At 47.0% G+C, this 115,343-nt stretch carries 101 protein-coding genes, 1 pseudogene and 1 riboswitch (1 of these 103 only partly in view); of the genes and pseudogenes, 68 read left to right on the forward strand and 34 right to left on the reverse strand.

Features of this window, described 5'->3' with window-relative positions; genetic code table 11:
- The 9 genes from J2736_RS17915 to J2736_RS17955 form a co-directional block, all read left to right on the forward strand.
- Nucleotides 1–121, forward strand: the 3' end of a protein-coding gene (locus J2736_RS17915; RefSeq protein WP_310499958.1) for a polyphosphate polymerase domain-containing protein. It extends 617 nt beyond the left edge of the window; the window shows 121 of its 738 coding nt (coding positions 618–738); the start codon falls outside the window, past its left edge; the stop codon is at nucleotides 119–121.
- On the forward strand, nucleotides 118–798 hold the full coding sequence (locus J2736_RS17920; RefSeq protein WP_310499959.1) for a DUF4956 domain-containing protein: 681 nt from the start codon (nucleotides 118–120) through the stop codon (nucleotides 796–798). The genes J2736_RS17915 and J2736_RS17920 overlap by 4 nt, the downstream gene beginning before the upstream one ends.
- A 31-nt stretch (nucleotides 799–829) precedes the next feature.
- A complete protein-coding gene (locus tag J2736_RS17925; RefSeq protein WP_310499960.1) occupies nucleotides 830–2,638 on the forward strand; it encodes a carbohydrate-binding domain-containing protein in 1,809 nt (602 codons plus the stop codon).
- A gap of 888 nt (nucleotides 2,639–3,526) precedes the next feature.
- On the forward strand, nucleotides 3,527–3,907 hold the full coding sequence (locus J2736_RS17930) for a GntR family transcriptional regulator (RefSeq protein WP_310499961.1): 381 nt from the start codon (nucleotides 3,527–3,529) through the stop codon (nucleotides 3,905–3,907).
- A gap of 3 nt (nucleotides 3,908–3,910) precedes the next feature.
- Nucleotides 3,911–4,624 carry an ABC transporter ATP-binding protein gene (locus tag J2736_RS17935; RefSeq protein ID WP_310499962.1) on the forward strand — a complete coding sequence of 238 codons (714 nt, stop codon included), beginning with the start codon at nucleotides 3,911–3,913 and terminating at the stop codon, nucleotides 4,622–4,624.
- Nucleotides 4,625–5,368, forward strand: coding sequence for a hypothetical protein (locus J2736_RS17940; protein ID WP_310499963.1), 744 nt, complete (start codon nucleotides 4,625–4,627; stop codon nucleotides 5,366–5,368).
- A gap of 2 nt (nucleotides 5,369–5,370) precedes the next feature.
- Nucleotides 5,371–6,450, forward strand: coding sequence for a DUF4097 family beta strand repeat-containing protein (locus J2736_RS17945; protein ID WP_310499964.1), 1,080 nt, complete (start codon nucleotides 5,371–5,373; stop codon nucleotides 6,448–6,450).
- A 20-nt stretch (nucleotides 6,451–6,470) separates the two neighbouring features.
- Nucleotides 6,471–7,403: an ABC transporter ATP-binding protein gene (locus J2736_RS17950; protein WP_310499965.1), complete on the forward strand. Its 933-nt coding sequence runs from the start codon at nucleotides 6,471–6,473 to the stop codon at nucleotides 7,401–7,403.
- Entirely contained in the window at nucleotides 7,396–8,340 is a 945-nt protein-coding gene (locus tag J2736_RS17955; RefSeq protein ID WP_310499966.1) for an ABC transporter permease, read from the forward strand. The genes J2736_RS17950 and J2736_RS17955 overlap by 8 nt, the downstream gene beginning before the upstream one ends.
- Before the next feature lie 68 nt (nucleotides 8,341–8,408).
- On the opposite strand, the gene J2736_RS17960 is transcribed toward J2736_RS17955, so the two are convergent.
- From J2736_RS17960 to J2736_RS18010, 11 genes and pseudogenes are all read right to left on the reverse strand, one after another.
- Complete coding sequence (locus tag J2736_RS17960; RefSeq protein WP_310499967.1) at nucleotides 8,409–9,071, reverse strand: hypothetical protein; 663 nt, start codon at nucleotides 9,069–9,071, stop codon at nucleotides 8,409–8,411.
- A 33-nt stretch (nucleotides 9,072–9,104) separates the two neighbouring features.
- Nucleotides 9,105–10,751, reverse strand: a complete 1,647-nt coding sequence (locus J2736_RS17965) for a thiamine pyrophosphate-binding protein (RefSeq protein WP_310499968.1) — start codon at nucleotides 10,749–10,751, stop codon at nucleotides 9,105–9,107.
- Nucleotides 10,752–10,758: 7 nt separating this feature from the next.
- The gene (locus J2736_RS17970) at nucleotides 10,759–12,831 is read right to left on the reverse strand and encodes an EAL domain-containing protein (RefSeq protein WP_310499969.1); all 2,073 of its coding nucleotides are present in this window, start codon (nucleotides 12,829–12,831) and stop codon (nucleotides 10,759–10,761) included.
- Nucleotides 12,832–13,303: 472 nt separating this feature from the next.
- The gene (locus J2736_RS17975) at nucleotides 13,304–14,776 is read right to left on the reverse strand and encodes a DHA2 family efflux MFS transporter permease subunit (protein WP_310499970.1); all 1,473 of its coding nucleotides are present in this window, start codon (nucleotides 14,774–14,776) and stop codon (nucleotides 13,304–13,306) included.
- Nucleotides 14,769–15,230, reverse strand: coding sequence for a MarR family winged helix-turn-helix transcriptional regulator (locus J2736_RS17980; RefSeq protein WP_310499971.1), 462 nt, complete (start codon nucleotides 15,228–15,230; stop codon nucleotides 14,769–14,771). Before J2736_RS17980 ends, J2736_RS17975 begins: the two co-directional genes overlap by 8 nt.
- 138 nt (nucleotides 15,231–15,368) lie before the next feature.
- A complete protein-coding gene (locus tag J2736_RS17985) occupies nucleotides 15,369–16,049 on the reverse strand; it encodes an ABC transporter permease (RefSeq protein ID WP_310499972.1) in 681 nt (226 codons plus the stop codon).
- A complete protein-coding gene (locus tag J2736_RS17990) occupies nucleotides 16,030–16,965 on the reverse strand; it encodes an ABC transporter ATP-binding protein (RefSeq protein ID WP_310499973.1) in 936 nt (311 codons plus the stop codon). Before J2736_RS17990 ends, J2736_RS17985 begins: the two co-directional genes overlap by 20 nt.
- 15 nt (nucleotides 16,966–16,980) lie before the next feature.
- Nucleotides 16,981–17,916 carry a sensor histidine kinase gene (locus J2736_RS17995; protein WP_310499974.1) on the reverse strand — a complete coding sequence of 312 codons (936 nt, stop codon included), beginning with the start codon at nucleotides 17,914–17,916 and terminating at the stop codon, nucleotides 16,981–16,983.
- A 1-nt stretch (nucleotide 17,917) separates the two neighbouring features.
- On the reverse strand, nucleotides 17,918–18,619 hold the full coding sequence (locus tag J2736_RS18000; protein ID WP_310499975.1) for a response regulator transcription factor: 702 nt from the start codon (nucleotides 18,617–18,619) through the stop codon (nucleotides 17,918–17,920).
- Nucleotides 18,620–18,689: 70 nt separating this feature from the next.
- Entirely contained in the window at nucleotides 18,690–19,484 is a 795-nt protein-coding gene (locus J2736_RS18005) for an ABC transporter permease (protein WP_310499976.1), read from the reverse strand.
- Between the two features lie 25 nt (nucleotides 19,485–19,509).
- Nucleotides 19,510–20,208 (reverse strand): annotated as a pseudogene (locus J2736_RS18010) (ABC transporter ATP-binding protein); the annotation flags it as partial.
- Between the two features lie 231 nt (nucleotides 20,209–20,439).
- On the opposite strand from J2736_RS18010, the gene J2736_RS18015 reads away from it, so the two are divergent.
- Both J2736_RS18015 and J2736_RS18020 read left to right on the forward strand, forming a co-directional pair.
- A complete protein-coding gene (locus tag J2736_RS18015) occupies nucleotides 20,440–20,931 on the forward strand; it encodes an SRPBCC family protein (protein WP_310499977.1) in 492 nt (163 codons plus the stop codon).
- Between the two features lie 25 nt (nucleotides 20,932–20,956).
- Nucleotides 20,957–21,973 carry an SDR family oxidoreductase gene (locus J2736_RS18020; RefSeq protein ID WP_310499978.1) on the forward strand — a complete coding sequence of 339 codons (1,017 nt, stop codon included), beginning with the start codon at nucleotides 20,957–20,959 and terminating at the stop codon, nucleotides 21,971–21,973.
- 371 nt (nucleotides 21,974–22,344) lie between these two features.
- Here the strand turns inward: J2736_RS18020 and J2736_RS18025 are convergent, their stop codons facing one another.
- The 4 genes from J2736_RS18025 to J2736_RS18040 form a co-directional block, all read right to left on the reverse strand.
- Nucleotides 22,345–23,937 (reverse strand): catalase, encoded by a 1,593-nt coding sequence (locus J2736_RS18025; RefSeq protein ID WP_397340998.1) that lies wholly within the window; start codon nucleotides 23,935–23,937, stop codon nucleotides 22,345–22,347.
- Between the two features lie 91 nt (nucleotides 23,938–24,028).
- Complete coding sequence (locus J2736_RS18030; RefSeq protein WP_310499979.1) at nucleotides 24,029–24,604, reverse strand: GNAT family N-acetyltransferase; 576 nt, start codon at nucleotides 24,602–24,604, stop codon at nucleotides 24,029–24,031.
- Nucleotides 24,605–24,750: 146 nt separating this feature from the next.
- Nucleotides 24,751–25,593 carry an aldo/keto reductase gene (locus J2736_RS18035; protein WP_310499980.1) on the reverse strand — a complete coding sequence of 281 codons (843 nt, stop codon included), beginning with the start codon at nucleotides 25,591–25,593 and terminating at the stop codon, nucleotides 24,751–24,753.
- A complete protein-coding gene (locus J2736_RS18040; protein WP_310499981.1) occupies nucleotides 25,590–26,813 on the reverse strand; it encodes an MFS transporter in 1,224 nt (407 codons plus the stop codon). Before J2736_RS18040 ends, J2736_RS18035 begins: the two co-directional genes overlap by 4 nt.
- Before the next feature lie 138 nt (nucleotides 26,814–26,951).
- On the opposite strand from J2736_RS18040, the gene J2736_RS18045 reads away from it, so the two are divergent.
- Both J2736_RS18045 and J2736_RS18050 read left to right on the forward strand, forming a co-directional pair.
- Nucleotides 26,952–27,368: a winged helix-turn-helix transcriptional regulator gene (locus J2736_RS18045; RefSeq protein WP_310499982.1), complete on the forward strand. Its 417-nt coding sequence runs from the start codon at nucleotides 26,952–26,954 to the stop codon at nucleotides 27,366–27,368.
- Nucleotides 27,365–27,730: a DUF4180 domain-containing protein gene (locus J2736_RS18050; protein WP_310499983.1), complete on the forward strand. Its 366-nt coding sequence runs from the start codon at nucleotides 27,365–27,367 to the stop codon at nucleotides 27,728–27,730. Before J2736_RS18045 ends, J2736_RS18050 begins: the two co-directional genes overlap by 4 nt.
- 419 nt (nucleotides 27,731–28,149) lie before the next feature.
- Here J2736_RS18050 and J2736_RS18055 read toward each other — a convergent pair whose 3' ends face one another.
- Complete coding sequence (locus tag J2736_RS18055; RefSeq protein ID WP_310499984.1) at nucleotides 28,150–28,476, reverse strand: antibiotic biosynthesis monooxygenase; 327 nt, start codon at nucleotides 28,474–28,476, stop codon at nucleotides 28,150–28,152.
- Nucleotides 28,451–29,152 carry an HAD family hydrolase gene (locus J2736_RS18060; RefSeq protein ID WP_310499985.1) on the reverse strand — a complete coding sequence of 234 codons (702 nt, stop codon included), beginning with the start codon at nucleotides 29,150–29,152 and terminating at the stop codon, nucleotides 28,451–28,453. The genes J2736_RS18055 and J2736_RS18060 overlap by 26 nt, the downstream gene beginning before the upstream one ends.
- A gap of 173 nt (nucleotides 29,153–29,325) precedes the next feature.
- Here J2736_RS18060 and J2736_RS18065 point away from each other — a divergent pair, with 173 nt between their 5' ends.
- From J2736_RS18065 to J2736_RS18080, 4 genes are all read left to right on the forward strand, one after another.
- Nucleotides 29,326–31,110, forward strand: coding sequence for a methyl-accepting chemotaxis protein (locus tag J2736_RS18065; protein WP_310499986.1), 1,785 nt, complete (start codon nucleotides 29,326–29,328; stop codon nucleotides 31,108–31,110).
- A gap of 160 nt (nucleotides 31,111–31,270) precedes the next feature.
- Nucleotides 31,271–32,116: an ABC transporter ATP-binding protein gene (locus J2736_RS18070; RefSeq protein WP_310499987.1), complete on the forward strand. Its 846-nt coding sequence runs from the start codon at nucleotides 31,271–31,273 to the stop codon at nucleotides 32,114–32,116.
- A gap of 225 nt (nucleotides 32,117–32,341) precedes the next feature.
- Nucleotides 32,342–33,424 carry a dual-specificity RNA methyltransferase RlmN gene (gene rlmN / locus J2736_RS18075; RefSeq protein ID WP_310499988.1) on the forward strand — a complete coding sequence of 361 codons (1,083 nt, stop codon included), beginning with the start codon at nucleotides 32,342–32,344 and terminating at the stop codon, nucleotides 33,422–33,424.
- A gap of 154 nt (nucleotides 33,425–33,578) precedes the next feature.
- The gene (locus J2736_RS18080; protein ID WP_310499989.1) at nucleotides 33,579–34,232 is read left to right on the forward strand and encodes a stalk domain-containing protein; all 654 of its coding nucleotides are present in this window, start codon (nucleotides 33,579–33,581) and stop codon (nucleotides 34,230–34,232) included.
- A 51-nt stretch (nucleotides 34,233–34,283) separates the two neighbouring features.
- Here J2736_RS18080 and J2736_RS18085 read toward each other — a convergent pair whose 3' ends face one another.
- From J2736_RS18085 to J2736_RS18095, 3 genes are all read right to left on the reverse strand, one after another.
- On the reverse strand, nucleotides 34,284–34,790 hold the full coding sequence (locus J2736_RS18085; protein ID WP_310500101.1) for a hypothetical protein: 507 nt from the start codon (nucleotides 34,788–34,790) through the stop codon (nucleotides 34,284–34,286).
- Nucleotides 34,791–35,616: 826 nt separating this feature from the next.
- On the reverse strand, nucleotides 35,617–37,005 hold the full coding sequence (gene thrC, locus J2736_RS18090) for a threonine synthase (RefSeq protein ID WP_310499990.1): 1,389 nt from the start codon (nucleotides 37,003–37,005) through the stop codon (nucleotides 35,617–35,619).
- Nucleotides 37,006–37,152: 147 nt separating this feature from the next.
- Nucleotides 37,153–37,833 (reverse strand): hypothetical protein, encoded by a 681-nt coding sequence (locus J2736_RS18095; protein WP_310499991.1) that lies wholly within the window; start codon nucleotides 37,831–37,833, stop codon nucleotides 37,153–37,155.
- Between the two features lie 191 nt (nucleotides 37,834–38,024).
- On the opposite strand from J2736_RS18095, the gene J2736_RS18100 reads away from it, so the two are divergent.
- The 5 genes from J2736_RS18100 to J2736_RS18120 all read left to right on the forward strand — a co-directional run bounded on the left by J2736_RS18100 (nucleotide 38,025) and on the right by J2736_RS18120 (nucleotide 43,283).
- Nucleotides 38,025–39,767 carry an ABC transporter ATP-binding protein gene (locus J2736_RS18100; RefSeq protein WP_463675860.1) on the forward strand — a complete coding sequence of 581 codons (1,743 nt, stop codon included), beginning with the start codon at nucleotides 38,025–38,027 and terminating at the stop codon, nucleotides 39,765–39,767.
- A gap of 18 nt (nucleotides 39,768–39,785) precedes the next feature.
- Nucleotides 39,786–41,534: an ABC transporter ATP-binding protein gene (locus tag J2736_RS18105; protein ID WP_310499992.1), complete on the forward strand. Its 1,749-nt coding sequence runs from the start codon at nucleotides 39,786–39,788 to the stop codon at nucleotides 41,532–41,534.
- Between the two features lie 544 nt (nucleotides 41,535–42,078).
- Nucleotides 42,079–42,399, forward strand: coding sequence for an ArsR/SmtB family transcription factor (locus J2736_RS18110; RefSeq protein ID WP_310499993.1), 321 nt, complete (start codon nucleotides 42,079–42,081; stop codon nucleotides 42,397–42,399).
- A complete protein-coding gene (locus J2736_RS18115) occupies nucleotides 42,392–42,835 on the forward strand; it encodes an SRPBCC family protein (RefSeq protein WP_310499994.1) in 444 nt (147 codons plus the stop codon). The genes J2736_RS18110 and J2736_RS18115 overlap by 8 nt, the downstream gene beginning before the upstream one ends.
- A 13-nt stretch (nucleotides 42,836–42,848) precedes the next feature.
- Nucleotides 42,849–43,283, forward strand: a complete 435-nt coding sequence (locus J2736_RS18120; protein ID WP_310499995.1) for a cupin domain-containing protein — start codon at nucleotides 42,849–42,851, stop codon at nucleotides 43,281–43,283.
- Nucleotides 43,284–43,357: 74 nt separating this feature from the next.
- On the opposite strand, the gene J2736_RS18125 is transcribed toward J2736_RS18120, so the two are convergent.
- Nucleotides 43,358–44,551 carry an MFS transporter gene (locus J2736_RS18125; RefSeq protein ID WP_310499996.1) on the reverse strand — a complete coding sequence of 398 codons (1,194 nt, stop codon included), beginning with the start codon at nucleotides 44,549–44,551 and terminating at the stop codon, nucleotides 43,358–43,360.
- A gap of 230 nt (nucleotides 44,552–44,781) precedes the next feature.
- Here J2736_RS18125 and J2736_RS18130 point away from each other — a divergent pair, with 230 nt between their 5' ends.
- The 29 genes from J2736_RS18130 to J2736_RS18270 all read left to right on the forward strand — a co-directional run bounded on the left by J2736_RS18130 (nucleotide 44,782) and on the right by J2736_RS18270 (nucleotide 76,863).
- Nucleotides 44,782–45,225 (forward strand): MarR family winged helix-turn-helix transcriptional regulator, encoded by a 444-nt coding sequence (locus J2736_RS18130; RefSeq protein WP_310499997.1) that lies wholly within the window; start codon nucleotides 44,782–44,784, stop codon nucleotides 45,223–45,225.
- Between the two features lie 87 nt (nucleotides 45,226–45,312).
- Nucleotides 45,313–46,272: a ring-cleaving dioxygenase gene (locus J2736_RS18135; protein ID WP_310499998.1), complete on the forward strand. Its 960-nt coding sequence runs from the start codon at nucleotides 45,313–45,315 to the stop codon at nucleotides 46,270–46,272.
- Nucleotides 46,269–46,877 carry an alpha/beta hydrolase gene (locus J2736_RS18140; protein ID WP_310499999.1) on the forward strand — a complete coding sequence of 203 codons (609 nt, stop codon included), beginning with the start codon at nucleotides 46,269–46,271 and terminating at the stop codon, nucleotides 46,875–46,877. Before J2736_RS18135 ends, J2736_RS18140 begins: the two co-directional genes overlap by 4 nt.
- 34 nt (nucleotides 46,878–46,911) lie before the next feature.
- On the forward strand, nucleotides 46,912–47,523 hold the full coding sequence (locus tag J2736_RS18145) for a flavin reductase family protein (RefSeq protein ID WP_310500103.1): 612 nt from the start codon (nucleotides 46,912–46,914) through the stop codon (nucleotides 47,521–47,523).
- Between the two features lie 289 nt (nucleotides 47,524–47,812).
- Nucleotides 47,813–48,001 (forward strand): hypothetical protein, encoded by a 189-nt coding sequence (locus J2736_RS18150; RefSeq protein WP_310500000.1) that lies wholly within the window; start codon nucleotides 47,813–47,815, stop codon nucleotides 47,999–48,001.
- Nucleotides 48,002–48,139: 138 nt separating this feature from the next.
- Entirely contained in the window at nucleotides 48,140–48,763 is a 624-nt protein-coding gene (locus J2736_RS18155; protein WP_310500001.1) for a TetR/AcrR family transcriptional regulator, read from the forward strand.
- Between the two features lie 61 nt (nucleotides 48,764–48,824).
- Complete coding sequence (locus J2736_RS18160) at nucleotides 48,825–51,935, forward strand: MMPL family transporter (protein WP_310500002.1); 3,111 nt, start codon at nucleotides 48,825–48,827, stop codon at nucleotides 51,933–51,935.
- Between the two features lie 132 nt (nucleotides 51,936–52,067).
- Nucleotides 52,068–52,286 (forward strand): hypothetical protein, encoded by a 219-nt coding sequence (locus J2736_RS18165; RefSeq protein ID WP_310500003.1) that lies wholly within the window; start codon nucleotides 52,068–52,070, stop codon nucleotides 52,284–52,286.
- Between the two features lies 1 nt (nucleotide 52,287).
- Nucleotides 52,288–53,838 (forward strand): spore germination protein, encoded by a 1,551-nt coding sequence (locus J2736_RS18170; RefSeq protein WP_310500004.1) that lies wholly within the window; start codon nucleotides 52,288–52,290, stop codon nucleotides 53,836–53,838.
- 18 nt (nucleotides 53,839–53,856) lie between these two features.
- Nucleotides 53,857–54,957, forward strand: a complete 1,101-nt coding sequence (locus tag J2736_RS18175) for a GerAB/ArcD/ProY family transporter (RefSeq protein WP_310500005.1) — start codon at nucleotides 53,857–53,859, stop codon at nucleotides 54,955–54,957.
- Entirely contained in the window at nucleotides 54,941–56,167 is a 1,227-nt protein-coding gene (locus J2736_RS18180; protein WP_310500006.1) for a Ger(x)C family spore germination protein, read from the forward strand. Before J2736_RS18175 ends, J2736_RS18180 begins: the two co-directional genes overlap by 17 nt.
- A gap of 207 nt (nucleotides 56,168–56,374) precedes the next feature.
- Nucleotides 56,375–57,307, forward strand: a complete 933-nt coding sequence (locus J2736_RS18185; protein ID WP_397341052.1) for an ABC transporter permease — start codon at nucleotides 56,375–56,377, stop codon at nucleotides 57,305–57,307.
- Nucleotides 57,308–57,325: 18 nt separating this feature from the next.
- A complete protein-coding gene (locus tag J2736_RS18190) occupies nucleotides 57,326–58,207 on the forward strand; it encodes a carbohydrate ABC transporter permease (protein ID WP_310500008.1) in 882 nt (293 codons plus the stop codon).
- Nucleotides 58,208–58,375: 168 nt separating this feature from the next.
- On the forward strand, nucleotides 58,376–59,965 hold the full coding sequence (locus J2736_RS18195) for an extracellular solute-binding protein (RefSeq protein WP_310500009.1): 1,590 nt from the start codon (nucleotides 58,376–58,378) through the stop codon (nucleotides 59,963–59,965).
- Between the two features lie 88 nt (nucleotides 59,966–60,053).
- Nucleotides 60,054–61,091, forward strand: a complete 1,038-nt coding sequence (locus tag J2736_RS18200; RefSeq protein ID WP_310500010.1) for a response regulator — start codon at nucleotides 60,054–60,056, stop codon at nucleotides 61,089–61,091.
- Nucleotides 61,091–62,950: a cache domain-containing sensor histidine kinase gene (locus J2736_RS18205; RefSeq protein WP_310500011.1), complete on the forward strand. Its 1,860-nt coding sequence runs from the start codon at nucleotides 61,091–61,093 to the stop codon at nucleotides 62,948–62,950. Before J2736_RS18200 ends, J2736_RS18205 begins: the two co-directional genes overlap by 1 nt.
- 72 nt (nucleotides 62,951–63,022) lie before the next feature.
- A complete protein-coding gene (locus J2736_RS18210) occupies nucleotides 63,023–63,790 on the forward strand; it encodes an SDR family NAD(P)-dependent oxidoreductase (RefSeq protein ID WP_310500012.1) in 768 nt (255 codons plus the stop codon).
- Nucleotides 63,787–65,847, forward strand: coding sequence for a heparinase II/III domain-containing protein (locus J2736_RS18215; RefSeq protein ID WP_310500013.1), 2,061 nt, complete (start codon nucleotides 63,787–63,789; stop codon nucleotides 65,845–65,847). The genes J2736_RS18210 and J2736_RS18215 overlap by 4 nt, the downstream gene beginning before the upstream one ends.
- Nucleotides 65,848–65,926: 79 nt before the next feature.
- Complete coding sequence (locus tag J2736_RS18220; RefSeq protein WP_310500014.1) at nucleotides 65,927–68,227, forward strand: DUF4962 domain-containing protein; 2,301 nt, start codon at nucleotides 65,927–65,929, stop codon at nucleotides 68,225–68,227.
- A 253-nt stretch (nucleotides 68,228–68,480) separates the two neighbouring features.
- Nucleotides 68,481–69,821, forward strand: a complete 1,341-nt coding sequence (locus tag J2736_RS18225) for an extracellular solute-binding protein (RefSeq protein ID WP_397341012.1) — start codon at nucleotides 68,481–68,483, stop codon at nucleotides 69,819–69,821.
- Nucleotides 69,822–69,931: 110 nt separating this feature from the next.
- Nucleotides 69,932–70,822: a carbohydrate ABC transporter permease gene (locus J2736_RS18230; RefSeq protein ID WP_310500016.1), complete on the forward strand. Its 891-nt coding sequence runs from the start codon at nucleotides 69,932–69,934 to the stop codon at nucleotides 70,820–70,822.
- A 17-nt stretch (nucleotides 70,823–70,839) separates the two neighbouring features.
- On the forward strand, nucleotides 70,840–71,721 hold the full coding sequence (locus tag J2736_RS18235) for a carbohydrate ABC transporter permease (RefSeq protein ID WP_310500017.1): 882 nt from the start codon (nucleotides 70,840–70,842) through the stop codon (nucleotides 71,719–71,721).
- 81 nt (nucleotides 71,722–71,802) lie between these two features.
- A complete protein-coding gene (locus J2736_RS18240) occupies nucleotides 71,803–73,641 on the forward strand; it encodes a sensor histidine kinase (RefSeq protein ID WP_310500018.1) in 1,839 nt (612 codons plus the stop codon).
- Between the two features lie 9 nt (nucleotides 73,642–73,650).
- Nucleotides 73,651–74,847 (forward strand): response regulator, encoded by a 1,197-nt coding sequence (locus J2736_RS18245; protein ID WP_310500019.1) that lies wholly within the window; start codon nucleotides 73,651–73,653, stop codon nucleotides 74,845–74,847.
- Nucleotides 74,848–75,004: 157 nt separating this feature from the next.
- The gene (locus tag J2736_RS18250) at nucleotides 75,005–75,547 is read left to right on the forward strand and encodes a C40 family peptidase (RefSeq protein WP_310500020.1); all 543 of its coding nucleotides are present in this window, start codon (nucleotides 75,005–75,007) and stop codon (nucleotides 75,545–75,547) included.
- Between the two features lie 80 nt (nucleotides 75,548–75,627).
- A complete protein-coding gene (locus tag J2736_RS18255; RefSeq protein ID WP_310500021.1) occupies nucleotides 75,628–76,026 on the forward strand; it encodes a pyrophosphohydrolase domain-containing protein in 399 nt (132 codons plus the stop codon).
- A gap of 12 nt (nucleotides 76,027–76,038) precedes the next feature.
- Nucleotides 76,039–76,257, forward strand: a complete 219-nt coding sequence (locus J2736_RS18260; protein ID WP_310500022.1) for a helix-turn-helix domain-containing protein — start codon at nucleotides 76,039–76,041, stop codon at nucleotides 76,255–76,257.
- A 169-nt stretch (nucleotides 76,258–76,426) separates the two neighbouring features.
- On the forward strand, nucleotides 76,427–76,627 hold the full coding sequence (locus J2736_RS18265) for a cold-shock protein (RefSeq protein ID WP_028555213.1): 201 nt from the start codon (nucleotides 76,427–76,429) through the stop codon (nucleotides 76,625–76,627).
- Nucleotides 76,628–76,701: 74 nt separating this feature from the next.
- Nucleotides 76,702–76,863, forward strand: a complete 162-nt coding sequence (locus J2736_RS18270; protein WP_310500023.1) for a hypothetical protein — start codon at nucleotides 76,702–76,704, stop codon at nucleotides 76,861–76,863.
- A gap of 269 nt (nucleotides 76,864–77,132) precedes the next feature.
- On the opposite strand, the gene J2736_RS18275 is transcribed toward J2736_RS18270, so the two are convergent.
- The 3 genes from J2736_RS18275 to J2736_RS18285 form a co-directional block, all read right to left on the reverse strand.
- Nucleotides 77,133–78,467: a 5'-deoxyadenosine deaminase gene (locus J2736_RS18275; RefSeq protein WP_310500024.1), complete on the reverse strand. Its 1,335-nt coding sequence runs from the start codon at nucleotides 78,465–78,467 to the stop codon at nucleotides 77,133–77,135.
- 72 nt (nucleotides 78,468–78,539) lie between these two features.
- Nucleotides 78,540–78,639: riboswitch (purine riboswitch) on the reverse strand.
- A gap of 162 nt (nucleotides 78,640–78,801) precedes the next feature.
- On the reverse strand, nucleotides 78,802–80,841 hold the full coding sequence (locus tag J2736_RS18280; protein ID WP_310500025.1) for a multicopper oxidase family protein: 2,040 nt from the start codon (nucleotides 80,839–80,841) through the stop codon (nucleotides 78,802–78,804).
- A gap of 110 nt (nucleotides 80,842–80,951) precedes the next feature.
- Complete coding sequence (locus tag J2736_RS18285; RefSeq protein ID WP_310500026.1) at nucleotides 80,952–83,063, reverse strand: multicopper oxidase family protein; 2,112 nt, start codon at nucleotides 83,061–83,063, stop codon at nucleotides 80,952–80,954.
- Between the two features lie 307 nt (nucleotides 83,064–83,370).
- Between J2736_RS18285 and J2736_RS18290 the strand changes: the two genes are divergently transcribed.
- From J2736_RS18290 to J2736_RS18305, 4 genes are all read left to right on the forward strand, one after another.
- Nucleotides 83,371–83,571, forward strand: coding sequence for a cold-shock protein (locus J2736_RS18290; RefSeq protein ID WP_047679716.1), 201 nt, complete (start codon nucleotides 83,371–83,373; stop codon nucleotides 83,569–83,571).
- 90 nt (nucleotides 83,572–83,661) lie between these two features.
- The gene (locus J2736_RS18295) at nucleotides 83,662–83,889 is read left to right on the forward strand and encodes a cold-shock protein (RefSeq protein ID WP_056622331.1); all 228 of its coding nucleotides are present in this window, start codon (nucleotides 83,662–83,664) and stop codon (nucleotides 83,887–83,889) included.
- Nucleotides 83,890–83,937: 48 nt separating this feature from the next.
- Nucleotides 83,938–85,425, forward strand: coding sequence for a M23 family metallopeptidase (locus J2736_RS18300; RefSeq protein ID WP_310500027.1), 1,488 nt, complete (start codon nucleotides 83,938–83,940; stop codon nucleotides 85,423–85,425).
- 85 nt (nucleotides 85,426–85,510) lie between these two features.
- Nucleotides 85,511–87,838 carry an ATP-dependent DNA helicase gene (locus J2736_RS18305; protein ID WP_310500028.1) on the forward strand — a complete coding sequence of 776 codons (2,328 nt, stop codon included), beginning with the start codon at nucleotides 85,511–85,513 and terminating at the stop codon, nucleotides 87,836–87,838.
- Between the two features lie 65 nt (nucleotides 87,839–87,903).
- On the opposite strand, the gene J2736_RS18310 is transcribed toward J2736_RS18305, so the two are convergent.
- The 6 genes from J2736_RS18310 to J2736_RS18335 form a co-directional block, all read right to left on the reverse strand.
- The gene (locus tag J2736_RS18310) at nucleotides 87,904–89,067 is read right to left on the reverse strand and encodes an iron-containing alcohol dehydrogenase (protein ID WP_310500029.1); all 1,164 of its coding nucleotides are present in this window, start codon (nucleotides 89,065–89,067) and stop codon (nucleotides 87,904–87,906) included.
- A gap of 190 nt (nucleotides 89,068–89,257) precedes the next feature.
- Complete coding sequence (locus J2736_RS18315) at nucleotides 89,258–89,983, reverse strand: SDR family NAD(P)-dependent oxidoreductase (protein ID WP_310500030.1); 726 nt, start codon at nucleotides 89,981–89,983, stop codon at nucleotides 89,258–89,260.
- 55 nt (nucleotides 89,984–90,038) lie between these two features.
- Nucleotides 90,039–91,571: an extracellular solute-binding protein gene (locus tag J2736_RS18320; RefSeq protein WP_310500031.1), complete on the reverse strand. Its 1,533-nt coding sequence runs from the start codon at nucleotides 91,569–91,571 to the stop codon at nucleotides 90,039–90,041.
- Nucleotides 91,572–91,642: 71 nt separating this feature from the next.
- Nucleotides 91,643–92,521 (reverse strand): carbohydrate ABC transporter permease, encoded by an 879-nt coding sequence (locus J2736_RS18325; protein ID WP_056622320.1) that lies wholly within the window; start codon nucleotides 92,519–92,521, stop codon nucleotides 91,643–91,645.
- Between the two features lie 17 nt (nucleotides 92,522–92,538).
- Nucleotides 92,539–93,495 (reverse strand): ABC transporter permease, encoded by a 957-nt coding sequence (locus J2736_RS18330; RefSeq protein WP_397341021.1) that lies wholly within the window; start codon nucleotides 93,493–93,495, stop codon nucleotides 92,539–92,541.
- A gap of 240 nt (nucleotides 93,496–93,735) precedes the next feature.
- The gene (locus tag J2736_RS18335; protein ID WP_310500032.1) at nucleotides 93,736–95,961 is read right to left on the reverse strand and encodes a helix-turn-helix domain-containing protein; all 2,226 of its coding nucleotides are present in this window, start codon (nucleotides 95,959–95,961) and stop codon (nucleotides 93,736–93,738) included.
- A 226-nt stretch (nucleotides 95,962–96,187) separates the two neighbouring features.
- Here J2736_RS18335 and J2736_RS18340 point away from each other — a divergent pair, with 226 nt between their 5' ends.
- The 3 genes from J2736_RS18340 to J2736_RS18350 all read left to right on the forward strand — a co-directional run bounded on the left by J2736_RS18340 (nucleotide 96,188) and on the right by J2736_RS18350 (nucleotide 99,624).
- The gene (locus tag J2736_RS18340; RefSeq protein WP_310500033.1) at nucleotides 96,188–97,240 is read left to right on the forward strand and encodes a GGDEF domain-containing protein; all 1,053 of its coding nucleotides are present in this window, start codon (nucleotides 96,188–96,190) and stop codon (nucleotides 97,238–97,240) included.
- 2 nt (nucleotides 97,241–97,242) lie between these two features.
- Nucleotides 97,243–97,638 (forward strand): VOC family protein, encoded by a 396-nt coding sequence (locus tag J2736_RS18345; RefSeq protein WP_310500034.1) that lies wholly within the window; start codon nucleotides 97,243–97,245, stop codon nucleotides 97,636–97,638.
- Between the two features lie 204 nt (nucleotides 97,639–97,842).
- Nucleotides 97,843–99,624, forward strand: a complete 1,782-nt coding sequence (locus tag J2736_RS18350) for an ABC transporter ATP-binding protein (protein WP_310500105.1) — start codon at nucleotides 97,843–97,845, stop codon at nucleotides 99,622–99,624.
- Nucleotides 99,625–99,652: 28 nt separating this feature from the next.
- Here J2736_RS18350 and J2736_RS18355 read toward each other — a convergent pair whose 3' ends face one another.
- A complete protein-coding gene (locus J2736_RS18355; RefSeq protein ID WP_310500035.1) occupies nucleotides 99,653–101,935 on the reverse strand; it encodes a helix-turn-helix domain-containing protein in 2,283 nt (760 codons plus the stop codon).
- Nucleotides 101,936–102,263: 328 nt separating this feature from the next.
- Between J2736_RS18355 and J2736_RS18360 the strand changes: the two genes are divergently transcribed.
- The 6 genes from J2736_RS18360 to J2736_RS18385 are packed head-to-tail and all read left to right on the forward strand — an operon-like array spanning nucleotide 102,264 to nucleotide 108,304.
- Nucleotides 102,264–103,790: an extracellular solute-binding protein gene (locus J2736_RS18360; RefSeq protein WP_310500036.1), complete on the forward strand. Its 1,527-nt coding sequence runs from the start codon at nucleotides 102,264–102,266 to the stop codon at nucleotides 103,788–103,790.
- A 48-nt stretch (nucleotides 103,791–103,838) separates the two neighbouring features.
- Nucleotides 103,839–104,804: an ABC transporter permease gene (locus J2736_RS18365; protein WP_310500037.1), complete on the forward strand. Its 966-nt coding sequence runs from the start codon at nucleotides 103,839–103,841 to the stop codon at nucleotides 104,802–104,804.
- 13 nt (nucleotides 104,805–104,817) lie between these two features.
- Nucleotides 104,818–105,681, forward strand: a complete 864-nt coding sequence (locus J2736_RS18370) for a carbohydrate ABC transporter permease (RefSeq protein ID WP_310500038.1) — start codon at nucleotides 104,818–104,820, stop codon at nucleotides 105,679–105,681.
- Nucleotides 105,682–105,702: 21 nt separating this feature from the next.
- The gene (locus tag J2736_RS18375) at nucleotides 105,703–106,902 is read left to right on the forward strand and encodes an MFS transporter (RefSeq protein WP_310500039.1); all 1,200 of its coding nucleotides are present in this window, start codon (nucleotides 105,703–105,705) and stop codon (nucleotides 106,900–106,902) included.
- 21 nt (nucleotides 106,903–106,923) lie between these two features.
- On the forward strand, nucleotides 106,924–107,643 hold the full coding sequence (locus tag J2736_RS18380) for an SDR family NAD(P)-dependent oxidoreductase (protein WP_310500040.1): 720 nt from the start codon (nucleotides 106,924–106,926) through the stop codon (nucleotides 107,641–107,643).
- 22 nt (nucleotides 107,644–107,665) lie between these two features.
- The gene (locus tag J2736_RS18385) at nucleotides 107,666–108,304 is read left to right on the forward strand and encodes a ThuA domain-containing protein (RefSeq protein ID WP_310500041.1); all 639 of its coding nucleotides are present in this window, start codon (nucleotides 107,666–107,668) and stop codon (nucleotides 108,302–108,304) included.
- 284 nt (nucleotides 108,305–108,588) lie between these two features.
- Here J2736_RS18385 and J2736_RS18390 read toward each other — a convergent pair whose 3' ends face one another.
- Nucleotides 108,589–109,200, reverse strand: coding sequence for an FMN-binding negative transcriptional regulator (locus J2736_RS18390; protein ID WP_310500042.1), 612 nt, complete (start codon nucleotides 109,198–109,200; stop codon nucleotides 108,589–108,591).
- A 156-nt stretch (nucleotides 109,201–109,356) separates the two neighbouring features.
- On the opposite strand from J2736_RS18390, the gene J2736_RS18395 reads away from it, so the two are divergent.
- A complete protein-coding gene (locus tag J2736_RS18395; protein WP_310500106.1) occupies nucleotides 109,357–110,340 on the forward strand; it encodes a Gfo/Idh/MocA family protein in 984 nt (327 codons plus the stop codon).
- A gap of 57 nt (nucleotides 110,341–110,397) precedes the next feature.
- Here the strand turns inward: J2736_RS18395 and J2736_RS18400 are convergent, their stop codons facing one another.
- Nucleotides 110,398–111,885: an MDR family MFS transporter gene (locus tag J2736_RS18400; protein WP_310500043.1), complete on the reverse strand. Its 1,488-nt coding sequence runs from the start codon at nucleotides 111,883–111,885 to the stop codon at nucleotides 110,398–110,400.
- Between the two features lie 116 nt (nucleotides 111,886–112,001).
- Between J2736_RS18400 and J2736_RS18405 the strand changes: the two genes are divergently transcribed.
- A complete protein-coding gene (locus tag J2736_RS18405; protein ID WP_310500044.1) occupies nucleotides 112,002–112,541 on the forward strand; it encodes a PadR family transcriptional regulator in 540 nt (179 codons plus the stop codon).
- A 10-nt stretch (nucleotides 112,542–112,551) separates the two neighbouring features.
- Here the strand turns inward: J2736_RS18405 and J2736_RS18410 are convergent, their stop codons facing one another.
- On the reverse strand, nucleotides 112,552–113,037 hold the full coding sequence (locus tag J2736_RS18410) for a hypothetical protein (RefSeq protein WP_310500045.1): 486 nt from the start codon (nucleotides 113,035–113,037) through the stop codon (nucleotides 112,552–112,554).
- A gap of 258 nt (nucleotides 113,038–113,295) precedes the next feature.
- Here J2736_RS18410 and J2736_RS18415 point away from each other — a divergent pair, with 258 nt between their 5' ends.
- Both J2736_RS18415 and J2736_RS18420 read left to right on the forward strand, forming a co-directional pair.
- The gene (locus J2736_RS18415) at nucleotides 113,296–113,970 is read left to right on the forward strand and encodes a response regulator transcription factor (protein WP_310500046.1); all 675 of its coding nucleotides are present in this window, start codon (nucleotides 113,296–113,298) and stop codon (nucleotides 113,968–113,970) included.
- A complete protein-coding gene (locus J2736_RS18420) occupies nucleotides 113,967–115,109 on the forward strand; it encodes a HAMP domain-containing sensor histidine kinase (protein ID WP_310500047.1) in 1,143 nt (380 codons plus the stop codon). Before J2736_RS18415 ends, J2736_RS18420 begins: the two co-directional genes overlap by 4 nt.
- The last annotated feature ends 234 nt before the right edge of the window (nucleotides 115,110–115,343 follow it).

The raw sequence follows: 115,343 nt of genomic DNA on the forward strand, positions 1-115,343 counted from the left end.
GCTCTGGCTGTCGAGGATGCTGTCGGAGCACGAAATGTTTCGAACGAGCTTCTCCAAATACGGCAACGAGTATAAGAAAATGAAAAATGAACAACTAACGAAGGAGAGGATTCAAATATGATCGATTCCATTTTTGCACAAGTCACCGCAGGCACAGAATTAACCCTAATGAATGCTTTATTAACCATCATTACAGCGATTGTATTAGGCGCGATAATCAGCGTTACGTATATGAAAACACAAACAAATTACACACAAAGTTTCACGTTAACCATGATTGTTCTGCCCGTCATCGTAGCTATTATTATTCTATTAATTGGCAGCAACATTGCTAGAGCATTCAGTCTTGCAGGAGCATTCTCGATCATCCGATTCCGAAGCGCTCCAGGGGATCCGAAGGACATTGCGTTCGTCTTGTTCACGATGGCGGCAGGTCTTGCCTGCGGTGTGGGATCGTTTGGTTATGCAGTGCTTTTTACAATTATCCTATGCGTATTGATGTTTGTTCTGAAAGCGACGAATTTTGGAGCTAAGAAGGCTGCACAGAAGCTATTGAAAGTAACGATTCCTGAGAGTCTGGGATATGAAGAAGCGTTTGATGAAGTTTTCAAAATGTTCGACATTGCCTATGAATTGAAAAAGGTAAGAACGACCGAATTAGGCAGCTTGTATGAGCTAGTTTACGTTGTGACGATTGATCATTTGACGAGTCAAAAAGAGTTCCTAGACGCTATTAGATGCAGAAATGGAAACTTAGATATTACCTTAACGATGAGCCCTACAGCGGCTGAATTTTAAAATCAGGCAAGTGAGGAAGGAAGAGATTTCTATGAAAAAACCGTTGAAAATGAAGGGTGCAAGTGTACTACTAGTATGTGCTATTGTGTTAGCGGCATGCAATGAAACGACATATATAGGTTCACCGACTACGGAGGCTACAGCAGCAGCAACGACTGCAGCAACGACGGGAGCAACAGCCTCAACGGCTGCCAGTGGGAAAGCAGTGACTACGGATATCATCCAGAATGTTAAGTATGCGGCTGATAATGCTTATACGGATTGGGCTTCTGCGAATCCGACGAAGATTGCCTTGACGGGTGCGAGTGCAACGATTGAGGGGAAAGGTGCAGAGGCGAAAGATGGGAAGATTGCGATTACAGCAGCAGGGACGTATGTATTAAGTGGTAAATTGACAGATGGTCAAATAACGGTGAATGTGAAGGATAAAGGCGTCGTTCGCATCGTACTAAATGGAGCGGAAATCTCGAATAGTGCATCTTCTGCGATCTATGTCGAAGAAGCGGGCAAAGTGATTATCAGCTTACAAGAGGGGACAGAGAACCTTGTTTCTGATGGAACGAAGTATGTGTATCCGGATGCTACGACGGATGAGCCGAATTCGGCGATCTTCAGTAAAGACGATCTGACGATTAATGGATCTGGGAAGTTGGTCGTGAAAGGGAACTACAATAACGGCATTACCAGCAAGGATAAGCTGAAAATCACAGGAGGCATCCTAGACGTTCACGCAGTGGATGACGGCGTGATGGGCCGCGATTTGGTAGCTGTCCAAGGGGGGACCTTGACCATCGATGCGGGCGGACACGGCATCAAAACCTCGAACGATACTGCGGGAGAGGAAGGTTATATCAGCCTTGCAGGCGGCACCTTCACGATCAAATCCGGCGAGGATGCGCTGCATAGCAGCGGCGGCTTAGATTTGAGCGGTGGAGATGTTCACATTAACGCTGGCGATGATGGCATTCACGCCGAGGTATCCCTTGCTATCGCAGGTGGTACCATCGATATCACGCAAAGCAATGAAGGGATCGAGGCGCCGGCGGTTCTGATCTCGGGTGGAACTACCAATGTCGTCTCTACGGACGACGGTGTGAACATCTCCAGCGGCAACGCTGAGTCCGCTGAGGGTGGCGGTGGAGCTGGCGCTAGTAAGGCTGAAGCGGCTCCAGCAGGTAGGTCAGGCGGTGCCCCAGGCGCATCCGGTGCAAATTCGACCAATATGCTGACGATTACTGGGGGCTTCCTATCCGTCGACTCGAAGGGTGACGGGTTGGACTCTAACGGTTCCATCACGATGAGTGGTGGAACGGTCATCGTCAACGGCCCGACGGAGAACAACAACGGCGCGCTCGACTATGACGGCACATTCGTCATGACCGGTGGCTTCCTCGTCGCGGCGGGAAGCTCCGGCATGGTGCAAGCGACATCCGACAAGTCGACGCAAGCCGGCGTGCTCATGACATACACCAAGACCCAGCAAGCGGGGGCACTGGTTCATCTTGAAGATAGCGCAGGCAACGCCATTATCACCTTTGCGCCAGCGAAGAACTATCAGTCCGTGTTCGTCAGCTCTCCGAACCTGAAGCAGGATGTTTCGTATACGCTCAGCACGGGCGGAACATCGACAGGCACCGCTGCGAAAGGCCTTTATGACGGTGGCACGTACCAAGGCGGGACGAAGGTCGTTGATTTCAAGACATCAACCATGATTACGTGGTTGAACGAAACAGGCGTAACCACCGCTAGAAGCGGGATGATGGGTGGCCCCGGCGGGCAAGGCGGAGGCGGCATGCCACCGCAAGGTGGTGGACAACGTCCGCAACGAACCGCACAGTAAGTCAGATGTGTGTTACGAAGCTGTCCTCACGTAGATCACCTACGTGGGGACAGCTTTTTCGCTCATACATACACGCTAAGAGGATTAAGCAACGTTCTTTTTGCATGTTGGAGAGCGAGGCTTCCCTCCAATTAGCAGGGGGGTATGACGTATGTCAAGCTGGTTGTGTGTAGAGCAGGAGTAGTAGAAACAGATGGATTTTATACAGTTAAATTTCAGCAATTTCCCACCAAATGAGGATTAGATGGATAACCTACAGTTAATTTTATACAGTTTAGCTAATATGAGCAAAAGGGGCGATTTTAACTACATATTTTACAGTTAAATCGGGTTTTCGAAGAAATATCTCGGAAATAGCTACATATTTTCCAGTTAATACAACTGTGTAAGGCACGTTTCCCTCATTTCCCTCAAAGCCCACCGCCACCGGTACTCCAATCCACCTCTATCCCCACCCTCAAAGGGAACGTAGATGCGCTAACACACCAAAAATTGGCTAGTTTATGCCTGTAGAGGAACGAGAGTACGCTAAGTGCGCGATTTTTCGTGTTTTTTGTGTTTTTTTGATTGGATAGGACACTCACGTTCCCTTAGTTTGTGTTTTTCATCTTTTTTGACTAAATAGGACACTCACGTTCCCTTAGTTGGCAATTTTCATCTTTTTCGACTACATAAGTCACCCACGTTCCCATGAAAATCGTTCCAATCGTTTCCCCTATATCACGGCCAATAATGCGTCCCCTAGTACCCTTCCCCCAAAGTAGGCTTACCCCCACTGGCATGCCTCCCCCCCAAAAAAAGCCATTGACAATTCATTAGGATGCAAATATTCTTATAGTGCACTAGTTCAATAGTGCACTGGTTTGCGGTGTAGAGGAGGGTAGGACGGTGCAACTTAATTTTAATAGCCCGAAACCGATTTATTTGCAGATGGTCGATGAGGTGAAGAAGGCATTGGCGAGGGGCGAGTTGTCGCCTGGTGATAAGATTCCGTCGCATAAGGAACGAGCGCAAATATCACAAGTGAATCCCAATACGGTGATGAGAGCTTACCAAGAGATGGAGCGGGTGGGTTTGACGGAGACGTTACGTGGGCAGGGTACTTTTATCAAGAATGATTCGCAGATGCTCCTCTCGATTCGATCAGAAATGGCGCAAGCCGCCGTCGATCAATTCATTGAAGAAATGCGTGGTTTGGGCATTAAACCGGACGAAATGGCGCAAATGCTGCGCAATACCATACATAATGATCGCAAGGAGGAGGGATAGACCGTGTCGAGTGAAGAGAATCCGTATATGATCGAGCTCCATAGCATTCATAAGAAGTATTTGTTAAAGAAAGCGATAAGCGGCATCGATCTTCGGGTCAAGAAAGGTACGATTGTTGGCTTACTGGGGCCTAATGGGAGTGGGAAATCGACACTGCTCAAGATGATGGCCGGTCTGATTTATCCTACCTCAGGCACAATTCTTGTCGGCGGCAGGAAGCCGGATGTGCATAATAAGCAGCATGTCGCGTACTTACCTGAGATTGACAATCTGTACGGGTGGATGACGGTGAAGGAGTCGCTGCAATTTATATCGGGGTTCTACAAGGATTGGCAGGCAGAAAGAGCGGCAGATATGCTTGTCAAAATGGAGCTGAACGAGAACCAGAAGGTTCGGAATCTGTCCAAAGGGATGCGAGCGCGCTTGAAATTGATTGCTGCTTTATCTCGGAAAGTGCCGTTGATCTTACTGGACGAGCCGTTCTCAGGTATTGACCCCTCGTCTCGAGCGAAGATTATCCGCTCCATTATCAGCGAGTTCCAATCGGATGAACAGACGATTGTGCTTTCAACCCACTCGGTGAATGAATCGGAGCCCATGTTCGATGATGTCATTTTTCTGCAGAATGGGCAGGTTACGATATTCGACTCCACGGAAAATTTGCGTGACACGTACGGCTGCTCGTTAGAGAACATTTGGGAGAAGGTGTACGGGTAGATGGCACTCTGGAACCTATTCAGGAAAGAAATGAAAAGTATTTTCCCTTTATTCGGGTTTTTCGCAGTGGGTGTAGTTGCGCTGCACGTCATCGTTTTGTACAAAAGCGCTGATTTTCAAATGGACGCAACCATGGTGTTGGCGCTCGTTATCCCTTACTTATTCTTAGTCGCCTTAGCGATAGGAACAGGTTACTATCAGCTCCATGTGGAGTGGAGAACGAACTCGATTTACCTTCTGCTGTCCTTGCCCGTTCGAGGGTGGAAAGTACTAGCAGCCAAATTAGCGGCAGTGCTTTCCTTATTGATTGCAACGTCCATCGTGATTGCAGTAAGCTTTGCGAGCTTGTTACTCCGTGTGATGTGGGTGGAAGTAAGCACAAGCGAGGATTGGTCGGAACTAGGGCCCAGCCTAATGAGTCTAGTACTCAATCTCTACTGGATCTGCCTTTTTGTTATGTTGTTCTTATTAATTGTCGTGCAGTTCACGTTCCTATGTGGGCAGCTCGTAGCCAAATTCAAATGGTTTGTGATGGTCAGCGCCTTTTTTGGCATCATTTGGCTAGTCTTTCGAATCAGCCCGTTGTTATCCGACTTATTGGCATGGACACCAGATATCGTGATTGGACATAAAGATTCTGATATGGCTTTCTTGCATTCAGGACCCTTTATTGTGCTCGGGTTACTCTGCATAGGGTTAATTGCGCTAAATGGTTTCATTTTCGAGAAAGAAGTGGAGGTGTGAGGATGTTTTTCCAGCAAAAAAGAAGTATTCTTCTCATCTCCGTAGTGATGCTATTCCTGCTCTCGATTCTGGATGTTTCCATTCGTAAGGAAGATACCCTTCAAGCTTTCAGTGAGCAATTCGTGAATAACGAGAAGACAGATGCCTATATCGGCGAGAGACGAGCTGTAACGGCAACCGCGCAGCATCTAACAGAAATCAACAAGCCAGAGATAAAAGAAGTGCTGCTAACAAGCCAGCGAGGAAAAATATCTGTGCAACGTTCAGAGACGCCCACGATTCAGTTAAAGTATACGGTAACTGTTTCAGCCGCGAATACAGAGATAGCTGATCGCAGGAGAGACGCTGTTAAAGTCGAAGGAGAACTTCAGAATGGACAACTCACGTTTGTTACGACAGCGAACGGAAAGGCCATTGATCCCGACCATGTATCTATGGATTATGTACTTGCTATCCCCGATACGATGAAGTCGACGATTGAGAATGAAGATGGCGCTGTGCGAATCAGCGGGATTAACGGTAATGTTACGGCCACATCTACCAGTGGGCTCATGGAAATTGTCAATGTAAAGGGAGATCTCAAAGTGAAATCCTCCTATGGAAGTCTTTACATGGCCGACATTAAGGGGAATGTTGATCTAGTCAATCGATCGAGTACAACGAATATTGATCATACCCAAGGTAATGTAATCCTTGATCATCAATCAGGTCATACCGATCTAACAGACATTATTGGAGAAGTTACAGGGAATGCGAACCACGGTTCCGTATTTTATCGCGAATTGAAAGGTTCTGTGTCCGTTGTAGGACAGGGTGCCGATATGAAATTCGACCATATCCAGGGAGACACGCAAGTGGTGTCGGACAAGGGTGGTAACCTGACGTTCATTTTGTCCAAAGATGAGGGGTACACGTTGGATGCTGCGGTGAGCAAGGGACGCATTCAGTCCTTACTTCCTTTACCTATTCAGAAGGTGACCGATAACGAATATGGAACCCGCATGAACGGCGTACTGGGACAAGGGACACGAAAAATAGGGGCTAAGATGAAGTCTGGCGACATCATTTTCCAAGTTAACTAAATTGAGAAGGAGGCTTATTCATGAGCAGTGAACCTATCGTAAGTCTGCGCGGGGTTACGAAGCGAATCGGGCGAACAACCATTATTGATAATCTAACGTTTGATGTGCCGCAAGGGGAGATCTTCGGATTCCTCGGGCCGAACGGTGCAGGGAAGACGACAACGATCCGTATGATGGTCGGATTAATGTCCATCACGCAGGGCGAAATTGTGATTAAAGGGAAGAACATTAAGCATGACTTTGAGCAAGCGATCCGCCATGTGGGAGCGATCGTTGAGAATCCGGAAATGTATAAGTATTTAAGTGGCTATCATAACCTTATTCATTATGCGCGTATGGTACCTGGGGTTACGAAGGAACGAATAGACGAAGTGGTCAAGCTGGTGAAGTTAGAGACGCGGATTCATGACAAGGTGAAGAAGTACTCGCTGGGTATGCGCCAGCGATTGGGTGTTGCTCAGGCGCTGCTGCACAGGCCGTCACTTCTCATTCTGGACGAGCCAACGAATGGCCTAGACCCTGCAGGGATCCGGGAGCTGCGTGATTACCTGCGTCATCTGACGCGATCCGAAGGAATCACAGTGATTGTATCCAGCCACTTGCTAAGTGAGATGGAGCTGATGTGTGATCGTGTTGCTATTCTTCAGCAGGGCAAGTTAGTTGATGTGAAAACGATTCAAGATTTCATGGCAGATTCGCAGGATGGGACGCAAACGTATTTGATTGAAGCTACACCTGCGGAGCTGGTGCACGCTGCGATTGTTGGCATGACAGGTGTAAAAGATGTGAAGATAGTTCCTCAAGGCGTAGAAGTTGTGACAGAGAGAGACTGTATTCCTGACATTTTGGCAGATTTGATGCGTAGAGATGTCCGGATCTATGGTGTTCAAGTGCTGCGGCTATCGTTAGAAGATCGGTTCTTGGAAATGACAGGGGGTGAACAAGTTGGTTAATTTGATTCTGAACGAGAATATGAAGCTCTACCGTCGTGTACGTACATGGCTCATGGTCGCTATCATGATTGGCGCCGTTTTCTTAGGCAGTTTCATGGATTGGTACTACGATGACAAATCGGGAGAGGTCGATGCGTGGCGGAATCACGTGATTGAGCAGAAGCAGGAGCTCGCAGATGCGCTGAAGGAGCCCAAACGGAGTGCAGAGAGCAAGGCAAGTATCGAAAGGCAGATCGCTAGGTACGATTACCATCTCGAGCATAATATTCACCCGGAAGGGGGGACGATGTGGAGCGGAATAAATGATTCGGCGCATATGATTATCTTGATCACCTTGTTCACAGTTATTGTTGCGGGGGACAGCTTGGCGGGTGAATTCACGACAGGGACCATTAAGCTGCTCCTGATTCGACCTGCGAATCGAACGAAAATTTTAGTGTCCAAATATATATCGATGATTGCTTTTGGTTTGTTCTTGTTAATTATTCTGTTCGTTGTGTCTATTCTAGTAAACGGAATTCTATATAAGTTTGGGTTAATGGACCTGCCCCTAGTAACCATCGATGCGGCGGGCCAGGTTGTAGAGAAAAGCATGATTGCTAATCTGTGGAAAACCTATCTGCTTAATGGCGTATCTACGATTATCTTCGTCACCATGGCCTTCATGATTTCCTCTGCCTTCCGCAGCAGTATCATGGCGATTGGATTTTCCATCTTTGCTTTATTTGCGGGAACGATCTTCTTGGAACTCTTGCAGCGTTACGAGTGGAGTAAGTACTTGCTGTTCTCTAATATTGATCTGTCCCAGTATTTGAGTGGCCGCCCGTACCAACCAGGAATGACACTTGAATTTTCAATTATCGTGTTGAGTGCATACTTCCTTATTTTCAATATAGTAGCGTGGCTTGTATTTACGAAGAGAGATGTGGCTGCGTAAAAAGTGGATAATAGCTAGAATAAAGAGGCACCCGCTGGGGTGCCTCTTTACATTTCGTAATCAGCTATCTAATAATAGTCTTTTATAACGGTTACAAGCTTCCCGATTAATTGTCCTTTGAAAGCTTCTGGAATAGATTGACCTGCTGGGTTTGAATAATGATAATTTTGCATCTCTAAATGATAAGAAAATCCTAGTGTGAGTAAGAAGTCATGAAGTTCGGTGGGGAATTGATCGATTCCTATTGTGTTCTTATAGTAATCTGTAGCGCTGATGGTTACATCAATATCGCCTTTTCCAGTACTGAGACTTATAAGATCCGCAGGGTCTTGTACAATCCATTGACCTTTCGAAAAGATGGATAACCTAGCGTTATCCAAAGTAGCGATTCCTGCTAAATTGACACCGAAAATGTCATTGATGAGACTTCGAATCTCTTCACCTATTATCGTAGGTCCATAGGATAACAGATATCTATCCATAGCTTCTACCTTGGTCATAGACATGATTTCAGCATCGTGATCCGTAGAGGCAGGGTCTATGCCAAATGATTGCCTAATAGGTTCCATGATTTCGAGTGGGTATAAGGCTAATATACTGCCTTCACCGTTAGCGGAGATGTCATCTAAGCTAATATGATAAACGATTTCGATAATTTCTCTAATCTTAGGGCCTGTTAGAATTTCGAGATGGGAGGCCAAGTGGCTGTCCATGACCGCTATCTTCGACATCGTACGATCCTCTTTTCATTGTTGGTGGTAAGTTTAATCTAAGCTAAGCAATCTAGTAAGAATCGGAGGAATTTCCAGCGGATCAACCATTACCTCGATGACCGTAGCTGTATTGGACTGCAAAGCTAACTGAACCGCGTTCGTAATGTCTGTTTCATTTTCACAGCGATACGCAAGTGCTCCCATAGATTGGGCAAATAAGCTAACATCCAGTGGTCGCTCAAAGATAGCTCCAACGGACCGTCCTGTGTTATAAGACATACCCTTTTCTACCATATCTAACCGACCGTTATTCAAAACAAAGAAAATAACCGGAATCCCATGGTTAACAGCTGTCGATATTTCTGTGCCGTGCATCATCATGCAGCCGTCGCCGGTCACACAGACGACAGGGCGTTCGGGCATGCCAATTTTCGCGCCGATCGAAAAGCCGATCGCTGCCCCCATGGTTATGAACATTTCAGCCAAAAAGAATGTCCCAGGCTCGATGATTTCGAAATTTTGCACAGCATGAAAAGAGTGACTCCCTGCATCTCCGAAGATAACCGCCTCTTTCGGAAGCACAGACCGCAAACTTCTGAACGCCGCCCCCGCTGACAAAGCGGTTTCCATTGGAGCGGTCGTTGCTGCTGCTTCTGCACGAGCTGCTAGCACTTCATGCTCTTTGAGGGATGCTCCGCTTTGCATAATGAGATGATTCAGGTTGTATGCGATATCGCCTAGGATGACTTGCGTTGGTGCTTGAAGGGTCTTACCTGCGAACGTAAGGTCATACTCGAATTGCAATACCCTCTCTGGCTCCATGTCAGCCGTAAATCCGGATAAAGACATGTCGCACAATTTGCTGCCAACAACGATCATCAAGTCAATGCCCGATTTCATATATGCTGTCGCATTTATCGAACCGCCGAGGCCATATCCGCCCAAGTATAAGGGATGGTTAGTGGAGAATGCCCCTTTCCCACCCGTTGAAGTTACGACAGGAATTCCCCAATGTTCGGCAATAATCCGCACTTGGGTGTATGTTTCTGCTGCTACGGCACCTTTGCCCAGAAAGAGAACAGGTTTCTTAGCCTCATTTATTAAGGATACGGCTTTATCAATATCAGGCGATACAAGTGGTGAAATGTGGTCCGGCAAAGGCAAATAGAAGGAATCCACTTCCTCCATCAGCACATCAAATGGGATGCAAAGATGAACGGGACCTTTTTCACCTGTGTAGGCTTTTTCCAAGGCATGTTTAAGGTATAAGTAAAGAAGATCGGCTCGCTCGACGCGAGCACTAAAGAGGGTCACGGGTTCGAACATTTTAACCAAATCTACTGAAAATTGGCTTGAATCCTGACTTAAAGCACGTCCAGTCTCTTGCATCGAAGGCTGTCCGGTGATAAATAATACAGGTAACTGGAACTCTTTGGCATGCCCCGCGCCTGGAATTAGATTCGTTCCTCCAGGTCCGGAAGTACCAATCGCAATTCCCATCGTTTTTTTCGCTAGTGCATAACCTGACGCTTCAAACCCGCATCCGGCTTCGTGGCGACCTAGCACATATTCAATTCCGTAATTGTCAAGTTCCAGCATCAGCGGGGAAATAGACTTCCCCGGAATGCCGAATACGTGAGAAATACCCCAATTTTTAAAATGCTCGACTAATAATGTATACACTCTCTTTTTCATCATATCACCTTTACAATTTGGTATCGATTTCCATTGTTTTCATCAACAACTGCTCAATTTGTTCTGCAGGTAATGGTCGATGATAATAAAAACCTTGTACTTCATGGCAGTTCTGACTACGCAGAAAATCCAATTGTTCCTTAGTTTCTACACCTTCTGCGATTACATCAATTCCAAGGTTATGGGCCATAGCAATTATTGTAGCTACAATATCTGCGTCATTCGAATCCGTCATAATATCCCTGACAAAGGATTGATCAATCTTTAACCGATCAATGGAGAACAATTTTAAATAGTAGAGATTGCTGTAGCCTGTCCCAAAGTCGTCGATGCAAATTTGTATACCTAATTCCTTCAGTCTTCCGAGTACCTCAATCGCGACTTCAACATTCATAGTCATCGACTCCGTAATTTCAAGCTCAAGGTATTGGGGATCTATGTGAGTTTCGTGTAAAATCTCTGTTATCGTCTTTACCAGATTCTGCTTTGAGAATTGGCGAGAAGAAAGATTGACCGATACGCTCATAGGAGGGTATCCTTTTTCTTTCCATATTTGATTTTGAATGCAAGCGGTTCTAAGTACCCATTCCCCAAGGGGGACAATGAGTCCTGTTTCTTCCGCAATCGGGATGAACTTAGCTGGAGGGACCAAGCCGAGTGTAGGGTGATTCCAGCGAACGAGCGCCTCGGTACCAATAATGTTTCCTGTCAGCGTATCGATTTGGGGCTGGTAATATAACACGAATTCCTCTTCGCGCAACGCTTTGCGGATCGAATTCTCCAATGTAAGCTGTTCAATACCGCTGCTGTTAGGGCTAGGTTTGAAAATGTTATAGTTGTTCTTTCCGTCTTCTTTCATACGGTAAAGAGCAATGTCAGCGTTCTTCATCAGCATCTCGCCATTCATGCCATCTTGAGGATAGAACGCAATACCGATACTAGCTGTTATATAGAACTCATAGCCTTCCACTGCAAACGGTTTCTCAAATGCTTTTATTATTACTTCCGCAACATGAATGGCTTCTGTATGATCCGTCATCTCTTGCACGAGGATCGTGAATTCGTCCCCACCCATTCTTGAAACCAATAGATTAGGCGCATGGCAGCAAGTTTTTAGACGCTCGGCAACTAGCTTCAAGAGTGTGTCACCATTGTTATGACCTAGCGTGTCATTAATCTTCTTGAAGCTGTCCAGATCAAGAAACATGACGGCAAAGATACTTTTTTCTTGTATCCCGTGTCTCAGCAATTCATCAATATGCCGGGTAAAAAATCTTCGATTCGGTAAACCAGTTAAATCGTCATGATAGGCCAAGTAATTGATCTGCTTTTGCGTATGATAACGCTCCGTGATATCGCGAAACTGCGCAAATGCACCCATGATCTGCATATTCTCATCGCGAATAGGGAAGGCGTCGAACAGGCAAACCAGCTCGTCTTGCCCCTTCTGAGGGAGAAGCATCAATTCCATATCTTCGTATTCTTTTCCCGTTTGAAGAACCTCTTGAATGAAATCATTTGTTTTGGCATCCGGGATAGGTTTATTAATGACATCCTGTTTTTTGGAACCTGTTAAAATTTCAGCAAACTTGTTAAACTCGGTAATGATCCCATCACGATCAGTAATAATAATGCCGTTTCTTGTTGTTTCGATGACCACCTGATTCAAAATGTGCAATCGCCTATTTTGCTTTTTCAGCATGAGTTCTCTTTCGATAGAATCTACGACTGTGCATAGCATCGCCAATAAAAATGGATTATGCTGATCAATCGCTGTCATGATCGATATCGTTCCGAGCAATTTGTTGCCATCTGAATGCTTGAAGGGTACGGTATAGCAGGCAGAATACCCCAAAAATTCGTAATAATGATCGTTCCCAATAAGTTGAAACGGCTGACAATGTTCCAAAACTAAATTAACGCTGTTGGTTCCTGCTTCATGTTCGTTGAATACGAGACCAACCGTAATGCCCGATTGCTCGATCACGCTCTTAATCGCTTCATCTCCGGCCATTTCCAGCACGCAGCCATTCTCATCCGTGATTAAGATTAGGACAGGTATCCCTTTCATGAGCTCTAGCATTTTATGAACAAAAAAAGTAATAACGGATAATATTTCTTCGTATTCAGCTCGTTTGAGAGTCAAATCGACTTCTGATAAAATGTTAGAAAAGGTGGGAATCCCCCGTGGATTAATACCTAGCTTTTCACATCTCTTTTTTGACTCCAAGATTAAAGATACATTGCTCAAAGCAATCCCCCTTCGCTACCATGAAATTGCAAAAAATTATATTTGAAAAATCTAGAGTAACCCCAGTATTTATCGTTTCACTTTCATTATGTCTATTTATCTCGTTTTTTGTCAATTTATTTATATTTAATTTTGTGAAAAAAAGTAAACACTAAAGTGGTTTGACAATTTTTCCTTAGACCCGATAGGGTTGTGAGTATCGCCAATAGTAATTTATCATAAACGAAAGATTATAGTAGAAAAAGCTCATCTTCACAGATGAGCTTTTTTGTCGTTCTATTTTGTAAAATAAATCGCGTCTTCTTTAGGCTGCTTTATCAACATTAGGTTCTTCGGCTGGCGTAGTCTTTCTAATAAAGAAGGCTAGCACCAGCGCGGCGAGCGTCATCCATGTTGCGATTTCAAAAGAGAAATTGATCCCATATACCGTGGCATGATGCGTAACGTCAGCCATAGCTGCTGCGTCTTTTGGATCGATTTTACCTGCTACAACAAGATCTTTCGCTCGGGAAGTTGCCGTATTCGTCATAATTGTAACCAGAATGGCTGTACCGAGTGCACCAGCGACATTTCGCAGTGTCTGGGACATGGCCGAACCATGCGCGTTCAAGCGTCTTGGCAGTTGATTCAAGCCTGCTGTTTGAATTGGCATCATCAGCATGGACATACCAAACATCCGAAGCGTGTAAATCAGCATGAGATGGGAATACGTAGAATCCACAGTAAGGTGACTGAATTCAAAAGTTGTAATCGTTGTAATCGTCAAACCGATAACCGCGAGCCAACGTCCACCGATTTTATCGAAAATAATACCCGTCACTGGGGACATAATGCCCATCAGGATGGCACCAGGCAGAAGCAATAGTCCAGAATCTAATGGTGAGAATCCACGGATATTTTGTAAGAAGATCGGTAGCAAGACCATAGCAGAAAACATCGCCATCGTAATGATGACATTAATGACAGTAGTTAAGGAGAACATGCTGTATTTGAACACGCGAAGCTCGAGAAGTGGTTTCTCTATTTTAAGCGCGCGCCATACGAATAGAAGTAAAGCTAGCGCGCCAATAATTAAGCAACTCACAACCGTAGTGCTGCCCCAACCATCGGATCCAGCATCACTAAATCCGTACAATAAACCACCGAAACCAAGCGTAGAGAAAATGACGCCAAGAATATCGAATTTAGGTGTAGACGTTTTGATCACATTTTTCATGGAAAAAGCGCCGAAAACCAATGCAAATAAAGATAATGGCAAAATAATATAGAACAGCATACGCCAAGAATGATGCTCAACAACCCACCCAGACAAAGTCGGTCCAATGGCAGGTGCACAAATCATAGCAAGCCCCATAAGGCCCATGGCTTTCCCGCGTTCAGCTACGGGGAAAATCGTTAGGAACACAATCGTCATCAGCGGCATGAGAATACCAGCGCCGACCGCTTGAACGAGACGCCCGGTTAATAAAAGGCTAAAGCCTGGGGAGAAGGCACAAATGATGGTGCCTAGTGCGAAAAATCCAGATGCGACTAAGAATAACCTTCGCGTCGTAAAGCGAGAAATCAAAAAGGCACTGATCGGGACGAGAACACCGTTCGCGAGCATATAACCATTGATTAACCATTGAATGGTGTTTTCATTGACATCTAAATCCTTCATCATGCTCGGCAAAGCAACATTTAGCAAGGTTTGAGCTAATAGGGCAACAAAAGCCGCGATCAGCAGGGATGCGACGATCGGGCCTCTTCGTAGGGTGTTCGTAACAGCATTACTCATACGTAGAATCTTCCTCCAGTTCTTGGTGCAGAATGCGCACAATTTTTTGGTGAATACGAAGCAAACTGTCGATTTCTTCATCCGACATTTGCAAGAGCGGAGACATGCGCTCCACTTGGTTTTCTCGCACGCGTTGAAGCAACTGCTCGCCTTTGTCTAGCAGCGTAAGGGTGACCGACCGGCGGTCTGTGCTGGATTGTTCGCGGGATACCAGTTGATCTCTAACCATGCGATCGATAATGCCGCTCGTCGTGCTTTTGCTCAATTGAATGTATTCGGCTAGCTCTGATAGCGTGATGCCAGGCTTCTCATTTAGCTTTCGAAGGACGAATGATTGAATCGGTGTGACGTTCAAATGTTGGTAAGCTTTACTCATCACCTGATGAAAAGCTTGTTTGACCTCTCGTGCGGACTGAATGATTTCGAGTGTACGCTGTTGTTGCTGATCGTCCATGTTCATTCCTTCCTCCAATTAAATTTCGCACGCGAATAATTCGTATGCGAACTATTATAGAAGCTTATGTAAAGTACTGTCAAACGAATAAATTTGGTTGTTTATCCTATTTTGTGTATATAGCTGAATAGAGCCAATCTACAATTGGCTCCTCCGCACACCCGCGTACGCCATAAGAACTCCGAGTGCAAAGCACAATAAGGCTGCCATCACGAAGTTTCCATAGCCATCTTCAACTGAGAGGTTATTGACAATAACCATGGCGGCATTCGATAGAAGAAAGGAACTTATGATTAAGGCAGGCATTGTTTTGCGGATCATACCCAAATAAAGGGGAATCAACGCTACACTTGCGCAAGCGAAAGCGAAAATCAGCATGCGAATCGCTTCTTGCTGAAGCCGCTCGGTAGTGAGCGGTTCGGTAATGTAATGGTAATGTGAATTGGCAATCAGAAGTGAGATCACCACGAAAATATTGTTGAGTAACTCCGTGACGAATGTCCAAGTCCCGATAATGATCAATTTAGCCAAGAAGATCATCTTCCGAGGTACAGGGTAAGCGAAGAGTAGGGTAATCGTTTTGTTGCGATATTCATCAATGATCATTCGTGACATCAATACGGAAGCGAAAATGATGAAGGTAACTCCCGAATAGTTCATAATACTCTGGAAAACGCGGTCATAGCTTCTGACGCCATTGTTCGGTACGTCGCTGCTCACAACCCATAGCGCTACCATGAGATTGGTAATCACGGCGCTAAGCAGTAGTCCGCGCCACTTCGTTTTCTTCAGTTCCAGCTTAATGAGCTTCCAAAGCATCACGGTTTCCTCCTTCAATGACCCCGAGGAAATAATCTTCGAGCGAGCGAGTCTTCTTGTTCAGCGCTTCAACGCCAATCTCATGTTGGACGAGTAAGCGATTCAGCTCCACAGGTGCAACGCGGGGATCATAGATACGTATGGCGCTGTGGTCCATGATTTTATAATTAACGATAGCCAGCTTATCCTCCAGAACAAGTACAGCCCGCGGCACATCGGTCACGACAATCTCGGTATATTCGTTATGCCGTCCTCGAACCTGTTCCATGGAGACCTCTTCGAGCAGTCTGCCATGGTTGATGACACCGATCGTATCAGCTAATTGCTCAATTTCCTGTAAAATATGGCTAGAAATAAGCAGGGTCATGCCAAACTCTTTGCTCAACATGCGAAATAGATCGCGGATTTCACGAATCCCCGATGGATCCATGCCATTCACAGGCTCATCGAGGATGAGCAGTTCGGGCTTTGTAGAGATGGCCCGGCCAATGCCAAGACGCTGTTTCATACCTAGTGAGAAATCCTTCACGGGCTTATTGCCAATGTCGGATAGTCCAACGAGATCCAGTGTTTCGTGAATCGCATTTTTATCGTAATAGCCCATATATTCGCAGTGCAGCTCCAAATTCGCGCGTGCAGTCAGATGGTCATAGAAGATCGGATATTCAATAATGCTTCCCATTCGTTTCATCGTTTCGTAAGAGCGGGGGGTTAGTGGAGACCCGAATAATTCAATCTCTCCGCTAGTAGGCGGGATGAGATTCGTAACCATACGCATCACCGTTGTTTTGCCCGCACCATTAGGACCAAGGAAACCGTAGATCTCGCCACGACGAACATGCATGTTGACATTGGAGACAACTTCGGCTTTTTTGTACCGTTTAGACAATTGTTTGGTTTGCAGAATAAAGCTCATCACTTCGGGCTCCTTTCAAAAGCGGATCAGTGGAAAACGTACCGTAAATACGGTTTTCACATGGGGTATGCTGTGCAGGGAAATATTCCCCTCCATGAGTTCAACTAATCGTTTCGTTATCGTGAGACCTAGGCCGCTGCCCTGATAAGTCTGGTTTCTAGAATCCTCCAACGTGTAAAGCCGCTCGAAGACGTTCATACGATCGCGCTCATGAATACCCTTGCCTTGATCCCACACGTCGATATAGACGCTAGTCTCATCCTGTCGTAATGCTATGCCAATCGTACCCCCATCGTTTCCATAACGAATGGCGTTGGAGAGCAGGTTCTGCAGTACTCGCCCGAGTGCTTCCTCATTGCCATAGGCATAGATCGGCGTTTCAGGTATCGTGACATGGACCTCGAGTCCATGTGATTCAATTAGTTCATAGTAGAAAAGAATGCTGTTCCGACAAGCCTCGCTCAGATTGATTTTGGATAAAGAGAGGGGACGATCGCCGGATTCCAGACGTGCTAGATCGAAAAACTGGTTCGTCAGATTCAGAATGTCGAGCGTTCTCTCATGAACCTTGAGGGAGAGTCGCTTCCGCTCCTCCTCGCTGGCCGTTAGGTCATGTGCAAGGGTCTCTGTCAGACCCAACACAACCGTAAGCGGCGTTTTCAGGTCATGTGACATGTTCGCAACCATCTTCTTAATCGCATTTTCCATGCGGGTATAGTCGGCTTCCACTTTGCGATTCGCATCGAGGAGTCGGTTTATGACAATGAGTAAGTGCTGGAGCTGCGTGGAATTGGTATGGAGATGAACTTTTTCGGAAGATTCCTGTTCGAGAATATCGGTTAGTTTCGTCTGCAAATAGCGGAGATGACGCGATTGGTCAATTCGGGTCTTCCATTGAATGAAGATAATGATCCCAAGAAGGATACACAGGCAGGGCCACACAATATGCATATCAGAAATCCCCCATTTTGTAACCAATCCCCCATACGGTCTTGATGTACCGCGGGTGTGCAGGATCGTCCTCAATTTTCTCCCGTAAGCGTGAGATATGGACCTGAATCGCATTCACATCGTCATAGTAAGCGTCGTTCCAAACGGAGCGATAGATTTGCTCCTTGGAGAAGGCCCGTTTGGGATGAGACATCAACAGCTTTAAGATCAGCAGCTCCTTGGCCGTGAGGTTGAGGGGCGTGTCGTTTTTGGTCACGAGATGCTCATCGGGATGAAGTGTTAGTTCATGGATGTGCAAGAGGGCCTGATCAGCCTGTGTAACTGAAGGATTGGCATATTGGGACGCTCGCCGCAGAATTGCATTGACACGTGCGGACAATTCAATAAGGGAGAATGGCTTCGCCAAATAGTCATCAGCTCCAAAGCCGAGACCCAATGCTTTCTCAACATCACTATCCTTCGCGGACAAAATGAGAACAGGCACCGTACTTCCGCTCCGCACCCTCCGCAGCACTTCCATGCCATCAACCCCAGGCAGCATCAGATCCAGCAGTATCATGTCAAAAGCTTCCGAGGCAAAGAGCCGCAGCGCCGCCTCCCCATCAGGGGCATGCCGAACGGTGAGACTCTCTTTGGTTAAGTGGTTATGGACCATTTCAGCAATAGCCGGGTCATCTTCTACAAGCAAAATGTGATTAGGCATGTGAGTTCCACCTTTATGTCATATGCTTCCAGTATACTGCTTTGTCCGCTTATATTGAAATGGATGTGGTTTATATAGAAACATCACGTTTGGCGAACACATACCAAGCTAGCGTGAGGAATAGGAGTTGATAGCAGGCTAGCATTATCAAGGAAAAAGATAACGACATACTGCTTATTAGCGGCCTACCGTCCACATAACTCAATAAGTTGGTATTGGCGAAAATCAGAAATTTGGACCATTCAAATTGTTTAAGAACATAAGCTAACTGACCGCTGGTTAATAAAAAGAACAAGGAAATTCCGATGGCTATGGAGCTTGCACGAAACACAGAAGAGAACATGAAGGCAAGTGTGACCATAACGATCATTTCGATGCCGCTGTAACCAATTGCTTTCCAGGAATAAGCGGCATTCGAGAACGCAGCCCCGGTATGAAGCTCGGAAGCACCGTCCCATCCGAAAAACAGGCCACCTGCAAGAATCGTGGTCAGTACAAGCAATAGCATAAGACCCAGCCCGAACAATAGGACAGTCACAAATTTGGAAAGTAAGATTGTAGAGCGGCTGAAGGGACGGATGAGCAATAATTTAATTGTACCGCCGGAGAACTCGGAGGCCACAATGCCCGCGGCGACGATAATCGTAAATAATGTGACAATATCCATGAGATTGGGAATGGCCGAAAGGCACAGGTCTAAGAACTCCCACACATTGTTCGCAGCAAGCTCATCTTCATTCGCATATTTACAAAGCAGGGCTACCGCGATAACAAGGATTGGAATGAAGGCAATCATTACCCAAGTTCCGATTTTGGTGAAGATCTTAATCCCTTCATTTTGCACGAGTTTGGTGAAATTACGCATAGTTGGCGACCTCCGTTAAGCGGATATATGTCTCTTCAAGTGTCTGTGAGTCCGTCTGGGACTGCAGGTCTGCAAGCGAGAATGTGGTACGTAAACGACCATCGATGACGACGCCAAAACGGTCGCACATTTGCTCCATCTCAGCAAGCAAATGAGAGGACACCATCACAGCGATGCCTTCTTCAGCGGCCATCTTGCGGACGAGCTGGCGCATTTCACGAATGCCCGCGGGGTCAAGACCGTTGGTCGGCTCATCGAGGATAAGCACGGCGGGCTTATGGAGCAGGGCCTGGGCGATCCCTAACCGCTGGCGCATGCCGAGCGAGTAGGTCTTCACTTTGTCGTGAATGCGGGCTGTCAGCCCGACGAGCTGCACGATCTGATCGATGCGGCTCTGCGGAATGCCCTCTACCATGCGAGCGAATTGCTTTAGATTTTGCATCCCGGTGAGATGCTTGTAGAGCTCGGGATTCTCGATAATCGCGCCGACGTGCTGAATTGCCTCACGGAAGCTTGTGCGAATACTGTAGCCGTTAATAGTCACATCACCATCGCTCATGCCGATGAGGCCCACCATCATGCGGATGGTTGTTGTTTTACCGGCGCCATTAGGCCCGAGGAAGCCGAAGACCTCGCCTGGGAATAGATCAAATGTAATCTGATCCACAATGCTCCTAGTTCGAATCCGTTTAGTTAAATGGCGTACTTCGACAACGGGTTGTATGTTAGTTAACTTGTTCAACTTGTTCATATGTGTACCTCCCATAAGTTTCATACGCTTATCTTACTAGAGACATCATGCAGGACTCTTTCCAAAACCTTACGAAAGTCTTTCGATGTACTAGAAACATCGTAGCTAGTTTCCATTTCTTGATTGAACAGGCATCTACAGGTAAGATGAAAGTAAGCAATTGGATATGCTTTTGAGATAGAACAAAGATAGAGGAGGCATCGTATGATAGCTGATCTGCAACCCGTGCAAGGTGGATATGTAGCTCGATATGAGCGTCATTGGCCGCATGATGTGAAGGCAGTCTGGTCATGGTTGACGGAAAACGATAAGCTTACACAATGGTTTCCCGAGCTTGAAGTGGAGGAGCTGCGAGTTGGCAGCGTGATTCATTTTCACATGCCAGACGAGACGTCCATTCCCATGGAGATTCTTGAGCTGACGACACATCGTGTACTCGCATTCACCTGGGACGAGGATCGCGTTCGTTTCGAACTTCAAGCGGAGCCAGACGGCGGATGTCTCTTCGTGTTTAGTGAATTTTTACATAGAATTACCGAGCACACCCCAAGAGATTTGGCTGGTTGGCATGTCTGTTTGGATGTGATTGAGGCGTTGTTGGAGGGAAGAACCGTTACTTCGCGCAAGGAGATGTGGAATGCGTGGTACGGGGAGTACAAACAACTGACAGATGCAGTCTTGATGAATAAGGCGTAGTACATTTAGTAATGGAGGGGACATAATGAAAGCACTATTTATTGGCGGAACGGGGACGATCTCCTCGGCGATTACGAGGCAATTGCTTGCTGCGGGCTGTGAGCTATATCTATTGAATCGAGGCACACGCAATGCAGACTTACCAGAAGGTGCGCGTATCCTGCAAGCGGATATTAACGATGAGGAACGCGTTGCGAAGCTGATTGAGGACTTATCGTTCGATGTCGTGGCCGATTTCATTGCCTTTGAACCGTCTCAGTTGGAGCGGGACTATAGACTGTTTCAGGGGAAGACGAAGCAATTCATTTTCATAAGTTCAGCTTCTGCCTACCAGACACCGTTATCCGATTATCGCATCACGGAAGGCACGCCATTATCCAATCCTTTATGGGCATATTCCAGAAACAAAATCGCATGTGAAGAATATTTGATCAAACAATATAGAGAGCAAGGTTTTCCCATCACGATCATTCGTCCTAGTCATACCTATGATGAGCGTTCGATCCCCCTCGGTGTGCACGGCACAAAAGGCAGCTGGCAAGTAGCGAAGCGAATGATGGCGAATAAGCCTGTCATCATTCATGGTGACGGTACATCCTTATGGACAATGACGCACAATAGTGATTTTGCTAAAGGTTTTATTGGTCTTATGGGCAATCTTCATGCCATTGGAGAGTCAGTTCATATTACGTCGGATGAAACTTTAACTTGGAATCAGATTTATGAAGCTATCGCAGATGCGCTAGGTGTGAAGCTGCATGCCGTACACGTAGCGTCTGAGTTCTTGGATGCTTGCAGTGCGCAGGACTATCGGGGTGGGTTGCTTGGAGACAAGGCCAATTCCGTTGTTTTTGACAATTCGAAGCTAAAACGGCTTGTACCTGAATTCGTAGCTACAACACGGTTCGATCAGGGGATGAAGCGAACGATTGCGAACATTTTGGCTAATCCAGAGCTGCAGCGTGAAGATCCCGAGTTCGATGTCTGGTGCGATAAAGTAGTAGGCGCGCTAGAGGCTGCTCGTCAGGCGATACTGGAGTAGCTAGTAATGGATGATGATGGGCACCCGTAGGGTGCCTTTTCTACTTTTATGGCCCTAAGCAGCCACATCCCCGCTGCAAAGATGGATTTTCTGTAGCTAATTTTGCCGAAATGGCGACCTGGAAGAGAATAACTGGATTTCCTACAGGTAATTCAAGGGGAATTCGGTGAAATGGCCAAAATCGGCTGAAATAGCTGGAGTTTTTCCAGTTAGTCGGCGCTTTTGGCGGAAAGGGGCGAAATTAGCTGTAGGTTCTACAGCTAATCCGCCAGAAGCCCCCCGCACCGCTTCGCTGGGCAGCGTTCGAGCCGCCGCCCGCCCCGCGGCGGCACCGCAAACCAAAAGGCACCCATCCAGGGTGCCTTTTCATCCTAATAGCCGTCCGTCCGCTGCCCGGCGTCCTCTGCTAGTTCCGCTCCGGCTTTTGCCGCGACGGAGCCTAAATGCGCTTGCTCAACTTTCGCTTGAGCAAGCCCTTCAGACACACGCCGTCCGTAATCCGGATCGGCTTGCTCGAAATAGCTGATCATGTTCGCCTGTATCACAGGCTTACAGATCTTCAAAGCATCGACCAAATTCGCGATCAACTCGTCGCGCTCCCAATCCTCGAACTTGCGGTACGTATCGCCCGCCTGTCCAAAATCGTTCGGGCGGCTAATCTTCTCCCGAACCAGCCGGTCATTGTACATCGGCTGATGCTCTTTGCCCGAAGGCGCCGCTTCCTGCAACCCGCCCAGTGAGGAGGGCTCGTAATTCACATGTGGATTTTGGTCAGGCGCCTTGTCCACCATAATCGTCATCTGCCCGTCCCGCTGGTTCGTCGCAACAGGCGACTTCGGGGCATTGATCGGCAGCTGCAAATAATTTGTTCCTACGCGATACCTCTGTGTATCCGAGTAGGAGAAGGTCCGACCTTGAAGCAGCTTATCGTCCGAGAAATCGAGGCCATCGACGAGTACCCCCGTCCCGAATGCGGCCTGCTCCACTTCAGCAAAATAATTCTCCGGATTGCGATCCAGCACCATTTTGCCCACTTTCCGAAAAGGGAATTTCTCATGGTCCCACAGCTTGGTCGGATCGAGCGGGTCGAAATCGAGTTCGGGGTGCTCGTCGTCACTTAGAATCTGAACGCACAACTCCCACTCGGGATAGTCACCGCGCGCAATGGCCTCGTACAAATCCTGCGTGGCATGACTAATATTTTTACCCTGGATCGCTTCGGCTTCGGACTGCTTTAAGTTCTTCATTCCTTGCTTTAGCGGCTCCCAATGGTATTTTACGAGTACAGCATCGCCAGTCTGGTTTACCCACTTGTACGTATTGACGCCCGACCCCTGCATCTGCCGATAGTTAGCCGGAATCCCCCATGGCGAGAAGAGGAAGGTGATCATGTGTGTCGCTTCGGGTGAATTCGAGACGAAATCAAACATTTTTTCGGGGTTCTGCAGATTTGTAACTGGGTCAGGCTTGAACGCGTGCACCATATCTGGGAATTTCAACGGATCGCGAATGAAAAAGATTTTCAAATTATTGCCAACTAAATCCCAGTTGCCATCCTCCGTATAAAACTTCGTCGCGAAGCCGCGCGGATCCCGCAATGTTTCTGGTGAATACGTGCCGTGGATCACGGTTGAGAACCGTACAAACACAGGGGTACGCTTCCCTTTTTCCTGAAAAAGCTTCGCTCGCGTATAGGTAGAGACCGGCTCGTCGCCAACTGTCCCATACGCTTCAAAATACCCGTGAGCCCCAGCGCCACGCGCATGCACCACACGCTCTGGAATACGCTCCCGATCAAAATGGGAAATTTTCTCGATATAATGGTAATTTTCAAGTGTGGACGGGCCACGATTGCCAATCGTGCGGATGTTCTGGTTATCCGAAATCGGATGGCCTTGACGGTTCGTTAAGGTCATATTGGCTTGACTGGTTTGATCGTTGTTACCCGATTGTTCATTGTTCATCTGTCTGGAGCATCCTCTCATCCTTAGTTAAAAGTAACTTTTACCAAGTTGAGGGAAATTATTCCTCATGAAGTTGAGTTGGAGAATGGCGCTAACAAAGTAGGGCAAGCATGACGACATCTAGCATTTTTTTAGTTACCTCGTGCATCATATATTGACGTAAAAGGCCTTCTTCTTGGAAACCCAGCTTTTTCAGCAGTTTGAGTGAAGCTATATTCTCAGGATACACTTCGGCTTGTATTCTGCGGATCTCGACGTGCTTTCGTGTAAAATCGATAACGGCTTCCAGTGCTTCGGACATGATGCCTTTATTCCAATATTCCGCTTGAAGCTCATAACCTATGGACACGGGAAAAAGGGGATTATTCTCGAAACTGCCTCGTGTTGGCATTACCAGAATGGTTCCCACAATGTCTGAGCGGGTGTTTGTACCCAAAGAAACTCCCCAGGGTAATAGTCTTTTCGCCATAAATGCCTGATTCCAAGATGCAATAAGGTTTCGAGCTTCCTCAACGGAAGAGGGGCCCTGCCAATCCAAATGCTTGGATATCAGAGGGTTTGTATAATAACGGTAAATATTTTCTGCATCGGATGCATCCATTTGCCTCAATTGGAGTCGTTTGGTGTGTAGGGAGGGGAAGGAATGAAATAATTCTGTGATGGACATCGGTCACGTACCTTCTTCTAGGGATAGTAGTTACCTGAATTTTACACCTACGGGGTTAAAGAAGGCTTAAAAATAAATAAATTTTAAGAAAAGCCCTCACCCCTCTTTCTGAAGAAAGGAGGCAGGGCTTCATCATCATATCTCAATTAAAAATCAAAATTATCCGGATCCGGACCGACACGCAGATTCTGGTTCATGCCATCGATCGCCGCCATATCCTCGTTCGTAAGCTCGAAATCGAAGATCGAACTATTCTCCAAGATACGGTGTTCTTTCGTTGACTTAGGAATTGTGACGATCCCACGCTGGATATCCCAACGCAGGATAACTTGAGCGATGGATTTGCCATATTTAGCAGCGATCACGCTGAGAACGGGATTGTCCAGAAGCTGACCCTGCATCAAAGGAGACCATGCTTCCAACTGAATACCATGCACTTTGCAAAAATCATGTACATCCGTCTGAGTAAGAAGGGGGTGTAGCTCCACTTGGTTGACCATCGGTTTAATCGTGCCCGTATGAATTACGTCCTCTAAATGATGAATCTGGAAATTGCTCACACCGATTGCCTTCACGCGTCCCGCTTGATATAGCGTCTCTAGGGCTCGCCATGCCTCTACGTATTTCCCTTTAACAGGCCAATGAATCAAATAGAGATCGAGATAATCCAAGTCCAGCTTCGCTAAGCTTGCTTCGTAGGCCGCAAGGGTGGACTCATAGCCAAGATCGGCGTTCCACACTTTTGATGTAACAAAAATTTGATCTCTCGTTAGGCCATTCTCTGCTAATCCCTCGCGAATCCCTTGTCCTACGCTGGCTTCATTGCCGTAAATTGCCGCGGTATCAATACTGCGATAGCCGATTTTCAAGGCAGCTTTCACGGCTTGCACGACTTCTGGACCGTCTTCTACTTTAAATACACCAAGACCGATATAGGGCATGGTTACACCATTGTGAAGGGTAATCGTTTGTTGAAGGTTCGTTGTCATTGTGGTATTCCTCCTAGAATAATGGGTTGTGATTGTGTTGTATGATCGGCTTTTTCGAGTTTAATGCTCCACAACGTAAGTAGAACGGCTCCTAAAACCATGATTCCTCCGACCCATGTGGTATGAATTAACCCGATGGAGTCGGTAATTAGACCGCCGAGGAATGCTCCGCCAGCAATACCAAGGTTGAAAGCTGCAATGTTGAAGGCGGATGCGACATCCTTGGCTTCAGGGGCGAATCGCTCAGCAAGCTGAACGACATAAATCTGCAGCCCTGGTACATTCATGAATGCGAGTAATCCCATGAAAAATAAGGTGATTAAACCCGCGGCTTTGAAAGGCGCTGTGAACATAAACAGGAACAGAACGAGAGACTGTAATAGGAACATGATGAGCAAAGCTCGAATTGGTTTTCGGTTCGCTGCGCGTCCTCCGATGACATTCCCGATGGCGATGGCAACTCCATAGAGGAGTAGTATTAGCGCTACGGTATGCTCTTTAAACCCAGTAATCTCGTTTAATAATGGAGATAAATACGTGAACACCACGAAGGTTCCACCGTAGCCTAAGGCTGTAATCGAGAAAGCGAGCAACAGGCGGCCATTGGTGACCAACTTCAGTTGTGTGCTAAACCGAGTTCGCGTGCCTTTGCGTAAATTCCCGGAAACCAACACGAGGTTCGCGATTAGGGCAATGACACCAACGGCGACAATAGCGAAGAAGGCAGCCCGCCAACCTAGCTGTTGGCCGAGGTAGGTGCCGATCGGCACACCGGTTACGGTAGCGACGGTAAGCCCCGAGAACATCAGCGCAATCGCGCTGGCTCTGCGATTCTCGGGTACGAGATCCGCGGCGATGGTCGAGCCAATCGACATGAAGACGCCATGCGCCAGCGAGGATACGACCCGAGCGATGAGCAGCATAACGATGCCGCTTGCTGTGGCGGCTAATAGATTGCCTGCGATAAACACAAGCATGATCCAGAGCAGCAACGTTTTGCGTGAAATGGTGGAAGTTAATGATGTTAGAATAGGTGCTCCGAAAGTAACACCTAGGGCATATAGCGTCACCGTTAATCCTGCGCCTGTGATGGATATATGAAGGTCTTCAGCAATGAGCGGAAGCAGTCCGACACTGATAAACTCGGTTGTGCCAATGGCGAAGGCGCTAACCGCGAGGGCAAGCAGCGCCAGCGTATTTCGATTCGTATTTTGTTTCATCGCAATCACTCCAAACTTGTATGTCCCGGCCGGTAAGTGCTATTATCAGACATTATAGAGAAAATGACTAGTACGTACTTTTACGTGCGGTAGGTACTTTTTAGTGCCTATAAGATGTGATAGGAGGAAAGCGCGCATATGGGAAAAAAACTGTACAATATTTCCGTGGAAGCCACCCTGGAAGTGATAGGCGGGAAATGGAAATGCGTCATACTTTGCCATTTGACTCATGGGAAAAAGCGCACAAGTGATCTCAAACGTCTCATGCCGAGAATCACACAAAAAATGCTGACTCAACAGCTCAGAGAGCTTGAAGATGACGGCATCGTGAAGCGAATCGTGTACAATCAAGTACCGCCAAAAGTGGAATATGAGCTAAGCGACTACGGGTCAAGCTTGACGCCCATTCTGGATTCGCTCTGTATGTGGGGAGAAACGCATATCATTAAGGAATACGGCGATAAATTCGCTGTTCTGGAGGAAAATGTACTGAATAGACGGGACGATGAAGTCCTAGTGGATGAATTAATGGAGAAAGAGGTAGAAATGACATGAATACATCGATCAATCAGAGGGGCGATTCGCAAGTTGCCATCGTGGAGAGCACCGATATTCTTATCAGTAACACCCAGGATGCACTGGATTTAATGGCAACGGTTCGATATTTGTCGGGATGCGACAAGTTTATTATTCATCAGTGGAATGTGACCGAGGATTTCTTTGAGCTCAAAACGAAACTCGCTGGCGATGTTCTACAGAAATATACGAACTATTATATGAAAATGGCGATTGTCGGCGATTTCGATCAATACGACAGCAAAAACCTCCGCGATTTCATCTACGAATGCAACCATGGGAAGCATTTCTTTTTCGTCAAGGATGAGCAGGCTGCGTTGGATGCACTGCACGGTGTGTAGACGATCTCAAGACAAAAGCTGCTTAAAAAATGTCCTTCTACTTTTCAGCGCCAGCATCATTTTACTGGTTAGCAATCGCCGCGGCAACGACTAACTGGAAAATATACAGCTAATTCGGCAACTTTTCCGCTCAAATGCGCTTTAACTGGAAATTATGTAGCTAATGTCGTGCATTTTGGCAAAAAGGTGAGGTACGCCGAAATTAGCTGTAGGAAATCCAGTTAATCGTAATTAATAGGGGAAATCTGCTGAATTAGCTGTACTTTTTCCAGCTAATTTTGTGTGGCGGCGCTATGTGAGCTCCAGCCTCTGGCTTCTGGCTTCCACCACGCGGCAGGCCCGCGTTAGCTCGTTCCGCGGCAGCCTAGCGGCCTGCGCGCCCAGGCCACGGCCCCAGCCCGCGCCCCCGCGCCACCTACTTATCGCCCGAACTGGCCGGGACGAATTTTTTTCACATCAAACATACTCACTGTCGAGGAGATGACGTATTCTGGCCGCTCCTGACCTTTGCTGTTACGGTGTCCAGACAGATGTTCGGGACTTTTCTCCCAGTTTTTCCACGCTTGTTCGGACTCCCAACGGATGAAGACGACAACCTCCTCGGATCTTTTACTGCGTTTATTGACCATCACAGTCACATCAATGAGACCCTCCATGCCGTCTAATGGGCCTTCTTTATTGAAACGTTCCACGACTTTATCACTATTCCCAGGTTGTACATCAATCGTTCTTTGTTGAATTAGCACGAGTGTCAGGGGCCGTCAAGACGCGATTCAACATATCCTGCAGCGAAAGCTCCGCCAAAGACTCTAAACGATGCGGCTCCCCATCGAAAGTTAAAAACGTCGTAACCGGGTTAGGCACTACGATGTAGTGCATGCCTGCCGCAGCCGCGGCGCGGGCACCGTTTGGCGAATCCTCTATCGCTACCGCTTCATGCGGCTGAACGCCAAGGTCTTGCAGCGCTAGCTCGTAGAGCGCAGGGTGAGGCTTCACTAGCTCGACATCCTCTGCGGTGCGAATGGTTTCAAAATAGTGAGCAATCCCCAACTGTGCGAGGTAGTTGTCGATCCAAGCGCGCTTAGAGCTGGAGGCTAAGCCAATGCGCAGACCTAATTCTTGCGCGCCAGCCAAGTAATCAAGAATACCTGGCCGAATACCTTCTTGGGCCATCATTTTCGTATGTCGCGCGTGGACATGCTTGCTAAGTGTTTCGCGATCCATTGGTACTTGTTTATCCATAATCAAATAGTCATAGGGATCAAACACATGCAGAGAAGTGCCGATACATTGCCCGTACATGTCTAAAGTCAGCTCAATGTCATGCTCGAGAGCAATCTCGCGGAAAGCCTCATACCAAGCGGTCTCGGTATCCAGAATCGTACCGTCAAAATCAAAAATAAGTGCTTTTATCGTCGACATACTGTCATCCTCCTCATAGGAATACCTCCACGAAGTGTGGGTTGAAAACAAATTCTAAATAAAAAAAGGGAAGGGTTTCTAAAAACTTTGTCGAAATCTAGAAGATATAACGATAAGACCAATATTTTCCCTAACTGCCGTGCTGTACAATTCTGGAGGTGTTTTTGTTAATCATGTCACAAGCTAAATCACAAGGCAAGCAAGCATCTGTAAGGTTTTTTCGATCTCTTTCTTTCAAAATTTCAGCCTGGACAGCGGCCTGCTATATTCTGCTTTGCGTGTTGCTTACCTTCGTTTCGTATCAACAGCATCAGCGGCAAATGGCAGATAATTTAACCGCACTTGAGGGGGTTTTCCATGCGCCACTCCTGCAGAAAATTGATTACATTGAGAAAGCCAAGACGGAATTAAAGAAAAATAAAGAAGCATACAAATATGAGCCTGCTGTTATGAACGTTCAGGAAGATATGGACCGCGTTTCACAAGGGGATTTGGTAGAGAACGCATACTTATTTTACCCAGAGTGGACAACGCTGGATGGGGAACCGGCGCTCTTGAATCTGTTATCCAATTCGGAGCTGTATGTCGATGAGAAACCGGCAGATCCTTATGTGCCAGTTCCTGAGCTACGTGTAGCTCTCGAGCAAGCAGAAAAAACAGGCTTCGGTATCACGGGTACTTACCAAGATTCTCTAGGAACATGGAAGAGTGTAGTAAGTGCAATTCGAGACAAGGATGGCAAGCTCGTTGCTTTCGCGGGGTTAGATTTTAATTATAACGTTATTAAAACGCAGATGAACGAATATACGTTGCAGTCGCTATGGATTGGATTAATTGCAATCGTTATTGGGACACTTTTCATCGTCATGATTGTACGATTGTATCTGCGTCAGATCAGCCCGCTAGTTAGGTTGGCGCAGGCGGCAGCGGCAGGAGATCTCTCGGATTCAGCGCTAACCAAGAGTAAAAGCAAGGATGAATTGGGGATATTGGGCAATCATTTGAAGGATATGGTCGGTAACCTGCGGGGACTTATTGTTCAAATCGCACAAGCAGCGCAACAAGTGTCAGCGGCATCGGAATCCTTACAAACTGGTGCGCAGGAGACCAGTCAATCTACAGCATCTGTCTCGGATATGATGGGGCAGCTTGCTTCGCACTCAGAGCAACAACGTCAGGGCACAGAGGAAAGCAGTCATGCTATGAATGAGATGGCTGTAGGCATTCAGCGCGTAGCAGAATCCGCCGGGCATGCTACAGATATTTCTGGACATGCGCGTACGCATACGAGTGAGGGTAATGCCCGAATGGGACAAAGCATGGAGCAAATTAGTGAAGCGCTGCGTTCCGTCCAGCAGGCTGTGCAAGCGATCCAGAGCTTGAAATCGATGTCTGAGGAAATCGGCGAAATCACAGTCCTCATTACGCATGTGACGAGACAAACGAATTTGCTCGCGTTGAACGCATCGATTGAGGCAGCGAGAGCAGGGGAGCACGGCAAAGGCTTCGTTGTCGTATCTACGGAGATTCGCAAGCTTGCAGATCAGTCCCGACTTGCAACTGAACGTATTGCTGAACTCGTTGAGCGTGTTCAACATGAGACCGGAGCGGCTGTTATCGCGATGGATCGCGGCCTAGGTGAGGTAGAGGCCATGCAAGCTGTCGTTGAGCAAACAGACGGTACGTTCAAGGATCTCTCCGGCACGGTTCAGGAGGTTGTGGATCAGATGACCGATGTATCAGCTGTATCTGAGCAAATGTCGGCGAGTTCAGAGGAAGTCTTAGCTGGTATCGTGGAAATGGCCGAATTAACACGGATGACGACGGAGCTTACACAAGCTGTTGCAGCTGCAACGGAACACCAACTAGCGACGATTTCGGAAGTTTCCAGAACGGCTAATGAGCTCAGTGGTATGTCGAATGACCTTCAATTGGCCGTAGCACGGTTTAAAGTATAAGCGTCAAAAAGCTTGGAAGAAGTAGGATGCCTGTGGGCATCCTATTTTTGTATGAAAAGTCTTGACTTTTTCATTGATAATGATTATCATTTTTATTTAATGGAGAGAAATTATACGATCATTCAACCCTGTATACATATTGGAAAAGGGGATGTTCCTCATGGCGGTTTCAACGCGAATATATACTGAACAGCTTCATGTTTCTTATGATAAATTGAAAATTATTAATGATTTAAGTATTGAGATTCCTACGGGCAAAATTACGGCTTTAGTTGGTGCGAATGGTTCGGGGAAATCGACGATTCTGAAGGCGATGTCGCGATTATTGAAGCCAACGGAAGGGACCGTATTCCTTGATGGTCATTCCATTCATCATCAATCGACGAAAGAAATTGCGAAGAAATTAGCGATTTTGCCTCAATCTCCATCGGCTCCGGAAGGCATTACCGCTGAAGAGCTAGTCGGATATGGCCGGTTCCCGCATCAGCGCGGCTTCCAGAAGATGTCCAGCGCGGATCGTGACATTATCAACTGGGCGTTCGAAGTGACAGGAATGACACCGTTCAAGGATCGCCCAATCGATCATTTGTCGGGCGGACAACGTCAACGCGTATGGATCGCGATGGCGTTAGCACAGCAAACGGATATGCTGTTCTTGGATGAGCCGACGACTTATTTGGATATGGCGCATCAGCTAGAGGTTCTTTGTTTGTTGAAAGAAATTAACGAGCGTCACAATACGACGATCGTCATGGTTGTGCATGATTTGAATCATGCGACGCGTTATGCGGATCATTTGATCGCGATTAAATCAGGTAATGTAGTCTATGAAGGCGCACCGATGGATATTGTAACACCGAAAATGCTGCTCGATGTCTTCGCCATCCATGCGGATGTAATCGTGGATAAACGGGCTGGTGTTCCGCTATGTATTCCTTACGGCTTGGTGTCTGATGATGAAGTCGCGGCGGAAGAAGAACGTAAAGTAGAAGTAACAATCGCTTAATTGGCGTATAATGAACGAAATACGAGGTGCCCCCGGGATTCGGAGGTGCCTTTTCTTTGTTGGAATGAGTCTTCCCTTGTGTTCAGGGAGGATTTTTGGCACAATATGAACTAGATAGCTTAAATTCAACTGAGTATTTTCTCATGTAACCTATGTAGATGGTACGCTTCGGCTGCTTAGAAAGAATTAGACTGCACGTGATAGTCTCGAAAAGAGGATAACCCAATGAATACTTCATCCATTTATGGATTAACTTTTGATCAATTGGTCGCCTGGCTGGCCGAAAAGGGCTACAAAAAGTCACGCGCCCTACAAGTATGGGACTGGCTGTATCGTAAGCGCGTCGCTTCGTTCGCAGAAATGACAGATGTAAAAGCGGATTGTCTTGCAACGTTAGAGGAGCATTTTGCCATCCACACCTTGAATGAACATACGAGACAAGAATCGGCCGACGGTACGATGAAGTTTCTATTTAAGCTATCGGACGGTAATTTGATCGAAACGGTATTGATGCGTCATAAATTCGGTCTCTCCGTCTGTGTGACGACACAAGTAGGCTGTAACATTGGATGCAGCTTCTGTGCGAGTGGTTTATTGGCCAAGAGCCGTGATCTCTCCGCGGCGGAAATCGTGGAACAAATTATGAAGGTCCAATTCCACTTGGACGCAGTGGGGAAAGACGAGCGTGTTAGCCATATTGTTGTCATGGGAATTGGCGAGCCGTTCGATAACTTTGTGAACATGGTGGATTTTATCCGTGTGGTAAAGGACCAGAAGGGTCTGGATATCGCTGCCAGACATATTACCGTTTCCACCAGCGGTCTTGCGCCTAAAATTAGAGAGTTTGCCGACTCCGATCTAAAGGTGAATCTAGCGATTTCCTTGCATGCCCCAACGAACGAGCTTCGTACGCGCATCATGAAAATCAACAAAGCGATCCCGATTGAGACGTTGATGGAAGCGATCGAGTACTATTTGGAGAAAACGAATCGTCGAATTACGCTTGAGTACATTTTGCTCAAAGACGTGAATGATGGCAGAGAACATGCGCTCCAACTGGCTGAGTTAATTCAGCATATCCGCCAATTGGCGAATGTGAACTTGATTCCGTACAATCCTGTAGATGAACACAGTCAATATCAACGAAGTGAGCGCGAATCCGTGCGAGCCTTCTATGACACACTCAAGAAGCAAGGTATCTCCTGCAGCGTGCGTTTGGAGCACGGGACAGATATCGATGCTGCTTGTGGACAACTGCGAAGCAAACAAATTAAAAAAACCACAGGGGATAACGTTGTGGCAGGTTAAATATAAAGGTCTGTGGATGAATATCATTCGCAGGCCTTTTTACATACGAGGACGGCTGATGTGGACAGATTTGGCATATAATTGAAGGAGCATTAACTTCTTCATTAAGATGCGTAGCGAACTTTTCAAGTTAGAAGAGGGAGAGTGGTCGTTTGTGAAGGCATGGATCCTCGGTGTGATCTGCGGTGCTGCTTTAACGGGTGTAACAGTGGTCTCTGCGTCAGATGTGGTTCATACAGGCCGACAAGTTGCGGTAAATGGGACTGTGCTAGATACGCAAGTTCAAGTAGCCGAAGATGGAACGACACTGACCTCTACGCGGGCAATTGCACAGGCGCTGGGTGCAGAAGTGAACTGGAACGAACCTTTGAATCGAGTTGATATTCGAAGTAAAGAGGACAACGGTTTGTCCTACGAAAAGTATGTATCCTTACTTCTTCATGGTAGATATAGCTTGAAATTTGAGGTGATGGGAGAGAACCTCGGCGCTCAATCAGATACAACAGTCGTGTTCGCGGACGGTTATGTTGATGTACCTGAAAACACAGATTTTCAGAAGCTGTATCTCTTATTGCTAGTTGATCAATTAGGAGATTTACCGAATAAGCGCATCGAGTTCTGGGCGAACAAAGAGCTGGCTCAGACGTATGTTTCCGGGGAATATCAAGCGGATGGGATTGAAGGATGGTCGGGGTTGAACGCAAGGTTTGGTTTGTTAACGAAAGAGGGAGATAGTGTATCGCTTTTCCATATATTGAGCGTACATGAACGTGATAGTGTCTCGCTTGGCAAATATAAGCTCCAATGATAAAAAGCCGTCCTTGCAGGTGAACCTGCGGGACGGCTTTCTCGGTTGTGACTAGTTACGACCACGAATGACCATCATTAGGCCGCCAACGACAATGAGCCCGATAGCGATGATCGAATTATTATGGAAGAGCGTTCCAAAGATCGAGCTGATGGAGAAGATTGCGAAGAACAGCAGCGACATCACCGTAAGAATATTAATCGGAATGAGCAAATATTTATTGCGACCACCGAACCAATACAGTTCGAACAGGCCGACAGCGACAGCTAGCATGAAACCTGGCCACATGAGATGCCAAATATCGAAGAGGGCGGAGATTTGACATACGATTCCTGCCGTTAGTAAGATACCTCCGGGAACGAGTACGCCTACACCACGTCGTTGCATGATGAAGAAGTATAACCAGTGGAAGAAGACTCCGATGGGTATAACGAACAGTGTCGGCCAGAAATACTGAAATATCGTGCCTGAGCTGAACGATACATCCCCTTTTAAAAACATAAAAACGCCTAACAGAATTAAGATCGGGCCGAGAAAAGCGCTGCGATTCATATTCATATTCAATTGGTTCACTCCTACTGTTTGGATTCATTACTCTAAGAATACCATGACAGGGTACACGTGTCTTCCGACTATAGGGAAGGACGAAGATCGGTCTTAGGACTGATTTGTTGGGTTAATGGTGGGTTGAATTTACAATTAACTGGAAAGTTTCGGATATTCCACTTAAAATCGACTCAATCGCGAAATTTAACTTCCTAATTGCATCTAAATGGACAAATATGCTCATTTGGGCAGAATTAGATCTAGTTTTGAGCTTGTCGATTAACTGTTTATCCTGAATAATGATACGTATTATTTAAAATTTAGAGAAACAACCGGGAACTTCAACTTGAGGTAACTTATCGCTCCCATGACATAGAGATGAACCTCGTTCGCAAAATAACGTTATGAAAACATCTTATTTGTTAGTTTATAAGAGAATATGGGGGAATAACGTTATTAAACAACGTTATTTGATCATAAATGGACAAATTTCACTCCATTTGGTCGAAATAGCGTTATTCCGTAATGCTATTTCTTCGCAGAACATTTCAATGTAGCAAATAACGTTATCGCACATCTTTATTTGAAATCGCATGTGACCGTACCTTTGTAAGGAGAGACAACCTCCTCAGAAACCGACAATTTTTATAAGAATTCACTAAGTTGCATAATTATTAAGTCTCGATTCATTAATGGATAGTTTAGTTTTTCCAGTTAATCCAATTTCAATCTACTAAAGCTACTGGCTAGCAGCTCCCCCAAACGTCAAAAAGCCCTCCCTCCATAAACACGGAGGGAAGGCTTCTATAGAAGGGGCAGAAGCCCCTATAACCCCTTACTAGAAAAACTTCACGAGCTCATCCTTGATCGCATCGTTGGAACCACCAACCACCTTCTGGAACTGTGGTTTGTCGAACAAGGCTTGGATTTGCTCCGGATACGTCTGAGCAATTCCGCGTAAGCGAATCGACTCATCGAACTTCGCCGGATGCGCGGTGGACAAGGATACCGTCACCTCGCCAGGAGCGGCGAGCTTGTCTGCAGCGGCCACACCGCACGCTGTGTGTGGATCAAGCAGGTACTCGTACTTCGCGTGGTAAGCACTGATCGTGTCGAGACACTCCTCGTTCTTCACGCCGTACGCAGCGAAATCAGCCTGCACCGCTTGCAGCTTATCGGCAGGAATAACCACACGGCCTTCGGCCTTGAATTGCTCCATGATGGCATTAACAGCCGCTGCATCTTCGCCGTACAGATAGAACAAGTAGCGCTCGAAGTTGCTTGCAACTTGAATGTCCATGGACGGGCTGTAGGTGCCGCGGAACTCGCCAGGTTGGTACACACCTTCTTGCACGAAGCGCTCAAGAATATTGTTTTCATTCGTAGCCAGAATAAGCTTATGGATAGGAAGGCCCATTTTTTGAGCTAGGTAGCCAGCAAAAATATCGCCAAAATTACCAGTCGGCACACTGAAGTTGACCTTTGCTGCTTGTTGCTCCTGCGGTAATTGGAAGTACGCGTAGAAATAATATACCGTTTGTGCCAAAATACGGGCAATGTTGATGGAGTTAATCGCACGCAAGTGGTAGCGATGTTTGAACTCGACATCAGCAAAAAGCTCCTTGATAATGCGTTGGCAATCATCAAAAGTACCTTCAACGGATAGATTCAACACATTTGCATCATTGACCGTTGTCATTTGCAGTTCTTGTACCTGACTAACTTTTTGGTGAGGGTGCAAGATACAAATTCGAATGCCTTCTTTGCCGCGAACGCCTTCGATCGCAGAAGCACCCGTATCACCGGAAGTTGCGCCGAGGATATGGATGATGGAATTCGTTTTACGTGAAACGTAGGCATACAGATTACCTAGGAATTGCAGCGCAATATCCTTAAAAGCAAAAGTAGGCCCGTGGAACAATTCCAACACATACGTATCATCGCTCAGACGTTTAACCGGTGTTACAGCTTCGTCGCGGAACGTTGCGTAGCTTTCATCAACAAGCTGCTTCAGCTCATTGCGAGGAATTTCATTGTTCACGTAAAGAGAGAAAATTTCAAGGGCCAGCTCTGAGTAGGAGAGCTTCGACCAGCTTTGAAGTGTGTCAGCAGATAGCTGTGGGATGTGATTCGGTACGAGTAGACCGCCGTCATTGGCCAATCCCATGAGGATCGCATCGATGAAGCCGATGGGTGCTACTTTGCCGCGAGTGCTAATGTATTCCATATGAGTCCCCTTATACGATTGAATTTTCAGTTATTGTATCAAAAAACAGAACATTTGGACAGTGTACATCCATCATGGATGCGCTTCTTACAAATGAAAAGAACCTCCCGATTACGAATACGGAAGGTTCTCATAGAACAGCTAAGCTTACTCTTCTTTAGCCGTTACAACGATTTTCCAAGCGTTGCTGATGGGCGGCAAGCTTTTCGTCATAACAGGACTGTAGAACCCGATTACTTTCGTGCCTTTAACGAGGGAGTATTTCTCTACAGGGTCACCTTTGCCATCAACAACAGCAGTATCTTTTCCGATGTGCAGAACAATTTCATCTTGAGCAAGATCGGTAAGACCTTCACCTTTGATAAAAATACTGCCATCTTTACGCACATCTTCAATGATTCCAGCAGTTCCTAGCGCACCTTTTTGGATAGCGGTATCTAGCACAGTGATCTTAGACGCGGATGTCTGCGGCGGCAAGCTCATCGTCATTGCCATAGAATGCTCGGCAGTGATCGTCAAGCCTACATGAAGGTCTGCCAGCGTTAGTTTGGAACCATCAAGCATTTGGTAAGTCGTTTCTGGCCCAACATTGAGCACAATACCACCTGTGCCCGTGTCTTGAATTTGTATCGCTGCGTCATTACCATTCGTACGAATCGAAGTAATAACGCCAGTCGATTGCACCTTTTTAACCTCCTCTTTCAGGGCAAACGCGATCGTGGGGGTAGTAGGAATGTCGGGTGCATCAGTAACTGCATAAGCCGTTCCAGTTATCAGCATGCTGGATAGGGAGAGGATCGCGCATGTTTTACGTATCGTCGGTTTCATGGTTGGTAAACTTCCTTTCTATATGTAAAATATAGGTATAGTCTGTTCCCTTTAACGTTCGTATATGTAAAAAGATTCCGGACGAGGCGAAAGTTTTATTTTATAAGAGATCAGGTGTGGACTTCACTTGCCTTAAACTATAGAATCAATAAGTATGCCGAGAAAAAGAAATTCAAAATGAGGTGGGAAATGTGTCTTTTGTGATGAAGCTTCGCTGGTTTTTCAAAGAGAGATGGAAGTATTATGTACTGGCAGTCTCCCTATTAGTCGGTGTGAATTTATTAGCGATAATTCCACCTAAAATGATCGGGAATACCGTTGACCATATTCGTACTGGGGATTTAACAGCTTCCGGGCTTCATTATACGGTTTACTTGCTGATTGGGCTTTCGCTGCTTCTGTATGTCATGACTTTTCTGTGGATCACGAACCTCTTCGGCAACTCTGCCTTGGTAGAGAAATTGCTTCGAGGGCGTTTGTTGACGCATTTGTCTAAAATGTCTCCACCGTTCTTCCAACGTAACTCAACTGGACAGCTAATGGCACTCGCGACGAATGATATTCTAGCGATAGGTCAGACCTCCGGTTACGGGGTGATGACACTCGTTACAACGCTAGTAGGCGCATCTGTTGTCATTATTACGATGGTGTCATTGATCTCCTTCAAATTAATGCTCGCGGCGCTAATTCCGCTGCCTTGTCTGGCCTTAGTGATTAATCTTCTAGGCAAAAAGGTGCGTGTACGCTTCCTGGCAGCACAAGCTTCCTTCGGTGTCATGAACGATCATGCTTTGGAATCCATCTCTGGTATAAGAGTCATTCGCTCCTACGTGCAGGAAGCGCAGGATTTGAAGGCATTCGATGCGGTTACATCGGATGTGATGAACAAAAACCGCCGCGTCTCGATGCTCAATGCGCTATTTCAACCACTGACATCGTTGATCGTTGGCGTCAGCTATTCGATCGGTATCGGATACGGCTCGTATCTTATGTTTCAAGGTGAAATCACGTTGGGGCAACTCATTTCCTTCAATATTTACCTGGGTATGCTGATCTGGCCGATGATTTCCTTCGGTGAGTTTATTAACGTTCTGCAACGTGGCAGTGCCTCGGCAGATCGCTTGGATAAGGCGCTGCTGCAAAAGGCAGATCTCGTCGATATCGAGAAGCCCGTCCATATTGCTGTGCCAGAACGTATTGAGATGAATGATTTGACGTTCACTTATCCGACAGCGAACCATCCGAGTCTTGTTCATGTTTCTTTTCAGCTAGAGCGAGGTCAAACACTGGGTATCGTCGGTCGGACCGGCAGTGGCAAAAGCACATTGCTGAAGCAACTGCTGCGCCAATATCCCTTAGAATCAGATAAGCTGCGCATTTCAGGTGTACCGATTGAGCAAATTGCGATTGACCAAATGAAACGTTGGGTCGCTTATGTGCCACAGGAGCATTTATTGCTCTCGAAGTCCATTCGGGATAATGTGGCGTTAGGCAAACATACGGCTACGCCAGAAGAGATTGCGCACGCCGTGGAAATGGCCTCTTTTACCCAAGATATTGAGGGGATGCCAGAAGGTTTAGCGACCATTGTCGGTGAGAATGGTGTGATGTTGTCCGGCGGACAGAAACAGCGTTTAGCGATTGCGAGGGCATTACTAATTGATTCGGAGATTCTGCTGCTCGATGATTCGCTATCCGCTGTAGATGCACGTACAGAAAGTCGCATTCTTCAGCATATTCGTAAAGAACGCGCGGGGCGTACAACGCTTATTTCCACACACCGTCTATCTGCGGTAAGCCATGCCAACTGGATTCTCGTTCTTGATGAGGGCAGAGTCATTGAAGAGGGCACGCACGAGGAGCTCATGCATTTCGGAGGTTGGTACCGCGAGCAATGGGATCGTCAACAGATGGAAGCAAGTCTCGAGGATTGAGAAAGGAGGACGATTATTTTGTCTAAACCGACAACGGCAAGACGACTGATTTCCTACGCGCTCGTCTACAAGTTCAGAATTCTCGGTGCGCTGCTGATTCTTTGCTGTTCAGTAGCTGCCGAGCTGGGCGGGCCTTATATAACGAAAACAATTATTGATAAATACCTCTCCACCGGTGCTCATGAAATGGCGCCTGTGCTTAAATTGCTCGGTATCTATTTGGGATTACTGTTGGCAGCGGGACTATGTAATTATTCGCAGGCCTATATCCTCCAATCTACCGCTCTGCAAATTATTAAAAACATGCGGATGGATCTGATGGCGCATATTCAACGCATTTCGTTGCGTTACTTCGATAACACACCGATCGGTCAGGTTGTATCGCGTATCGCGAATGATACGGAGGCTGTTCGTGATCTCTTTATGAGCTTCATGGCAACTTTCGTTGTAAGCATGCTGCAACTAGTCGGGATTTACATCGCACTTTTCCTATTGGATTGGCAACTAGCGTTGTTCTGCTTAGTGCTGCCGCCGATATTTGTGGTGATTATGTATATTCATCTCAAATATTCAAAAGTCTTTATCACCATTATGCGTGCTAGACTCAGCGATATGAACGCGATGATCAATGAGTCGATTGTCGTGATGCCGATCATTCAGGCTTTTCGTCGGGAGAAAGTTACACTGGATGAGTTCGAAGTGCTGAACATGGATCGTTATGTGAACCAGCGGAAACAATTTCGGATTTACGGCCTTTCCACAAGGAATATTGTTGGAACGATCGGAAGTTTGGTGACCGCGATGGTGATTTGGTATTTTGGTGGAAAATCGTTAGAAGCCGCTATTTCCTTCGGAGTATTTTATGCGTTTATCGACTATTTGGGTCGGATTTTTCAACCGATTATCGGGATATTCGATCAGTTGACGAATGCGCAGCGGGCTTTCGTATCAGCGGAGAAGGTATTCACTATTCTTGATATGGAAGGTCAAGATGTAGAAAAAACGGATCACATTCGCCGTCCTGAGGGGATCGTAAAGTTCGATAATGTTACCTTCGCTTATAAAGAAGGCGAGAACGTATTGAAGGGCATCTCCTTTGAGGCGCGAAAAGGGGAAACGATAGCCTTAGTTGGGCACACGGGATCAGGTAAAAGCTCTATTCTGAACCTGCTTCTAGGCTTCTACGAGCCGAATGAGGGCACCATCACGATTGATGGGCATAACATCAAGGGAATGTCGAAACAGGCGCTGCGCAAGCATATGGGGATCGTGCTGCAGGATCCGTTCCTGTTCGCGGGGGACATCAAGTTCAACGTGAGCCTGTACAATTCCGATATCTCGTTGGACAGAGTGAAGACTGCACTGCGTGATGTTGGAGCAGCTGGCTTTATCGAGCAGCTGCCGAAAGGCTACGACGAGCAGGTCGTAGAGCGGGGAAGCACGCTGTCCTCCGGTCAGCGGCAGTTGATCTCGTTCGCGCGCGCCTTGGCGTTCGACCCGTCGATCCTGATACTCGATGAGGCCACGGCCTCCATCGACAGTGAGACGGAAGGGCTCATTCAGCGCGCGCTGAAGGTGGTTAGCGAAGGGCGGACGACACTCGTCATCGCGCATCGGTTGTCCACGATCCGCGATGCGGATCAAATTCTTGTGCTGCACCGCGGCGAAATCGCCGAGCGGGGCAATCACGACACGCTCATGGCGCTTGGCGGGCGCTATGCGAAAATGTATCAACTGCAGAAGGGATCTTCAGCAGTTGTAGGGTAAGGCAGGGCGCTTCCTCGGTTGATGGGGAAGCGCCTTTTTTGTGTGCGGGTTCGCTGCGCCCACAGGTGCAGGCGTCTCAGGGGAGTGGTGGAGTGGCTTCTTCTCTGATGCTCATCCTGGCGTTGCCCGTGGCTCTGGATGCCAGCAGTAGCGTCAATTTTAACGCTGAAGCGACCACTCCTCCCACCCAATGCCCTCGGCGTCAGCCTCCACCATCGTCAACCGTCGGATTAACTGGAAAACCTCCATCTATTTTCTTCTAAAAAGCTGATAATCAACAATTAGATGGAAAACCTCCAGTTAAATTCGCCGATTTTAGGATTTGTTGGCAAATACAACCAAAATAACTACAAGAAATACAGTTAAGTTCTTTAAAGTGAGCAAAGTGGCGAAATTAAATGTACTTTTTACAGTTAAAATACGAGCGTGAGATGGAATTGTGGGCAAGGGAGTAGTGGATAGCGAATAGCTTAGTGTGTAGAAGTAGATATTTATTTACAAATTTTGTTTGACATGCAACTAAATTGTTGCATATAATAGGCGCATGGACAAACTTTTTAAAGCACTTGCAGACGGAACACGTAGAGAATTACTAGACATCCTGTTCGTGAATAACGGACTATCCTTAACAGATCTCTGTCAGCAAATGACGATGAGTCGTCAAGCTGTTACCAAGCACCTTTTGCTGCTGGAGGAGGCGAATCTGGTTACGGTCATATGGCATGGCCGCGAGAAGCTTCATTATCTGAACCCGGTACCCATCGGGGAGATTTACCATCGCTGGATCGGTAAGTTTGATCAGCGCCGAATTGAGGCATTAACCAATTTGAAGCAAGCCCTTGAGGAGGATTCGAATCATGAATAAAAAGTCTTTCGTGTACGTGACTTACATCGCTACCACACCAGAGAAATTGTGGGCGGCCTTAACGAGCAAAGAGTTTACGAAGCAGTATTTTTTTGGTCGTGAAATCATGTCAGATTGGCAAGTCGGTTCGAGCTTTCAATTAATGAATAAAGACAAGACGGAACACTACGGTGAAGTGCTTGTCTATGAGCCGTATAGCTTGCTCACGATTACTTGGAGTGTAAAGGACCCCGAAGGCGATCGGATGTCCAAAGTGACGTATGAATTAACACCATTGAACGGGACGATCAAGCTAACACTTCGCCATGAGGAGCTGTTAGAGCAGGATATTCTTAAGGATGAGGGTAAAATCGAAGGATTTAACAACGGCTGGCCTTTCATTCTCAGCAATTTGAAGAGTCTGCTCGAAACAGGCAAAACGCTGACAGCGTTCTAAGGAGGGCAAGCTGATGCGTGCAAATCAACTGAATTACTCGGTTAGCAACGCAGGGGCATTTTCTGAATTTCTAAGTGTAACGGAAGGCATGTTGAAGGGGAAAATCTTTCTGAAAGACTCCCTGCAACTGACGAGTATGGAAGTTTCACTAAATCACTTGCCCCCGGAGGGGGAAGTCCCCTTTTATCACAAGCACCAACAGAATGAAGAACTCTACATTTTTCTTCAAGGGCAAGGCCAAATCCAAGTGGACGGAAACGAAATAGATGTGCACGAAGGCACGTCCATTCGCATTGCACCTGACGGTGTGAGAGTGTTGCGGAATACGTCGAAGACAGAAGGTCTGCATTTTATTGTCATTCAAGCCAAGGAGAAAAGCCTCACCCAATGGGTGGAGTCAGACGGAATCATTCTGGAACAAGGAGTCGAATGGGCGAATACGCACTAGTTATTTACCTACAAAAAACCAGCGGTAAGCGAAGACTTATGTTTAAGTCCTAGCTTGCCGCTGGTTCGTTACACTTACTTCACCTTACGCTCCCGCAGGTAGCTCCACAGCATTAAAACAAACCCCGCCCCGGTTAATCCGGCACCGATCCAAGGCAAAGACTCAAGGCCTGTGTGCGTAATCGCCCAGCCACCTAGAAAGGCGCCGCCAGCATTGCCGAGATTCAACGCAGAATGCGTTGAAGTGGCTGCTAGTTCTGGCGCGTCTTTGGCCAGATTCATGATGCGAATCTGCAGTCCAGGCAAAATCCCAAACGCCGCAATGCCCCATATGAAGATGGTGATAATCGCAGCAACCGGGAATTGATCCGTATATGCGAATACGGCTAGGATAAGCGCTAACGCGGCGAAGTTGCCGATTAAGGACGGCATGAGCTTCCAGTCTGCCATTTTTCCGCCGAGGATGTTTCCTAGCGTAACCCCAAAGCCGAATAAAACAAGAATCCACGTCACGCTGCTCTCTTTAAACCCAGTAATGTTGATGAGAATGGGCGCGATGTAGGTGAATACTGCAAACAAGCTGCTACAGCCTAATGCCCCAATTAGGAAAACAAGCAAGAGACGCGGCTGCAGAAGTGAACGAACTTGCTTTACTAGGCTGCTGTTTGTTTTCTGAGCAATCTGTGGAATGAAAATGAGAATACCAATGAAAGAGATGATTCCCATGATGACAACGGCGCCGAAGGATGCCCGCCAGCCAAGGTGTTGACCGATGTAGGTTCCGAGCGGGACGCCAAGAATGTTCGCGATAGTTAGACCAGCCATCATCACTGAGATGGCACTAGCCCTCTTTTCAGGCCGAACAAGATTAGCTGCGATGACAGAACCAACCCCGAAGAAGGTACCATGAGCCAAAGCAGTGATTAAACGTGCTACAAGTACGATCCCATAGGAAGGAGCTAGCGCGGCTAATCCATTACCTAGAATGAAAATGAGCATTAGCACGAGAAGAAGACGCTTCTGCGGGAGTTTATGAGTCAACATAGCGAGAATCGGAGCACCGAATGCCACGCCAAGTGCGTAACCCGTGATCAATTGCCCCGCTTGCGAAATGCTAACATTCAAGTCATCGGCCACATTAGGCAGAATTCCCATAATAACGAACTCAGTCATACCGATGGCGAAGGCGCCAACCGTTAGGGAGTAAAGGGAGATAGGGAACCGATCTTTTTCGGTTACTCTCCCTTTTAAAGCTTGTGAAGTGTCCATAATTGCGTGAAACCACCTTTCTTTCTTAAAGGCTTAATCATACCACGAGTCGTATGGGAAAAGGTGTGACATTGTGTTCATTATGTTTCCATTTGTAATAAAAGGGGGATAGAGGAAAGCTAGATATAGGCGAAGTCAGAATTGAAAAATTGCCTGTTGACTTTTATCTCTAAATAAAGTATCTTTAAATTAAGATAAACGAGGCAAACAAGAAACGAGGTGAGGCAAACATGAGCGAAGCAAGAAATCATTCTCTAGATCTTTATATCGCCCTTTCTAGAGCGAGCGAGTGGGTGAACGCCCACGGGGATCGAGATATTCGCAAGCATGGACTGAACCGAACAGAGTTTGGTGTTCTCGAACTGCTCTATCATAAGGGAGCACAACCCATTCAACAAATTGGCAGTAAGGTATTGATGAGTAGTGGGAACATTACCTATGTCGTAGATAAGCTAGTCAAGAAGGAATTCGTCATACGCAACACATCGACGGAAGATCGCAGATTGATTTTTGCTGAAATAACGGAAAAAGGGAAACAATTTATTGAGGAAGTATTTCCGAAGCACGCCGAAGTGATTGAGGGGGCCGTGGCGGGGCTGACGGAAGAAGAGAAGATGATGGCAAGTCAATTGCTGAAGAAGCTCGGCAGGTATGCGCAAGAGGGATTTAAATAGAAGAACTATCCCTCGTTGCAAGTCTTGCATTTTCTCAGATCTGTTATCTTAAAATAAAGATTCTTAAATATGAAGGAGTTGGCTATTATGACAACAACAACACAACAAACCGCAGGTATCCACCACATCACCGCTTTCGTACAACATGCACAGGCAACCGTTGATTTTTATTCAGGTATTTTAGGACTACGTTTGATCAAAAAAACAATTAACTTCGATGCGCCAGAAGTTTATCATCTCTACTTCGGAAATGAAGCAGGCAGCCCAGGTACGATCATTACTTTCTTCCCTTACGCGGGATCCCGCAAAGGTCGGGTCGGCGGCGGTCAAGTAGGTATCACGACTTACGCTGTGCCAACAGGCAGTCTATCTTTCTGGGAAGCACGCCTAACACAATTCGGAGTTGCTTTTGAGAAAAATGCTCGATTCGGCGAAACGTATGTACAGTTCAAAGATCCAGATGGTCTAAAATTAGAAATTGTCGAGCGCGAGCAAGGTGCGCCAAGTCAGTGGGCATTTGGCGGCGTCTCTGTGGACAAAGCGATCAAAGGCTTCGGCGGCGCTGTCCTTTACAGCACAGCACCTGATAAAACTTCGGAACTTCTCGTGAATGTCATGGGTCTGAAAAAAGTTGGGCAAGAAGGCGCCTATGCACGCTTTACTTCCTTCGGGGACTTAGGGAACATCATCGATATCAACGTAACGCCAATGGATTACGGTGCTGGCGGAGCGGGAACAGTTCACCATATCGCATGGCGTGCGAAAGATGATGCTGAGCATGCACTATGGAGAAGTCATGTAGCGAATAACGGCTACCACCCAACACCAATCGTGGATCGTCAGTACTTCAATGCGATCTATTTCCGTGAAGAAGGCGGCATCCTGTTTGAGATTGCTACTGATCCTCCAGGCTTTGCTAGAGATGAAGCTCCGGAAGCACTTGGTGAGAAATTGATGTTGCCAGAGTGGTTCGAAGCAAGCCGTGATCAAATCGTGAAAAATCTACCGCCAATTGAAGTGCGCGTATTGGAAGGTGACCGGAAATGAGACATATCTATCAGCAAGGATCCGATGTGACTGCTCCCGTGCTCGTTCTGTTTCACGGAACGGGCGGGACAGAGAACGATCTGCTTCCTTTGGCGCAGGCGATTTCACCAACATCCTCCGTACTTAGTGTACGGGGGAACGTCCTAGAGAACGGCATGCCACGGTTTTTCCGTCGGCTAGCTGAAGGCATTTTCGATGAAGAGGATCTCATCTTCCGCACGAAGGAAGTGTACGATTTCATCAATGAAGCAGCGACAGAGCACGGCTTCGATCGCAGCAACGTTGTTGCGATCGGTTACTCGAACGGCGCGAACATTGCGGGAAGCCTCTTGTTCCATTATCCGAATGCGCTGAGAGCGGCTATTCTGCATCATCCAATGGTGCCGCGGCGTGGTATCACGCTACCCGATCTCTCAGACACGCCTGTCTTTATCGGCGCAGGCAAAAATGATCCCATCTGCTCCCCTGAGGAGTCAGAGGAGCTAGAGCGCTTACTGAGCGATGCGGGTTCGGATGTCCACGTACATTGGGAGAATTCGGGTCATCAGCTGACACGCTCCGAGGTATTTGCAGCAGCAGAATGGCTTAAAGGGCTCTCACTCTAATACTCTAATAGAAAGGGGGATCGTCTCCATGACAATGGTAGGAATCGATCCGTCAACTCAAAGCGAGCGAGATAATTATAAGCTGCTCATCGGCAGCATTATTCCGCGGCCGATCGCTTTTGTCTCGACGCTATCCACGGAAGGCGTCTTGAACGCTGCGCCCTTCAGCTATTTCACCATCGTGACGGCAGATCCCCCGATGGTTGCCGTTTCCGTGCAGCGGAAGCAGGGTGTCCGGAAGGACACCTCCCGCAACGCGGTCGAAACAGGCGCATTCGTTGTTCATATCTCGGACGAATCCTATATCGACCAGATCAACCAGAGTGCCGCTGCGCTGCCGCCGGAGGAAAGCGAAGTGACGCTGACGGGGCTAACGCCTGTCGCGAGCCGACACATCGCGGTGCCTGGCATCGCCGAAGCGAGCATCCGCATGGAATGCGTCCTCGAGCAGGTGATACCGCTCGGTGGAACACCGGACGCACCCGCGGCAGATTTACTAATCGGGCGTGTCGTTTATTTTCATATCGATGACAACTTAGTTGACAACGGTCGTATTGATGCGCAGCAGCTAAAACCAGTGAGCCGATTAGCAGGCAACTCTTATGCGAAGCTTGGTGAGCTGTTTGAGATCGATCGCCCAGTGTAAGCGAGAGACGAAACGCTTCGTTCTGAAAGCAGAACGAGAGGCGATTCGTCTCTTTTTGTGAAGAGTAACGTTATGAAAACACCTTATTTACTAGTATAAGAGAGTATTTAGGAGAATAACGTTGCTATATAGTGCTATTTGATCCAAATGGCCATATTTCTCTCGTTTTAATAGAAATAGCGCTGTTTCATCACGCTATTTCTACATAGAACTTGCATGTAATGCAAATAGCGTTATGGCACACCCTTATTACCATCAGTGGCGCCATATATGCCGGAGCCCGTTCGTGATGTTTATTATCGGACGGATCTTCATTTTGTTGATTGATTACCGCTTTAACCGCCGGAAAGTAGGCATGAAAGCAAGAATCAATACGTATATAACGAATATTGGTATTGCTGGCAGTAGAGATTTGTTTTGTTGGGGCAGCGGGCTGGCAGCGTTCTTGCTGATTCAAGGTCCGATATCAAAGCTGTAGATGTGGAATGAATAAGTTGTGTCTGACCTGTGATCATTGGCAGGTTAGGCGCTTTTTTTTATCGAAATAGCGTTGAAATGACGAAATGGGCGCTGTATAATCCAACTAAGACGTCAAATAGTGAACGGGTGTTTATTAATGCAAATTTTAAAAGATGAAGTCAAAAATAGTATCCGCCAAGCGGCCTTGGCCGAGTTCAAGAAGCATGGATATTTGAAAGCCTCCATTCGGCAAATTGCAGAAGCTGCAGGCATAACGCCAGGCAACATCTATCGCTACTTTAAAAGTAAGGATGATCTGTTTGATGAGCTCATTCAACCCATTCAAGAGCAGCTAGCCGAGGTGCTGCGGGTGTGCAAGCAAGAGGTAGATAGCACCCTGTGTACCGCATTATCTGATCATTTGCTGATTCTGCGTCGCATTGATGCTTCTTTAATGCTGCTGTTCAAAGAGTCCAGCACAGAGCTTACAATTCTTCTGAATCTAAGTGAAGGCTCTCGATTTGCTTCGGCCAAACAAGACATGATTACACTTGTGCATCAGATTATTTCTGAAGTATTTACAGCGGAGTTGGGGTCATTCGGCACGTTGTCTCAGAAAGATCAATTTGCGGCGCGCATGATTGCGACGACAATGATTGAGAGCATATGCTTGATTTTGCGTGACCATGAAGATGGCGATACGATTAAAATGCTTGTTGATGAACTGTTGTACCTGTATTGCACAGGTATTTCAGAAAAAATAAAGCTAAGCCAGTCTTAAAAATTTTTACCCCAATAATGAACGCTTGTTTACTATCAGGGTGAGTGGAGGAGAAGAGAGAATGAAATCCATTATTAAATGGCGTTGGGCGATTCTAGCCGTATGGTTGGTGGCGACGGTATTGCTGACGGTTTTCCAACCGAATGTGAACGCGATTCTTGGCCTAAGAGGACAGGATCCGTTGCGTAGCGATGCACCATCAAAGATTGCCTCAACGATTTTGAACAAAATCAATGGGGTCGAGGGCACGAGTGATATCGTGGTTTTCCATAACCCAAACAAACTGTCAGATGCCGATATGAAGGCGATCGAGGCAGGTATTACGAATTTGAAAAGCCATCAAGCTGAGCTTGGTTTCGATCAGTTGATTGATCCATTCACCACGCCGGAGGCGAAGTCATCGCTCATTTCGGGGGATGGCACAACCTTAATGGCGAGTTTCTCCTTAGACAAAAGAGGGCGCCACGTCGAGGACATCAAGAAGGAATTTGAAACTGTTTTGAAGGACGTGAAGGTGGAGTATTACCTCTCTGGAGAGGATTTCATCCAGGATGATTATATTAAAGTATCGGAGTCCGGTGTTGAAAAAAGTGCCGCGCTTACGGTTATATTTATCCTAGCTGTTCTAATCATTATGTTCCGTTCTGTCATTATTCCAGTCGTTTCCTTGCTAGCGGTCGGTATCTCGTACCTCGTGTCCATGGGGATTGCCGCGCAGCTCATTGATAAGTTCAACTTTCCTGTGACGAGTGTCACACAAATGTTGTTGATTTTGATTCTTTTCGGGATTGGGACGGATTATAACATTCTCTTATTCAATCGCTTCAAAGAGGAATTATCCCATGGTTTATCCGTGGATGAAGCCATTATTGTGACCTACCGCACAGCGGGTAAAACGATTTTCTACAGTATTTTGACCGTATTCATTGCATTTGCTGCATTAACGTTCTCGGATTTCGGTATTTATCAATCAGGGAATGTCGTAGCCATTGGTACGGCCATACTCCTGCTCCAAATTGTAACGGTGACACCATTTTTCATGAAAATGCTTGGCAATAAGCTCTTCTGGCCCTCCAAGGGAACGACTGGGCATAAAGAGAGTAAATTCTGGGCTGGCTTGACGAAAATTGCGGTAAAAAGACCGATTATTACGACCGTCATCATTCTGATTATTACGGTTCCACTTGCACTTGCGAATCATCAGAAGCTGTCTTTTGATCAGTTGAAGGAGCTGGGGAATGATCACCCATCCACGAAAGGCTTCAGCCTTGTGGCGGAGCATTTTAGCCGGGGTCAGGCGCTCCCAACCATGGTCGTTATTGAGAATGACAAACCGCTTAACACGAATGATGGTCTAGCCGCGATTGATAAGGTGACGGAGAAGCTGAAAACCATTCCAGGTGTCGATATGGTATCTAGCGTGACTCAGCCGCAAGCGAAGCCGATTGATGATTTCTATATTTCTACGCAAACGAAGACGGTTGCCGATGGCATTTCAGCCTCGCAAAACGGTGTAAATCAAATACGTGATGGACTTAAGCTGATGCAGAGTAAGCTGGAAGCGCCTGATACGTCTAGCGTTGGTCAACTGGTAGATGGCACGAGTCAAGTGCAGGAGGGCTATAGCAAGCTGACGACTGCATTGGATCAGGTGGCTGCTGGTATCTCACAAGGCGCCGGTGGCGCGGGTGAGCTAAGTTCGGGAATTGCTGCGCTGAAGGATGGCATGACTCAAGTCGCAAGTAACACGGGTAAAATCAATGATGGTTTGACGCAGCTTGGTCAAGGCTACAACGCCATGACGGATGGTTATAGTCAGATTGAGACGCAACTAGGAGGCATCCAACAAGGTTTGGTCGGCATGAATGGTTTAATTGGCGGGCTTGGCAGCAAATACAGCCAGCTGACGACAGACGCTGATTACATCAAGCTGAAGCAAACGGGTGAAAGTCTTGCTTCCGGTTTAACGCAGTTGAGCGGCGGACTGGGAGAGCTTGGCAAGAACGCAGCGAAGCTAAACAGTGCTTTTGCCGAGGCGACGCAAGGCCTGGCGCAAGTGAACGGCGCGCAGGCACAGCTAGCCGCGGGGCTTACGCTGCTGGAGAGCGGCGCAGCTGAGCTCGCCAAAGGGCTGAAGCAAGGCAGCGCGGGCAGTCGCGAGATCGCGGCCAACATGGCGAAGCTGAACGCTGCGCTAGGCAGCGTCAAAGACGGTCAGCAGAAGCTGAGCGAAGGCTTGTCGGGTCTCAGCGGCGGCATGGGCCAGCTGAAAGACGGCCTTGGTCAGAGCGGCAACGGACTCGGTGACGTGTCCGAGGGGTTGGGTAAAACGAGCCAGTTCTTGACGCAACTGAACGGCTCGAAAACGTTCTTTATCCCGAAAGAAGCGCTGTCGAGCGCAGATTTCGGGAAATCCTTGGACAGTTTCATGTCCAAGGATCGGACGATGACGAAGATGATCGTCATCTTGAAGGATGATCCGTATTCATCGGCTGCGATGGATACGATTGAGGGGATTAACGCGGAGCTGGCGGCCAGCGTGAAGGGCACGGTGCTCGAGCATGCGAAGTTCGGCGCAGCAGGCCCGAGCTCGACGACGTACGACACGAACAAGGCGCAGCTGAAGTCGTTCAACAGCACCGCGATTATTGTCATCATCGGTGTGTTCATCGTCTTGTTGTTTGTTATTCGTGCCTTCTGGCCAGCTGTCTACATCATTTTGAGCCTCGTGATTTCCTACTACGTGGCGATGACGGCGACGAATGTGGTGACGGATAAAATCATTGGTGCCGACGGGGTTTCCTCCTTCGTACCGTTCTTCTCCTTCATCATTATTATTGCTGTCGGCGTCGACTACAGCATCTTCCTGATGATGCGCTACAAAGAGCTTGGGGATCTATCGCCTTCGAAGGCGATCGTGCAAGCGGCGAAGCACATTGGCGGTGTGGTCATCTCAGCGATGGTCATCCTTGGCGGAACCTTCGCCACACTTGTGCCTTCCGGTCTCGTTCTGTTGATCGAGCTAGCCGTGGCCGTCATTGTTGGCCTCATCGTACTCTGTTTCATCTTGCTGCCGATGCTGCTGCCTGCGCTGCTAGCTATGCCAGAAGCGCTGCGGGCAAAGCGCGGCGTCAAGGCGCACAAAGTGTCGACAGAGAGTCGTACAGCATAACTTTCGATCATAGAAGTGCTTTCCCACTTTCGTGGGAGGGCACTTTTTTTGCGTGTAAAAGTTAAACACGAAGTGATGGTTGGATAAAAATAGAAGGAAAAGCAGAACCTACTCGTAAAACACATGGGGGGAATGGCTTTGATTTCACTGTTCGTTGCGCTTATTTTGTTTGTAATCGGTCATCCCAAGAAGAGCGTTCGCCAGCAAGATCGCAGAATGATGCCTGCTTATGCCTCCTTGCTGCTTATCGCTCTGATTCTTGCTGTCCTGCATGTAACGGGAACCTCTTATGTGCTAACAGCCATGATGCAAAACGTAATGACTAGTCTTGTTGAAAAGGTAGGCGGATAGTTTGTCGTTATTGGGAAAACTCCTCAAGAAATCAGCCTCTAGCGCATCACACGGACCGCCGTCTGAAGTTACTGAGGCATCCCATCTCGCAGAACAACAATTAAGTGGGAATCTCGCGAAGGACTTGCAATTAATCCTCACGGTCACTCAGCATCCATCCGATCTTATTGTTCGCGAACTTCTCCTCCAGCTGGGGGATGGTTCGGAGATTCGTGCAGCCGTTCTCTACATCGATGGCCTTGCTGAAAAGGATATTGTCCATCAATGTGTCATTCTCCCTCTGATGCAAATGGGTCATCAAGATGAGATTACCTTAACGTATATTGAGAAATTTGTGATAACGGCTAGCGGTATCAAGCGAGTGAACTCGCTCGCCGAGAGTATCAAGGGATTGCTGTATTCGAATACGCTTGTTTTACTTGAGGGCATCGCGGAAACCTTGCTCATCACTTCGGAAGGTTGGGAGCATAGATTTGTAAGCAATCCAACCAGTGAACCAATTATTCGAGGTCCTCAGGATGCTTTTAATGAAGTGCTGCGCACAAATACGGCCTTAGTTAGAAGAAAAATTAAAGATCCTAAATTGGTTCTTTTTCCGATTCAGATTGGTACGCGTACGTTGACGGATGGGGCTATCGCGTATTTGCAGGACGTAGCCAATCCAAGTATTGTTGGCGAGGTGAAGAGAAGGCTGATGGCTATCGAGACCGAGGGGATCCTAGATAGCGGTCAGCTTGAGGATTATTTGGAGGATACGCCACTCTCGCCATTCCCGCAAATTAGCTCAACAGAGCGGGTAGATAAGGCTGCTGCGGCCATCCTAGAAGGTAAAATTGTCGTTCTCGTAGACGGCACACCATTTGCTTTAACCATGCCGATTACCTTTACGGAATTCCTACTATCGACAGAGGATTACTACACAAGCTATCTCGCAGCTACGATGCTGCGTTGGGTGCGATTCTTGGCGATGATGATGGCGCTGACGCTGCCCTCCATCTATATCGCGATTACGACCTATCATCAAGAAATGATTCCGACGGAATTAATGCTTGCCATTGCGAGCAATCGCAGCGGCATACCATTCCCTGCCTTTGTGGAAGCGCTGATTATGGAAATCAGCCTAGAACTTCTGCGAGAGGCGAGTTTGCGGCTGCCGGGCACGATGGGGCAAACGATTGGTATCGTTGGCGCGCTCGTGATTGGACAGGCGGCGGTTCAGGCGAATATCGTTGGCCCTGTACTGACCATTATCGTCTCCTTTACAGCGATTGGCGCTTTTGCCATACCTAATTACAATGCTTCCTTAGCCATCCGAATGCTGCGCTTTCCTATTATGATACTAGCCGCTGTTTTCGGTATTTTTGGTATCGTATTTGGAACCAGTGCGATACTCATTCACATGATTCATCTGCGTTCTTTTGGCGTCAGTTATCTGGCAGCATTAACCCCGCAATCGCTCCAAGCAGTCGATGATTCCATTGTCTTCAAGAAGCCGGCGCAATCGCTCAAATACCGTCAATCATTTCTTGGTCCCAAGAAGCAGAAACCTTAAGTGAGAGGAGGAACATCCTTGTCATCTGCCCAACTAACAACCAAACAAATTATGATTCTTCTCTGCTTTACTGTGTTTGGTACGATTTTTTTTACACTTCCACGTACCATAACGCAGGCTTCAGGGCACAGTGGATGGCTGTCGATTCTGATAGGCAGCCTAATGATTGTCCCTCTTCTCTGGTTAATTACACAAATTGGTTCGACTATGCAAGAGATGAGCATTATCGCGTATTGCCTCAGCTTATTCGGACCCTTCTTTGGCCGCGTGTTTGCACTTTTTATTCTGGTGCCACTGATATTTCTTTCTGGTACCTCGATCAGACTTGTTTGCGAATTATTCGTTACGCTGATTCTTCCAGAAACACCACTAGAAATTATTGCTATCATGCTGATTCTTCTGCGCTATTATTTGGCGAAGGGAGGGATGCCCTCCATTGCACGGTGGGGAGAAGTCGTTATGCCTGGTGTTGTCGTACTGATCATTATTATGTTTGGACTCTCTTTTCAAAAAGTGGACATGGAGCGCATACTGCCACTTCTGAATGCTACCCCTATGGATGTGTTTCGGGGTTCTTTAGCCATTTGGAGTGTATTCTCTGAGATTAGTGTGCTGCTATTTATCTATCCGCAAATCAAGCATAAAAACAACATGTTCAAGAAGCTAATCTGGTGCACAATGATTGTTATGTTTCTATTCGAGGTTATCTTTCTAGTGACGATAGGAACATTTGGCAGTGCATATACCCAAAGGCTTATATTCCCGGTCGTTGAGTTAATCAAAGATATTGCGATCTTTGATTTTATTGAGCATTTGGAGAGTGTCTTCTTGGCGCTATGGGTATTCATTAATGTGTCAAAGGGGGCATTGACGTTCTATTCCTGCTGTATCGGTACACGAGATTGGTTCGGAACAAGGGATCATAAAGAATTGATGCTGCCCCTTTCTGTAATTATGTACTATATATCTTTATTACCCGGCAATATTTACGTGTCCATTGTTAGTTTTGAAATTGCGAAGGGAGTCACCTTTTGTTGGTTTGCCTTCATCCTTCTCCTCATTGTTTGGATAGCGGGTAAGTTGAAAGCAAGGAGAACTGCGAATGAACAAAATCATTAGAATGGTGCTGTCGCTTAGCCTCCTGCTGAGCGTAACCACAGGCTGTTGGAATCGCCAAGAACCGGATAAGGTCGAATACGTCCTTGCCGCAGGCATTGACCTGAATGATAAAGGACAAATCGTTCTTACTGTGCTTACGCCAGTGTTGGAGGCACTAAAGCCGATGACCGGTTTGAATGGGGAGCAAAAGAAGACTTTAAGTGTTGTTGGGAATACAACTTTCGAGGCTGTACGATCCTATATAAAAATAACAGGCAAAAAGCTGTACTGGTCCCATTTGCAAATCCTATTAATCGGGGAATCCGCTGCCAAAACGGATGCGCGTAATTACTTTGATTTCTTCTCGTCGGATCCGGAGCTTCGGGGTACGGCTTGTATGGCCACGGTAAAAGGACGTGCGCTGGATATGCTGGAATCCACACCAGACATTACAGCTTTGTCATCAAATTATTTGAAGGAAATTTTAAAAAACTCCAATTTGGAAGGGAAAGCTGCACAGGTGTATCTATCTGAGTTTGCTCGAAAGCTTGCCCAACCAACAGGTGCTCAGCCATTCAGTCCGATTGTACGTTTAATTGATCAAAGCGAGTACGTCAAAACAATTGTTGGTGTGAAGCCGTATGAACAGGGGGACACCAAACAATCAACGTTATTTTATGCGAATGGAACAGGCGTGTACTCGGATGGGAAGATGGTAGGGACTTTGAATGGGACAGAGACTAGGGGCTTCTTATGGGTCATGGGGAAATTAAAATCAACACTTGTCGTCGTGCCCTGTCCGGATGAAACCGATTGTCACATATCCTTGGAATTATCCGGTGAAAAGGTTAGTAAACGAAGAGTGGACTATCAGGACGGTAAGGCGAAGATTCAACTGCGAATTACCGTGGAGTTCAATATCGGAGATAAGGCGAGCACCAAGTTTAAAACAAATCCCCAAACGATCGCCTATGTCCAAGATCAATTTGCTAAAACGATACAGAATGAAGTGAAGATGGCCTTTCACAAAGTTGCCGTCGACTATCATTCGGACATATTTGCTTTCGGCAATAGTCTGGAAGATCGGAATCCTAAAATTTGGAAGCAAATTAAAGATCGGTGGGAGAATGAGATATTGCCCGAAGCCGAACTGGACATACAGGTTATCTCTAAGCTTCGCAGAACGTCAAGAACGCTCTATTCACCTTGGGTGAAGGCTGATCATTCTTAATTAGATGTAAGTGAGGAGGACGTATGATGCACGTAATGATGCATGATCGTCCTCTTTGTTTTCTCAAAAACCTAAAAAAAACACAAGTCGGTGAAAAGCCATTCCATTGTTGAAAGCGCTGCATCAGGGTAGGATAGACCTATAACATCGACGATGATGAGTGAGGGGGGCCAGAGGATGGCGGTCAACGCACAAGCGGTAAAGCAGATGAGTGAGCGTAAGCAGGTAAGTAAGGGAAAGGCCTTGCTGCGAACGTTTTGGAAGTATAGGGCGCTATATTTAATATCGCTGCCAGGCATTATTTATTTTATAGTTTTCAAATATGTACCGTTGCTAGGCTCTGTTATTGCCTTTCAGGACTACAACATTTTTGACGGCTTCACAGGCAGCAAGTGGGTAGGGCTTGAACATTTTACCCGGATGTTTGCACATTATGATTTCCTTAATATTTTGAAAAATACAGTACTCATTGGTGTCTATGATCTATTGTTAGGGTTTCCGGCACCGATTATTCTCGCCTTGCTCTTGAATGAGCTTCGCCTCGTGTTGTACAAACGTGTGCTTCAAACGGTCGTATACATGCCTCATTTCCTGTCCTGGGTTATCGTGAGCGGGATTGCGATCGGTATTCTATCCCCGTCTACAGGGGCTGTCAATCACTTCATTACTTGGTTAGGTTTTGAACCTATTTATTTCATGGGTGAAGAATCATGGATTCGGACCGTGTTGATTTCATCAGGGATTTGGCGGGATTCCGGCTATGGAACCATTATTTATTTAGCCGCGCTAGCTGGGATTAATCCTGATTTGTATGAAGCTTCCGAAGTGGATGGCGCCAATCGCTGGAGACAAACGATATCCATAACACTACCATCCTTGTTGCCGACGATTATGATTTTGTTCTTATTACACATTGGTAAATTCCTGGACTTTGGCTTCGAACGTGTGTATGTATTCTTGAATCCGCTTAACAAAGAAAGTGGAGAAATTCTAGATACGTATATCTATGCGCAGGGTCTCCAAGGTCAACAATTTAGTTATACGACTGCTATTGGACTTTTCAAAGCCGTTGTTGGCGTGATCTTTATTGTCACTGGTAATATTTTAAGCAGAAAAACAACGGGTGAAAGCTTGTACTAAGACGGAGGTGGACGCTATATGAATCGCAAGCCGACAGCCGGCTGGCAAGTGTTTAACGGCTTCAATATTTTATTTCTATCTATCTTGTCACTAGCGATGCTCCTGCCGTTCTTAAACGTGCTGGCTCAATCGTTCAGTTCTTCAGAGTCTATTGTGAATGGAAAAGTTTTGTTCTGGCCTGTTCAGTTTACATCGATCAATTATCAATATGTATTTAGTGATGCAGCAATCTGGCGTTCTTTCGGAGTTACTGTGTATATTACAGTGTTAGGAACACTCATCAATCTAATCGCGACCGCCTCATTGGCTTATCCGGTGTCGCGTCCTGAGTATGCCGGCCGTAAAGCTGTCGTTATTATGGTGCTGATTACGATGGTTTTCACAGCGCCGCTTATTCCTAACTTTATTTTGATGAAAAATTTGCATCTCACGAACTCGCTCTGGGCCTTAATGATTCCAGGTGCGATCAGCGCCTTTAACTTCTTCATTATGCGGTCGTTCTTCATGCAAATTCCAAGTGAGTTGATTGATTCTGGACGCATCGACGGCTGTTCCGAGTTAAGAATGATTTGGAATATCGTATTGCCGCTCTCTAAACCGGTTATGGCTTCCTTAGGAATTTTCTACGCGGTCAACCATTGGAATACGTTCCAAAGCGCACTGTACTACGTCAATAAACCTGCACTTTGGCCGCTCCAAGTAAAGCTTCGTCAATTGATTGTATCTGAGGATATCAGTATTGATCCGAATGCCTCACAGTTTAGTGGACTAGCTCACATGGATCCAGAAGGTATTAAAATGGCGACGATTATCATTGCAACGCTGCCAATCATTATTATTTATCCTTTCTTACAACGTCATTTCGTTAAGGGTATGATGGTGGGTTCGGTTAAGTCTTAATCAATAAAACAGAATTATACAAATCAGTTATTTATTAACTCTTTTTACTGAATTCTAAAAAAAATACAATTCGAACTAAAGACAGTCCATAGCCGCTAATTGTAAACGCTTTTACAATGAGGTTGTGAACGCGCAAGTTATTTAGTAGAAATGAAAAGAGGGGTATAAATGAAAAAATGGATTCCTACGACGATGGCTACGGTGTTAATGGCCAGTGCATTGGTTGCTTGTTCGGCGAAGACAGAAGATAAACCATCATCTAATGCAGCTGCCAGTCCAGGTGCTGCTAGCGCAAAGCCAGCTGAGAAAACGAAGTTCTCCATCTCCCTACGTACACTTGCTTTCGGACATGTTGAGAAATCGCCTGATATTAATCAAGACAAATGGGTGAAGAAGCTTGAAGAGTTAACGAACTCTGATCTGAATATCGTGCTTGTTCCTCACAAAGAATATGAACAGAAGATGATTCAAATGTTTGCCACTAACGATATTCCAGATGTTGTACAAGGCAGCGGTGGCGTGAACGGAAAAGAAATGGCAGGATCCGTGAAAGCGGGCGTATTCCAACCGCTGGATGAGCTGCTGAAAAAGTTTGGTCCTAATTTGCTGAAAAAAGTTCCTAAGGATGCTTGGGATAACGTAACGTATAATGGCAAGATTTATGCCATTCCAGAGTACTTGTCGAACCCATCCCGTCGTGCGATTTTTGTTCGTAAAGATTTGCTAGATAAAGCGGGTCTAGGCGCACCGAAAACAGTCGATGAGTACATGGCGGTTCTACGCAAGTTCAAGGAAATGGGCGTTGAGAACCCGTACATGGGTCGTGAGAACTTCAAGTATGCCGATTCTTTCTTCGGTGCTTATGATGTCTATCCGTACCTATCGATGTTCGAGAAGTCAGGGGATCAAATCCTTCCTAAGTTCTTTGATACAGAGAATATGACGAAAGCGCTGCAAACGTATAAAACGATGTTTGATGAAGGCTTGATCAACAAAGAATTCGCGACAATTAACGCAACGGTGTTCAAAAACACGATTCTTGCTGGTAAAGCAGGTATGTGGTCCATGAACGCGAACGAAATGCTGCAATGGGAAACACAATTGAAAGCAACTGTTCCAACGGGTGATATCGAAATCATTGCTTCCCCAACTGGACCTGATGGCAAAGGTGGTCACTACTTGTATGGACCAGCGCCGCGCGCATACTTCATCAACAAAAACGTGAAAAATGCCGAAGGTATTATCAAGTTCTATGACTGGATGATGTCCGATGAAGCTGAGAAATTCTTCACGTTCGGTATCCCAGGCGACACGTATACAGAAGCAAATGGTAAAATCGACTACAAAGCACCTGTAGATCCAGCTGCTGTCGATGAAGAGCGTTACCGTCAATCCTTCTTGTGGCTTGTCCAAGATACAACTTATAATAAGGGTACACTTAGCTTGACAGAAGATGGTAAGAAATTGATGAACGTGTACGACACGACGTTGAAGAATGAAGGACGCGATGGTATCAACTTTGAGCCTCGTCTGGAATCTTTGATGAAAAATCCTGATATTTCACCGCTTTCTGACCAAGCACCTCCCGTTATTCTTTCCCACATGGTGAAAATGGTTTATGGAAAAGAACCGATTTCCGATTGGCCGAAAGTATTGGAAGAGTGGAAGTCCAAAGGTGGAAACGAAGTTATCAAGGAAGCAACAGAGAAATTTAATAGTAAAGATTCCGGTACGACTGTGTCGATGCCAAGAAAATAAGCTCAGTTCCTGAGCATGCCGCCTCCTCACGAACCCAACGGTGCGTGGGGAGCGTGCATTTCATCCCATTTTGAAAGGAGAGTTTCTCATGTACCGCATACTCATTGTCGATGACGAACCGATGATACGCAGAGGATTACAGAAGCTTGTGGAACAATCGGAGCTGCCCATTGAAAGCTTACGAACAGCTGAGAATGGTGTTGTCGCAATGCAGCGGATTCAAGAGGAACGACCTGATTTCCTTTTTACAGACATACGCATGCCGAAAATGGATGGTCTGGAGCTGTGTGCGCAGATTGCTCAGATGGATGCCGACATTCAAGTGGTAGTCATTTCGGGCTATGGGGATTTCGAATATGCGCAGAAGTGCTTGTCCTATGGCGTGAAAGAATACTTGCTAAAGCCGGTCAATATAAAGAAATTTCAACAAGTGCTAGAGAAGCTCATTTTGAACAAAAGCAAGGTGAGTTCAGAATCCTTTGTCGCCGTTACCAAGCTGGAGAGCTGGGCTACCCGGTTGGAGCAAGCGGTATGGATGCTGCAGCAAGAAGAGCTGGAACGCATTCTATCGGAGATTCAATCCGAGCTGAATACGTATAAACTAAAACTGAATCGCATCAGTGATATTGTACAGGAGATCTATACGCTTGTTCATGGGCGGTTAACCGTACGCGATGTGTATGTGATTCAAGAGGAACTGAAAATCTCTGCTTCACTTCATGAAGAAGATGTGTGGCGTTGGTTTGAGATGTCCGTAAAAGGACTGTTGCAAGAGCTGAAGAGCAAGCGTAAAGGCAAACAGAAGGACCCTGTCGAAGAAGCCAAGCAGTACATGGAGAAGCATCTCGCTGAGGAGGTTTCCTTAGAGGAAGTAGCCGAATTTATTGGGCTGAATCCTTCTTACTTTAGCCAATTGTTTAAACAAAATACGCAAGAAACTTTCGTGCAATATCGCACACGACGACGGATGGAGAAAGCAAAAAAGCTGCTGCAGCAACCGCATTGGCGTATTACTGACATTTCCGGCGAGGTTGGATATGCGGATCATCCGCACTTTACGAAAACATTCAAAAAGTATGAAGGCTGTCTACCCTCGGAATACCGTCAGCGAATGGGGATTAGATAATGAAGAGAAAGTCGCTGTCACGTCAAATTTATGCGTATTTTCTTATCGTTATCGTTCTATCGCTGTTGTCTGTAGGCGCTGTTTCCTACGTGCAGTCTTCGCGGGCGCTGGATGACCAAGTGAAGCAATATATGGAGCAGATGGTCGATAGTGCGAACTACCAAACGGATAGCTACTTACAGGCATATGAGCTGCTCAGCAATGCCTTTTCGACAAATTCCGACGTGAGAGCGTTCATGGAAATTAAGCCGGACGATGCGTATGAGTATTATGAGTATTCGGACAAAATTAAGAAATTTGCTTTCGCATCCATGGAGTCCATTGTTACGCTGTACAAACAGCTTAATATGATTTATGTGACGGGTCAGCATGGTCGTTCTGTCGTTTATGAAAATCAGAACCTATTCTTCAATTTTGACCCTGTTCTGGTGCAAGAGAAATTTGAGAAATTAATGAGGCTGACACCTGTTGATGGCAAAATCGCGCTGCTCAACATGAGTATCCGCACAGCAGATGAGGGCTCCGTAGTCACGATGGCTCGCAAGGTAAGGGGCCCATCTTACAAGGATGAGAATCGCGGCGTCCTCGCTTTTGAAATTAAGTTAGATGAGTTAGCGAAAACTTGGGATCGTGTGAGTTTGGGGAAAGATGGCTTTTTCTTCATATTAGACAATGCGGGCAATTACATTTACCCACGTTCGATGAGTGGTCGTAAATCGAATGACGAACTAGCTTCTCAAGTACTTACGAGTGATAATCAGACGTTTTTGTCCAAATACAACGAAGAAGAACGTATGTTTGTATCTCGTAAATCAGGTTACTACGATTGGAATCTTGTTGCCTCTATGCCAGTAAAGGAACTTCGTCGCCCTGCTAACACCATTCGAACTACGACAATTATTGTCGGTCTGATCACATTGGCAGCAGCCCTATGGCTGGCTTTCCGCTTTGGTCGCTCTATTGTTAGGCCGATCCGGAATCTCAAAGATAGCATGAGGGAAACGGAGAAAGGGAACTGGCAGTATATTGAAGACGCAGGTCGAACAGATGAAATGGGTGGATTGATTCACAGCTATAACCTGATGGTGACGCGCTTATCAGATATGATTGAGCGCGTGTATGAGGCCGAGTTAGAGCAGCAGAAGAACGCGCTAGAGTTGGGTGAAACCAAGCTCGAGGGTCAGAGGGCTGAATTTCAAGCCCTACAGCTGCAAATTAACCCGCACTTCTTATATAACACGCTGGAAACGATCAACTGTTATGCCATTGTACAAGATTCCAATGAAATCACGGAAATGGTGGAAGCGATGGCCTTCATGCTGCGCTATTCGGTCCAAACCAATCTGGAAGAAATCACAGTTGCCAATGAGCTGAATCACGTACGGAACTATATGATTATTTTGCAGCATCGTACGGAGCGGGAATTCGAGATTGATGTCGCTATCCCTCCGAGCCTGCTGCTTGAGAAAATGGTCCGTTTGACGTTACAGCCGTTGATTGAAAATATTTTTCAGCATGCGTTTCCTGATGGTGTGGAAGAGCGGCACAGCATTCGAATTGATGCCCGCAAAGGGGATGGCTTGTTCCAGGTGTTCATTGAGGACAACGGAACGGGCATGATGCCCGAAAGACTGGCTGAGTTGCGCAGGAAACTACAGGAGAACCGGCTGGCAGAGCCAGAAGAAGCGAGCTCAGGGGTTAAGCGTGGCGGCGGGATTGGTCTGATGAACGTTCATCGACGGATTCAAATGGTTTTCGGCGAAGCCTACGGGTTGTCTGTTGACAGCGAGTGGGGACGCGGTACTTGTGTCACGATGACGATGCCAGAGACAGTACGGCCTCGGCTGCGAAATTCTTAATAACAGGTAGTTACGCTGCTTAAGCAGCGATTAAATAAAAATATAGATTTATATCCATGGGAGGATAAAACAATGAACATCAACTTAACGGGGAAAATTGCACTTGTAACAGGATCGAATGCAGGGATTGGACGTGCGATTGCACTAGCTTTGGCTAGTAATGGCGCTAAAGTTGGCGTTAACTGTTTGAATAATGTCGCTCAAGGGCAAGCCGTTGTTGAAGAGATTCAAGCATTAGGCGGGGAAGCTGTCCTAGTTCAAGCTGATGTAACTAATATAGAGCAAATCGACAGACTTGTGAGCGAAGTGGAGCAAGCGCTTGGTGGAACGATCGATATTCTTGTGAATAACGCAGGTCACCTTGTACAACGCGTTCCGAATGTAGATATGTCCGAGGAAATGTATGACCGCATCATGGATGTAAACTTGAAAAGCACGGTATTCGTGTCCAAACGAGTTCTTGGCGGTATGAAAGAGAAAGGCTATGGCCGCATCATTAACATGACATCCGTAGCTGCTCATAACGGTGGCGGACCTGGCGGAAGTGTATATGCAGCAAGCAAAGCAGCAGTTCTTACTTTCTCTAAAGGTTTGGCAAAAGAAGTTGCAGCTAGCGGCATTACCGTGAACAACGTTTCACCTGGTTTCATCGGCAACACAATGTTCCACGCGACATTCACAACGGATGCTGCGCGCCAAGCAACAATTAACGGTATTCCATTGCAACGCGAAGGTACACCAGATGATGTAGCAGGCGCTGTCCTTTACTTGGCTTCCAACCTTGCTAGTTATGTAACAGGTGAAACGATCGAAATCAACGGCGGGATGATGATGCGATGAGTACCGCGATCCCCTTAGCCGCTAAAGTAGAATCATTGACATGGGCGGGTCAAACCGCTCACAAACTTAAAGAAGAAATCGACAGGCTGCAGCAAGCAGGCAGCCTGATCGTTCCTAAAGAACCTGGTGGTTGGTGGCACCAGTATGTTTGTCCACACCACCATACCGAACTAATGTTCGATGAAGTCGGTGTAGATGCTACAGAATTTCTGTGCCCACACGGCTGTGTGATCACAGGTGATGCCTACCGCGGTGCATGGCTCGTGTTTAAGCACCAATCCTTGGCGCGTGTGGCGTTGCAGTCGGCTGCTGTTTATGCGGCTTTGGGTGACGTTTCCTATGCACAGATTAGCAAACGTTTGCTTGTCGAATACGCGGAGCAGTTTCCGCTCTATCCCGTGCATCCAGAAGCACAGAGCTGGATGCTGAAGGGACGCGCGTTCCATCAAGCGCTAACCGAGGCGATCTGGTCTACCACGTTGATTCGTGCCTACTTACTGCTTCGCGATGGAGGTATTACCTTTGATGCGAAGGAACAAATGGCGATTGACGTCTTTTTGGGATTGCTGGCGGGCAGTATGGAGGAGTACCGGCATATTTTGATCCATGAGCGGAACAATGCGGAGAACAATTATACGGCTTGGCTGAATGCGTCCTTGTCTTGCGTGTATGCGGCTCGAGGCGAGAAGGCACTGCTTGAAGCCCTTATCGAAGGCCAAGGCGGCTTCATTCATCATCTTTCCATCGGCGTGAAAGCCGATCAATTCGAATTTGAAGGAAGCACGTATTACCACGTATTCGTGCTTCGTGCTTATCTGATCGCCGCCGAGATGGCGCAGCGCTTCGGTATTGATCTCTACGCCACGACTGGCGCAGAGGGGCAATCCATGCGCGGCATGCTCGAAGCGTTGGCCGACTTGGCCGACGACCAGGGCGCGTTGCCGGCCCTGCATGACGGGCCGCTTGCGCGGGGCCCTTACGCCCGCGAAATCGCCGAGATCGCGGAGCAGGGGCTCACGATCTACGGCATCGCGGGCCTCGCGCCGGTGCTGCGCGAAGCGTACCGGCAGCTAGGCGCTGCCGGGAACGAGCAGCTCGAAGCGCTGCTCTATGGCGGAGGCGCTGACCGCGCCGCTCAGCCAGAGCCGCGCAGCTCGCGGCTCTGGCCGGATGCCGGCTTCGTCATCGGCCGCATCGCGGGGAACCCGCTGTCGTTCCTCGCCGATTTCGGCGAGCACGGCGGTTCCCACGGCCACTACGACAAGCTGCATCTCACGTTGATGCATCAAGATCAAACCCTAACCCCCGATCTCGGGATGGTGCCTTACGGCTCATCCATGCGCAGATCGTGGTTCGCAGAGACTGCCAGCCACAACACGGTTTCGCTGGCAGGTCATTCACAAGCGCCGCATGAAGGGCGCCTGAAGCATTTCGAAGCGACAGATTCTTCGGTATATGCGTGGATGCAATCGACAGAAGGCTACGAAGGCTGTACGATGAATCGACATCTTTTGCTTACAGAGGATTGGATGTTGGACTGGTTCCAAGTTGAGCTTGCTGGGGAACAACCACAAGCGATCGAATGGTGGATGCATCCTATAGTAGCCATAGATGGCCTGCAGCAACCGCTTAGTCCTGAAGCAGCTTATCAGCTGTTTATCGCTGAGAAAGCAGGGGACGTTACAACGATCAAGGAGCAGCAACTACCGATCACCGGACAATTTGTTTCAAAAGAGGATGGAGCGGGTCAACTGCAGGTTGCTTACAAGCTCGATGATACAGACGCAATGATTTCCCATACTGTGCTTGTTCAAGCTGGTGACGAGGTCGTAGCCGTGCAGACGCCAGGAGATGCAATTGATCCTAGCCGCTCGCTTACGGCGATGCTTCATCGTCGGAATGACCGTAAGGCAGATTTTATTCACATCTATCGTGCGGGAAGTGCACTTCAACTTTCGCAAATAGCTAATAATGAAATCAGTATTACCATGCCTGAGCAGTCCGGTACGGCTGTCCGCATTCAGTTACGAACAGATAACGGATTACAAATTCTCTAATTTGTTATTCCATCCTATTTTCACACTTCTGCTTATGTTGTTCACTTTCATCTAAAGATAGCCTGGAGGGGAAAATCCCATGACATTATCTCCACTTTACGAACCACAGAGCGGTGTGTTAACCGTACAATACGAGCCGAATGAGAAGACGGTGTTGCTGGAAAATCCGCCACGTTTCACATGGATCCCAGCACAATTGGAGCATGATCGTTATGTGCTGCAGATTGCGCAATCGGAGGATTTCTCACCGGCAGATACACAGACCATTCAACCCATTCCCTATAATTTATATACACCAGATGCTGCGCTTGAGGCGGGCACGTATTACTGGCGTTATGCGTTACTTGAAGACAATGGTGAGCAAACCGCATGGAGCTGTATTCGACGTTTTGAAGTTCCGGCAGACTTGCCAGAAACGCCACTGCCAAGCAGAGCAGAGCGATACAAAGAAGTATCTTCTCAGCATCCGAGATTATGGCTCCAAGCTTCCGAGTTAGAAGCCTTTCGCACCGCATTAGAGACGGATCGATCGTATTGTGAATGGGATATTTTCTTCGAGAAATCCGTTAGGCCTTGGATTGAAAGAGATCTCATCGCAGAACCACTTCATTACCCAGGAAATAAACGCGTCGCCAAATTGTGGCGTCAAATGTACATGGATACGCAAGAAGTGCTTTATGCAGTGCGTCATCTAGCAGTAGCCGGTCAGCTTTTGAATGACACATCCTTATTGAATCGCGCCAAAACTTGGCTGCTCCACATCTGTCAGTGGGACATTAAAGGTACGACAAGCCGCGATTATAACGATGAGGCTTCCTTCCGTATGGCAGGAGCTATCGCATGGGGTTATGACTGGCTTTACGACCAGCTATCCGAAGATGAACGCAAGCATATTCGACACGTTCTTCTCGAACGTACACGTCAAATCGCTCAGCATGTCATGGAGCATTCCAAAATTCATCATGTGCCATATGACAGTCACGCTGTGCGTTCCTTGTCCAGTGTACTTGTCCCTTGCTGTATCGTACTCTTGCAGGAAGAGCCGGAGGTTCAGGAGTGGTTGGACTACACCCTTGAGTACTACGCAGGTCTATACTCCCCTTGGGGAGGACCGGACGGTGGCTGGGCGGAAGGTCCGATGTATTGGACAACAGGCATGGCTTTCGTCACAGAAGCGATGAATTTATTAAAGAAATTTACGGGCATCAATTTCTACAAACGACCATTTTTCGCTAAAACAGGCGATTTCCCGTTATATGCGTTCAGTCCAGACACGTTGCGGGCAAGTTTCGGTGATCAGTCCACGTTGGGAGATCCCGTCAGTTTGAAAACAGGCTTCAACATCCGTCAATTTGCGGGCGTAACAGGAAACGGTTTGTACCAATGGTATTTCGAGCGTGTTCGCGAGACCGATACAGATTCGGAGATGAAGTTCTACAACTACGGTTGGTGGGATTTCCGCTTCGATGAAATGGTGTACCGCCACGATTACCCGCAAGTTGAAGCAATTGCACCTACAGATGCGAATATTCAATCCGTAAAATGGTTCCGCGATATCGATTGGGTTGCCTTCCATTCCAATATGGCAGACCCAGAACGGCACATTATGCTGCTTACGAAGAGCAGCAAATATGGTTCTGTCAGCCATAGTCATGGCGACCAGAACGGCTTCTTACTGCATGCTTACGGTGAGCCGTTAGCCATTGAGAGCGGCTACTACGTAGCTTTTAGCTCCACGATGCATATGAATTGGCGCAGGCAGACACGTTCGACCAATAACATTTTGATTGACGGTCTAGGCCAGTATGCGGAGAAGAACAAAGTGCTGAATATGGCGGCTAATGGATTCATTGAGGTTGCCGAACAACGGAAAGGGTACGGTTATTCTCGTGCGAACGCAACCGCGGCATACCAAGAATACGTGCCATACCTGGAACGATATGTGCGTGAGCTATATTTCTTCGGTACGTACGTTGTGGTTGTAGATCATATTGATCTCGCACAAGCGGGCACTGTTGACTGGCTGTTCCAAACGTTATATGAGATGAAGCTCAATGGACAAACGTTCAAGGTCCAAGGCCGCAAAGCGGATATGGACGGTCGTTTTGTCTACAGCTCATCAGGCGAGTTAGAGTTGTCACAGCATCAAAGCTTCACTGACATCGATCAATCCGAGATTGAAGGGTTACCGCCGCATTATCATTTAAAAGCAACTACGAAGTCAGCCCGAACCCACCGTATCGCGACGCTTCTTGTGCCAATCAAGCATGGCGAACCAAAATATGTGTCGTACTTTATGGATGATCAAGGCTTTGACGTTCATATTTATTTCACGGAAGATGGAATTACGAACCGCGTAGAAGTACCAAAGGCCTATTAACATAAGCATTCCGACCAAGCGATTCTAAGTCAGCGCGAGCCGACAAGGGATCGCTTTTTTGTGTCATTTTTACCTGTCAGATGGATCGCAGGATGGATTAGCTCATAAAAAAACAGCCCAATGGGAAAGTTATTGGAGTAGATAAATCTATAGAAATCAAACATGATACCTAAAGTTCACGCATTGTAAGGGGTGCCAATAAAACGGCATAATAGGAACATAAAGACATTCACTCAAACGAGGGGGATTTACATTGGTGAAAAAGTATAAGTCACTACAAGTCATTGCGGCAAGCGCACTAGCCATTAGTTTAACAGCGTGTGGTTCAGGTGGAGATAGCAAGAGCACTGCATCACCAGCAGCAGGAGCTTCAGCGACGCCAGCAACGGGCAAGAACATTACTATTACGTTCCAAAACATATATCCGGATCCTACTGATCCGAAAAATGGTATGTTGAAGAAAATCGTAGCCGACTACCAAGCTAAAAATCCAAACATCAAGATCGAGCTTGATTCCTTGAACACGGACCAACAAAAGCTTAAATTGAAAACTCAAGCAGCATCCAAAGAAGTTCCTGATATCACTGTCGTGAACCCAGCTGCTCAAATGCAACCTTTCGTTGATGCAGGCCTATTCGCTCCATTGAATGACATGGTTGAACAAAACGGACTAAAAGCAACCTTCCAAGAAGGTATCCTTAACTGGTACAGCTTCAAAAACAATATCTACGCATTGCCAGACGGTAACAACATTGGTGTTGTTTACTACAACAAAGACTTGTTCAAACAAGCAGGTATCGCTGACGTTCCAAAAACATTCGAAGAAATGGTTGCGGACGTGAAAATCTTGAAATCCAAAGGCATTCAGCCAATGGCGATCGGTGAAAAAGATTCCTGGACGGGTTCCTTCTTGTTCATGAACGTCTTGCTTCGCACCAACGGTGGTCCTGGATTCTTACAAGCTGTTGTTGATGGTAAGAAAACATTTAATGACCCAGCATTTACAGACGCTGTTAGCTCTTTCCAAGATTTGATCCAAGCTGGTGCATTCCAAGAGGGTGCAACATCCTTCGACTACAACGCTGGTGAAAACTTGTTCAAAACAGGCAAAGCTGCGATGTACTACATGGGTAGCTGGGCAACTGGCGGTATCGAAACTTCTTCCGTTAACGGTAAAGTTGGCGTATTCCAATTCCCTACAGTTAAAGGTAAAGGTAACCCAGATGAGTTCATGTTGGCTCCAGGTTCCGCATTTGCAGTATCTGCAAACAGCAAGAACTTGAAAGAAACAAAAGATTTCTTGAACTATTTCATGTTGAACTTCCCTAAAGAAGCTTTCGCAGTTAAAGGTGCTGTAGGTCTTGCACAAAAAGTTGACGGCGACTTCAAAGCAGCTGGTTACTCCGACATGGCGATGGACGTTCTTGGACTGTTCAAAAAAGTTAAAGGCGGCGACCTAGCGTTCGATAACACAATGAACCCTGGTACAGCTCAAGGTCACTTATCCAGCATTCAAAACCTTTTCGTACAAAAAGTAGATGCTGCAGCGGTAGCGAAAGAGCACCAAACAGCTTACGACACAAACAAAAAATAAGTTCGATCCAATACTAAAGTAATAGCCCAAAAGGGAATTTATCTCGAGTGCCGCCAAGGTGCTCAAGGTAAATTCCCCATGGGTATATCCCCATGAAGGAGGCGAGCAAAGTGAATGTGTTAAGAGTCTCCAAGTGGACGATTGCCATGTTTGTACTGCCCTGTTTGTTGATTTATGTAGGTCTTGTGTTTGTACCTATCCTTGTGTCTATGTACAGTGGATTACTGGAGTGGAATGGGATTGGCGCATCGAAATTCATCGGTTTAGAGAATTTCCGTACGATGTTGTTCCATGATCCTTTATTTTGGCCATCTGTCAAACGCACATTGATGTTTGCTGTATTTTCCATGTGTGAAATCCCAATTGCATTGGGTGTAGCTATTCTGCTAAATCGTTTTATCAAAAAACCGAATTTCCTTGTTTCTGCTTACTTTTTACCTGTTATTTTGTCAGTTGTTATTGTTGGACAATTATGGAAAACGATTTACAATCCGGCGTCTATGGGCGGTATGCTCAATCAAGTTCTAGATTTACTTAACCTACATAGCTGGTCGAGATCGTGGTTGACAGATCCGAAAATCGCTATGTACTCTCTATATTTTGTTGCCCTATGGCAGTACTTGGGTTATCACACCTTGATTCAATTTACCGGTATTCAGAACATTCCGGCTGATATTTATGAGGCTGCGCGTCTCGATGGAGCAGAAGGCCTTAAAGCCGACTGGTATATCACTTTCCCTATGAATATTCCGATTTTCAAAATATCGATTGTCCTTGCTTTTATCGGGTCCCTACAAGCGTTTGACATGATTATGGTCATGACAGGCGGCGGCCCAGCTCATGCAACAGATGTCATTTCTACCCTGATGTACAATAATTCCTTCCTATCCTTGAAATATGGTTACGGAAGTGCAATTGCAGCTTTCTTGGTTGTTTTATGTCTTGTAGCAACAGTTATAATCAACTCCATCTTTAATAAACTAGAGAAAAAATATACCTGAGGAAGGGAAGTGTCACCATGCTAAACGCCAGGGATGCAGCTGCGGCTAAACCTGCCATTATTCGGAGACGCAAAAGCTTCTCTATCCTGAAAGTGATTGTTATCATATTCCTATCCTTACTTGTGGTGACACAAGTATATCCATTGCTTTGGCTGTTCATCTATTCACTCAAGACGAATGAGGAAATCTTATCTGGTCGGTTTTTCGCACTGCCGCATGTGCTGCAATGGAGTAACTTCTCGAATGCAGTTAAAGCGGGGCATTACTTCCAGTACTTGAAGAACAGCCTTTTCGTTACTTTAATTACAATGGTCAGTGTTTTGTTCTTGAGTTCCTTAACGGCTTTTGCTATTACACGATTTAAATGGAAATATGGTCCGCTCGTCATGGTCATTTTCCTTATCGGGATGATGGTTCCGATGCAAGCGACATTGCTGCCGCTGATGCTCATTTTCAAAAATCTAAGCATCCTGAACACACATCTGTCCATCATTTTGCCCTACATTGCTTTTCAAACGCCAGTTGCGGTCTTTATCCTCAGCGGCTTTATGAGATCTATCCCGGCAGAGATTGAAGAATCAGCTGTTGTGGATGGTGCAGGGATTTTCAAAATATTCACGGGGGTCATTCTTCCGATTTCGGTTCCCCCAATGATGACGGTGTGTATTCTAACCTTTATCAACATCTGGAACGAATACATTCTGGCAGCGACGTTTATCTCGTCCGAGCGCCTTAAGACGCTTCCTTTCGGGGTTAACAGCTTTGTGAGTCAGTATTCCGTTAACTATGGTGCCATTGGCGCATTCCTCGTATTAGGTGCGTTGCCGGTTATTATCGTGTACTTCTTATTAGCGGACAAAATTACAAAAGGTATGGTAGCGGGAGCGGTGAAGGGTTAACTTCACCCCTCTCTTTTTCTATTTGTGCCGAGACTATGCTAAAATAGCAAATACCGCCTGTCGAAAGGGGACCACGCAAGCATGAAACGGGGCCATAATTCCATTCATAATCGGTTATTCTTGCTATTTATTTCTTCCATGCTCGTGCTCGTGCTGCTTGTTAGTGTGCTGTACTATCAGAAGACAACGCAAATTATACATAGCAAGATCAATGATTTGGCGCAGAAAAATATTTCACAAACGGTAGGTTTATTTGATTTGCTCTTACAGGGCTATGATAGCATTACAAAATCATTAAATAGCAATTATGAAATGCTTCGCTTAATCCAAGATCGTGATATCAATCCTGATGTGACAGCTAGCATCCTGAATGAGCGTACCATCACCAATATTTTGGGAGCGATTTATTATTCGCGTGACGATATCATCGGCATTCATGTTATTACGAATGCAGGTAAAAACTATAACTACGAACGGGGCTTTAATACCGTCATCGATATGAATTATTCGAACACGGACTGGTACCAGAAGTTGCAAGAATCGACAGGGGAGATGGTTTGGTTAGGGCTTGTTCAGGGCTCAGTGATCAACAAATTTCAACTAGACCCACTCTTCGTATTTGGCAGGAAGCTCTACGACCTCACCGATCATCGGGTTATTGGCGTTATGTTGATCGAGACGAATCCACAGCCAATTCTTGCCGCGCTCTCTAACGTGACAATAAGCCCTAATTCTCGCGTCTACATCGTAGATCGAGAGAATCGTATGATCGCTACGACAGCCGAGGATAAAGCGCTGTATCCATCGTTTAGTGGGCTGCCACGCCCGCAGCAAAACGACATTATTATCGATGATCGCACAGATCAGCTAATTGTAGCGGCGAAAGCCAAAATGTCAGATTGGACCGTATTTGGGTTAACGCCAAAAGAAGACATCAATTCAGAAGTCGTCAAAACGAGGGAATACTTATACGTCGTCATCGTTGTCCTCATCATCCTTTCTACGGCCTTAGCGAGCCTGATTTCGCAGAATATTGCGTCCCCGCTAAAGCTGTTGATCCGTGAGATGAAGCAAGTGGAGATGGGGAATTTTAAGGGTTCTGTGACGGTCAAATCGTTTGAAGAAATTAATTCCCTGGTATCATCCTTCAATCGCATGGTAAATCGGATGGATGAACTCATTGAACGGATTACACTTGCTTCCATGAGTGAAAAAAATGCTGAACTACAGGCATTGCAGTCCCAAGTAAACCCTCATTTCCTATACAACACCTTGGATATGATCTATTGGATGCTCGACGAGCGTGAGAATGATCGCTTAGGCAGAGTCATTCTGGCATTGTCTCATATGTTCCGGTACAGCAGTGATTGGCAGGAAGCGTCCAAAACAACGCTGCAGCAAGAGCTGGATCAAATGCGGCATTATATGACGATCATTGAGAACCGCTTGGAGGGCAGGGTGAGTACGGAGATTGACATTGACTCCGAATGGCTGGATGTCGTGCTGCCTAAGATGACGCTGCAGCCTATCATCGAGAATGCGGTCAAGTATGGGCTGGAGCCATTGCGAGAGCACGGTGTGCTTCGGGTATACGCGAAGGTGCATGAGCAAGAATTGCATATTATTATCTCTGATAATGGCGTGGGGATCGAAGCGGATCTCCTACACCAAATGCAGGAGCGGTTAGAAGAAGATTCACGAATTATTGGGGATTCGTATGCATATCGAGCGGAGGAAAGAGCTGGTGAAACGAAGCTTGATTTGGGCAGCAAGATGACGCGAAGAGGTATTGGTCTGACCAATGTGCATCGACGTATTGTGCTACTCTTTGGAGAAGCCTATGGACTCCGGATACAAAGTAAACTAGAGGTAGGGACAACGGTTATCATTGCGATGCCTCTTCCTCGTAAGGGGGTATAACAGACCATCATGGATATTCTAATCGTGGATGACGAAACCATTATTCTACAAGGCATTCAACGCACCATTCAGAATCGTTTCCCAGAACACACCGTTCATCTGGCCTCGAATGCGGAGCAAGCGATCAATATTCTTCGCAGTCATACCATTCATATCGTACTTACGGACATTTTGATGCCAGGGATGACAGGTCTAGAGTTAATGAATATGTCGCGCAGTCGCCATCCACATGTGAAGTGGGTGGTGATTTCCGCCTATTCGGAGTTTTCCTATGCCCAAGAAGCTGTACGACTAGGTGCGAAAGATTATTTGCTGAAACCGATCGGCAAAGAAGTACTCATTGAAATGATAAGGAAGCTGAGCGAGGAAATCGCCCATGATACTGAACTGATCGAGGAAGCGGAGCTGCTGAAGACGAATCGCAAATTTTTGCAGGAAGCTGTTTTTCAGCGTTGGGTGCAAGGTTTAGATACGGGGCGTATCGACATGGGACCCTTTGTTGAGCAGCATCCTTATTTTTACCTTATTATGGTTAAAATGGAAACCGATAAGGCTGTTTTTTTAGAGAATTTCATTATCGAAAACGTCCTATTAGAACTGATTGAACGCTACGGTAAAGGTTTCGTAACGGTTCATGATAGTAAAAGCCTGCTAGGGCTCGTCACTCCGCCTGAAGGAACGAGTACGGCACAACTTATTGAGGAGCTGCGCAGTCATCTCATTAAATATTTAAAAGTGCCCTTCCAGATCATGAGCACGGAACGAATTGAGCAATTCCAAAAGGTACCTGCGGAGGTACAACAGATGCGTCAGGCATCCACGACACAGGTCTATGAGCATCATGCAAGCGGCAGTGATCGTTCCGTTGAAGTGGCTATTCAATACATGCGCACGCACTATCAAGAGGACCTTTCCCTAGAGAAAGTGGCATCCATTGTGTATTTGAACCCTGTGTACTTTAGTCAGCTGTTTAAGCAAAAAACGGGCCAGGGCTTTAAAGAATTCGTGATTAACCTGCGTTTGGAGCAAGCGAAGCAGCTGTTGATGAATCCAAAGTTAAAGTTGGCTGACGTCGCTGAGCGTGTGGGTTACCAAGATATGAGGCATTTCTCCCAGGTGTTTAAGAAGAGATATGGCGTGACCCCGTCGGAGTTTCGGCAGGAACATACTGGTGATAAAGCGGATTCATTGGTGTCAAGAGATTGAGTCTTAGTAAATTCTCATGGAATTCTCAGAATAGTTCCTACAATGAGGCGTGACGTGACTTTCCTCCTTTTCTGTTAAATATTAGGGTGTTTGGTATGTGCTATGGTAGTAGCAGGTCCAACAAACTCGTATTTATTACCAAAGGAGGAAATCAATCATGATTTTTGTGAAAAAGAACCGCCTTCAACAATCTGTCTTAGGTCTAAGTCTTTCTATGCTAGTCGCAGGAGCTGCGTTGTTAAGCCCTCAGGCGGCTTCTGCAGCCACGTCGACCACGAATGGGGTGGTAGCTGCTGCGACAGCAACGGCAACGAGCACGTCCCGTGCAGATAGCATTGTACGTACAGCGAAGTCGTACATCGGAGATGTGACTTACCGATATGGTACTAGAAATACGAGCCGTCTAATCTTAGACTGCTCTGCGTATACGCAACTTGTTTTTAGCAAGCATGGTATCAAGCTTCCATGGGGCTCTGTGGCGCAAGCGAAGCTGGGAACCAAGGTCTCGAAGAAGACAAGCTTAAGCAAAGGCGACCTTGTGATGTTCAGTGTATCGACGCCAGGGAAGATTAATCATGTAGGTATCTATATCGGTAATGGGCAATTTATCTCTAATACAACAAGCTCTGGTGTCGTTATTCGTTCCATGACTTCTGGTTACTGGAAAGATCGTTTTATTATGGGGCGTCATTTTAAATAAATCTCAGACATATTGACCACAACTCCCTTCTAATGGTATATAGTAGAAAACTATGATTAGGTTAAGGGAGCTGCTATACTATGACATTAAAGCTAGCCTTCGAGGCTGTTAAGAAGTTTCATGAGACGTTTGAGCATCCGGTGGGCGCATCACCGCAGCGCCTGTCCGCTCAGCGTAAAGCCGCGCGTTTGGCGTGGATGCAGGAAGAACTGAATGAATTTGAAGTAGCAGCTACATTAGAAGACGAAGTCGATGCGATGATCGACGAATTGTATTTCGTTTTGGGCACATTGGTGGAAATGGGTGTTGAGCCTGGACCGATCTTTGATATCGTCCAACATGCGAACATGTCCAAGGTATGGCCCGATGGCAAAGTTCACAAGAATGAAATCGGCAAAACCATCAAGCCGCCAGCCTGGGAAGACCCATTCGACAAAATTAGAACTGAAATTCATAGACAAAAAAATAAAGAAAGTTGAGGTGAGGCGATCGTGGCCTTCCATATTCGGCTCAAAGAGTTGCGGCAACAGCAAAATCTCACTTTACGCAAGCTTGGAGAGAAAGCAGGAATCAGCTATTCTATTCTGAATTCAATCGAAAATGGTCGAATCGTACCGTCGAAAAATGTCGCATTAGCACTAGCTGTGGCGCTTAAAATAGAAGATAGAGAATCCTTTGTAGCTTTAGCAATAAATCCCTCTCAGGTATAATTGCAATAGCTAATATTGTGTGGTACAGTATTAATAGTCTTAAAGGAAAAACCTGAATTGCGTATTGCAAAGGGTTATCATTTAAGTAAATGAAACCTTTTCCAATGTGTAATTTTTTTGTTCGAAACAAGAAAAAAGACATGTTAATAAAACTTTGGAGGTATTACCCATGGCAGTAGGAACAGTTAAATGGTTTAACGCAGAAAAAGGATTTGGATTTATCGAAGTTGAAGGTGGAAACGATGTATTCGTACATTTCTCCGCAATCACTGGCGAAGGTTTCAAATCTTTGGACGAAGGCCAACGCGTTGAGTTCAACGTAGTTCAAGGCAACCGCGGACCACAAGCTGAGAACGTTGTAAAACTGTAAGCTTCAGCTTGCAAATATAGCATTCTCTAGAAAGACCCTTAACTTTAGTTAAGGGTCTTTCTTTTTGTGCGTTGGTGAACGTTCTGAATGGCGGGGATATGTACGGTGTATTTCGCCGAGCAGGCGGTACCTTGCCTATCAACGCCTCCTCAACGATGGGCTCACGCCTCACAGTAGCGGATGTTGGCCAACAAGACCGCGTAGCACGCGTTGAGCACCTTGTCCGGAACAGCTAGGAGAACCTAGGTAGGCGCATCAAAGATCGCCCGCTGCTGCCATCTCCACCCCCATCACGGGAAAGCTCATTAGAAGTGGAACAAGAATGCGCTATTTGCTGCCATATAGGCAAATTTGACTTCGAAGGGAACGACAGTGCTCTATTTTGTCGAAAACCGCCATAAATGACGGAAATCGAGCAAATAGCGCACTCAGGTTCCCCTCGGAGACAAATTGGGTTGATTGCGGCGAAATAAGGCATCTGCGTTCCCTTCGATACGGGTTGCGACTAGCGCAGGTTCGCCCTCTTCAACAACCGCTGAATCGAGCGGTTGGCCTCGGGTAGGACGATGTCTTTATCAACCGTCCGCATGATGCGGTTTTCCATGACGATGCGACCATTAATGATGGTCGTCTCGACATCAGCACGCGTCGCCGAATAGACGATGCGTGAGATCGGATCCACGTCGTAGGACGGATACGTGTGGAAGTTGTTGAGATCGAGGATCGCCAAGTCGGCTTTCTTGCCGACTTCGAGCGAACCGATCTCATCAGCCATGCCCACGGCGCGAGCGCCGCCGATGGTCGCCATGCGGAATACCGTCTGCGCATTCATGGCCGTCGGGCCGTGCACGGGCTTCTGGATGAGCGCAGCGAGCCGCATCTCGTTGAACATATCGAGATTGTTGTTGCACGGCGCTCCATCAGCTCCTAGGCTGACAGAGATGTCCAGCCTCAGCATCTCAGGCGTCTCGGCGATCCCTGAAGCCAGCTTCAGGTTGGAGCCGGGACAATGGCTGACATGCACGCCACGCTCGTGAATGATGCGTTTTTCTTGCTCATCTAGCCAGATGCAATGCGCTAAGATCAATCGTTCATTCGCTAAGCCGAGATGATCGAGGTAGACAACGTTGCGCATGCCCGTTTCGGCTTGCACAATCTCGATTTCACCCAGATTTTCAGAAGCATGCGTATGCACCTTCACCTGGTACTGTTCTGACAAGCTGCGCACCTCGCGCAGGAGCTCCTCCGTACACGAGATGACAAAACGCGGCGAGAACGCGTACTGGATGCGGCCGTCGTCGTGGCCATGCCATTTTTCCAGCAAATCAACACTCTGTTGAATGGAATCTGTCGTATTTTCCTGCAAGGCGAAAGGAACTTCATCCCCTTTGTCCATCATCACCTTACCAGACAATGCGCGAATCCCGCTCTCTGCAATCGCTTGGAATGCGTAATCGGTGTGATGCACAGTCTCCATATCTACGATCGTTGTTGTCCCGCTTTGAATCAATTCACCGATACCAAGCATCGCCGAATAGTAAATCGATTCCTCGTCATGCGAGGCTTCCAGGGGCCAGATCCGCCTTTTTAGCCAATCCATGAGCTCAAGATCGTCTCCTTTTCCACGAAATAAGGTCTGGCAGAGATGAATGTGTGTTTGAATAAAGCCCGGAATAACCGTGCGATTCTTGGCGTTAATGATTTTGTCTGCATGCGGTGGGTTCAAGTCTGGTCCAATTGCGGTAATGCGGTCATTTTCGATCAACAGATCACCAGTTATAATATCCCCGTTGCGGTTCATGGTCACAATTAGTGCATCTTTAATTAAAATAGTTGTCATCGTATGAAACCTCCTACTCCCTAATATATGAATATATAGGCACAAAAAAACTAGCCATGAAAAATATGCCTGCTCTCAGTGCACATTTTTCGTAGCTAGAAATTTACGGTTTCTAAGTAGAGACCCTTAATCCAATTATTAAGGTTATACGAAAGGAGTCATATGCAATTAGGTCGTGCCTGCTTCTTTTAGAGTAAACGGCAAAGGGGTGTTTTGTCAACAATGTGTAAGTTAATCTGACATGCCCTCCCTCTTTTTTGAAAAACTGAGTTTGCAATTGTGCCAATTGCGTGACCAATTAGACTGAAAATCCAAAGAAATAACGGAATCACAGCTATTCAGGGTGATTCTGCGTGCTGCTACCCACCGAATATGGCGTTGTGATCCCCTCGTACATCAAATGCATCGTCATTCCAGCGGTCGCATGCTGCAAATTGTGGCAGTGGTCCATCCATAGCCCAGGATTATCAGCGATAAATGCAACCTCATACGTTTCTCCTGGACCGACATTTAACGTATCTACCCACCACGGGCTTCCGCTCGACAGTTGTCCGTTCCGGCTAAGTACAATCATGTGATGTCCGTGCAAATGCATCGGATGGTTGGCGCTGCTGTGATTGACGATTGTCGTTTTTACGACGTCTCCCTCTTTTACCATCAACATAGGGGTGTCGGGAAATAGTTTCCCGTTAATCGTAAACGAATAGTTGAATGCACCATTATATAAACCTAATCGTTTATCCAAAATAAGCTGAAACTCACGATCATAATGTCCGTTGAATGCGGCTATAGCTTTCTTATCTGGACTGCCATAGGTCAATGGGTCAAAAGTAACATTACGCTTCGCGGCGACAACGCTGAAGTCCGCGTCCATGCCATCTGGGCTCATCACCAAAGAGGCATGACTTCCCTCTCTTTTATAGGAAATAGAACCTAGGAAAACGTTTCCCCTAGGCATGATAAACGTCACATCATATCGTCCGCCAGAGGCGACAACGAGATCCTGATCCACCAGATCGGAAGGTTCATGGAGGTCAGTTCCATCAATGGCGGCTACCTGAAAATGTGTTCCTAATAACTTGAACCTTGTCGGTTCATTGTCGGTATTGATGAGACGCAGTCGGACTGGCGTTCCAGGCGCAATTTGTTTGATTTGACGCGAGTCTGAAGCGCCAAAAGAGATCATGTTCTTGTTCGGAGCAACTCCTAACGCGATATAGGTGTGGGCTACAATGGGAATATCCACGACCATCTGAGACAGGGATTGCCCCTTCTGCAATGCTTGTGGTTCGACAATAAGTGAACCGAACAGACCTTTCCCTGCACCGATATACGACTGCTGATGGGAATGGTACCAATAAGTTCCGGCATCGCTCGCTATGAACCGATACACATAGGTTTGACCTGGCAGGACGGCATTTTGGGTCACACCAGCTACACCGTCCTCAGCATTGGGGACATCAAGCCCGTGCCAATGCAGCGTAACACCATCTTCAATATCGGCGTTTACTAATGTAACTTCAATTAATTGACCTTGCTTCACACGCAACTCAGGGCCAGGAAGCTGGCCGTTAAACGTCCACGCTTCCACTTGTTGCCCCGAGCTGAGCGTGATGGTTTTCTTCACAGCTGTGAGCGTAAACCGCTGATCCGGCGTCCCCTCACGGGGACCCGTCAGCGTCGCTACGCTCATCCCGCCCACCCCGTGGTGGGCGTGTTCACCATTCGCCGGCGCTGCGCTGCCGCCGTAGTCCATGACCCCCGCCGCCATGTTCATCTCGGCGGGCAAATGGCTCATCTGGCTAGCTGTGCTCAGCCAGATCCATAACACCGCTGCTGCCGCCAGGACACCGGCGGCAGCGCGCAACACCCGCACCCCTAGCCGTGGCTTCGTCCACGCGGGGCTGCGCATGGCTAGGTATCGGCGGTGCAGCCGATACCCTTGCACGAACGTGCCGACGAACGCTAGCAGCGTCGGCACCACGATCAGCTTCACCGGCAGCGGAACCGCGGTGAAGTAGGTGTAAAAGAGCACGGCCATCGCGCCCAGCATGACCGCCTGCATGGGCAGCGCCACCGCGATATGTGTGGCGCTCGCACGCACTTCCGCAGGAAGGGCTTCGCCCTGCGGCCTTTTATCCAAGCGCGCTAACCGCCACAGCCGCGGCACGGACCACACCAGCGTCGCCACTGCGGGGACGCCGAACAAGGCTAGCTCCAGCGCCAGTTTCACCTGCATCGCTGGCCATCCTGTCGGCCATGTGGTTAGGATGATGACCGCTTTGGTTAAGGCAAGTATCTCAATTAACAGGATGAGGATAACTAGCCCTAAAGACCTCCTACCCAGCTGTTTATATCCTGAACTATAGGCCAATCGACTACTCCAATATGCGAGGATGGACCCTAAAAAATTAGGCTAAAAGAACTAAATCCCGCGGCCCCAAATAGATCTTCTGTCATGTGTGTAGTTCCTCCATACTTAGGTTATTCAGGATGATTCTGTGTGCCGCTCCCGACGGAAAATGGCGTCGTAATCCCTTCATACATCAAATGCATCGACATCCCATCAGCAGCATGCGTAAGATTGTGGCAATGATCCATCCATAATCCAGGATTATTGGCGATAAACGCGATTTCGTACGTCTCGCCTGGCTGTAAATCAAGTGTATCTGACCACCACGGACTGCCTGTGGAAGGTTTGCCATTGCGAGAAAGTACAAGAACATGATGGCCATGCAAATGCATCGGATGCTCAACATTTCCGCGATTGATGATCGTTGTTTTGACCAAATCCCCTTCTTTCACCATGAACATCGGGGCATCGGGGAACACTTTTCCGTTCAACGTATAGAGGAAATTAAAAGTACCATTAAAGAAGCCGAGTTTATTATCTAAAATGAGTGTAAAATCTCTCGCAAATTGACTATCAGCGTTAAAAGGCGTTTCCTTAGGCGAACCATAGATTAGTGGGTCAAATCTCACCGTTTGCGGGAGTACAGGAAGTTCACCTTGGCCATCGGGAGAAAGCAGAATGCCACCGTTTTTGCTTCCTTCCACATGTAAATAAACGGGATGATCCGGCATGATGAAGGTAAGATCATAACGGCCCCCTGTAGGGACCATCACATTGGTATTCGTTAAAAGATCTGGCTTATTTAAGTCTGTTCCATCAATTGCAGCCACCTGAAAAGGCGTTCCAACTAATGTATACACCTGATCGACCCAGTCATCCGTGTTAATGAGACGCATGCGTACAGGTGTCCCAGGCGCTACGGATTGACGGTCAAGTTGATCATTGGCACCGATTGCGAGAGCGCCTTTCCAACGATGAGTCAGCACGGTAATATCTTTTAGCGGCTGTGTAGAAGTAACTGTTGTGGAGCTCACTTGTGCTGCTTCCTTCGGCTCCACGATTAACGCTCCGAAAAGTCCTTTGCTGACCGCCTCTTGGGAATCTTGATGCGAATGGTACCAGAAACTGCCTACTTGCTCAGCGCGGAAGCGATAAGTGTAAGTCTCACCAGGCATTACCGCATTTTGCGTAGCACCGGCAACACCATCTTCTGCGTTGGGTACATCTAGTCCATGCCAATGAGCCGTAACGCCAACATCGATATCTTTGTTCGTTAAGGTGACCTCGATGAGTTCGCCTTCCTTCATGCGAAGCTCAGGCCCTGGGATTTGCCCGTTGTAAGTCCAAGCATCTACAGTTTTACCGGAGTGGAGTGTTGTTGTCGTTTTTTGTGCTGTGAGTGTAAAACGGCGATCTGGGGTCCCCTCTTTAGGACCTGTTAGGTAGGTAACAGACACCATGCCTGCCATTGCGGTCATATCATGATGGGCATGCTCTCCGGCTGCTCCACCGCCGTAATCATGCGTTCCGCTGGCCATGTCAATCTCGGCTGGGAGTATACTTTTATTCATTGCAAAAGTAAACAAATAAAAGCCAATTCCTGCGATCACGATGAGCACGCCCGTCATGGTGCCAATGCGTCTCCAAATGCGCGGTGCTTGATAGTTGTCAGCTTTACGTACTTGCTTGGACCGAAGGTCATGCCGCAACCACAGTCCAGCTGCAAGGATAACAAGAATAGCGAGAGGAATGGCGGTCTCTACCCATTGGAATGGAACCGAAGGTACCAAAGAGAAATATAGAGAAGTTACAGCGCTAAGCGCGGTTAATTGATAAGGAAAAATGATGCCAAGACTTGCAGCTCTGTGAAACATCGCAGGTTCGATGGCAGTGCTGCCTTCTGCCAAGCTTTGCTTAGTTAGGGAACGAAGCTTCAGCAGCTTAGGAATGGCCACGAACCATATGCTAAGTAGAGGAACAACGACCAATGGGGCTTGCAAAAAGATGCGGTCTTTCCAAAAAATCGGGTCCATGTTCATCTGCAACCAGCCGATGGCAGCTGCAATTGCTCCTGCGGGAAGGATGGGAAACCATGCCCAGAATAACAGTTTGCGTGTTTTGCGTTGCAGCCTCTCCAAGCTGCCGCTGTACAATAATCGGGAAGCTTTGACGCCTCCGATCCACGTGAAAATGACGAATAAAACACTTGCTGCTAATATCGTTTGAATACTTGCGTTATACATGCTCAAAACCCTCCTAAACTCTATACAACAAGTATAGTTTGCCTCCTTCCTGCCTCAAACCGTCTGGAGACCAAGAGGTATCCTAGACTAAAGTTGGGGAGCACATTTTAAATTTTATACTTGTAAAGTTTGGAAATAGTTTGCGTTTTCATAAGTGGTGTGTTATGATAAATTCAATCGACAAATAGAACCTGAATTCACATATTGTAAAGGGTTTTCATTTTTGTTAGTGAACCTTATACAATGTGTGAATTTTTTCTCTTTGAAGAATAAAAAACATGTTAATAATTTTTGGAGGTATTTCACAATGGCTACTGGTACAGTAAAATGGTTTAACGCAGAAAAAGGTTTCGGTTTTATCGAAGTTGAAGGCGGCAACGATGTATTCGTTCACTTCTCCGCAATCCAAGGCGACGGCTTCAAAACTTTGGACGAAGGTCAATCCGTTGAATTCAGCGTAGTTCAAGGTAACCGCGGACCACAAGCAGAAAACGTTGTAAAACTGTAATATAATTAAAAAGACTGCCTTTACTTAAGTAATGGCAGTCTTTTTCAATTTAAAGCTAGCTGATGCTTAGTACTCTAAGGAGGTTTATCCATGTATTCCAGAAAAAAGTCGCTTGAAGAGATGCCTCTAGAAAATGTGACGGTATGGTCTTGTGAAAATGAAGGCTGTAAAGGCTGGATGCGAGATAATTTTGCATTCGATCACGTGCCGACATGTCATTTATGTCAGTCCACAATGGTTCGAAGTGTCAAGTTACTTCCATTAGTTAATAACACGAATAGTGATCAGAAAACGCTCAAAAAGGGCGTACAAATATAGCGTCGTAAAACCCGGAGGCATAGCTGTCTTCGGGTTTTTTGTGTTACCATGAGAAGAGTGAAATCAGAAGACGCAGGCGTTGCACAGCTGGACAACCCGTCGTCACTCAAGGAGGTAGAAACATCTGTGAGACCAAGAAAAAGGCGTCAGTGGCCACTGCTGGTCGGCGCTTGCATCCTTGCGGCATGTATGGTGATGCTTATCGGGAAAAATCCTTTTGGATCATCAGTTACACTGAAAACGAAGGCACCTGACACGATAGCAGCAACCCCCGTGCCAACGCCAACACCGCGTGAAGCTTTGGAGTTCCGGATGCTTGATCTCGAACGCGGCTGGGTGAAGTATGCGGACGGAATGGCTCAAACTTCCGATGGCGGCGCGCATTGGCAGGAGGTACTGACGACGGAAGCACCATCCGTGGATAGCGGGGCAGACGCGATGGGCATTGACGCCATTGCCAAACTGTTAAGCTTGGAAACCGATGGGACACCTGCCGTGGGCGGAGCAGCAACAGTTCAAAAGCGAGTAGATATCGTTACGCTGAACGGGACTGTTTTTGATGTGAAGCAGTCACAGTTCGTGACGCCGAAGGTTGGGTGGGCTTTGTTGCCCAGCACAACGAATAGTAAAAGCCCGCTCGTGCTCACCGTGGATGGCGGACAGACGTGGATAGACGGCATGACGGAAGACGCGAGGGCGATTATGTTGGGTGAGAAAACGCATCTAACCAAGCTCAAAGCGGAGGCTTCTTTATATATAGATGAGGCAGGTGCTAAAGCGGCTATTGGCTCTAGCTGGAAGCTCATCCCGGAGCAAGCTTCGCCGGGTGATATCGTGCTTGTGCGTCATAAGGAGCCAGGCAGCATTAGTTGGCAGGGGAAGACGTATACGCTTCAGCCTTATGAGGCGGGGTACTTCACTTATCTGCCAATCCCGATGAGTGTTAAGGTAGGCACATATCCGATTGGTGATCAGACGCTGACCATCAAGGCGAAGAAGTTCGAGACGCAGTATTTGAAGGTTACGGAGCAAATGGAAAGCATGAAACAAGATACGGCGCGCATCAATGCCGATCAGAAAAAGATTGATCTGGCGCGCAGTAAATCGGAGCCAACCTTTTTGTTCCGCGGACCATTCGTGAAACCGATCGAGGGGATTTTGACCACGCCGTATGGGTACACCCGTTATGTGAACGGGAAATACGACAGCGCGCATATGGCCCTTGATCTGGCCGCCAAAGAAGGCACACCGATCAAGGCAACGAACGATGGGGTCGTCGCGCTAGCCGAACCCCTGTATTTGACCGGTAATTCCATCTATCTCGACCATGGGATGGGGCTGTTCTCGCAGTACGCGCATCTCTCTGAGCTGCGTGTGAAAACGGGCGACCGCGTCAAGCAGGGTGACATTATCGGGCTTGTCGGCACGACGGGGTTCTCTACAGGGCCGCATCTGCATTTTACATTTTGGGCGCATAATATTCAGGCTAATCCGGACATATTTTTTAATACGACCCCGTTTCAGTGGGTGAAATGATCGTGAATTGAGACATCAACCATTAGAGTTTCACCTGTACACATAGTATAATAAGGAACAAATGTTCTAATAATGGAGACGTGGCATGCTACCTCTTGTTCAGATATCGGTTCGTTCGCTTGTGGAATATGTGTTTAGCAGTGGTAGTATTGATACGGAATTTCGCTCGAGTAAGGCACTGAGAGATGGCACGAAGGCGCATCAGAGGCTGCAAAAGCAATATGGAGAATCTGATGAACATGAAGTATATGTTTCTGCGGAGATTGCGTATGAGGGGCTTTTATTTAAAATAGATGGACGTTGTGATGGGCTGCTTGTTCAAGCAGATAGCCATACACTAACCGTAGATGAGATTAAATCGACGTCTTCGGATATTGCCCTTATAGATGAGAATTCCTATCCTGTGCACTGGGCACAGGCGATGTGCTATGCATACATGGTGGCCCATGATCGTGGGCTGAACCATATGGGTGTGCGGCTTACGTATACGCAAGTCGACACAGAGGAGACTAGGCATTTTGTAAGGGAAGCTGCTTACGAAGAGCTGGAGCTCTTTGTGAATGAGGTCATTCAGGCTTACTATCCGTATGCCCAAGTGAAGTTTGACCATGAGCAGCGCAGAAATCAGAGTATCAAGGAGCTGCCCTTCCCTTTTCCACAGTACCGAGAAGGACAGCGTAAACTGGTTGGGGCCGTGTACAAAACCATTCAGGACGAGCACAAGCTGTTTGCTAAGGCACCAACAGGGATTGGAAAGACGATGTCGACGCTGTTTCCGTCAGTGAAAGCGATGGGGGAAGGGTTGCTTCAGCGTTTCTTCTATTTGACGGCGAAGACGATAACGCGTACGGCAGCTGAGGAAGCTTTTTACCATTTACAGGACAAAGGCTTGCACCTGCATGTGGTTACGCTAACGGCAAAGGAAAAAGTGTGTTTGAAGGACGAGGTCCGGTGTACGCCAGCGCACTGTGAGTTCGCGGATGGTTACTATGATCGGGTGAATGGGGCGGTGCTGGATCTGCTCAAGCAAGAAACCGTGATGACGCGTACTGTCATTGAGACTTATGCGCGGAAGCATCGGGTGTGTCCGTTTGAGTTTTCGTTGGACGTGGCCTATGCGGCGGATGCGGCAATTTGTGATTATAACTATATTTTCGACCCGCGTGTGAATTTGAAAAGGCTGTTTGAGGAGCAAAAGCGCAAAACAGCTTTGCTGATTGATGAGGCGCATAATCTAGTGGATCGAGCACGGGAAATGTATGCAAGTGAGCTTCATAAATCGGCTTTCCTTACGTTGCAGCGGGAGTTCAAGGGTGTTCGTAAAGAGGTGCATGACGCGGCGAAGGCGATTAACACATATTTTATTGCGCTCCGCAAGCAGATTGGGGATCCCGAGATGATGGTGGAGTCGGCGATGCCGGAATCTTTATTGGTGCATGTGGAGGCATTTATATCGGAGGCTGAAAAGGAGTTAGCAAGATCAGCTGGTGGTAACGCTGTGAGTGCGGTACTCTTGGATGCGTATTTCGGTGCACAAAATTTCGTGCGCATATCCAAGCTATACGACGAGCGATATGTCACGCTAGCTGTCAATGATCGGAACGAGGTCAGCGTGAAGCTCGTTTGTCTAGATCCCTCCCATCTGCTGCGGCAAATGGGGAAAGGGTACCGGGCGCATGTGTTTTTCTCGGCGACGCTATCCCCCTTGTCCTATTTCATGGACACGTTAGGGGCAGGAGAGGACGATTATTCGGTAACGGTGCCGTCGCCTTTTGCTAAGGAGCAGCTGGAGGTTTTCGTGCAGCCGCTTTCGACCCGTTACCAGGATCGGGAACACAGTCGTACGCAGATTGCTCGTTCAATCTATGAGCTGGTCACGGGACGAGCGGGTAATTATTTCGTGTTTTTCCCATCGTATGCGTATATGAGTAGTGTCTACGAGGCTTTCACGGATCTTGTTGGCGAAGAGGCGGAGGAGTCTGAGCTCAACATAATCGTTCAACAGGCCAAAATGACAGAGGAGGAGCGGGAGCACTTTCTATCGGCATTTCAGCCTGGAGCAGAACAGACGTTAGTGGGTTTTGCGGTGATGGGAGGTATCTTCTCCGAAGGCATCGATCTCGTCGGCGATCGCTTAACGGGCGTCGTCGTTGTGGGCGTTGGTTTGCCGCAGTTAGGACCGGAACGCAATCTGATTAAGGATTATATGGAGCGTACAGGCAAAAACGGCTACGACTACGCCTATGTCTACCCCGGCATGAACAAAGTTCAGCAGGCCGGTGGACGGCTAATCCGCTCCGAAACGGATCACGGCGTGCTGCTGTTGATCGACGATCGCTATCTACAGTCGCGATATCAGCGTCTGCTGCCAGAGGAGTGGCGCGATTATAAGGTGCTGCCTGTGCAGCGCTAGGATTATAAAGTAAAAAGCCGCACCCCCAAGGTTGACCTTGGAGTGCGGCTTCTTCATGTCGCGGCTTATAGCGACATTTGATAAATCTTCACGACATCGGCGCGAGTCAGCTTCTGGAAGTTACCGAAATCGCCGTAAATCATGGCTTTATCGGCCATAAGCTCGATCGTGGAGTCATCGATGTTGTAGTCAGCCAGTCGGCTCGGTGCGCCAATACTGGTGAAGAACGCACGCAATGCCGCGATGCCTTCCTCGGCAACTTGCTTGTCGGATTTGCCTGCGGCATCAATGCCGAAGACGCGTTGCGCGAACTGTTTATAGCGTCCCACGTTGGACTCGAGGGTGTGGGTCATCCAGTTCGGGAAGAGGATGGCCAAGCCGCCGCCGTGCGGGATATCATGGACAGCGGAAACCGCATGCTCTAGATTGTGTGTCGCCCAATCCCCGCGAATCCCCATGCTTAGAGTTCCGTTCAACGCCATCGTACCGCTGTACAGAATGGTTGCGCGGTGTTCTAGATTGTGCAGATCCTTCAACAAGAGTGGAGCTGTATCGATAACTGTGCGCAGAATCGTTTCGCTGAACCCATCTTGTATAGGGGAGTTCGTGCCATGATGGAAGTATTGCTCAAAGACGTGTGACATAATATCGACCATGCCGTACACGGTTTGGTTTTCAGGCAAGGATGTCGTATGAGCAGGGTCAAGGATTGAGAATTTCGGGAATGAAAACGGACTTCCCCAGCCAAGTTTATCTTGAGTCTCCCAATTGGTAATAACAGAACCAGAGTTCATTTCAGAGCCAGTCGCCGCAATGGTCAGCACGGTTGCTAACGGAAGTGCGCCTGTGGCTGCTGCTTTGCGGGTTGCGATATCCCAGAAGTCGCCATCGTACTTGGCGCCAACTGCGATCGCTTTGGCACAGTCAATCACGCTGCCGCCGCCTACTGCAAGGATGAGGTCGATGTTGTTACTACGGCACAGGGCTACGCCGCGGTGGACGGTCGTTAATCGCGGGTTCGGCTCAACGCCTCTAAGTTCTACGATGGTTGCCTCTAGACCTTGCAAGAGGGTAACGACTTTGTCATAGAGACCATTGGCTTTGATGCTGCCTCCACCATAGACAAGCAAAATATTTTTCCCATACTTCGGTACTTCGGTCGTTAGTTTGTCTAACTGTCCTTGACCGAAATGTAGGGTAGTTGGATTATGGAATGTGAAATTATTCATGATCATACCTCCTCGAACATAACTAGGGAATGGATTCCCCTCTTACTATTGTATAGTAACCATCTGACAAATACAAAACTAGCGAACGGTGCGATCTCACGTAGGTGTAACGTCGTTGCAACCAAGCCTCACGCCTCCGTGATCCCGTAAACTCTTCCAATAAACTGCCCGTAAGTGGCCTAAAATATGCCTACCAAGGCAATTCTTCCCCCGTATCGGCAGCCAGATAAAGCGGTTGTTCACGAATTTGATCACGATAAAGCATAATTGTATGTCTGATATTGGCCGCTGCGACTTCAGGAGTAAATGTTCCTGCATCACTCCATGTCCCGTTCATCGCACTTTTAACCCAACCAGGGTGTATCAAAAGAACGCGCCCACCTTGTTTGCGAATCGTAGTGTGTATAATGGTTGATCCCATATTTAATGCCGTTTTCGCCATGCTGTAACCGAACCAGGACTCGCGATGGCTTTGCCGAATACTGCCTGCTTCGGATGAAATGTTCACGATGAGCTGGCCTCCTTGCAGGAACGGTTCAATTAAAGAGTTCGTTAAGCGAATAGCACCGATGGCCGTGATATTATAGACTCGCTGAATCTCATCAAAATCAATAACATCCGTAATCGTTTGCTTCATATCCCCCAGAATGGCTGCATTATTAATGAGCAGCTCAAGTTTGTCGGTCTTGCTTGCGATGAACGCAGCGAACGCCTTTACACTCTCGTCACTGCCCACATCCAGAAAGGAAGTATGTAGGTGATCTGGAAATTGGGTGCTAAGCTGAGCTAATGCTTCATTCTCTGTGGTAATACCACCGGCAAAAACGGTATACCCGTCCAAGAGGTAATCCTTAACGAGTGCCAAACCGATGCCTCTATCTGTGCCGGAAATACATACGGATCGCTGAACTGTCATCTGGGCTCTCTCCTCTAGAGAAAAGAGGGGCATAGATGCCCCTCCTGTTCTAAATTTATTTACCGTTCTTGGCGTATTGCGCACTGAATTCTTCGATGACTTTGTCGCCGCCTGCTTTTCTCCATTGGTCAATCGCTTGCTTCCAACCTGCTTCATCCAGCTTGCCTAGGATAAATTTTGTGCGAGCATCGTCAATGATTGGCTTCAATTCTGTGCCTTTCGTTGTTTGCGTTTCGGACACGAGCGGGTTTGTTGGATTGTTAACTGCAATCGTTTCGTTTTCTTTGATCATTTTGCCGTACTTCTCCATCAGAGGTGTTTCTTTACCTGTAGTTTTGGCTGTATATTTGGCAATCTGTAATTGTAAGTAGCTGGAGCCTACTTCGGTGTCTTGCAGCTTTTGATCAATAAATACCGGCTTGCTGTCTTCGGTTTTATAATGTTTGCCTTCAATTCCCCAGCCTAGCAAATCCAGCATCTTCTGATCGGAAAGCTTGTCGTAGAAGCCAAGAATTTGTTTCAATTCAGCCTCTGTTTTCACACTTGATTTCGGGAACATGAACACGCTGTTATAGCCTACGCCGCCAGGCAGTCTTTCGCCCTTAGGACCTTGAATTCGGCTTACAACGTCGACATCGGAGCCTGGGAAGGATTTAGCGAGCGTTGCCTGATAAGCGGCGCCGTCAATTAAATTGGAGATAACGGCTCCAGCCTTGCCTTGGTTGATATCATCCTTCTTCTGTTGGTTGTTCAGCACAGGGAAGTCTTGTTTAATCAACTTTTCATCATACAACTTTTTATAAAATTTCATGGCTTCAAAATACTCCGGCGCTAAGAAATCAGGGCTTAATTTGCCGTCTTTCACTTCCCAGCTGTTCGGTGCGCCCATGATCGAAGCTATGACACCAAACCCGTCCATCGTTTTCTCTTCGGTCAAGCCAACGGTATCTGCTTTGCCATTTTTATCGGGATCGTTTAATGTGAACGCTTTAAATACATTGTACAAATCATCTATAGTTTTTGGTGCAGTAAGCCCAACATTTTTTAACCAGTCGCTGCGGAAAATAACGCCGTACGTCGCCAAATCGCGTGCCCGATATAAGCCGTATATTTTGCCGTCCACTTTAATGTTGTCGAAGACAGAGGGGTTCATTTTCGCTAGATTCGGATAGTCCTTCAAATAAGGACCGACTTCCCAGAATACACCTGCACGTACAGCGCTCAAAATATTGGAATCCTTATTGTTCTGTACAAGCAGTGCCTTTGGCAGCTCACCGGAAGCAATCGTAACATTCACCTTTTCCTTGTAGGAGGAGTTGGGGACCCAGGAGATGTCGAGCTTAGTATTCGTGTAGGCTTCGATCTGCTTCTGTACTTCACTGTCCGCTTTCGGCGGCTCGGCATACATGAGGGTCATGACACTCAGTTTCAGCGGCTCTTTGGTGGCAGGTGAACTGGCTGCGCTTGTACTCGTGCCTCCTGTTGCAGGACTTGCATCGTTTCCACAGCCCGTAAGCAGTGCAGCAGCGCCTACCATCATACCCATCGTTGCAATTCCGGCTTTTCTCATTCCTGCATGTGTTCTCATCGTGGTATTGCCTCCCCATATTCTTATTGTATATGAATGCATCCCAATCACAATAGCTTTTGGGAGCCTTTTCAACCTTTCACAGAACCGAGCATGACACCTTTGGCAAAATGCTTTTGCAAAAAGGGATACACAATCAAAATAGGCACCGTGGAAATGACAATGACCGCCATTTTAATGATTTGGGACGGAGGTGCGATGTAGTTCTGATCGAACTGCGTCGAGTCACCAATTCCGCCTTGTGAAAGGATGACGATTTGCCTTAGCCAGACCTGGATGGGCCACATTTTGGAATCGTTGATGTACATAATGGCATTGAAAAAAGTGTTCCAGTGTCCAACGGAATAGAATAAGGCGAAGGTAGCCAGTACCGGTGCTGATAAGGGTAAAACGATGCGGAAGAGCAGTCCGACGTCACTGCAGCCGTCAATCTTCGCAGCTTCCTCTAGTCCTTCGGGCAGTTGTCTAAAAAAGCTAACGACGACGATCAAATTGAATGCGCTAATTGCATTCGGGATGAGCAGGGACCAGTAGCTATTGAGCATCCCAAGCGATTTAACAACTAGAAATGTAGGTAGAATACCGCCGTGGAACAACATCGTGAATACAATCATCATCATGAAGAGTTTTCTGCCAGCGAAATCCTGTCTAGAGAGTGGATAGGCAAGAAGCGTAGTGAACAACAGATTGATGAAAGTCCCGACAACCGTAATCCCGATGGTTACGAATAAGCTGTTGACGATAATGTGTGTCGAGAAAATATAGCGATACCCTTCCAAGGAGAAAGAGGTTGGGAACAGGATGAAGCCGCGTTTGAGTACTTCTGCTGGCTCTGCGAACGAGACGGACACAATGTAAATGAACGGAAGTAAGGTAATTAAGGCGAATACGGTTAAAAAAGTATAATTGAAGCCGTCAAAGATGCGGCTGCCTAAGCTCTTATTGATCATTTTGCTGAATTCCCTCCTTAATACAGACCGCTTTCGCCCATTTTTTTGGCCATCCGGTTAGCACCAACGACCAACGCCAGTCCGATAATGGATTTGAATAAGCCGACGGCTGTGCTGTAGCTGAACTGACCTTGCTGAATACCGACATTGTAGACATACGTATCAAATACCTCGCCTACATCGCGGTTCATGGCGTTCAGCATGAGGAAGATTTGTTCAAAGCCTGTATCCAAGAATGAGCCCAGTCGCAAAATAAACAGAATCACGATGACACTTCGTATGGCTGGGAGCGTGATGTGCCACAACTGTCGGAAACGTCCGGCCCCATCGATTTTCGCTGCCTCATATAATTGAGGGTCAACACCTGCTAATGCAGCGAGAAAGATGATGGTTCCCCAACCGGTTTCTTTCCAAATGACCTGCGAAATGATCATCGTTCGGAACCATTCACTGGAAATGAGGAATTCGATTTTGGGTAGTCCGATAGAAGCTAGCACATCATTTACTATGCCGCCTTCTGTCGTGAAGAAGATGTAGGAAATACCTACGACTACGACCCACGATACAAAGTGAGGAATATACACAATCGTTTGGATCGTTCGCTTAAAGACTTCTCGGCGAATTTCGTTTAATAACAGGGCCAAGATAATGGGAAGCGGGAAGAAGAACACCAAATTATAGACTGCCATAATAATCGTATTCTTAAATAACAGGGCGAAGGAGGCATCGAAAAAGAAGCGCTCGAAATGCTTTAGACCCACCCATTTGCTATGAAGCATTCCTAGTGATGGTTGATAATCCTGAAAAGCAATTAACAGTCCCCACATTGGAAAGTAGCGAAAAATAATAAAGTAGAGCATACCGGGTAACGCCATCAGGTAAAGCCACTTGTTTTTCAACAGACGGTTTAACCTGAGACGTGCCTTGCTCTTAACAACCGCATTTGATCTTAACGGTTTGGAAGTCAGTTCCACGAGTCATCGTCCTCCTTGATTGTTGTGACAGCGTTAGCATATCGAAGCCCAGAATTGCCTTCAATAATCAGCAGCGCTCCACATGCAAGACGGTCCGAAAACCAGCGTAATTACGCCATTAGTAATCATTAGCGACCTCGGCCATAATCATTTGGAATGGACTTTATACTGCACCGCAACACAAAAAAACCTGGCGAGTGGCCAGGTTTTTGTCTACTTGTAACGTATAGGAAGGAGTGATTATTCCGAAGTCTTTTTGAGCTCTCTGTACTGACCAGGTGTCATGCCTTCGAGCTTACGGAAGTTGCGGATAAAGTTTTGCGCATTCGTGTATTGCAGGCGTTCAGCAATTTCTGTGATTTTCATTTCCGTTCCACTGAGCCAACTAATCGCCATGTCATGACGGTAGCTTGCTAGATAATCACTGAAGTTCATCCCGGTTTCTTTCCGGAACATGCGGCGTATATAGTGTGTGCTGTAATTCATTCGCAAGGCACACTGATCCAGTGTCAGGTCACTGTCGTAATACGCATGGACCAAATCCATGACCGAGCGAGAAATGCTTTTGCCAGATGATTCATGCCGCTTACGGACTAGCTCAATCATTGGATGAATGATGTGTGATTTGAACCATCCTTCGATTTCTTGCGGTGTTTTGAGGCTGAACAGCTGCTCATATTCATTGCGTCCATCATGAGAGAAGAGCTCCCCTGTATCCCCCATGTCATATACAATACGAGCTAGATCAGTCAACAGCATCGCGAAGGAGATGCGATACAGGTTAGGATCGGTTTCCACGCGGAGCACCTCTTGAATAAACTGCTGGAGCAGCTCGTCGGCCTTGTCCTTTTCCAAAAAGGCAATCGCCTGCGTTAGCTCGGAAACGAGATGATGCGGGTAATAGTGACGAGACGCTTGCTGCGGCTTCAAGTCATCTAGATGTAGAATGGCTTTCTCCCCGAGACGAATCCGATATTGCAGCGCTTCTTTGGCTTCAAGGAAGGCTTGGGGTGTTTCATTAATGGCTTCATACGGACGGCTGATCCCGACGCTGACTTTAAGCTCCAGAAAATCGGCTGCCGCCTTCTGCACGGACTCGGCAAATTCACTCAACTGGCTAAGCAAATCCCGGTGATTATCCATTTCGCTGCCCACCAGTGTCACCTGATAGTTACCAATCGGCATGGCGTGAATGCGGTGGGGATGCGGAATCAGCTCTGAGGCGATATTGTTGATCGCAAACAAGAGTAAATCCTGCTCGCCGGGCTTGTAGCGCGTGTGCTCCAAGGTATCAATCTGCAAAACCATGACCGCATAGCGCCGCCAAACGGGAATATGAAACTGGCTTGCTTTTTCTTGCAGCTCTCCGCGATGCATCTCACCTTGGAATAGTTTTAACATGAAATAATCAACAAGCTGGCCGAATTGGCTCTTCATTTGACCTTCCAGCTGCTCTTTGGACTGATGCAGGGAGGCGAATTGAGTCCCAACCCACTGTAATTCATCTTTAACAACCGTTCCACCATTAGCTGGCTTGCTGTGGCGCATTGTAAATTCTACTAAGCTGCGTATAGGAACGGACATCCGTCTGGATCCCCAATAGGCGAGCAGTGCTGTAAAAAGAAGCAGAAGCAGACAAGCTGTTAGTGTAGCCCAGCCGATCGAGGCAGATTCCTTTTTCGCTTCTTCCAAAGGAATAAGCGATACATAGGTCCAGTTGTTATATCTGGATTGATTATAGATTACGCTGTAGTCTTTACCTTGCAGCTTACTGTTGAAGTAGCCCTGCATGCTGCCCGTATTCAGCAATTCCTGTGACCAAGACTCGGAGCGAACGCTTTGACCCGTCTTATTCGGATTACTGTCGATAATGACATTCATTTGGTCATCTAGAATCATGGTCTCGCGCGTCGAGAAACCGCCGGTTAACAACTTAGCGAGCTCCGAATTGGACACATGAACGGACAAATAGCCCTTCTGTTCAGACCCAGCAGATGGAATGCTTTTGACTAGCTTAATACCTGAGAAGGAGGGACCCGCATCCGGCACCCAACGTGAATTGTAAGCGACGTTCACATTGCTAGTTTCCTTGGTCTTATCCGTCCCAAAATAAAAGCCGCCGTCTTTGATATACCAATTATTCTGAAGACTATGCAATTCAACAGCTTTAACGCCTAGCTCATACGTTTGTACACCTAACAGTCCTTTGACGAGCAAATCAATGTCCTGAAAATCTTCAATTTCCAGTCGCTTCGCCACCGAATTAACGACTAACGGTGTTTCCGCGTAGCGCCCGGATACTTGATCAATGACTTTAAGAATCTGTTCGACGCGGTTCTGGGACTGCTGCAAAATGAAAACGTTTGCTTCATTGACTTTCGTTTGGACCTTCGAGGTCGATTGGAAGAAAGAGTAGATACCCAGTGATAGTAGGGGGATCGTACTAACCAATGTCGTGAATATCATCAATTTTATGAAAAAAGAGTATCGCGGGAGCATAGCTTCCTCCGTACGTTGATATAATGCCTCCAATTGTAACATATCAAGGGACCATTCAGGAAATGCTATTTAGGATAAAATTTCCTCTCAATCCCGATGTCGAGAAATAGCGAAAAAGCCCACAAGAAGGACATTTCAGTCACTTTATAGAATCAGTAGGGAGAATGTCATCTGGTAGGGATGTGAGTGCAGCATGGTGAAGATTAGAAAGTCGGACCATATCTTAGAAATGGCATATAGCTGCGTACGTTGGTTCCTTCTCATTGCTTCTTTCTATTTGTATTTCAACAATTACTACAGCTCCTCACAGAACTTAACTCTGTTTCTCAGCTTAGCAGGGGTTGCTATTCTCTATATGACAACGACAGAGATTGCTCTCCATCGTACCCCTATTGCATCTGGGTTTTATCACTTTATGACGAGAATCGGCGTCGTTATGGATTATTTCGCTTTCATCGCCATTATTGCGTTCACAGATGGGACACATAGTCCACTTCTCCCCATTGCTTACTTGATTATTCTTCACGCTTCGTTATATTGGAGCTTTCGGGGAGCCATGGTTGCAACGGGTATGATCATTATTGGTTATTGTTTCGTGGTTGTGCTGGTGGATGGCGGGTTTTACCCCATTGACCTCCTGCGGCACTTATTAAATTTTGCTTTTCTGCTTATGTTTGGTGTTATTGGCGGCATCATTGTAGCCAGGGAGCGAAAGCATTTTGTGGAGAAGGGGATTTTTGAAAATTTAGCAAAGCAGGATTATTTAACAGGACTTTATAATCATCGAAGCTTTCAAGAACAGATGAGAGAAGCGGTTGCGAGTAAACATGGGATTACGCTAATGATGGGGGATATTGACTGTTTTAAACAGATCAATGATCGCTATGGACACCAAGCGGGGGATATGGTTCTGAGGGAGATCGGGAGCTTATTGAGCGAGTCGATTCCCAGTACACAAGGCCGCGCCTTCCGCTATGGCGGAGAAGAATTTGCGATCATTTTATATACGAATAATCAGCAGAAGGCGACAGAGCAATTCCAAGTATTTATGGATAAGCTGAAAGCCAAAGTATTTGAGCATGGCAAAGCTGCTTTTCAAGTTACGATGAGCTTCGGGGCGGCACTCCGTGATCAGGGGCAAGGTAAGTCGGAATTGGTCGCCGCTGCCGATGCATTGTTATATGAAGCAAAGACACATGGCAAAGATCAGCTGCTATGGGGTCGTGAAGAAGGGATGAAGCAATAGGGATGGCAACATTATCTCCTTATATTTATAGCGCTAACGCGCGAGAACAAGCAGACTTTTACGTAGGTGTATTTGGCGGGGAAATAACTAATGTTCAGTCCTATGGTGATCTACCAGGGATGGAAGACTCGAAGAAACACCTCATCATGCATTTGGAAATACAGGCGCTGGGCCTGCGTTTCTTCATGGCTGATGCAGGTGCGGAGGCGAATGATCGCGGTACGGGTATGGACTTGGCGCTCACCTTCAGGCATGAGGAGGAGGCTGCTTCAATTTATAGCGGTTTAGCAAAAGATGGTGAAGTCATCATGCCATTTGAGCGCATGTTCTGGGGGACGATGCTTGGTCGTGTGCGGGATCGGTACGGGGTTCTGTGGCAAGTGGCCACAGAAGCCTAAACAATTTCAAAGTTAGAAGAAAGCTCCCTTGCGAGAAGCCGTTCGGCTTTCGTCAGGGGGCTTTTTCCTGTCGTCTAAGGACCGATTCGATCCTGTTTATATTCTGTTTAAAATAGGGGAGTATGATCATATCAATGTTAGAGAAGATTTTTCTTAAGAAGTGGAATCACATCCGATCGCGTAAAGGAGTAGAAATAGATGGCAATGACGAAACGAGAACAACCGAAACAAAAAAACGATTGGCGGGGATTCCTCCGCTTACTAAAGGGAGCAAATCCGCCGAAGCTGCTGTTGAGTATAGCACTAGGATTAAGCGTGATTGCCACGCTGGTGTCGCTGGTGATTCCGCTATTCACGAAAAATGTGGTTGATAACTTTTCGATCTCATCCCTAAATTGGTGGCAAATTAGCGGGATGGCACTTGCTTTCATCTTGTCAGCCGTGGCTTCCGGCGTTGCTACGTACCTGCTCAACTATTCAGGTCAACGGGTAGTAGCAGGAATACGGGATCGCTTATGGAAGAAGCTGCTGGTGCTGCCGGTTCGCTACTATGATAATCATCAAACAGGTGATACCATCTCCCGCATGACGAATGATACTGCAATTATTAAAGGACTTATCGCTGAGCATATGGCTGGCTTTATAACAGGGAGCATCTCGATTATCGGGTCCATTGTTGTGCTTTTGTATATGGATTGGAAGATGACGCTGATCATGTTTAGCATATTCCCAATCGCGTTTCTTATCCTTTTTCCTTTAGGTATGCAAATGTACAAAATCTCTAAAGGCATGCAAGCCGAAACAGCCAACTTCACGTCTGTGTTGAATCGGGTTTTATCTGAAATTCGCTTGGTGAAAGCGGCTAATGCAGAGCCAGTGGAGTACAAGGAAGGCAGCACTGGGATCCAGACATTGTTCAAATTTGGACTAAAAGAAGGAAAAATTCAAGCATTGATGTCACCGCTGATTATGTTTGTGATGCTGATGATGTTCGTTGTCCTATTCGGCTATGGCGGCACACGTGTAGCGTCAGGTGCGATATCTGCGGGGCAGTTGGTGGCCTTCATGCTGTATCTATTTCAAATTGTGATGCCGATTACGCAAATTACACAATTCTTTACGCAAACGCAGAAAGCGATGGGTGCAACGGACACTATTCTCAAGGTACTAGATCATGAAGAGGAAGATCCGCACGCAGGCTTACCAGTCAAGGATGCTTCTCAATCACTAAATTTCGAGAACGTATCGTTTGGTTATAAAGAGGGCGAATCGGTACTCAAGGACGTAAGCTTTACGATGGAAGCGGGGAAAGTTACCGCAATTGTAGGTCCGAGCGGAAGCGGAAAGACAACGATGTTCTCGTTGCTCGAGCGGTTTTACTCGCAGCAGGAAGGCAACATTTCGTTAGGTGACGAAAGTATCGGTCAGTACTCGTTAGTCTCATGGCGCAGTCAGATTGGCTATGTGTCTCAAGAAAGCCCGCTCATTGCAGGGACAATTCGGGATAATATCTGCTATGGCTTGCAGTATGATGTGACAGATGAGGCGCTGAAGCGGGCTTCCGAGATGGCCTATGCGGATGGTTTCATTGAAGAGCTTCCGAATAAGTACGATACGGAAGTCGGCGAGCGCGGGATTAAGCTGTCAGGCGGACAACGTCAGCGGATAGCGATCGCTAGGGCGCTGCTGCGCGATCCGAAGATTCTTATGCTGGACGAAGCAACATCGAGTTTGGACAGCAAATCGGAGGTCGTCGTTCAGCAAGCCCTGCAGAATTTGATGCAAGGACGTACAACGTTAGTCATTGCCCATCGGTTATCCACGGTCGTGGACGCCGATCAGATCGTGTTCCTCGATAAAGGCGTCGTCACAGGCCGCGGCACGCACCAAGAACTCATCGAGTCACATGAGATGTATCGCGAATTTGCCACACAGCAGTTGCAAATACAAGAGCAGTTGATTGCGGAGCATTCTCCTATGGCGTAGGGGGTAGAGAAAGAAACGAGCAGAGCGACTACGAATAGTCGTTCTGCTCGTTTTTCATTTCCTTGCGATACTGACCAGGCGGTATGCCGACCACTTTTTTAAAGATGCGAGAAAAGTTCTGAGCATTACTATATTGCAGCCGCGATGCGATTTCTTCAATGTTCATTTCGGTCTGCTTCAGCCAGTTCTGCGCCTTATCGATCCGACTAATCAGCACAAGATCGGAGTAGGTCGCTTCATGTACTTCCTTTAAAGCTTGTCTGATGATGGAAGCAGGCACATTCGCTATTTTACATAAATCTTCAAGCCTCGGATCTTCCTCGTTATGGGCTTCGATATAGGCTAAAGTCTGCTGCGCGACCCTCTGCATATGCTCAGTATGCGTGAGCTGAAGGCTCTCAATTAACGGGGCGATGACATCAGACTTCAAGCAAGCGATCCAGTCCTCTAGTGTGGCTAGCTGAGCTAATTTGTTCATAAACAGCTCTGTGGAGGCGTGACGCTTGGTTTTGTTAACCGTCCAGTAAATAGAGAGGATCATCTCTGTTAGTTTATTATGCAGCCAGTGATAATTCAGCGTCTTGATCCCCTGCAGCATGTTCAACCGATCCGCATAGGCATAAGCTAATTCGACATCCCAAGCCTGAATCGCATAGATGATATCGTTCTCCAGCTCGCGAAACGATACCGGAAGGGGTTCAGCATCAAGACTTCCTGCTTCAGGTTCTCGTCGGTAAGCTTCGAAAGGAATGACTTCATTAGCCCCCGCGACTAGCTTATGCTTGAGTGCCTCTTCCGCTTCTTCGGAAGCAATGCCTAAATAAGCATAGTCTTTTCTCACTAAGCTCATCCCAATTGACACAGTAAACGGGAAATATTGCTTAATAAAATCCCTCATGATCTCGGCGTTGTGGTGGAACTGTCGCTGTGCCTCCACAATACTGGGTTCCTCCAAGGAGAATAGGGCTAAAAATCGACCCTCTCCATGCTCGGTGACGACACCAGCGCCATGTTCCTCTATGACTTCTTTGATGACCTTAGAAATACCGTATCGGAAATAATAGAGATCGACATCGGTGTACAAATCTTTCATGCTCTTGTACTGGTCGATTTCAATACAAAAACAACTATAAGCATCTAGGCACACTTGGATATGATATTGCTCCAGTCGACTCCAATCCTCTTGCGATCGCAAACCTTTGCGGAGCATGTTGCGGATAAATAAGTCGCGAACCTCTGGTCGCCATTCATTAAGCTGTTCTTTCAACTCGTCGCGTGATTCTTTAATCTGATGCATTTTCTCGTAAATCGCACTAAATTCATCACGTTCCCCTGGATGCTGTTCAGCGTCCTTGAGCTCCGTGGTACTAGAGGTGTCGTTGACCAGTTTAACGATTTCGCTCCAGCCTTTCCATAAGCGATTGGTTGTGAGAATAGCTCCGACAGCCGCAGCGGCCAGCAATAGTCCAGCAAGGAGAAAGGCGAGATTGCGAATTCGATTCATTTTCGTAAAGAAATCGTCCTTCGGAATCGCGAAGCCAAATACCCATCCGTTATATGAGGCTTTCAATTGCGTGATAAACAGATCGGAAGAAGTTAGAGAGCTCTCGTCTTGGTGATACGTTGACAAGCCCTCTAAGAGCTGTTCCATCGTAAGTTTGCCGCGGTTCTGCATGAGCGAACCATCTTGATCGAGAATGAAATAATTCCCCTTCACATTGTCATATGTCCCTAGAATATGGTCAAAAAAACGCTGGTTGATATGGAACAGAAGATAAGCCGTCTTCTCCTCCTGAAAGATGGGCAGCTTTCGGATATAGATGCTGGTCGGCGATTGATTGACTGGAATCGTAAAAAAAGCCTTCTCGGTACGGAGACTTTCGAATTTCGCGATGACCTCGGTATACTCCTCCTGCGCGGCTGTGACTTGCTGGCTGGTTCCGATGAGCTTTTTATCCCCTACACTGTATAAGGCAACGTTGTCGACATCATCAATGGAGGAATACATCCGTACGATTGTATCTCGCAGCGTCACTAGGTCAAGTTTCTGATCCTGCCCGTTTAGTTTAGAGAAAGTGTCTAAGGCAGGCAGCTTTTCAAACTGCAGAACAGCTTGATCCATTTGTTTAAAATAGCTTTCAACCCGATCCTGTGTACGCAGTAAGGACACTTTGTAAGCGTCTTGCGCTTCTTCCGTCAAGGTGCTCGTCGACACGCGGTAAACGATAAATCCCATGACCGTCATACAGATGGAAGCCACAAGCAGCATCATGATGAGGGTCTGGGCTTTCTTAGAGCGTTGCAGCCGCATGGTGGAATGACTCCCTTCTACTAGTGAACATATCTTTGAGGCGGATAAGCAATCTTAATAAAATCATTATATAGAAGGCTGGCCGGAAGGGAAGTAATCATTTCTCGAAATCCTCGTTTTTGCAAAATGACACCTTTCTTAAACCTGCTTTGGGGGCGCATTTTACCCGATATGGCAATGGTCTTTTCTTGAAAAGTAGGACTCCGTAACTGATTATTGCTGCTTGTGAAGCGGCAGGCCTATACTGTGGGAGTGCACAGCTTAACCAGATCTGCGATATCATGAACATCCATTATACGCCTATAGAAATGAAGGGAGTCTGACCCCATTGACGACAAAGAATAAGGTTTATTGGAAAACAGCGACAAGCTTGTCGCTTATCGTGGCACTAAGTGTGGTAGCTACTGCTTGTGGAGAAGGGACAGAAGCTACAACTAAGAAAGAAGCGAGTAAGGCACCTATCAAATTAAATATGATGTACGAAACAGGCTTTAGCGTACCAAGTACTTCTGCTGACAGCAACGCTGCCGTCAAATATTTGCAAGATAAGTTAGGTGTCCAGCTCGAATACAACATCTATACAAGCGACACATATAAAGAAAAGCTGCGTGTTCAGATCGCCTCCGGAGACATTCCAGACATTTTCTCATGGAACAGCATGGACGGTTTCATCGTGGGGATGATCAAGTCAGGGCAACTCGTACCTGTGGATGAACTGCTCGACAAATATCCTAATTTGAAGAAGCATAAAGATTACGAATTTGCCAAATACGAGGGCAAGACGTGGGCGTTCGCCAACGTGCGTAACCCCATGACGACAGCGGTACCGCTGATTCGCCAGGACTGGCTGGACAATCTCGGACTTAAAGCGCCGACAACAATTGACGAACTCTACGAAGTTGCGAAAGCTTTCACGTACAATGATCCCGACAAAGACGGCAAAAAAGATACCTATGGCATCCAGATCAGCTATGCAAACAACGATTTCGGCAACCTGTGGGGCTTTCAACAGGCATACGGGATTCAAGATTCGTGGATTAAACAAGATGGGAAGTATGTCCCTAACTTCGCTACACCGGTCTACAAAGAGTATTTAACATGGCTCGCTAAAGCATTCAAGGAAGGGTTAATTGATCCTGACTTCGCGGTGACTGACGGGAAAACGGCTAACGCCAAAGTGACGAATAAAAACCAAGCCGGTATTTATGTCAGCGATATGGACCGTATTAATGAGTTCGAAGCGTATGCGCAAGCAAATCCGAAATCGGCTCTGGTTCCCTTCGAACCAGTGAAAGGCCCTCATGGCGATCAAGGAATCGGTGCGCGTGTCAATTACGGCGGTCTGTACATTCCGAAGAAAACAGCAGAGGATAAGGCCAAGCTGGATAAGTTGATGGAGTGGCTCGATTGGGGAGCAGGTCCAGAAGGGATGAACTTCTATACCTATGGGGTGGAAGGTGTTCATTATACGATGAAGGATAACAAACCGGCTCCAATTAACGGCATGTTCAACCGTGATGTGCCTGCAGCTTTCTTATACGCAAAGCAAATTCAACCGACCGAAGAGACTTACTTACGCAGAGAGCGTACAGAGGCTACGCAGCAGATCATTGTTGATGGGAACAAGAAGCTTGAAAAGTACTTGAAAATGCCGAATGCCTCTGCGACGGTGTACTCCCCAACAGGCTCGAAATACGGTGCAGAAGCGAATACGTTTATTAATACGAATATTGTAAAAGTTATCATGGGCACGGTTGATGTGAAAGATTGGGACGGAATTGTGAAACAGTGGTATGACCGCTTCGAAGGAAGCAAATGGCAGGAAGAAATTAATGCGGGTACGGGCGGCAAGTAAGCCGTCCTTTCCCCCGTACTGCCCGTGGGGCGATAAGGAGGGGTTATTGTGTTATCACAGGTGGGAGAGCGCATCGTTTCTGATGTGCAGTCTGACCCGGTCAGATCGCGAGGAAGAAGATTAAGGAGAAAGCTATGGTCTGACCGCTATATGTACCTGCTGGCCCTGCCCGGTATATTGTTTATTCTATTGTTTGATTACGTACCTATGTACGGGATTCTGATGGCTTTTCAGGATTATAATCCGTTTAGCGGTATTTCGCATAGTGAATGGGTGGGCTTCGAGCATTTTGAACGATTATTTCATCATCCTGACTTCTGGATGGTGCTGCGCAATACGTTGGTGATCAGCCTGCTCAATCTAGTGCTGTATTTTCCAGCACCCGTTGTGATTGCGCTTTTGTTAAACGAAGTACGTGGAGCTCTTTATAAAAAGCTTATTCAAACTGTTATTTATTTGCCTCATTTCGTTTCCTGGGTTGTTGTATGCTCGTTGACGGTCACCCTAATGAATTCTCAAGGCATTGTGACGAAATTTCTGCACGCGATCGGAATCGCGAACGTTCAGCTTCTCTTGGATGAGCGTTTATTTTGGGGTGTTATTACGCTGCAAAGCATCTGGAAGGATGCAGGCTGGGGAACGATCATCTTCTTGGCTGCACTTGCCGGGATTAATCCGGAGCTATACGAAGCAGCACGTGTAGATGGTGCTAATCGCTGGCAGCAGATGAAAGCTATTACGCTTCCAGCGCTGATGGGGACGATCGTCGTACTCCTGCTGCTTCGGATGGGCAGTATTATGAATTTATCTTTTGACCAATTGTTTATTATGGGTAACCCTATGGTCAACAATGTAGCTGAAGTGTTCGACACCTATGTGTTTAAAGTCGGGGTTCTGCAGGGCAATTTCAGCTTTGCGGCCGCGGTTGGGTTATTTAAATCACTGGTAGGTCTTGTTCTGATCTTAGGATCGAACTTCTTAGCCAAAAAAACCAGCGATAACTATTTGTTCTAGGAGGGAATGTCCCTTGAAATTACGTAAAGGCTTCAACTGGTTCGAAGGGCTTAATTGGCTCCTGCTCGGGTTGCTGGCTTTGCTGATGGCCTTTCCGTTCTGGAGTGTGCTCGCCATGTCCTTCTCTAAGCCAGAAGCTGTCTATGAAGGCCTATTTCTGCTGTGGCCTAAGGGCTTGACGACTGTGGCTTATTCCGCTGTTTTTTCCAACGCGCTATTCCTTCGTGCCCTGCAGAACTCCATCATTGTAACGGTGGCGGGCACTGCGCTAAGTATGCTGTTGACGATCTCATTGGCCTATCCCCTATCCAAAAAAGCAATCATAGGCAGCTCAACCATGCTCTTTCTTGCTTTCTTCACGATGCTCTTCAGCGGGGGAATTATTCCGACCTATATGCTAGTGAAGGAGCTTGGCATGCTTAACACGTTGTGGTCCTTGATCGTGCCAAGTGCGCTTAGCGTGTTCAATCTTATGATTATGGTCAGTTTCTTCAGGTCGCTGCCAGCGGAGTTAGAGGAATCTGCCAAAATTGACGGCTCTAACGATATTGGTATTCTCGCGAGGATTATCATCCCTATTTCGCTTCCCGTTATCGCGACATTGACCTTGTTCTATGCTGTTTCGAAATGGAATATTTTTTTTCAGGCGGTCATGTTCAATGGCAATCCTGAGCAAATGACACTGCAAGTGCTGCTCCGTCAGATGCTGCTGCAGACAACTAGCGAAGCCGTAGATGCAGCAAGTAACATTCCCAATATCGGTGCTTCTATTAAAATGGCCATGATCATTATCGCGACCGTGCCGATTCTCATCATCTATCCGTTTTTGCAAAAGTACTTTGCCAAAGGTGCCATGATCGGTTCTATTAAAGGCTAACGAAAGGAGCCGATCTTCACCATGTCAGCGCAACAAAATGCCACTAAATCCGCTATGTTTGGTGTGCTTTTCGCTATTAGTCTCGTTCACTTATTTAATGATGCTCTACAGGCCGTCATTCCAGCAAGCTTTCCGATTTTAAAGGAAAGCTTGCAGCTTTCTTTTGCCCAGTTGGGCTTCATTACCTTTATGTTAAATCTGACTTCGTCCGTCTTACAGCCGTTCGTCGGTATGTACACAGATAAATATCCGAAGCCCTATCTGTTGCCCCTCTCTATGGTCGCATCTCTTGCGGGAATGATCGCACTTGCTTTTGCGCCTTCCTACTCGTGGATTCTGCTTTCGGTTGTATTGGTCGGTCTTGGTTCGGCGGTTTTTCACCCGGGGGCATCACGGGTAGCTCACATGGCGGCAGGCCCGCGCCGTGGCTTAGCCCAGTCGATCTATCAGGTCGGTGGCAACGGCGGCCAGGCTCTCGCGCCCATATTGGCGCTGATTACGATCTACCCCTTTGGACAGCGAGGCTCGCTTTGGTTTACCTTAGCCGCAGCTGCCGGCTGTGCGGTACTTTTGTACATTACCGCCAAGTACAAAGGGCAGCTGGCGACCGGCCGTAAAAAGGCGACTACTGCGAAAACGTCAAATCCGTCAGGACAACGCCGGAAGATCGTTATGGCAGTTACGTTAGTTGTACTGTTAATCTTCGGGCGCTCCTGGTATGGGGCGGGGATTACGAATTATTTTATCTTCTATCTCGCGGAGGCTTACCATCTTAGTGCAAGCGCAGCTCAAGTGTATATCTTTGTCTACTTAGGTGCTGGGGCAGTAGGGACTTTCCTAGGTGGGCCCGTAGCGGATCGTTTTGGACGCAAAACTGTCCTGTTTGCGCTTCTGATCTCTTTGCCATTTACGCTTATTCTTCCGTATGCTGGCCCGATGTGGTCGTATCCGTTGCTTGCCATTATTGGCTTCATTCAAATGTCGAGTTTTTCCGTCGCTGTTGTGTATGTGCTGGAGTTAATCCCGGGTCGTGTCGGGACCATGTCCGGACTGATTACTGGGCTTGCTTTCGGTATGGGTGGCCTCGGCTCTGTTGCATTAGGCGGATTAATTGATGCTACCAATCTATCGTTTGTAATTAAACTAACGTCCTTTTTACCTTTGCTAGGCTTGCTTACGCTAGCTCTGCCATCGGATCGTAAATTCGCTAAAGAAGCTTAATGATGAAGGAGGGTCTCTACAATGCCTGAATATGCTTTCGTTACCGGTGCCGAAAGAGGGATTGGCGCAGCACTAGTGAAGCAGCTGCTGCTTCACGGCTTTACGGTCATTGCTGGCACCTTCTTAAAGGAATATGAAGACCTTGCGGTGCTGAAACAAACCTATCCCGATCGTTTATATCAAATCGACTTGGACGTTTCCAGCGAAGAAAGTGTGCGAAATGCCAGCAACTTCGTGGCGGGTATAACCGACTCGCTGGATATTTTGATCAATAATGCAGCCATTATTGGCAACAAAACGGCCACCATTACGGATGTCATTGATTTCGAGGGGATTCAGCAGGTATACAACGTTAATGCGCTGGGTGCTCTACGCATGTCGAATCAATTGATTGAACCGCTAATGAACAGCAGACATAAGCTAATTGTTAACATTTCCTCGGAAGCGGGAAGTATCGGTCAGTGCCATAGGACAGGCTGGTTCGCCTATGCGATGTCCAAGTCTGCGCTCAACATGCAGTCCGCCCTAATTCATAACCAGATCAAAGTTGAAGGCGGGCAAGTACTCATTCTTCACCCTGGAGCTGTCCAAGGGCGGTTAAGTGGTACTCTGAATGCCAAGTCACCTTTAACACCCGACGATTCAGCAGTCAACATGATCAAGCTGATTATGGATCATGCCTCTTACAGGGATCAGCACCCTGCCTATCTCGATTATTTGGGTCAGCCGCAGCTGTGGTAGAAAGAAAGGAATGTTAGTCCATATGACATCAAACATACTTGTTCTTGGTCATTATACGGAACCTAAACACCATCCGCTGCATGGTGTCGATATCGAATTGAAAGACATTCTCGGTGACGAGGGGTACATCGTGTGCACAGAGGATTACGATGTTCTCTTGCGAGAGCGCATCACTGCTTTTGACGTCGTCATCTCGTATACGGATTGCTGGCGGACCGCTATCACGGATAAACAGGCGGCAGGTTTGCTTGCTTTCGTTACGGGCGGTGGCGGGCTTCTTGCCTTGCACAACGGTATTTCCTTGCAGCATCGGTTTGATCTCTGCCAGTTAATTGGTGGCTATTTTACAGGGCACCCGCCGTTTCGCGAAATCACCATCCGTCCTTCCTTAGGCGCAGCGCAGCATGAAATTATAGAGGGCATCGAGTCCTTCACAATCGCTGATGAGCCCTACCAGTTTGCGTTCATTCCACATTCGGATAAAACCGTGTTACTCGAATACGACCAAGAGAATCAAGTTGTTCCGGCAGCTTGGGCCCATCGTTTTGGTCAGGGGCGAGTCGTGTATTTGATGCCCGGGCATCAGGCCGAATCCTTTAGACATCCCGTGTATCGGGAGATCATTCGAAACAGCTGCCGCTGGTTGGTTGGTGCAAGGTAGTACCTACTAAGTCCCTTTTAGTTTCCGCTTCTCGGTAGAACACGCAAGATAAGGTGATGGCTCCTCTTATCTTGCGTGTTTTCCCATTTTTACTGGAAATAAAGGGATGGTATAACGCTAAAGCGTTGAAATACGCAGGAAACTTCGATTTTGGAGCTTTTAACGTTATCGCATAACGTTATTGTTCAGCCCATCGTCCATTAACACGGATTAGCGTTTTCCCGTAACGTTAAGTAGTTGCCTCATGTAAGGTCTTTTGGGACAGGCTCTTTCGTACTAGTAACTCATCCCTTGCACAGATTTTTCTTCATCAGGGCCGCCATCTGCTGCTCCACATCTCCCTTATGCTCCAGTTCGCGAATAATGCGTTCTTGGCGCTCCTTGGGCTGATTCTGGCTTAGCTTGGCTTTGCCTTCGATGCTCGAAATGGGCAGCTTAAAAGCTTGAATACCTTGGCGCATTCCAGCTATAAAGTGAGGGTCGATGCTCTCTAAGTTATACGAGCTATCAGGTTCCTCATATTTGCGGGTCAGCTGCTGCAAGACGCGAAAGACTTCCTGGTCGTCGTGGACGAGCTCGATCCTACCATAGACATGAACGGCCGTATAATTCCATGTAGGTACTGCAGTTGGCGTTCCATACCAGGATGGTGAAATGTAGCAATGGGGACCTTGGAAAAGGACTAACACGTCTTGCCCCTTGATATCCATCCATTGCGGATTAGAACGGGCGAAATGCCCATATAAGCAATGTGTCGTGACATCAAGCAATAAGGGAATATGAGTCGCGAAAGGAAGTCCCTGATGCTGCGAGACGATGGTAGCGAAGCTATGTTCTTCTATGAAGTCGTACATCTGCGAGCGGTCTTCTATTTTAAAATGCGATGGCGTGTACATGGCTTCACCTGCTTTGTTTTAGGTATAGAATAGCAAGTTATAGGGGCTATACAAAGTGCCAATTTACATGTTTTTGAGTAGACCATTCATCATGTACAGGAGCTCGCTCCTCCACGTCGAATATCTAACTAATGACTAAACATGTAAGAGGAGGCTATAACAGTGGAAAAGGTACGTTGGGGAATTATCGGGTGTGGGGATGTGACCGAGGTCAAAAGCGGTCCCGCCTTGCAGAAGGCAGAAGGCTCTGAGCTAGTCGCGGTTATGCGCCGCAATGGGGCACTGGCTGAAGACTATGCCAAGCGTCATGGTGTTGCAAAATGGTACGATGACGCCGCGGCGTTAGTGAATGATCCCGATGTGAATGCGGTCTATGTCGCAACGCCGCCAGGATTCCATCATGAGTACACGCTGCTCGCGGCACAAGCAGGGAAACCTGTCTACGTGGAAAAACCCATGGCCAGGAATCACGCAGAGTGTCAGGAGATGATTGCCGCCTGTGAAGCAGCCGGCGTGCCGTTATTCGTAGCCTATTATCGCAGAGGGCTCCCGAAATTTGTAGAAATCAAGCGTTTGATCGATAGTGGCGTGATTGGTGATGTCCGTTTTGTCCAATCGTCGTACTTGCAACCAACGAGAGATTATCAAGAGGGACTAGAACCATGGCGCATTCAGCCTGAGCTGTCAGGCGGAGGCCTCTTCGTGGATTTGGCGAGCCATGCGCTGGATATTCTTGATTATGTGTTGGGTCCGATCGGAGAGGTGAAGGGCTTCGCAAGTAATCAAACGGGCAAACATAAGGTCGAAGATATCGTGACGACAAGCTATGCCTTCGAATCCGGTGTGATGGGGACTGGGGTATGGAGCTTCAATAGCTACAAACATCTAGATTTGAATGAGATTGTCGGCAGCCTCGGGAAATTGTCATTCTCTACGTTCAGTGGCGATCTGCGCATTGAAACCGCAGACGGTGCGGTCCAAGAACTGACGATACCCAATCCGCCACATGTTCAACAGCCACTGATTCAGATGATCGTTGATGATCTTAGAGGCATCGGGCAAAGTCCTAGTACAGGTCGTACAGGAGCACGTACGAATCGTGTGATGGACGAGTTGCTGCGTGATTTCTACCGCAGCTAAGAAATAACGAAAACCCCAGTACGATGTGATAAGCACACATCGTACTGGGGTTTTTTATTAGGCTTTCGGGTTCGGCGTTGCCACGATAGGAGCCGGTGCAGACGCTGAAGGATTGTCTGGTGCTATGGAGCGCTTGCGAATGAACAAGCTTAGCGGCAGAGCGACTAGGACAATGAATGTCGCAAGCAAGTAGACATCGTTGACACTCATTGTAAAGGCATGCGTACCAATTTGAACCTTATCCGTCAACCCGCCAGCCGCTAATTCCTTGCTGTGTGCTGCGGTTTGAGAGGATAACACGGATGTGAATAAGGCAATAGCAAAGGATCCGAATACGTTACGAACCCAGTTATTAATGGAAGTGGCATGACCCGAAAGAGTCCGCGGAATTTGCTCCATGCCCGCATTACTTGCAGGCATCGTAGCGAAGGCAATCCCGACGTTCCGAACGATCATCCAGAACACGATGTAGCCGCGCGAGACGTCTGTACTCAACCAACTTAATGTGAGTGTACCAACAGCAATTAAGGAAATTCCGATAAAAATAAGAATGCGTGGCCCGACACTGCTATATAACTTACCTACGAGAGGCATGCAGAGCGCCATTACTAAGGAAGCAGGCAATAAGATTAATCCTGTATCCAGTGGAGTAACGTGTTGAATGTTTTGCAAGAAAATTGGCGTCAGGAAAGTACCTGAGTACAAGCTTATCGTAACAATACTTGAAATAATCAGTGATAATGTGTAACGCGAGTTCTTCAGTACTCGTATGTTCAATAGAGGTGAATCCACTTTAAGTTCTCGCCAGATAAATAGAAGAAGGACTAGGAAGCCTGTTACAAACAGCCCAATGACACGACCTGATGCCCATCCCCAAGCATGCCCTTGTGAGAAACCAACTAACAAGGAAAGACTGCTGACAACGACAGTGAGTAAGCCGATGAGATCGAATCGTTTGGGAACTGAAAGTCGATAATAAGGGATCAATTTGAAAACGAGAAAAATAGCGACAACGCCGACAGGTACGTTCATAAGGAACAACCAGTGCCAGCTCCAATTTTGCAGCAACCAGCCGCTCAATGTTGGCCCAATAGCAGGCGCCATCATGGCAGAAAGGGACCAAAGGGAAATCGCAATTGGCTGCTTATCGCGCGGGATAACCTGATAAACAATGGTCATCGTAGCCGGCATAATCAGACCGCTGAAAGCCCCTTGAATAATACGGAATGCAATCAGTGATGAAGCATCCCAGGCCAGCGCACATAAAAGTGAAAATACAGTAAAACCTATCAGCGCGATGGCGTATAAACGTTTGTAGCTAAATTTTTCCCCGAAATAACCTGTAATCGGAGCAATCGTACCGCTTGCGAGCATAAATCCGGTAATCGTCCATTGGATTTTGCTCAAATCTGTATGGAAATGCTCACTAAGAATCGGTATAGCGATATTAATTGTGCTCATACTTAGAATCGACACGAACGATCCGAAGAAGATAGCAATCATGATTGGCCAGAACCGCACTTGCTGTAACTCATCCTTACTCAAAATAATGCCTCCACTCTATCATTGATCTTACCGATAGTATTCTCTATAATTTGAATGAAAATCATCATACTACCGAACTGTTTATATGTCAATAATGACATAAAGGAGGAACGCCAATGAATACCCTTTCATACGGATTACTAAGCCTTTTAACCAAAAACTCCCGCTCAGGGTATGAGCTTATGCAACATATACAACCTTTTTGGTCAGCTAAACATAGCCAGATCTATCCTCTTTTGGCACAACTAGAGCAGAAAGGGCACGTCGCTTTCGTGCATGTTCCTCAATCTGATAAGCCTGATAAGAAGGTGTACTCCATTACGGAACAAGGAAAGGATGCTTTGCGTGAGTGGATTGCTATGCCTACGGATGAACCTGTGACGAGGGATGAGCTTGCTCTGAAGGTGTATTGCATCGGTCTCGTGGATAAAGAGCAGGCGAGTAAGATGCTCGCGGTGCGTGAAGTGTATTATAAGAAGAAAAAAGAGCGATTCAACCTTCTTATGGATAAGATCCAACAAGAAAGTACGAAACCGCTCGAGCAATTAGAAATTGAAGATGATAGTTTTGGCAAGTATGTACTGGTGCATAAAGCCACGATGAAGGTAGAGACAGATTTATTGTGGTGTGAGTGGATGAGGGAGAAACTTAAGTGAAGACAAAAGGCTAACCGCCGATTTCTTGAATCACCGTTTGGATTTTCTGAAGACGGATGTATTCGGATTTCTCCAGTTGAGGTCGGAAATAGGCATAGAGGTAGGCAGCATCCTCAAAAGTCAACGCAGGGTAACAGACAACCTCTTGCACGACAAGTGGATTATCCATGATGACTTGCCATTCACCGGCTCTGTCTGCGAGGGGGATATTTGCGAAAATATGTTTCTTGGCAGCTATGGTACATTCAAGTTCTGGCCATACCTTCTCCCAGGAGGGACTGAAATCAACAGGTTCCGGAAAAAGACGTTTTGCTTTCGCGACCGACTGCTCAACCACTTCCATTTCGATGTCTCCCGCGGATTTGACCGCTTCCGTGAGCGTGTCGAGTAACCGCCTAAAGCCTGCAAACCCTTCAGAGAGCACCTCGCGTTGATACAGGACCTCCGCTTCCGCGGTAGTCAGCTTGTTGAAATCCGCCAATGTGTTATTTGTCATATAGGCCACAACCCCCTAGACTGTTCCTTACCCCAAATTTATCATAAATTATTTTTCAAATAAAGCCCTTTCATTTATAAAAAATTCAAAATGGTTTAAATTCAGTTTATATTATGCGCTTATGCTTACTTCTATTAAGGCAAGCAGCAAAAGAGCGAATGGCATATGAGCAGTGAGTAAAAGAATCTAAAGTGAGTCAAGCGTAGACAACGTATATAGATGTAAAATTAAAGCTTAAGAAGTGAGGATGAATGAATCATGGCACCCATTATGATCGTAGATGATGACCCGTATATTCGTGAGCTTGTCCGTGTTTTCATGCTGAACGAAGGCTTCGATGTCGTTGAGGCCGCGGATGGCGTCGAAGCACTTAAGAAGCTGCAAACCGTCCAGGTCGATATGGTGATTCTCGACGTGATGATGCCGCATATGGACGGTTGGGAGGTATGCAAGGAGCTTCGAGAGCATTATGATTTGCCAATACTCATGCTGACGGCCAAGGGTGAAACCGCCCAGAAGGTCAAAGGCTTCGAGTTGGGTGCAGACGATTACCTGACCAAACCCTTCGAACCGCTTGAGCTTGCGATGCGGGTGAGGGCCCTGCTCAAGCGATACAGAATCGCTTCCTCGCAAACGATTCAAGCTGGCGATTTAAGCATGAATCGCAAAACCTACGAAGCTACCGTTGGTGCAGAGAGCATCACGCTGCCGCTCAAGGAATTCGAACTGCTCTATAAGCTTGCAAGCTATCCAGGCAAAACCTTCTCACGCGACCAGTTGATCGAGCAGATCTGGGGGTTTGACTACGAAGGAAACGAGCGTACAGTCGATGTGCATATTAATCGGCTGCGTGAGCGATTCCCGGAGGAGCGGCACGCGTTTCGCATCGCTACGATTCGAGGCCTAGGCTATCGCTTGGAGGTGCTGAAGTGAATAATCAGCACAGGGCAGAGAGAAGAGAGTGGAGAGAAAGACAGAAGCGACGACGGAAGAACCATAAGAATCAGTCTATTCTCCAGCGAATTGGAGGCTTCTTTTTTGGCTTAGGGATCTTTATTCTCATTATCGTATATTGGTTAGCTACCTTCTATGGCATGGAGCATCTCTACACACATATAGAGAAACGCCCTGCGGAAGTCATTGTGCAGTTGATCAACTGCATTGGAGGCATGTTCCTCTGGGGAGTGACCATGGCCATTTTAGGTCAATTTTTACGAAAGCATCAGTTGATTTTCTTTCAAAGTTTGAATCAAGCGATACGCAGCATGTCGAGAGGGGATTTCAATGTGTCCGTAGATGATAACCCGCGGAATGGTCCCTTCGTGGAGTTAGCGGAGTCCATCAATCAAATGGCGAGCGATCTCGGGCAAATAGAGAAAATGAGGCAGGAGTTTATATCGAACGTCTCCCATGAGATCCAGTCGCCTCTAACATCCATTAGCGGATTCTCCCGCGCATTGCAGAATGATCAGCTATCGCCTGAGGAGCGTAAACATTATTTGACGATCATTGAAACCGAAAGTGTACGCCTATCCAAGCTCAGCGAAAGCCTGTTGAAGCTGACCTCCCTGGAGTCACAGCATCACCCTTTTGAACCGAGGAGCTATCGTTTGGATAAACAGTTGCGGAATCATATTCTCGCTTGTGAGCCGCAGTGGGTAGATAAAGATATTGAAATGGATATCGAGCTGGATCCTGTAAACCTTGAGGCCGATGAGGATTTGCTTAGTCAGGTTTGGATCAATCTCATCCACAATGCGGTTAAATTTGTGCCTGTTGGCGGAACGATTCGTGTCCGAGTGGTTAGCAATGGGGAAGAGGCGGTAACGCGAATTTCGAATAATGGACCGTGGATTCCTGAAGAGGATCAGACGCATATTTTTGAACGGTTTTACAAAGCAGATAAGTCTAGGAATCGAATGGCTGGCGGCAATGGGCTTGGCTTGTCGATTGCGAAGAAAATTGTAGAGATGCATCACGGAACGATTGCAGTGGAAAGCGGGGAGGAGGCAATGACATCCTTCATCGTTCGATTACCCATTGTGCAGAAGGAGCAGTTAACGAGTAAATAACTTCATCTGAACGCAAATAGAGGCCCCCGCTTATCGATGATAACCGGAGGTCTCTATGAGTCATTTTGACTATTCAATTGTTCTTCCACACACTCCATTCCCCGAAAAGTCGCAGATCAGTTGCTGTATTCCATACGTTCGCATCAAAGTTAAAGTGTCCTTTCTACAGTGTATATCTTCCCAGTTACGCTACTCACGACAAGTCCCTCACTATAGTTCCTTTCTTCAAATGAT

The organism is Paenibacillus qinlingensis (assembly GCF_031455095.1).
Lineage (GTDB): Bacteria > Bacillota > Bacilli > Paenibacillales > NBRC-103111 > Paenibacillus_E > Paenibacillus_E qinlingensis_A.

Coding starts and splice junctions, on each gene's coding strand:
- J2736_RS17920 (WP_310499959.1), top strand. CDS start 118: ATGATCGATTCCATTTTTGCACAAGTCACCGCAGGCACAGAATTAACC.
- J2736_RS17925 (WP_310499960.1), top strand. CDS start 830: ATGAAAAAACCGTTGAAAATGAAGGGTGCAAGTGTACTACTAGTATGT.
- J2736_RS17940 (WP_310499963.1), top strand. CDS start 4,625: ATGGCACTCTGGAACCTATTCAGGAAAGAAATGAAAAGTATTTTCCCT.
- J2736_RS17945 (WP_310499964.1), top strand. CDS start 5,371: ATGTTTTTCCAGCAAAAAAGAAGTATTCTTCTCATCTCCGTAGTGATG.
- J2736_RS17950 (WP_310499965.1), top strand. CDS start 6,471: ATGAGCAGTGAACCTATCGTAAGTCTGCGCGGGGTTACGAAGCGAATC.
- J2736_RS17960 (WP_310499967.1), bottom strand. CDS start 9,071: ATGTCGAAGATAGCGGTCATGGACAGCCACTTGGCCTCCCATCTCGAA.
- J2736_RS17965 (WP_310499968.1), bottom strand. CDS start 10,751: ATGATGAAAAAGAGAGTGTATACATTATTAGTCGAGCATTTTAAAAAT.
- J2736_RS17970 (WP_310499969.1), bottom strand. CDS start 12,831: ATGCTAGAGCTCATGAAAGGGATACCTGTCCTAATCTTAATCACGGAT.
- J2736_RS17975 (WP_310499970.1), bottom strand. CDS start 14,776: ATGAGTAATGCTGTTACGAACACCCTACGAAGAGGCCCGATCGTCGCA.
- J2736_RS17980 (WP_310499971.1), bottom strand. CDS start 15,230: ATGGACGATCAGCAACAACAGCGTACACTCGAAATCATTCAGTCCGCA.
- J2736_RS17985 (WP_310499972.1), bottom strand. CDS start 16,049: ATGCTTTGGAAGCTCATTAAGCTGGAACTGAAGAAAACGAAGTGGCGC.
- J2736_RS17990 (WP_310499973.1), bottom strand. CDS start 16,965: ATGAGCTTTATTCTGCAAACCAAACAATTGTCTAAACGGTACAAAAAA.
- J2736_RS17995 (WP_310499974.1), bottom strand. CDS start 17,916: ATGCATATTGTGTGGCCCTGCCTGTGTATCCTTCTTGGGATCATTATC.
- J2736_RS18000 (WP_310499975.1), bottom strand. CDS start 18,619: ATGCCTAATCACATTTTGCTTGTAGAAGATGACCCGGCTATTGCTGAA.
- J2736_RS18005 (WP_310499976.1), bottom strand. CDS start 19,484: ATGCGTAATTTCACCAAACTCGTGCAAAATGAAGGGATTAAGATCTTC.
- J2736_RS18015 (WP_310499977.1), top strand. CDS start 20,440: ATGATAGCTGATCTGCAACCCGTGCAAGGTGGATATGTAGCTCGATAT.
- J2736_RS18020 (WP_310499978.1), top strand. CDS start 20,957: ATGAAAGCACTATTTATTGGCGGAACGGGGACGATCTCCTCGGCGATT.
- J2736_RS18025 (WP_397340998.1), bottom strand. CDS start 23,937: ATGAACAATGAACAATCGGGTAACAACGATCAAACCAGTCAAGCCAAT.
- J2736_RS18030 (WP_310499979.1), bottom strand. CDS start 24,604: ATGTCCATCACAGAATTATTTCATTCCTTCCCCTCCCTACACACCAAA.
- J2736_RS18035 (WP_310499980.1), bottom strand. CDS start 25,593: ATGACAACGAACCTTCAACAAACGATTACCCTTCACAATGGTGTAACC.
- J2736_RS18040 (WP_310499981.1), bottom strand. CDS start 26,813: ATGAAACAAAATACGAATCGAAATACGCTGGCGCTGCTTGCCCTCGCG.
- J2736_RS18045 (WP_310499982.1), top strand. CDS start 26,952: ATGGGAAAAAAACTGTACAATATTTCCGTGGAAGCCACCCTGGAAGTG.
- J2736_RS18050 (WP_310499983.1), top strand. CDS start 27,365: ATGAATACATCGATCAATCAGAGGGGCGATTCGCAAGTTGCCATCGTG.
- J2736_RS18060 (WP_310499985.1), bottom strand. CDS start 29,152: ATGTCGACGATAAAAGCACTTATTTTTGATTTTGACGGTACGATTCTG.
- J2736_RS18065 (WP_310499986.1), top strand. CDS start 29,326: ATGTCACAAGCTAAATCACAAGGCAAGCAAGCATCTGTAAGGTTTTTT.
- J2736_RS18070 (WP_310499987.1), top strand. CDS start 31,271: ATGGCGGTTTCAACGCGAATATATACTGAACAGCTTCATGTTTCTTAT.
- rlmN (WP_310499988.1), top strand. CDS start 32,342: ATGAATACTTCATCCATTTATGGATTAACTTTTGATCAATTGGTCGCC.
- J2736_RS18085 (WP_310500101.1), bottom strand. CDS start 34,790: ATGAATATGAATCGCAGCGCTTTTCTCGGCCCGATCTTAATTCTGTTA.
- thrC (WP_310499990.1), bottom strand. CDS start 37,005: ATGGAATACATTAGCACTCGCGGCAAAGTAGCACCCATCGGCTTCATC.
- J2736_RS18095 (WP_310499991.1), bottom strand. CDS start 37,833: ATGAAACCGACGATACGTAAAACATGCGCGATCCTCTCCCTATCCAGC.
- J2736_RS18110 (WP_310499993.1), top strand. CDS start 42,079: ATGGACAAACTTTTTAAAGCACTTGCAGACGGAACACGTAGAGAATTA.
- J2736_RS18115 (WP_310499994.1), top strand. CDS start 42,392: ATGAATAAAAAGTCTTTCGTGTACGTGACTTACATCGCTACCACACCA.
- J2736_RS18120 (WP_310499995.1), top strand. CDS start 42,849: ATGCGTGCAAATCAACTGAATTACTCGGTTAGCAACGCAGGGGCATTT.
- J2736_RS18125 (WP_310499996.1), bottom strand. CDS start 44,551: ATGGACACTTCACAAGCTTTAAAAGGGAGAGTAACCGAAAAAGATCGG.
- J2736_RS18130 (WP_310499997.1), top strand. CDS start 44,782: ATGAGCGAAGCAAGAAATCATTCTCTAGATCTTTATATCGCCCTTTCT.
- J2736_RS18135 (WP_310499998.1), top strand. CDS start 45,313: ATGACAACAACAACACAACAAACCGCAGGTATCCACCACATCACCGCT.
- J2736_RS18140 (WP_310499999.1), top strand. CDS start 46,269: ATGAGACATATCTATCAGCAAGGATCCGATGTGACTGCTCCCGTGCTC.
- J2736_RS18145 (WP_310500103.1), top strand. CDS start 46,912: ATGGTAGGAATCGATCCGTCAACTCAAAGCGAGCGAGATAATTATAAG.
- J2736_RS18150 (WP_310500000.1), top strand. CDS start 47,813: ATGTTTATTATCGGACGGATCTTCATTTTGTTGATTGATTACCGCTTT.
- J2736_RS18155 (WP_310500001.1), top strand. CDS start 48,140: ATGCAAATTTTAAAAGATGAAGTCAAAAATAGTATCCGCCAAGCGGCC.
- J2736_RS18160 (WP_310500002.1), top strand. CDS start 48,825: ATGAAATCCATTATTAAATGGCGTTGGGCGATTCTAGCCGTATGGTTG.
- J2736_RS18165 (WP_310500003.1), top strand. CDS start 52,068: ATGGCTTTGATTTCACTGTTCGTTGCGCTTATTTTGTTTGTAATCGGT.
- J2736_RS18180 (WP_310500006.1), top strand. CDS start 54,941: ATGAACAAAATCATTAGAATGGTGCTGTCGCTTAGCCTCCTGCTGAGC.
- J2736_RS18185 (WP_397341052.1), top strand. CDS start 56,375: ATGAGTGAGCGTAAGCAGGTAAGTAAGGGAAAGGCCTTGCTGCGAACG.
- J2736_RS18190 (WP_310500008.1), top strand. CDS start 57,326: ATGAATCGCAAGCCGACAGCCGGCTGGCAAGTGTTTAACGGCTTCAAT.
- J2736_RS18195 (WP_310500009.1), top strand. CDS start 58,376: ATGAAAAAATGGATTCCTACGACGATGGCTACGGTGTTAATGGCCAGT.
- J2736_RS18200 (WP_310500010.1), top strand. CDS start 60,054: ATGTACCGCATACTCATTGTCGATGACGAACCGATGATACGCAGAGGA.
- J2736_RS18205 (WP_310500011.1), top strand. CDS start 61,091: ATGAAGAGAAAGTCGCTGTCACGTCAAATTTATGCGTATTTTCTTATC.
- J2736_RS18210 (WP_310500012.1), top strand. CDS start 63,023: ATGAACATCAACTTAACGGGGAAAATTGCACTTGTAACAGGATCGAAT.
- J2736_RS18215 (WP_310500013.1), top strand. CDS start 63,787: ATGAGTACCGCGATCCCCTTAGCCGCTAAAGTAGAATCATTGACATGG.
- J2736_RS18220 (WP_310500014.1), top strand. CDS start 65,927: ATGACATTATCTCCACTTTACGAACCACAGAGCGGTGTGTTAACCGTA.
- J2736_RS18235 (WP_310500017.1), top strand. CDS start 70,840: ATGCTAAACGCCAGGGATGCAGCTGCGGCTAAACCTGCCATTATTCGG.
- J2736_RS18240 (WP_310500018.1), top strand. CDS start 71,803: ATGAAACGGGGCCATAATTCCATTCATAATCGGTTATTCTTGCTATTT.
- J2736_RS18245 (WP_310500019.1), top strand. CDS start 73,651: ATGGATATTCTAATCGTGGATGACGAAACCATTATTCTACAAGGCATT.
- J2736_RS18250 (WP_310500020.1), top strand. CDS start 75,005: ATGATTTTTGTGAAAAAGAACCGCCTTCAACAATCTGTCTTAGGTCTA.
- J2736_RS18255 (WP_310500021.1), top strand. CDS start 75,628: ATGACATTAAAGCTAGCCTTCGAGGCTGTTAAGAAGTTTCATGAGACG.
- J2736_RS18265 (WP_028555213.1), top strand. CDS start 76,427: ATGGCAGTAGGAACAGTTAAATGGTTTAACGCAGAAAAAGGATTTGGA.
- J2736_RS18275 (WP_310500024.1), bottom strand. CDS start 78,467: ATGACAACTATTTTAATTAAAGATGCACTAATTGTGACCATGAACCGC.
- J2736_RS18285 (WP_310500026.1), bottom strand. CDS start 83,063: ATGTATAACGCAAGTATTCAAACGATATTAGCAGCAAGTGTTTTATTC.
- J2736_RS18290 (WP_047679716.1), top strand. CDS start 83,371: ATGGCTACTGGTACAGTAAAATGGTTTAACGCAGAAAAAGGTTTCGGT.
- J2736_RS18295 (WP_056622331.1), top strand. CDS start 83,662: ATGTATTCCAGAAAAAAGTCGCTTGAAGAGATGCCTCTAGAAAATGTG.
- J2736_RS18300 (WP_310500027.1), top strand. CDS start 83,938: ATGAGAAGAGTGAAATCAGAAGACGCAGGCGTTGCACAGCTGGACAAC.
- J2736_RS18305 (WP_310500028.1), top strand. CDS start 85,511: ATGCTACCTCTTGTTCAGATATCGGTTCGTTCGCTTGTGGAATATGTG.
- J2736_RS18310 (WP_310500029.1), bottom strand. CDS start 89,067: ATGAATAATTTCACATTCCATAATCCAACTACCCTACATTTCGGTCAA.
- J2736_RS18315 (WP_310500030.1), bottom strand. CDS start 89,983: ATGACAGTTCAGCGATCCGTATGTATTTCCGGCACAGATAGAGGCATC.
- J2736_RS18320 (WP_310500031.1), bottom strand. CDS start 91,571: ATGAGAACACATGCAGGAATGAGAAAAGCCGGAATTGCAACGATGGGT.
- J2736_RS18325 (WP_056622320.1), bottom strand. CDS start 92,521: ATGATCAATAAGAGCTTAGGCAGCCGCATCTTTGACGGCTTCAATTAT.
- J2736_RS18335 (WP_310500032.1), bottom strand. CDS start 95,961: ATGATATTCACGACATTGGTTAGTACGATCCCCCTACTATCACTGGGT.
- J2736_RS18340 (WP_310500033.1), top strand. CDS start 96,188: ATGGTGAAGATTAGAAAGTCGGACCATATCTTAGAAATGGCATATAGC.
- J2736_RS18345 (WP_310500034.1), top strand. CDS start 97,243: ATGGCAACATTATCTCCTTATATTTATAGCGCTAACGCGCGAGAACAA.
- J2736_RS18350 (WP_310500105.1), top strand. CDS start 97,843: ATGACGAAACGAGAACAACCGAAACAAAAAAACGATTGGCGGGGATTC.
- J2736_RS18355 (WP_310500035.1), bottom strand. CDS start 101,935: ATGCGGCTGCAACGCTCTAAGAAAGCCCAGACCCTCATCATGATGCTG.
- J2736_RS18375 (WP_310500039.1), top strand. CDS start 105,703: ATGTCAGCGCAACAAAATGCCACTAAATCCGCTATGTTTGGTGTGCTT.
- J2736_RS18380 (WP_310500040.1), top strand. CDS start 106,924: ATGCCTGAATATGCTTTCGTTACCGGTGCCGAAAGAGGGATTGGCGCA.
- J2736_RS18385 (WP_310500041.1), top strand. CDS start 107,666: ATGACATCAAACATACTTGTTCTTGGTCATTATACGGAACCTAAACAC.
- J2736_RS18390 (WP_310500042.1), bottom strand. CDS start 109,200: ATGTACACGCCATCGCATTTTAAAATAGAAGACCGCTCGCAGATGTAC.
- J2736_RS18405 (WP_310500044.1), top strand. CDS start 112,002: ATGAATACCCTTTCATACGGATTACTAAGCCTTTTAACCAAAAACTCC.
- J2736_RS18410 (WP_310500045.1), bottom strand. CDS start 113,037: ATGACAAATAACACATTGGCGGATTTCAACAAGCTGACTACCGCGGAA.
- J2736_RS18415 (WP_310500046.1), top strand. CDS start 113,296: ATGGCACCCATTATGATCGTAGATGATGACCCGTATATTCGTGAGCTT.